Source organism: Corynebacterium nasicanis, from assembly GCF_042658165.1.
Classification (GTDB): domain Bacteria; phylum Actinomycetota; class Actinomycetes; order Mycobacteriales; family Mycobacteriaceae; genus Corynebacterium; species Corynebacterium nasicanis.
Window position 1 is genome coordinate 112,933 of sequence record NZ_JBHSQE010000004.1, and the last position, 114,395, is coordinate 227,327.

Annotated in this window: 99 protein-coding genes, 4 tRNA genes and 1 pseudogene (2 of these 104 only partly in view); 66 read left to right on the plus strand and 38 right to left on the minus strand. The window is 64.8% G+C overall.

Annotation, left to right across the window (positions count from 1 at the left end; translation table 11 throughout):
• Window positions 1-299, minus strand: the start of a protein-coding gene (locus tag ACFPUZ_RS06930; RefSeq protein ID WP_377001055.1) for a GntR family transcriptional regulator. It extends 391 nt beyond the left edge of the window; 299 of the gene's 690 nt are visible here — the first part of the coding sequence; its start codon is at window positions 297-299; its stop codon lies off the left edge, out of view.
• A gap of 222 nt (window positions 300-521) precedes the next feature.
• On the opposite strand from ACFPUZ_RS06930, the gene ACFPUZ_RS06935 reads away from it, so the two are divergent.
• The 9 genes from ACFPUZ_RS06935 (at window position 522) to ACFPUZ_RS06975 (ending at window position 9,204) form a co-directional block, all read left to right on the plus strand.
• Window positions 522-1,070, plus strand: a complete 549-nt coding sequence (locus ACFPUZ_RS06935) for an OsmC family protein (RefSeq protein ID WP_377001056.1) — start codon at window positions 522-524, stop codon at window positions 1,068-1,070.
• A gap of 2 nt (window positions 1,071-1,072) precedes the next feature.
• Window positions 1,073-2,095, plus strand: coding sequence for an acyl-CoA dehydrogenase (locus ACFPUZ_RS06940; protein ID WP_377001057.1), 1,023 nt, complete (start codon window positions 1,073-1,075; stop codon window positions 2,093-2,095).
• Window positions 2,092-2,601: a flavin reductase family protein gene (locus ACFPUZ_RS06945; protein ID WP_377001058.1), complete on the plus strand. Its 510-nt coding sequence runs from the start codon at window positions 2,092-2,094 to the stop codon at window positions 2,599-2,601. The genes ACFPUZ_RS06940 and ACFPUZ_RS06945 overlap by 4 nt, the downstream gene beginning before the upstream one ends.
• A 70-nt stretch (window positions 2,602-2,671) precedes the next feature.
• Window positions 2,672-3,685: a 3-isopropylmalate dehydrogenase gene (locus ACFPUZ_RS06950; RefSeq protein ID WP_377001059.1), complete on the plus strand. Its 1,014-nt coding sequence runs from the start codon at window positions 2,672-2,674 to the stop codon at window positions 3,683-3,685.
• 39 nt (window positions 3,686-3,724) lie between these two features.
• Complete coding sequence (locus ACFPUZ_RS06955) at window positions 3,725-5,209, plus strand: cell wall-binding repeat-containing protein (RefSeq protein ID WP_377001060.1); 1,485 nt, start codon at window positions 3,725-3,727, stop codon at window positions 5,207-5,209.
• Between the two features lie 67 nt (window positions 5,210-5,276).
• Entirely contained in the window at window positions 5,277-7,133 is a 1,857-nt protein-coding gene (locus ACFPUZ_RS06960) for a DUF294 nucleotidyltransferase-like domain-containing protein (RefSeq protein WP_377001061.1), read from the plus strand.
• The gene (locus ACFPUZ_RS06965; protein WP_377001062.1) at window positions 7,133-7,789 is read left to right on the plus strand and encodes an exonuclease domain-containing protein; all 657 of its coding nucleotides are present in this window, start codon (window positions 7,133-7,135) and stop codon (window positions 7,787-7,789) included. The genes ACFPUZ_RS06960 and ACFPUZ_RS06965 overlap by 1 nt, the downstream gene beginning before the upstream one ends.
• 30 nt (window positions 7,790-7,819) lie before the next feature.
• On the plus strand, window positions 7,820-8,614 hold the full coding sequence (locus tag ACFPUZ_RS06970; RefSeq protein ID WP_377001063.1) for a fumarylacetoacetate hydrolase family protein: 795 nt from the start codon (window positions 7,820-7,822) through the stop codon (window positions 8,612-8,614).
• 11 nt (window positions 8,615-8,625) lie between these two features.
• Window positions 8,626-9,204, plus strand: coding sequence for a class I SAM-dependent methyltransferase (locus tag ACFPUZ_RS06975; protein WP_377001064.1), 579 nt, complete (start codon window positions 8,626-8,628; stop codon window positions 9,202-9,204).
• Window positions 9,205-9,222: 18 nt separating this feature from the next.
• On the opposite strand, the gene ACFPUZ_RS06980 is transcribed toward ACFPUZ_RS06975, so the two are convergent.
• Entirely contained in the window at window positions 9,223-10,335 is a 1,113-nt protein-coding gene (locus tag ACFPUZ_RS06980; protein ID WP_377001065.1) for an isochorismate synthase, read from the minus strand.
• A gap of 102 nt (window positions 10,336-10,437) precedes the next feature.
• Between ACFPUZ_RS06980 and ACFPUZ_RS06985 the strand changes: the two genes are divergently transcribed.
• From ACFPUZ_RS06985 to ACFPUZ_RS07015, 7 genes are all read left to right on the plus strand, one after another.
• Window positions 10,438-11,271 (plus strand): CE1 family esterase, encoded by an 834-nt coding sequence (locus ACFPUZ_RS06985; protein ID WP_377001066.1) that lies wholly within the window; start codon window positions 10,438-10,440, stop codon window positions 11,269-11,271.
• 43 nt (window positions 11,272-11,314) lie between these two features.
• A complete protein-coding gene (gltX, locus tag ACFPUZ_RS06990; protein WP_377001067.1) occupies window positions 11,315-12,808 on the plus strand; it encodes a glutamate--tRNA ligase in 1,494 nt (497 codons plus the stop codon).
• Between the two features lie 132 nt (window positions 12,809-12,940).
• Window positions 12,941-13,012 (plus strand) — tRNA-Gln (locus tag ACFPUZ_RS06995).
• Window positions 13,013-13,047: 35 nt separating this feature from the next.
• A tRNA-Glu gene (locus tag ACFPUZ_RS07000) sits at window positions 13,048-13,120 on the plus strand.
• Between the two features lie 685 nt (window positions 13,121-13,805).
• Window positions 13,806-13,881: transfer RNA gene (locus ACFPUZ_RS07005), tRNA-Glu, on the plus strand.
• Between the two features lie 214 nt (window positions 13,882-14,095).
• Window positions 14,096-14,347, plus strand: a complete 252-nt coding sequence (locus ACFPUZ_RS07010; RefSeq protein ID WP_377001068.1) for a hypothetical protein — start codon at window positions 14,096-14,098, stop codon at window positions 14,345-14,347.
• 3 nt (window positions 14,348-14,350) lie between these two features.
• Window positions 14,351-14,569 carry a hypothetical protein gene (locus tag ACFPUZ_RS07015; RefSeq protein WP_377001069.1) on the plus strand — a complete coding sequence of 73 codons (219 nt, stop codon included), beginning with the start codon at window positions 14,351-14,353 and terminating at the stop codon, window positions 14,567-14,569.
• Window positions 14,570-14,584: 15 nt separating this feature from the next.
• Here ACFPUZ_RS07015 and ACFPUZ_RS07020 read toward each other — a convergent pair.
• The 12 genes and pseudogenes from ACFPUZ_RS07020 to ACFPUZ_RS07075 form a co-directional block, all read right to left on the minus strand.
• Window positions 14,585-15,613 (minus strand): annotated as a pseudogene (locus ACFPUZ_RS07020) (recombinase family protein); the annotation flags it as partial.
• A gap of 129 nt (window positions 15,614-15,742) precedes the next feature.
• Window positions 15,743-16,336 carry a hypothetical protein gene (locus ACFPUZ_RS07025; protein ID WP_377001070.1) on the minus strand — a complete coding sequence of 198 codons (594 nt, stop codon included), beginning with the start codon at window positions 16,334-16,336 and terminating at the stop codon, window positions 15,743-15,745.
• Window positions 16,320-16,745, minus strand: coding sequence for a hypothetical protein (locus ACFPUZ_RS07030; protein ID WP_377001071.1), 426 nt, complete (start codon window positions 16,743-16,745; stop codon window positions 16,320-16,322). Before ACFPUZ_RS07030 ends, ACFPUZ_RS07025 begins: the two co-directional genes overlap by 17 nt.
• Window positions 16,746-16,783: 38 nt before the next feature.
• Window positions 16,784-17,272, minus strand: a complete 489-nt coding sequence (locus ACFPUZ_RS07035) for a hypothetical protein (RefSeq protein ID WP_377001072.1) — start codon at window positions 17,270-17,272, stop codon at window positions 16,784-16,786.
• A gap of 153 nt (window positions 17,273-17,425) precedes the next feature.
• Entirely contained in the window at window positions 17,426-17,875 is a 450-nt protein-coding gene (locus ACFPUZ_RS07040; RefSeq protein WP_377001073.1) for a hypothetical protein, read from the minus strand.
• Window positions 17,876-18,054: 179 nt separating this feature from the next.
• Window positions 18,055-18,894: a replication-relaxation family protein gene (locus ACFPUZ_RS07045; protein ID WP_377001074.1), complete on the minus strand. Its 840-nt coding sequence runs from the start codon at window positions 18,892-18,894 to the stop codon at window positions 18,055-18,057.
• Window positions 18,895-19,126: 232 nt separating this feature from the next.
• The gene (locus ACFPUZ_RS07050; protein WP_377001075.1) at window positions 19,127-21,427 is read right to left on the minus strand and encodes a type IV secretory system conjugative DNA transfer family protein; all 2,301 of its coding nucleotides are present in this window, start codon (window positions 21,425-21,427) and stop codon (window positions 19,127-19,129) included.
• Window positions 21,424-21,615 carry a hypothetical protein gene (locus ACFPUZ_RS07055; RefSeq protein WP_377001076.1) on the minus strand — a complete coding sequence of 64 codons (192 nt, stop codon included), beginning with the start codon at window positions 21,613-21,615 and terminating at the stop codon, window positions 21,424-21,426. The genes ACFPUZ_RS07050 and ACFPUZ_RS07055 overlap by 4 nt, the downstream gene beginning before the upstream one ends.
• Window positions 21,616-21,628: 13 nt before the next feature.
• Window positions 21,629-21,826 carry a hypothetical protein gene (locus ACFPUZ_RS07060; protein WP_377001077.1) on the minus strand — a complete coding sequence of 66 codons (198 nt, stop codon included), beginning with the start codon at window positions 21,824-21,826 and terminating at the stop codon, window positions 21,629-21,631.
• Between the two features lie 24 nt (window positions 21,827-21,850).
• Window positions 21,851-22,591: an MT-A70 family methyltransferase gene (locus ACFPUZ_RS07065; protein WP_377001078.1), complete on the minus strand. Its 741-nt coding sequence runs from the start codon at window positions 22,589-22,591 to the stop codon at window positions 21,851-21,853.
• A gap of 313 nt (window positions 22,592-22,904) precedes the next feature.
• On the minus strand, window positions 22,905-23,165 hold the full coding sequence (locus ACFPUZ_RS07070; protein WP_377001079.1) for a hypothetical protein: 261 nt from the start codon (window positions 23,163-23,165) through the stop codon (window positions 22,905-22,907).
• Window positions 23,162-23,467: a hypothetical protein gene (locus tag ACFPUZ_RS07075; protein ID WP_377001080.1), complete on the minus strand. Its 306-nt coding sequence runs from the start codon at window positions 23,465-23,467 to the stop codon at window positions 23,162-23,164. The genes ACFPUZ_RS07070 and ACFPUZ_RS07075 overlap by 4 nt, the downstream gene beginning before the upstream one ends.
• A 131-nt stretch (window positions 23,468-23,598) precedes the next feature.
• Between ACFPUZ_RS07075 and ACFPUZ_RS07080 the strand changes: the two genes are divergently transcribed.
• The 13 genes from ACFPUZ_RS07080 (at window position 23,599) to ACFPUZ_RS07140 (ending at window position 42,309) form a co-directional block, all read left to right on the plus strand.
• A complete protein-coding gene (locus ACFPUZ_RS07080; protein WP_377001082.1) occupies window positions 23,599-23,934 on the plus strand; it encodes a site-specific integrase in 336 nt (111 codons plus the stop codon).
• Between the two features lie 445 nt (window positions 23,935-24,379).
• Window positions 24,380-26,833, plus strand: coding sequence for a type I restriction-modification system subunit M (locus ACFPUZ_RS07085; RefSeq protein WP_377001083.1), 2,454 nt, complete (start codon window positions 24,380-24,382; stop codon window positions 26,831-26,833).
• A complete protein-coding gene (locus ACFPUZ_RS07090) occupies window positions 26,830-28,053 on the plus strand; it encodes a restriction endonuclease subunit S (RefSeq protein ID WP_377001085.1) in 1,224 nt (407 codons plus the stop codon). Before ACFPUZ_RS07085 ends, ACFPUZ_RS07090 begins: the two co-directional genes overlap by 4 nt.
• On the plus strand, window positions 28,050-31,136 hold the full coding sequence (locus ACFPUZ_RS07095; protein ID WP_303376208.1) for a type I restriction endonuclease subunit R: 3,087 nt from the start codon (window positions 28,050-28,052) through the stop codon (window positions 31,134-31,136). The genes ACFPUZ_RS07090 and ACFPUZ_RS07095 overlap by 4 nt, the downstream gene beginning before the upstream one ends.
• Complete coding sequence (locus ACFPUZ_RS07100; protein ID WP_377001087.1) at window positions 31,120-31,860, plus strand: M48 family metallopeptidase; 741 nt, start codon at window positions 31,120-31,122, stop codon at window positions 31,858-31,860. The genes ACFPUZ_RS07095 and ACFPUZ_RS07100 overlap by 17 nt, the downstream gene beginning before the upstream one ends.
• On the plus strand, window positions 31,814-33,673 hold the full coding sequence (locus ACFPUZ_RS07105) for an ATP-dependent nuclease (protein ID WP_303376206.1): 1,860 nt from the start codon (window positions 31,814-31,816) through the stop codon (window positions 33,671-33,673). Before ACFPUZ_RS07100 ends, ACFPUZ_RS07105 begins: the two co-directional genes overlap by 47 nt.
• 9 nt (window positions 33,674-33,682) lie before the next feature.
• On the plus strand, window positions 33,683-35,359 hold the full coding sequence (locus tag ACFPUZ_RS07110; protein WP_303376205.1) for a UvrD-helicase domain-containing protein: 1,677 nt from the start codon (window positions 33,683-33,685) through the stop codon (window positions 35,357-35,359).
• Window positions 35,360-35,457: 98 nt separating this feature from the next.
• The gene (locus tag ACFPUZ_RS07115) at window positions 35,458-36,237 is read left to right on the plus strand and encodes a hypothetical protein (RefSeq protein WP_303376204.1); all 780 of its coding nucleotides are present in this window, start codon (window positions 35,458-35,460) and stop codon (window positions 36,235-36,237) included.
• 493 nt (window positions 36,238-36,730) lie between these two features.
• Complete coding sequence (locus ACFPUZ_RS07120; protein WP_377001089.1) at window positions 36,731-37,297, plus strand: HD domain-containing protein; 567 nt, start codon at window positions 36,731-36,733, stop codon at window positions 37,295-37,297.
• An 80-nt stretch (window positions 37,298-37,377) separates the two neighbouring features.
• Complete coding sequence (locus ACFPUZ_RS07125) at window positions 37,378-38,292, plus strand: pyridoxal-phosphate dependent enzyme (protein ID WP_377001090.1); 915 nt, start codon at window positions 37,378-37,380, stop codon at window positions 38,290-38,292.
• Window positions 38,289-40,862, plus strand: coding sequence for an FAD/NAD(P)-binding protein (locus tag ACFPUZ_RS07130; protein ID WP_377001091.1), 2,574 nt, complete (start codon window positions 38,289-38,291; stop codon window positions 40,860-40,862). The genes ACFPUZ_RS07125 and ACFPUZ_RS07130 overlap by 4 nt, the downstream gene beginning before the upstream one ends.
• Entirely contained in the window at window positions 40,859-41,830 is a 972-nt protein-coding gene (locus ACFPUZ_RS07135) for a S41 family peptidase (protein WP_377001092.1), read from the plus strand. The genes ACFPUZ_RS07130 and ACFPUZ_RS07135 overlap by 4 nt, the downstream gene beginning before the upstream one ends.
• Complete coding sequence (locus tag ACFPUZ_RS07140; RefSeq protein ID WP_377001094.1) at window positions 41,827-42,309, plus strand: GNAT family N-acetyltransferase; 483 nt, start codon at window positions 41,827-41,829, stop codon at window positions 42,307-42,309. The genes ACFPUZ_RS07135 and ACFPUZ_RS07140 overlap by 4 nt, the downstream gene beginning before the upstream one ends.
• Here ACFPUZ_RS07140 and ACFPUZ_RS07145 read toward each other — a convergent pair.
• Window positions 42,306-43,016, minus strand: a complete 711-nt coding sequence (locus ACFPUZ_RS07145; RefSeq protein WP_377001095.1) for an IclR family transcriptional regulator — start codon at window positions 43,014-43,016, stop codon at window positions 42,306-42,308. The two genes, ACFPUZ_RS07140 and ACFPUZ_RS07145, sit on opposite strands and share 4 nt — an antisense overlap.
• A gap of 57 nt (window positions 43,017-43,073) precedes the next feature.
• Between ACFPUZ_RS07145 and leuC the strand changes: the two genes are divergently transcribed.
• From leuC to ACFPUZ_RS07165, 4 genes are read left to right on the plus strand one after another with little or no spacing between them, the layout of a single operon-like run.
• On the plus strand, window positions 43,074-44,492 hold the full coding sequence (leuC, locus tag ACFPUZ_RS07150; protein WP_377001097.1) for a 3-isopropylmalate dehydratase large subunit: 1,419 nt from the start codon (window positions 43,074-43,076) through the stop codon (window positions 44,490-44,492).
• A 12-nt stretch (window positions 44,493-44,504) separates the two neighbouring features.
• Window positions 44,505-45,095 carry a 3-isopropylmalate dehydratase small subunit gene (leuD, locus tag ACFPUZ_RS07155; RefSeq protein ID WP_377001098.1) on the plus strand — a complete coding sequence of 197 codons (591 nt, stop codon included), beginning with the start codon at window positions 44,505-44,507 and terminating at the stop codon, window positions 45,093-45,095.
• Window positions 45,096-45,686, plus strand: coding sequence for a hypothetical protein (locus ACFPUZ_RS07160; RefSeq protein WP_377001099.1), 591 nt, complete (start codon window positions 45,096-45,098; stop codon window positions 45,684-45,686).
• Window positions 45,670-46,065, plus strand: a complete 396-nt coding sequence (locus ACFPUZ_RS07165) for a carboxymuconolactone decarboxylase family protein (protein WP_377001101.1) — start codon at window positions 45,670-45,672, stop codon at window positions 46,063-46,065. Before ACFPUZ_RS07160 ends, ACFPUZ_RS07165 begins: the two co-directional genes overlap by 17 nt.
• A 6-nt stretch (window positions 46,066-46,071) precedes the next feature.
• On the opposite strand, the gene ACFPUZ_RS07170 is transcribed toward ACFPUZ_RS07165, so the two are convergent.
• Window positions 46,072-47,076 (minus strand): NUDIX hydrolase, encoded by a 1,005-nt coding sequence (locus ACFPUZ_RS07170; protein WP_377001103.1) that lies wholly within the window; start codon window positions 47,074-47,076, stop codon window positions 46,072-46,074.
• Between the two features lie 120 nt (window positions 47,077-47,196).
• On the opposite strand from ACFPUZ_RS07170, the gene ACFPUZ_RS07175 reads away from it, so the two are divergent.
• Window positions 47,197-48,195 (plus strand): NAD(P)H-dependent glycerol-3-phosphate dehydrogenase, encoded by a 999-nt coding sequence (locus tag ACFPUZ_RS07175; protein ID WP_377001104.1) that lies wholly within the window; start codon window positions 47,197-47,199, stop codon window positions 48,193-48,195.
• A 22-nt stretch (window positions 48,196-48,217) separates the two neighbouring features.
• A complete protein-coding gene (locus tag ACFPUZ_RS07180; RefSeq protein WP_377001106.1) occupies window positions 48,218-49,297 on the plus strand; it encodes a D-alanine--D-alanine ligase family protein in 1,080 nt (359 codons plus the stop codon).
• On the opposite strand, the gene ACFPUZ_RS07185 is transcribed toward ACFPUZ_RS07180, so the two are convergent.
• Window positions 49,269-50,201: a DUF3515 domain-containing protein gene (locus tag ACFPUZ_RS07185; RefSeq protein WP_377001108.1), complete on the minus strand. Its 933-nt coding sequence runs from the start codon at window positions 50,199-50,201 to the stop codon at window positions 49,269-49,271. The genes ACFPUZ_RS07180 and ACFPUZ_RS07185 overlap by 29 nt on opposite strands.
• Here ACFPUZ_RS07185 and ACFPUZ_RS07190 point away from each other — a divergent pair.
• Genes ACFPUZ_RS07190 through ACFPUZ_RS07225 form a run of 8 tightly spaced genes read left to right on the plus strand, consistent with a single transcriptional unit; the run spans window position 50,200 to window position 57,417 of the window.
• Window positions 50,200-51,195 carry a thiamine-phosphate kinase gene (locus ACFPUZ_RS07190; RefSeq protein ID WP_377001109.1) on the plus strand — a complete coding sequence of 332 codons (996 nt, stop codon included), beginning with the start codon at window positions 50,200-50,202 and terminating at the stop codon, window positions 51,193-51,195. The two genes, ACFPUZ_RS07185 and ACFPUZ_RS07190, sit on opposite strands and share 2 nt — an antisense overlap.
• On the plus strand, window positions 51,195-51,839 hold the full coding sequence (locus ACFPUZ_RS07195; RefSeq protein WP_377001111.1) for a uracil-DNA glycosylase: 645 nt from the start codon (window positions 51,195-51,197) through the stop codon (window positions 51,837-51,839). The genes ACFPUZ_RS07190 and ACFPUZ_RS07195 overlap by 1 nt, the downstream gene beginning before the upstream one ends.
• 11 nt (window positions 51,840-51,850) lie before the next feature.
• Complete coding sequence (locus ACFPUZ_RS07200; RefSeq protein ID WP_377001112.1) at window positions 51,851-53,278, plus strand: DAK2 domain-containing protein; 1,428 nt, start codon at window positions 51,851-51,853, stop codon at window positions 53,276-53,278.
• Between the two features lie 2 nt (window positions 53,279-53,280).
• Window positions 53,281-55,386: an ATP-dependent DNA helicase RecG gene (locus ACFPUZ_RS07205; protein ID WP_377001114.1), complete on the plus strand. Its 2,106-nt coding sequence runs from the start codon at window positions 53,281-53,283 to the stop codon at window positions 55,384-55,386.
• Between the two features lie 10 nt (window positions 55,387-55,396).
• Window positions 55,397-55,606, plus strand: coding sequence for a biotin/lipoyl-containing protein (locus ACFPUZ_RS07210; RefSeq protein ID WP_377001115.1), 210 nt, complete (start codon window positions 55,397-55,399; stop codon window positions 55,604-55,606).
• Window positions 55,603-56,175 carry a 16S rRNA (guanine(966)-N(2))-methyltransferase RsmD gene (rsmD, locus tag ACFPUZ_RS07215; protein ID WP_377001116.1) on the plus strand — a complete coding sequence of 191 codons (573 nt, stop codon included), beginning with the start codon at window positions 55,603-55,605 and terminating at the stop codon, window positions 56,173-56,175. Before ACFPUZ_RS07210 ends, rsmD begins: the two co-directional genes overlap by 4 nt.
• Window positions 56,176-56,655 (plus strand): pantetheine-phosphate adenylyltransferase, encoded by a 480-nt coding sequence (gene coaD, locus ACFPUZ_RS07220; protein ID WP_377001118.1) that lies wholly within the window; start codon window positions 56,176-56,178, stop codon window positions 56,653-56,655.
• 15 nt (window positions 56,656-56,670) lie between these two features.
• Window positions 56,671-57,417 (plus strand): TSUP family transporter, encoded by a 747-nt coding sequence (locus tag ACFPUZ_RS07225; protein ID WP_377001120.1) that lies wholly within the window; start codon window positions 56,671-56,673, stop codon window positions 57,415-57,417.
• A 1,340-nt stretch (window positions 57,418-58,757) separates the two neighbouring features.
• Here the strand turns inward: ACFPUZ_RS07225 and ACFPUZ_RS07230 are convergent.
• Window positions 58,758-59,462: an SDR family oxidoreductase gene (locus ACFPUZ_RS07230; RefSeq protein WP_377001122.1), complete on the minus strand. Its 705-nt coding sequence runs from the start codon at window positions 59,460-59,462 to the stop codon at window positions 58,758-58,760.
• A gap of 23 nt (window positions 59,463-59,485) precedes the next feature.
• Here ACFPUZ_RS07230 and ACFPUZ_RS07235 point away from each other — a divergent pair, with 23 nt between their 5' ends.
• Window positions 59,486-60,157, plus strand: coding sequence for a TIM barrel protein (locus tag ACFPUZ_RS07235; protein ID WP_377001123.1), 672 nt, complete (start codon window positions 59,486-59,488; stop codon window positions 60,155-60,157).
• Entirely contained in the window at window positions 60,154-60,666 is a 513-nt protein-coding gene (locus ACFPUZ_RS07240) for an NUDIX hydrolase (protein ID WP_377001125.1), read from the plus strand. Before ACFPUZ_RS07235 ends, ACFPUZ_RS07240 begins: the two co-directional genes overlap by 4 nt.
• Here ACFPUZ_RS07240 and ACFPUZ_RS07245 read toward each other — a convergent pair.
• The 8 genes from ACFPUZ_RS07245 to ACFPUZ_RS07280 are packed head-to-tail and all read right to left on the minus strand — an operon-like array spanning window position 60,663 to window position 68,710.
• Window positions 60,663-61,427: an amino acid ABC transporter ATP-binding protein gene (locus ACFPUZ_RS07245; RefSeq protein WP_377001127.1), complete on the minus strand. Its 765-nt coding sequence runs from the start codon at window positions 61,425-61,427 to the stop codon at window positions 60,663-60,665. The two genes, ACFPUZ_RS07240 and ACFPUZ_RS07245, sit on opposite strands and share 4 nt — an antisense overlap.
• Before the next feature lies 1 nt (window position 61,428).
• On the minus strand, window positions 61,429-62,334 hold the full coding sequence (locus ACFPUZ_RS07250; RefSeq protein WP_377001128.1) for an amino acid ABC transporter permease: 906 nt from the start codon (window positions 62,332-62,334) through the stop codon (window positions 61,429-61,431).
• Window positions 62,331-63,224, minus strand: coding sequence for an ABC transporter substrate-binding protein (locus ACFPUZ_RS07255; protein WP_377001130.1), 894 nt, complete (start codon window positions 63,222-63,224; stop codon window positions 62,331-62,333). Before ACFPUZ_RS07255 ends, ACFPUZ_RS07250 begins: the two co-directional genes overlap by 4 nt.
• The gene (locus ACFPUZ_RS07260; protein ID WP_377001131.1) at window positions 63,221-64,144 is read right to left on the minus strand and encodes a DUF368 domain-containing protein; all 924 of its coding nucleotides are present in this window, start codon (window positions 64,142-64,144) and stop codon (window positions 63,221-63,223) included. The genes ACFPUZ_RS07255 and ACFPUZ_RS07260 overlap by 4 nt, the downstream gene beginning before the upstream one ends.
• Window positions 64,145-64,166: 22 nt before the next feature.
• Entirely contained in the window at window positions 64,167-65,798 is a 1,632-nt protein-coding gene (locus ACFPUZ_RS07265; protein WP_377001133.1) for an NAD(P)-binding protein, read from the minus strand.
• Window positions 65,795-66,889: a thiamine pyrophosphate-dependent enzyme gene (locus tag ACFPUZ_RS07270; protein ID WP_377001135.1), complete on the minus strand. Its 1,095-nt coding sequence runs from the start codon at window positions 66,887-66,889 to the stop codon at window positions 65,795-65,797. Before ACFPUZ_RS07270 ends, ACFPUZ_RS07265 begins: the two co-directional genes overlap by 4 nt.
• 2 nt (window positions 66,890-66,891) lie before the next feature.
• Entirely contained in the window at window positions 66,892-68,136 is a 1,245-nt protein-coding gene (locus tag ACFPUZ_RS07275; protein ID WP_377001137.1) for a pyruvate ferredoxin oxidoreductase, read from the minus strand.
• Window positions 68,129-68,710 carry a 2-oxoacid:acceptor oxidoreductase family protein gene (locus ACFPUZ_RS07280; RefSeq protein ID WP_377001138.1) on the minus strand — a complete coding sequence of 194 codons (582 nt, stop codon included), beginning with the start codon at window positions 68,708-68,710 and terminating at the stop codon, window positions 68,129-68,131. Before ACFPUZ_RS07280 ends, ACFPUZ_RS07275 begins: the two co-directional genes overlap by 8 nt.
• 53 nt (window positions 68,711-68,763) lie before the next feature.
• Between ACFPUZ_RS07280 and ACFPUZ_RS07285 the strand changes: the two genes are divergently transcribed.
• The gene (locus ACFPUZ_RS07285; protein WP_377001139.1) at window positions 68,764-69,663 is read left to right on the plus strand and encodes a GDSL-type esterase/lipase family protein; all 900 of its coding nucleotides are present in this window, start codon (window positions 68,764-68,766) and stop codon (window positions 69,661-69,663) included.
• A 5-nt stretch (window positions 69,664-69,668) separates the two neighbouring features.
• Here the strand turns inward: ACFPUZ_RS07285 and ACFPUZ_RS07290 are convergent, their stop codons facing one another.
• On the minus strand, window positions 69,669-70,886 hold the full coding sequence (locus ACFPUZ_RS07290) for a Na/Pi symporter (RefSeq protein ID WP_377001141.1): 1,218 nt from the start codon (window positions 70,884-70,886) through the stop codon (window positions 69,669-69,671).
• A 167-nt stretch (window positions 70,887-71,053) separates the two neighbouring features.
• Window positions 71,054-71,130, minus strand: a tRNA-Leu gene (locus ACFPUZ_RS07295).
• Between the two features lie 20 nt (window positions 71,131-71,150).
• Between ACFPUZ_RS07295 and polA the strand changes: the two genes are divergently transcribed.
• Entirely contained in the window at window positions 71,151-73,841 is a 2,691-nt protein-coding gene (polA, locus tag ACFPUZ_RS07300) for a DNA polymerase I (protein WP_377001142.1), read from the plus strand.
• A 92-nt stretch (window positions 73,842-73,933) separates the two neighbouring features.
• Here polA and ACFPUZ_RS07305 read toward each other — a convergent pair whose 3' ends face one another.
• Both ACFPUZ_RS07305 and ACFPUZ_RS07310 read right to left on the minus strand, forming a co-directional pair.
• On the minus strand, window positions 73,934-74,527 hold the full coding sequence (locus tag ACFPUZ_RS07305; protein ID WP_377001144.1) for an HAD family hydrolase: 594 nt from the start codon (window positions 74,525-74,527) through the stop codon (window positions 73,934-73,936).
• The gene (locus tag ACFPUZ_RS07310) at window positions 74,524-75,282 is read right to left on the minus strand and encodes a class I SAM-dependent methyltransferase (protein WP_377001145.1); all 759 of its coding nucleotides are present in this window, start codon (window positions 75,280-75,282) and stop codon (window positions 74,524-74,526) included. Before ACFPUZ_RS07310 ends, ACFPUZ_RS07305 begins: the two co-directional genes overlap by 4 nt.
• 192 nt (window positions 75,283-75,474) lie before the next feature.
• Here ACFPUZ_RS07310 and rpsA point away from each other — a divergent pair, with 192 nt between their 5' ends.
• The 3 genes from rpsA (at window position 75,475) to coaE (ending at window position 79,797) form a co-directional block, all read left to right on the plus strand.
• Window positions 75,475-76,938, plus strand: a complete 1,464-nt coding sequence (rpsA, locus tag ACFPUZ_RS07315) for a 30S ribosomal protein S1 (protein ID WP_377001146.1) — start codon at window positions 75,475-75,477, stop codon at window positions 76,936-76,938.
• A gap of 296 nt (window positions 76,939-77,234) precedes the next feature.
• Window positions 77,235-79,193 (plus strand): glucose PTS transporter subunit IIA, encoded by a 1,959-nt coding sequence (locus ACFPUZ_RS07320; protein ID WP_377001147.1) that lies wholly within the window; start codon window positions 77,235-77,237, stop codon window positions 79,191-79,193.
• 10 nt (window positions 79,194-79,203) lie between these two features.
• A complete protein-coding gene (coaE, locus tag ACFPUZ_RS07325) occupies window positions 79,204-79,797 on the plus strand; it encodes a dephospho-CoA kinase (protein ID WP_377001149.1) in 594 nt (197 codons plus the stop codon).
• Here coaE and ACFPUZ_RS07330 read toward each other — a convergent pair.
• Window positions 79,794-80,609 carry a YdcF family protein gene (locus ACFPUZ_RS07330; RefSeq protein WP_377001150.1) on the minus strand — a complete coding sequence of 272 codons (816 nt, stop codon included), beginning with the start codon at window positions 80,607-80,609 and terminating at the stop codon, window positions 79,794-79,796. The genes coaE and ACFPUZ_RS07330 overlap by 4 nt on opposite strands.
• 20 nt (window positions 80,610-80,629) lie before the next feature.
• Between ACFPUZ_RS07330 and ACFPUZ_RS07335 the strand changes: the two genes are divergently transcribed.
• The 4 genes from ACFPUZ_RS07335 to ACFPUZ_RS07350 all read left to right on the plus strand — a co-directional run bounded on the left by ACFPUZ_RS07335 (window position 80,630) and on the right by ACFPUZ_RS07350 (window position 88,118).
• Window positions 80,630-80,992: a DUF4259 domain-containing protein gene (locus ACFPUZ_RS07335; RefSeq protein ID WP_377001152.1), complete on the plus strand. Its 363-nt coding sequence runs from the start codon at window positions 80,630-80,632 to the stop codon at window positions 80,990-80,992.
• A gap of 10 nt (window positions 80,993-81,002) precedes the next feature.
• Complete coding sequence (locus ACFPUZ_RS07340) at window positions 81,003-81,593, plus strand: cation efflux transmembrane domain-containing protein (RefSeq protein ID WP_377001217.1); 591 nt, start codon at window positions 81,003-81,005, stop codon at window positions 81,591-81,593.
• Between the two features lie 212 nt (window positions 81,594-81,805).
• Window positions 81,806-82,294 (plus strand): heme-binding beta-barrel domain-containing protein, encoded by a 489-nt coding sequence (locus ACFPUZ_RS07345; RefSeq protein WP_377001154.1) that lies wholly within the window; start codon window positions 81,806-81,808, stop codon window positions 82,292-82,294.
• A gap of 388 nt (window positions 82,295-82,682) precedes the next feature.
• Window positions 82,683-88,118, plus strand: a complete 5,436-nt coding sequence (locus ACFPUZ_RS07350) for an AAA domain-containing protein (RefSeq protein WP_377001155.1) — start codon at window positions 82,683-82,685, stop codon at window positions 88,116-88,118.
• A 195-nt stretch (window positions 88,119-88,313) separates the two neighbouring features.
• On the opposite strand, the gene ACFPUZ_RS07355 is transcribed toward ACFPUZ_RS07350, so the two are convergent.
• Complete coding sequence (locus ACFPUZ_RS07355; RefSeq protein WP_377001157.1) at window positions 88,314-88,583, minus strand: hypothetical protein; 270 nt, start codon at window positions 88,581-88,583, stop codon at window positions 88,314-88,316.
• A gap of 414 nt (window positions 88,584-88,997) precedes the next feature.
• On the opposite strand from ACFPUZ_RS07355, the gene uvrB reads away from it, so the two are divergent.
• The 3 genes from uvrB (at window position 88,998) to ACFPUZ_RS07370 (ending at window position 92,054) form a co-directional block, all read left to right on the plus strand.
• Window positions 88,998-91,085, plus strand: coding sequence for an excinuclease ABC subunit UvrB (gene uvrB, locus ACFPUZ_RS07360; protein WP_377001159.1), 2,088 nt, complete (start codon window positions 88,998-89,000; stop codon window positions 91,083-91,085).
• Between the two features lie 9 nt (window positions 91,086-91,094).
• Window positions 91,095-91,550, plus strand: a complete 456-nt coding sequence (locus ACFPUZ_RS07365; RefSeq protein WP_377001161.1) for a universal stress protein — start codon at window positions 91,095-91,097, stop codon at window positions 91,548-91,550.
• Between the two features lie 63 nt (window positions 91,551-91,613).
• A complete protein-coding gene (locus tag ACFPUZ_RS07370; RefSeq protein ID WP_377001162.1) occupies window positions 91,614-92,054 on the plus strand; it encodes a universal stress protein in 441 nt (146 codons plus the stop codon).
• A 142-nt stretch (window positions 92,055-92,196) separates the two neighbouring features.
• On the opposite strand, the gene ACFPUZ_RS07375 is transcribed toward ACFPUZ_RS07370, so the two are convergent.
• From ACFPUZ_RS07375 to ACFPUZ_RS07395, 5 genes are all read right to left on the minus strand, one after another.
• Window positions 92,197-97,023, minus strand: a complete 4,827-nt coding sequence (locus ACFPUZ_RS07375; protein WP_377001164.1) for a DEAD/DEAH box helicase — start codon at window positions 97,021-97,023, stop codon at window positions 92,197-92,199.
• A gap of 20 nt (window positions 97,024-97,043) precedes the next feature.
• Window positions 97,044-100,676: a hypothetical protein gene (locus ACFPUZ_RS07380; protein WP_377001166.1), complete on the minus strand. Its 3,633-nt coding sequence runs from the start codon at window positions 100,674-100,676 to the stop codon at window positions 97,044-97,046.
• A gap of 122 nt (window positions 100,677-100,798) precedes the next feature.
• Window positions 100,799-103,018, minus strand: coding sequence for a HelD family protein (locus tag ACFPUZ_RS07385; protein ID WP_377001168.1), 2,220 nt, complete (start codon window positions 103,016-103,018; stop codon window positions 100,799-100,801).
• 166 nt (window positions 103,019-103,184) lie between these two features.
• Window positions 103,185-104,090 carry a DoxX family protein gene (locus ACFPUZ_RS07390; RefSeq protein WP_377001219.1) on the minus strand — a complete coding sequence of 302 codons (906 nt, stop codon included), beginning with the start codon at window positions 104,088-104,090 and terminating at the stop codon, window positions 103,185-103,187.
• Window positions 104,091-104,159: 69 nt separating this feature from the next.
• Window positions 104,160-104,762 (minus strand): MBL fold metallo-hydrolase, encoded by a 603-nt coding sequence (locus ACFPUZ_RS07395; protein ID WP_377001169.1) that lies wholly within the window; start codon window positions 104,760-104,762, stop codon window positions 104,160-104,162.
• A gap of 70 nt (window positions 104,763-104,832) precedes the next feature.
• Between ACFPUZ_RS07395 and uvrA the strand changes: the two genes are divergently transcribed.
• Window positions 104,833-107,682, plus strand: a complete 2,850-nt coding sequence (uvrA, locus tag ACFPUZ_RS07400; RefSeq protein WP_377001171.1) for an excinuclease ABC subunit UvrA — start codon at window positions 104,833-104,835, stop codon at window positions 107,680-107,682.
• On the opposite strand, the gene ACFPUZ_RS07405 is transcribed toward uvrA, so the two are convergent.
• Window positions 107,658-109,481, minus strand: a complete 1,824-nt coding sequence (locus ACFPUZ_RS07405) for a DUF2339 domain-containing protein (RefSeq protein WP_377001172.1) — start codon at window positions 109,479-109,481, stop codon at window positions 107,658-107,660. The genes uvrA and ACFPUZ_RS07405 overlap by 25 nt on opposite strands.
• 53 nt (window positions 109,482-109,534) lie before the next feature.
• Between ACFPUZ_RS07405 and ACFPUZ_RS07410 the strand changes: the two genes are divergently transcribed.
• From ACFPUZ_RS07410 to ACFPUZ_RS07445, 8 genes are all read left to right on the plus strand, one after another.
• Complete coding sequence (locus ACFPUZ_RS07410; RefSeq protein WP_377001173.1) at window positions 109,535-110,107, plus strand: hypothetical protein; 573 nt, start codon at window positions 109,535-109,537, stop codon at window positions 110,105-110,107.
• 25 nt (window positions 110,108-110,132) lie between these two features.
• Window positions 110,133-110,930, plus strand: coding sequence for a serine hydrolase (locus tag ACFPUZ_RS07415; RefSeq protein ID WP_377001175.1), 798 nt, complete (start codon window positions 110,133-110,135; stop codon window positions 110,928-110,930).
• Between the two features lie 205 nt (window positions 110,931-111,135).
• Window positions 111,136-111,702 (plus strand): translation initiation factor IF-3, encoded by a 567-nt coding sequence (gene infC, locus ACFPUZ_RS07420; protein ID WP_377001177.1) that lies wholly within the window; start codon window positions 111,136-111,138, stop codon window positions 111,700-111,702.
• 37 nt (window positions 111,703-111,739) lie between these two features.
• On the plus strand, window positions 111,740-111,934 hold the full coding sequence (gene rpmI / locus ACFPUZ_RS07425; RefSeq protein ID WP_085549674.1) for a 50S ribosomal protein L35: 195 nt from the start codon (window positions 111,740-111,742) through the stop codon (window positions 111,932-111,934).
• A 51-nt stretch (window positions 111,935-111,985) separates the two neighbouring features.
• The gene (gene rplT / locus ACFPUZ_RS07430; RefSeq protein WP_377001179.1) at window positions 111,986-112,372 is read left to right on the plus strand and encodes a 50S ribosomal protein L20; all 387 of its coding nucleotides are present in this window, start codon (window positions 111,986-111,988) and stop codon (window positions 112,370-112,372) included.
• Between the two features lie 300 nt (window positions 112,373-112,672).
• Window positions 112,673-113,596: a type IV toxin-antitoxin system AbiEi family antitoxin domain-containing protein gene (locus ACFPUZ_RS07435; RefSeq protein WP_377001180.1), complete on the plus strand. Its 924-nt coding sequence runs from the start codon at window positions 112,673-112,675 to the stop codon at window positions 113,594-113,596.
• 103 nt (window positions 113,597-113,699) lie between these two features.
• Complete coding sequence (locus tag ACFPUZ_RS07440; RefSeq protein ID WP_377001182.1) at window positions 113,700-114,071, plus strand: TM2 domain-containing protein; 372 nt, start codon at window positions 113,700-113,702, stop codon at window positions 114,069-114,071.
• Window positions 114,072-114,152: 81 nt separating this feature from the next.
• Window positions 114,153-114,395 carry the 5' portion of a TM2 domain-containing protein gene (locus tag ACFPUZ_RS07445; RefSeq protein WP_377001184.1) on the plus strand. The gene runs 117 nt beyond the window's last position, so only the first 243 of its 360 coding nucleotides appear in the window; it begins with the start codon at window positions 114,153-114,155; its stop codon lies off the right edge, out of view.

Sequence of the window (114,395 nt, forward strand, 5' to 3'; positions counted from 1 at the left end):
AGCTCCACGTGCTGCGCCCGGGTCTCCGGGGAGAATTCGAGGACCCGGTAGCCCTTGTAGGGCAGGGCCGTGACGTGGCCCTCGGTGGCCAGGTCGAGCATGGCCTCGCGGACCGGGGTGGCGGAGATCCCGAACTCCTCCGCCAGGGTGGGGGCGCTGAGGATCTGCCCCGGGGTGAGGTCGCCGACGATGAAGGCGTGACGCAGGTGTTCGGCCACCTGGGCACGCAGCGGCAGGTCGCGGGGCTCGTCGAGGCGGGGGAGGCGCCGGGAGTCGGGGAGTGTGGGGCGGGAAGCCATAACGGCATTATGCCGGATGTCTGACGTCCTCCGAATCCGCGGACCGGATGGTCTACTTTTCGGGGGATGGCGGGGACTTTCATTCACCGCCCTGCGGCCTCGTAAAGCCAGGTAGAACTGCCAAAAAGCGAGCGCAAGAACAAAAATAGACCGAACAGTATGGTCAATGTAGACGGAAGGGTGTTGAATGGTCCCGATACCGCACGAAGCCAAGGAGTACTGATGAGCGACCTCACCCCGAACCACACCGCCGGCCAGCCGCTGGAGCCGATCGACGCCGAGAAGCTCGCCGAGCTCGCGCAGAAGAACATCGACAACCCGGAGGGTGGCCGCAAGACCATCCGCACCCACACCGAGGCCGACGGCAAGTTCCGCAACTACACCCAGGTCCGCAACCTGGAGCCGGTCCTGGTCTCCGAGCCGCCGGCCCTCCTCGGCGACGACACCGCCCCGAACCCCACCGAGATCGCGCAGGCCGGTCTCGCGGCCTGCATCTCCGTGGGCATCCAGGCCATCGCCACCCACCGCGGCGTGACGCTGACGAAGATCGCCGTCGACATCGAGTCCGACATCGACGTCTCCCCGACCTGGGGCGTGGGCGACCTCAACGAGGGCAAGCGCCCGGGAGTCTCCGATGTCCGGGTCAAGGTGGAGATCGAGGGCGACGCCGACCGCGCGACCCTGCAGAAGATCCACGACGACGCCATCCAGTGGTCCCCGGTGGTCAACACCTACACCCGCCCGGCCGTCCTCACCTCCGAGCTGGTCTGAGAATGAGCACCGCACTGCTTGAGACGATCGCCGGCAACGCCAAGGCCGTCGACCGCAACGAACTGCCGGCCCGCTATGGCCTCGAGCTCCTCGGCGCGCAGCAGCTGTTCATCCGGGACAACCTGCGCGACACCGCCCGCCAGCTCCGGGAGATCGCCGCCGTCGACCTCTCCGTCGCCTTCGGCGTGTGGGCCCACACCATGGTCATCACCTACCTGCGCGAGGCGGACACCGACTACGTCCGCTACGTGCTGCCCGCCCTGGAGAACGGCTCCCGCCCGGGCGTCACCGGCATGGCCCCGGCCTTCAAGGAGGCCGCCGGCGCCGGCACCATCGACCTCACCGCGACGCCCACCGAGGACGGCTACCTGCTCAACGGCAAGCTGGCCTGGGCCTCCAACCTGGCCGATGACGCTGTCATCGTCACCGCCGCGCGCACCCCCGCTGGGGAGCGCCTGCTCGTGGTCTTCGACGGCTGCGCCCCGGGCGTCACCCTCGGCACCCCCTTCGCCCTGCTGGGTCTCAACGCCACCTCCTCGGCCGGCGTCACCCTGGAGAACGTCCCGGTCCCGGAGGGGCAGGTCCTCTCCCGTGACTTCGAGGGCTTCATCGCGGCCGTGCGCCCGACGTTCCTCATCCTCCAGACCTCCGAGTGCCTCGGTGTGGCCGACGCGGCGATCGACGCCGCCGCCACCCGTCTCACCGGCGTCAACGAGGTCCTCACCGAGGACGTCGCGCGGGTCCGCGCCGAGGTCACCCACCTCATCCAGACGCAGGAGCTCATCGCGAGCGTGCTGGACGACGGCGCCACCGTCGACCGCGTCAAGCTCCTCGAGCTGCGCCTGGCCGCGGCCCGCGCGGCCGTTGACGCCACCGCGCTGGAGGTCCGCGTCGCCGGGGGTGCCGGCTACGCGCAGTCCTCCCCGGCCTCCCGCCGTTTCCGTGAGGCGGCCTTCATTCCGGTACAGTCGCCGTCCGAGACCCAGCTGACCTGGGAGCTTCGTAAGGCGAAGCAGGAGGGATGAGTGTGACCGTGGCCGAACTGAGCGTCACCGGGGATCAGCTGCGCGCCGCGGTGGGCACGTTCCCTTCCGGGGTCACCGTGGTGACCACGCTGAAGGAGGACGGCACGGATGTCGGCCTGACGGTCTCCGCCTTCGCCTCGCTCTCCCTCGAGCCGGCGATGGTGCTGCTCGCGGTGGACAACGCCTCCACCTCGCTGCCGTACCTCACCGTCGGCGCGCCGCTGGGTATCTCCGTGCTGGCCGACGGCCAGGGGCCGGTCGCGTACCAGTTCTCGAAGCGCGGGGTCGACCGCTTCGCCGGCGTGGCCACGCAGCGGGGGCGCGGCGGGGTCGCGCTTATCGACGCCGCCGCGGCCTTCTTCGTCGGCGACATCACCGCCGCCTATCCGGGGGGCGACCACACCATCCTCACCGTCGCCGTCCGCGAGTGCGGGACGCATGAGACGGCCCGCCCGCTGCTCTACCAGCGCGGGCAGGTGCACGACTGGCCGGAATACCAGATCTAGGCTGCCCGTCGGGGTCCCGCACCTGCTAGAATCGCCAACAGTTCAGCAGGTGAGAAAGGAATCCCACAGAATGAAACTTGCAGTTATCGGCGGCGACGGCATCGGCCCGGAGGTCACCGAGGAAGCCCTCAAGGTCCTGCGCGCGGTGCGCGACGACATCGAGACGACCGACTACGACCTGGGGGCGCGTCGTTACCTGCGCAACGGCGAGCTGCTCACCGACGCCGACCTCGACTCCCTCCGCGAGCACGACGCCATCCTCCTCGGCGCCATCGGCGCCCCCGACACCGTCGCCCCGGGCGTCCTCGAGCGCGGCCTGCTGCTGAAGATGCGTTTCGCCCTCGACCACCACGTCAACCTGCGCCCCTCCAAGCTCTACGAGGGTGTCGAGTCCCCGCTGAAGAACCCGGGCGAGATCGACTTCGTCGTCGTCCGCGAGGGCACCGAGGGCGCCTACACCGGCAACGGTGGCGCCATCCGTGTCGGCACCCCGCACGAGGTGGCCAACGAGACCTCCGTGAACACCCGCTACGGCGCCGAGCGCGTCGTCCGCTACGCCTTCGAGCTGGCCATGACCCGCCGCCAGCACCTCACCCTGGTGCACAAGACCAACGTGCTCGTCCACGGCGGCGGGCTGTGGCAGCGCACCGTCGACGAGGTCGCCACCGAGTACCCCGACGTCACCGTCGAGTACGCGCACATCGACGCCGCGACGATCTACCTGGTCACCAACCCCTCGCGCTTCGACGTCATCGTCACCGACAACCTCTTCGGCGACATCCTCACCGACGAGGCGGGTGCCGTCTCCGGCGGCATCGGCCTGGCCGCCTCCGGCAACATCGACGCCACCGGCACCAACCCCTCGATGTTCGAGCCGGTCCACGGCTCCGCCCCGGACATCACCGGGCAGGGCATCGCCGACCCGACCGCCGCGATCCTCTCCGCCGCGATGCTGCTGCGCCACCTCGGCGACGAGGACAACGCCGCGCGCATCGAGGCCGCCGTCGCGCAGGACGTCGCCGGCCGCTCCGGCCAGCTCCGCACCACGGAGGTCGGCGACCGCATCGCGGCAGCCCTGCAGTAACGTGTCTGCATAAGTACACCCCTATATAAAGGAGCATCCATGAGGCGACTGACGGCCGCGTTGACCCTGACCACCACGCTGACCCTCATCGCCGGATGCTCCACCCCGGCGGAACCGGGCCGCCCCGCCCTGCCGCTGGAATCCTCCGACGTCATCTCGGATGCGGGTGACAACGGCATCGCCACCTCGGCACGGCTCTTCGAGTCCTCCGAGGTGGTGGTCCTCGCCGCCGACACCCCGGAGGACCTCGCCCGTGGCGTGCACCTGGCGATCTCCGCGGGGGCCCCGCTGCTCGCCGCCGGTGACCAGGCGGCCGTCGACGCCGAGATCGCGCGGCTCGGCGCGCAGCGCGTTATCACCGTCGGCGAGGTCGGCCCGCTGGCCGGGAGCCCCGAGATCACGCCGGCGGGACCGGCGGCGACGCCGGCGTCGATAAGCGCGGGCGTGGCGGCCTCCCTCGACCAGGACACGGCCGAGGGCATGGAGGGGCTCGCGCACACGGCCCCCGCGCGCACGATGCCGCCCATGCTGGCGACGGACGAGACCTCGCTGGCCGCGATCGCCACGGCGCGGGCCGCCGGCGCCGAGGTCCACGTCCTGTCGCACCCGGACCCGCGCATCACCGCCGAGACGATGGCCCTGGTCAGCGACCAGGACGTCCTCGCGCTGGGCGAGCAGTTCGGTTCCCGCGAGCGCCTGCACACCGCCATCGACATGGCCTCCCACGGCGAACTGCCGGGCGGCGGTGGGCTGGTGTTCCCGGGGCGCCGCATGATCGCCTTCTACGGCCATCCCTCCGGCGACGCCCTCGGCGTCATGGGGGAGCAGCCCCCGGCGGAGGCGGTCGAGCGCGTCAAGGCGCACATCGAGAACTACCAGGTGCTCGAGGAGCAGCCGGTGGTGCCGGCCTTCGAGATCATCGTCACCGTCGCCTCGGAATTCCCCGGCGACGACGGCAAGTTCACCAACGTCGGCAACCCGGAGGACTTCCGCGGCTACATCGACGCCATCACCGAGGCCGGCGGCTACGCCTTCCTCGATCTCCAGCCGGGCCAGGCCACCTTCCTCGAGCAGGCGAAGGTGTACGAGGACCTGCTCAAGCTGCCCAACGTCGGCCTGGCACTCGACCCCGAATGGAATCTCCAGCCCGGTGAGCAGCCGCTGCAGCGCGTCGGCCACGCCGAGGCCGCCGAGATCAACGAGGTCGCCGACTGGCTCGCGCAGCTCGTCCGCGACAATGACCTCCCGCAGAAGGGGCTCATCGTCCACCAGTTCCAGGTGCAGATGCTCCGGGACCGCGACCAGATCATCACCGACCGCCCCGAGCTGGCCTTCATCCTCCACGCCGACGGCCACGGCACGCCGGGGCAGAAGATGGACACCTGGCACGCCATGCGCGAGGGCCTGACGGGCGAGTGGTTCATGGCCTGGAAGAACTTCATCGACGAGGACACCCCGACCTTCACCCCGGAGGAGACGTACAACAACGTCGATCCCCGCCCCTGGTTCGTGTCCTACCAGTAGTGGGGTTGTGTCCACATCCGGGCGAAAGGTGCTCCGGAGCGCCACCGCGCCCACTACGCTCTAAGGCATGACCGTCGAACTCGAAGAAGTCCGCGAATTCATCGCGGACCTGGAGCCCTTCACCCGCCTGCCCGCCGTGGAACTGGACGCCCTCCCCGCCCGGATGACGATGGAGTACGTCCGACGGGGCGAGGACATCATCCGGCTCGGCGCCCCCAACGACAACCTCTACATCATCCGCTCCGGCGCGGTGGACGTCATCGACGAGGAGGGCATCCTCCTCGACCGGCGTGACGACGGCCGCAGCTTCGGCTACTCCACCCTCCTGGGCGATGCGCAGTCGCGCTACACCATGACGGCGGTGGAGGACTCCCTCCTGCTGCTCCTGCCGCGGGCGGAGTTCCTCGCCCTCTCCGAGCGCAACCCCGACATCCTGCGCTTCTACTCCTCGCAGTCCCGGCGCATCCGGGCCGCCGCGGAGGAGCTGCGCGGAGACTCCTCCACCGACGTCCTGCGCACCAAGCTGGCGGAGTTCAAGATCCCCAACCCCGTCTCCATCGAACCGACGGCCACCATCCGCCAGGCCGCCGAACTCATGGAGCAGCACAAGGTCTCTTCCCTGCTCATCACCGAGGGCGGGAACCTGGCCGGCATCGTCACCGACCGGGACCTGCGGGGCCGCGTCGTGGCCCAGGGCCTCGACAGCGCGCTGCCGATCACCGAGATCATGACGCCGCGCCCCCGCACCGTCAACTCCGAGACCCTGGCCTTCGAGGCCATGCTCATCATGGCGGAGCTGCGTATCCACCACCTGCCCATCGTCGATGAGGGCAAGCTCACCGGCATCGTCACCACCGCCGACGTCATGCGCCTGCTGCGCCACGACCCCATCTACCTCACCGCCGAGTTCTCCCGCCGCACCTCCTCCGCGGAGCTCAAGGACGCCTACTCCCAGGCCTCCGAGGTCGCCGCCCGCTTCATCGAACGCGGCGCCTCCGCCGAGGAGACCTCCGGCATCATGACCATCGCCGCCGATTCCCTCGCCCGCCGCCTGCTCAAGCTCGGCGAGGAGAAGTTCGGCGCGCCGCCGGTGCCCTACACCTTCGTGGTCCTCGGCTCCCAGGGGCGCCGCGAGATGGGGCTGGCCTCCGACCAGGACAACGCGCTGGTGCTGTCCAACGACTACGACGAGGCCGCGCACGGCGAGTACTTCGCCCAGCTCAGCGACTACGTCTGCCAGGGGCTCGACACCGCCGGGCAGATCCTGTGCCCCGGCGACATGATGGCCTCCAACCCGCAGTGGCGCATGACCGTGGACAAGTGGGTGGACACCTTCCACCTCTGGGTCACCGCCCCTGAGCCGGACGCCCTGCTCCACGCCCAGACCTTCTTCGACTTCCGCGGGATTCACGGGGACACCGAACTGGCCGACATCGTGCACAACAACGCCGTCGGCATGGCCCGCGGCGCCCGCCGCATGCACGCGCACCTGGCCGCCCTGGCCGCGCGCCGCGAGCCCCCGCTCGGCTTCTTCCGCGGCCTCGTCGTCGACCGCTCCGGCGAGTACGCCAACACCCTCAACGTGAAGAAGGGCGGCACCGCCGGCATCGTCCAGATGGCCCGCCTCTACGCCCTGTCCACGGGCGTCACCGCCCTGGGCACACGCAGCCGCCTCATCGAGGCCGCGGCCGCCGGGGGAGTCTCCGAGCGCGGCGCCAACGATCTTCTCGACGCCTTCGACTACCTCAACTCCATCACCCTGCGCCACCAGGCCGCGCAGCTGCGGGAGAAGTCCGTCCCCGACTACAACATCGACCCCAACAAGCTGGGCAAGATGGACCGGGAGCACCTGCGCGACAGCTTCCAGATCATCAAGAACATGCAGAACGCCCTGGCCACCAAGTACCTGGTGAGGAACATCTGATGTGGCCCTTCCGCACTGACCACTCCAGGAAGGCCACCGGCGCCCTCCGCGCCTTCTACGACGCCCCCGCGCCCGACGACCGCACCTCCCTCGACGAGCTGCCGCTGCTGGCTGTCGACGTGGAGACCACCGGCATGGACCCGGCGAAGCACGACCTCGTCTCCATCGGCTGGGTACCGGTCACCGGGGGACAGGTGGACCTGGCCGGAGCGGGGTACGTCATCCTCCGCGGCTCCGAAGGCTTCACGGTGGGGCCGTCGGCCACCATCCACCACCTCACCGACGACGAGATCGCCAGCGGCGTGGATCCCCGGGAGGCCGTGGAGCAGTTCCTCACCGCCCTGCAGGGGCGCGCCCTCCTGGCGCATTTCGCGGCGATGGAGCAGGGCTTCCTCTCCACGGCCTGCGAGAAGTACTTCGGCGCCCCGCTCAAGGTGAAGACCGTGGACACCTTCGCCCTCGAGCGCCGCTACATGGAGCGGATGGGAACCTACCCACGCGGCGAGGATCTGCGCCTGGCCCGGGTCCGTCACCGCTACGGGCTGCCCGCCTACCGCAACCACAACGCCCTCACTGACGCCCTCGCCTGCGCCGAGCAGTATCTGGCGCACCGGGCGACGCTCAACCTGCACTGTTTGAAGGACGTCATGGTCTGATACTCCCGGGCGGTATGTAGAGTGTGGGCCATGCGCTTTGGAAGAATTGCCCACCCTGAGGGCTTCAGTTTCGTCGTCATCGACGGTGAGGATGACCTCGTCGCCAAGGAAATCAAGGACACCCCCTACACCGAGCCGGAGTACACCGGCCGGGAGTGGCCGCTGGCGGACGTGCGTCTGCTCGCCCCGACCCTGCCGAGCAAGGTCGTGGCCATCGGCCGCAACTACGCCGACCACGTCGCCGAGGTGTTCAAGGAGTCCGCGGAGCACCTGCCCCCGACCCTGTTCCTCAAGCCCCCGACCGCCGTCATCGGCCCGGATGCCGCCATCAAGATCCCTGACTTCGCCACCAAGGTCGAGTTCGAGGGCGAGCTGGCGGTCGTCGTCGGCCGCGTGGCCAAGAACGTCAAGGCCGCCGACTGGAAGTCCGTGGTCCGCGGCTTCACCATCGTCAACGACGTCTCCTCCCGCGACCTGCAGTTCGCCGACGGGCAGTGGGCCCGTGCCAAGGGTATCGACACCTTCTGCCCGCTCGGCCCGTGGATCGAGACGGACATCGACTCCTTCGACCTGGACAACCTGTCCATCAAGGCCCACCTCACCCACGACGGGGAGCGCGCCACCAAGCAGGACTCCAACTCCAACCAGATGATCATGAAGATGGGCGAGATCATCGAGTTCATCACCGCCTCCATCACCCTGCTGCCGGGCGATGTCATCTGCACCGGTTCCCCGGCGGGCACCGAGGCCATGCAGCCCGGTGACACCATCGAGGTCGAGATCGAGGGCCTGGGCATCCTGCGCAACCCCATCGAGCGGGCGTAGGGGGCCACCTCATGCACCGGCACCCGGACGTCGACGACTTCTACGCGGCGGGGCGCCGGTGGTCGGGCAATCCCAACGAGGCCCTGATCCGGGAGGTGGGGGAGATGCCCCCGGGTCGGGTCCTCGACATCGGCTGCGGCGAGGGGGCCGACGCCGTCTGGCTGGCCGAACAGGGCTGGCAGGTCACTGCTCTCGACGCCTCCGGCATCGCGGTGCAGCGGGCGGGGGAGCTGGCGGAGGAGCGGGGCGTCGATAAGCGAATCACCTTCAAGGTCTCCACCCTCGACGCCTGGCTGGCCGCCTACCTGGGGGAAAGTTTCGACCTCATCTGCGGATTCTTCTTCCCGGCGCCGGTGCTCACGGAGCAGGCGCGGGAACTGGCGCGCCTGCTGCGCCCCGGCGGCGTGCTGCTGTGGGTGGACCACGAGTGGGAGGGGCAGCGCCCGGAACGGGTGGGCCCGGCGCAGATGGAGGCGCTGATCACCGACCTCGTCTCCACGACGAGTGTGTCCGCCAGTCCCCGGAATGTCACGAGTGGGGCGGGCGCGCACCACCACCACGAGGACCTCGTCCTCCGCGCGGTGCGCTGAGTTACAGACCGAGCGAGGCTACAGGCCGAGCGAGCGCAGGATGGTGCGCAGCTTGGCGGTGGTCTCGGCGAGCTCTTCTTCGGGATCCGAGTCCGCGACGATGCCCCCGCCCGCCCAGGCGCGGGCCATGGTGCCGTCGCCGGCGACCTCGGCGCAGCGGATGGCCACCATGTACTCGCCGTCGCCCGCGGAATCGCACCAGCCGACGGCCCCGGCGTAGAAGCCGCGGTCCGATTCGGCGGTGTGGATGAGTGTCTCCGCCGCGTGCGTCGGCGTGCCGCAGATGGCCGGCGTCGGGTGGGTGTGCACGGCCAGCTCCAGGGCGGTGATCGCCGGCTCCCGCAGCGTCCCGACGATGGGGGTGGCCAGGTGCCACATCTCGTTGGTGTGGGTGACCTCCGGGGAATCGGGGATGTGCAGCTCCGTGCAGAAGGGGGCGAGCTTCTCCCGCAGGTGCTCGACGACGTAGGCGTGTTCCTCGAGGTCCTTGGCGGATTCCGCCAGGCGCGCGGCGACCTGTGCGTCCACGTCCGGGTCCGCGTGGCGGGGTGCGGAACCGGCCAGGGGATAGGCGGTGACGGTCGAGCCCTGACGCTTGACCAGCACCTCGGGGGAGGAGCCGACGATCATGTCGCCCTCGCGCCCCGCGGGGCTGAGGTCGGCGATGAAGCCGTCGCGGTTGTAGGAGTTGTCGATGAGCCGCGCGGCGACGAGGAGGGGATCCACCGGAGGGTCGAAGGCGATGTCGACGGCGCGGGCGAGGACGACCTTCTGCAGCTTGGAGGCGCGGATCGTGGCCACGGCCGCCTCGACGCGGCGCAGGTGCTCCTCGGGCTCCGGGTCGACTCCGGCGATGAGCGCGTGGAGGACCGCGCCCTCTCCCTGCCGGTAGTAGGCGTGGGGCTCGAGGGGGCCGTCCTCGCGGATGATCCGCTCGGGGACGGTGAGCGCGGCCGGGGCCTGCACGTCGAAGGGCAGGGCGCCGACGACCATCTCGACACGCCCGCTGCGCAGGGCGTCGACGGCCTCCCAGACATCGGTGAACGTCTCGCGCGACCCCTGGGTGCGTACCGAGCCGTGCGCCCGGGACAGCAGGAAGTCCGGGGCGGTCACAGGTCGGTGGGCACACATGGAGGGACAGTCTAATACTTGTGCATTGTCTGCACATGCTGCGGGGCGGGTCTCGCTGCTTTCCCGGTGCGAATGGGGTGATTGTTGATAATGTGACTCGATGTGAGTCTCCAGAAACTGGCCCAGCGGGCCGCCGTCCTCGCCGTCGCCGCCTGCGCGCCCCTCGCCGTCCTGGCGGCCCCGGCCCACGCTCAGCCCGCCCCCGGCTTCAGCCACGTCGCCGTCGGCGAGCGCTCCGCGTTGCTGTCCCTGCCCGCCGGCTACGACCCCGCCCTGAGTTATCCGGTCCTGCTCGTCTTCGGCGGCCTCGGGGCCTCCGCGGAGGACATGGCCGCCACCGCCGGACTGCACCACGGGACCAACGCCATCGTGGCCTACGCCCGCGGCCTCAACAACACCTGGGCCGGCGCGCCCTACTCGGCGGCGAGCATGGGCGATGACATCGCCTACGCCCGCGGCATCGTCGACTCCATCGCGGCGCACCACCTCGTCGACCGCTCGCGCGTCTACGCCGTCGGCCACTCCAACGGCGGCGCCTTCGCCGAGGCCCTGGCCTGCCGCGCCCCCGACCTGGTCGCCGGGGTGGCCAGTGTGTCCGGGATGTTCTACGAGGGTGTCGACGCCAACTGCGTCGGATCCCCCGTCCCGGTCCTGCTCATGCACGCGGCCAACGACGACGTCGCGGTCCCCGTCGGCGGCGTCCGCCACGGCACCCGCTTCGAGCCGACCCAGGAGATCCTGGGCCGCTGGAACCACCGCAACGGCTGCCAGCCCGTGCCGGCACCCCGCTGGACCTCCGCCCCCTTCGCCGTGGCCACCACCGGGGTCGGCTGCCGCGCCGAGACCGATTTCATCATCTCCGCCAGCGCCGGACACCAGTGGCCCTCCTACGCCTCCGGCGAGGCGTGGAACTTCCTCTCGCGCCAGGCGCGCTGAGCCCGGGAGGGCAGGGAGAGCGCGGGAAGCCCTGACCAGTAACATGACGGGCATGACTGACGTTCGTGTTCGTTTCTGTCCCTCGCCCACCGGCACCCCCCACGTGGGTCTCGTGCGCACCGCCCTGTTCAACTGGGCGTACGCCCGCCACAACCAGGGCACCCTGGTGTTCCGCATCGAGGACACCGACGCCGCCCGTGACTCCGAGGAGTCCTACCAGGCGCTTATCGACGCCCTCACCTGGCTCGGCCTCGACTGGGACGAGGGCGTGGAGAAGGGCGGCCCCCACGAGCCCTACCGCCAGTCCCAGCGCATGGACATCTACGCCGACGTCCTGCAGAAGCTCATCGACGCCGGCGAGGTCTACCCCGCCTACTCCACCGCCGAGGAGGTCGAGGAGCGCCACAAGGCTGCCGGCCGCGACCCCAAGCTCGGCTACGACAACTACGACCGCACCCTCACCGAGGAGGAGGTCGCGGCCTTCGAGGCCGAGGGACGCCAGCCCGTGTGGCGCCTGCGCATGCCCGACCAGGACTGGAAGTGGAACGACCTGGTCCGCGGCGAGGTGGAGTTCAAGTCCGCCACCCAGCCCGACTACGTCGTGGCGCGCTCCAACGGCGCCCCGCTCTACACCCTGGTCAACCCGGTCGATGACGCCCTCATGCAGGTGACCCACGTCCTGCGCGGCGAGGATCTGCTCGCCTCCACCCCGCGTCAGCTGGCCCTCTACGAGGCGCTCAAGCGCATCGGCATCACCGACTTCACCCCGGAGTTCGGCCACCTGCCCTTCGTCATGGGGGAGGGCAACAAGAAGCTGTCCAAGCGCGATCCGCAGTCCAACCTCTTCCACCACCGCGAGAACGGCATCATCCCCGAGGGCATGCTCAACTACCTCGCGCTGCTCGGCTGGTCCCTCTCGGGTGACCGTGACATCTTCTCCGTCGAGGAGCTGGTGGCCAACTTCGACATCGCCGACGTGCTGGGCAACCCGGCCCGCTTCGACCAGAAGAAGCTCGAGGCCATCAACGCCGACCAGATCCGCCTCCTGCCCGCCGAGGAGTTCGAGGAGCGCCTGCGCGCCCACCTGAGCGAGTTCAGCGACTTCCCGGCGGACTACCCGGCCGAGAAGTTCCGGGTGGTCGCGGAGCTCACCCAGACCCGCATCAAGACGCTTTCCGAGGCCTACGGGCTGCTCAAGTTCCTGGTCACCCCGGACGCCGAGCTGGAGCTCAACGAGAAGGCGGCCAAGAAGAACCTCAAGGAGGCCGCCCTCGAGCCTCTCGACGCCGCCCTCGCCGCCCTCGAGTCCCTGGGGGAGTGGAGCACCCCGGACATCGAGGCCGCCCTCACCAAGGCGCTCATCGAGGATCTCGAGCTCAAGCCCCGCACCGCCTACGGCGCCCTGCGCGTGGCCATCTCCGGCGAGGCCGTGTCCCCGCCGCTGTTCGAGTCCATGGAGCTGCTCGGGCGTGAGTCGACGCTGGCGCGTCTGCGGGCCGCGCGTGCGGTGACGCCTTTCGAGACGCCCGCGCAGTAGGTCACTGGTGCTGCTCATCGCGCCGCGGAAATGCGCGATGAGCAGCGGATTTGGCAGTGTTGCACCGTTGTGGTTATAGTTATCCACGTTGCACAGAGCGGGAACGCCGAGTGAGACAGACAAAGTAAATAGTGGCCTATGGTGTAATTGGCAACACTACGGTTTCTGGTACCGTCATTCTAGGTTCGAGTCCTGGTAGGCCAGCTGCAGAGCAATCTGCCGGCGAAGTTATTCGCTTCGCCCCGTTCGTCTAGTGGCCTAGGACGCCGGCCTCTCACGCCGGTAACACGGGTTCGAATCCCGTACGGGGTACATGTGATGCGCAGACTCCCGGATCCTCCTCGGATCCGGGAGTTTTCGCGATTCACCCCCACGCTTACTTTTGGTGCGTGACCGACACCTCGGGGAATGCGGCGACGGGGGTAACGGCAGGTAACGAGATTATGAAATCCACTTTAAACCCGCTGCGCCCCGTCCTAGGCTGCACTTAAGCGGAACGGTTCACCCCTCGAACCCCAGGTACCAGGTTCGGGAACACGAACCCTCCGGATGTTGATCGAACGGAAGGAGAGTATATGGCAGAGGCTTCGAACCATAACTCCGGACGCGACGCAGGCGTCCTCCCCTAAGCGGCAGAGCCATAATCCACAACATCCCAAGCGCAAGACATGCGCGGAGTACAGGAGCTACAGGGAGCGATATGAAGCGTCAGCTGTCACCGAACCCCACGGGAATGACACGCTAGCCCCCGACACTTCAGGTTCCACAGAACTGCAGCGGACGTGACCACGCAAGGGATCATTACCCCGGGTCAACGAGACATCCGCACCGACGTCGGAAGTGGTAGATCTCCTACCGTCCAAGGTTCGGAAAGCAAGTGAGAAACCCACCACGCACCCGTGGTGGGTTTCCCTATGTCTACCAGGCGATTTGTTCCACGCGGGCTCCTCCGTTTAAAGTTATGGAGTCCACACGGACGCCGCCGAAAAGCGAACATGCCCCGTTCGTCTAGTGGCCTAGGACGCCGGCCTCTCACGCCGGTAACACGGGTTCGAATCCCGTACGGGGTACCATCGTGTGCTTACACATACGAGTACGAAAGTTATTAGAGAAAGCCAGGTCTTCGGACCTGGCTTTTTCTGTTTCTTGAGTTAGATCCACACCTTGGACCAGGTTCTCGTCCGGTTCTTGTTCTAGTACTGGCTCGGGTTGGTGCTCTAAGCCAATCGCCTGGTTCTCGGCGACGTTGGTGGTGCGGAAGACTAGCGTCCAAGGGGCGAGGTGGGCGTGGACGTGGTGGTCTTTGTCCTCGAGGGAGCAGACCAGCACCTTCTCGAAGAAGACCTGATTCAGAAGACGCTTCTGGGCCGGGGAGGCTTTGGTGTAGGCGGAGTGGCAGTTCGAGGCGAGACGAAGGGCAGTGTCGAGGAGAGAGTCTTGCTCCACGTCGTCACCCTCGAAGGATTTGAGGCGTCGCTCGACCTGGGCCAGGCTCTGCTCCAGTTGCTTCTGCTCTCTGGCCATCAGCTCCATGGGTAGGGCTTGGTCGTAGAAGGCTTCGAGGAGCTTCTCCTGTTTGCGGCGGATAGCTTGTTCCTGTGCCTTGAGCTGGTCGCGTTCTTCGTGACGGGAGGCGTTGTGGAGCTGGAGCTGTTCCTTGAGGCGAGGACGCATCAGGTCGAGGATCTCTCGTGGCACCTGGATGCGACGGTAGAGTTCTTCCATCTGTCCTTCGAGCCATTCCACCGGTACGGCTGGTAGGTGGCAGTTGGTGCGCTTGGAGAGCCTGCCGTTGCAAACGAAGTACTCATACTGCAGACCTTGATGGTTAGTGGGTTTCTGGAGGATCATGCGGGACCCACAGTCGCCACACCAGGCGGTGGATTTGAGGAAGTGGTCGTGCTTGCGCCGGCGCTCGCCTTGGCGGCGGCTGCTGAGTGTCTGTTGGACGCGGTCGAAGAGGCCTTGGGATATCAGGGGCTCATGATTTCCGGGGTACTCCACACCGCAGTAGGTCAGGATCCCGAGATAGTACTTGTTCGACAGCATGGCGTGGATGTAGCGCTTGCTGACGGGCTTTGAGGGGTAGAGGCGGGTCGGGACGGTGGTAAGCCCTCTGGCAGCCAGCTCGTCGGTGAGATCGGCGACGGAGATGTTGCCCTCGGCGTAGCGCTCGAAGGCCCATTGGACAAGCGGGGATCGCTCGGGGTCGACCTCGACCGTGCGGGTCTCTACGCCCGTCTCGTAGATCCGGGTGTTGAGGTAGCCCAAGGGAGCTTTGCCGGCGGTGCCGCCGGAGCGGACTTTTTGGTTCATACCCTTGGTGACTTCGTTGGACAGGTTCTTGGAGTAGAACTCGGCGATGGAGCTCATGATGCCGTGCATCAGGAGGCCGCCAGGAGTCTGGTCGATGTTCTCACTGGTGGAAACCAGGCGGACACCGAACTCGTCGAACTTGGCGTTGATGGCGACGTCGTCGGCGCGGTTGCGGGCCAGGCGGTCAATCTTGTGGACGATGATGTAGTCGACATTGCCCTGCTCCTCTTCGAGGTAGCGCAGCATCGCCTTGAGTGCCGGGCGGTTGGTTGAGGTGCCGGAGACGCCGCGTTCGACGAACTCTTTGGCTACGACTGCGCCCAGACTCTGGGCCTTTTTCTTGTTGGCGTCGCGCTGAGCTGGGATGGAGAAACCCTCGGATTGGCCGCCTTTGTTCGCCTGCTCGCTGGTGGAGACGCGAAGGTAGGTCACGGCCCGCTTCGGGGTCAGGCTTTCGGTGAAGGCTGACATCGGGTTGAGGTCGTTCATGATTCTTCCTTTCGTTCTGTCTTGGTTGGGCGTTTAAGTTGTCTACACCCATTGACGCTTAATGGCCCCGACAAGTCCAGGGAGGTGTTTACCTCCCTGGACTGCCAGAATGTGATTGATACGTCTTCTCTAGGGGTGGAAGATATGGACCTGATCTCTGCCAGCCGAGATCTCAAAGCCCATACTGTTTTGAGCCCAGTCCAGAAACGCGTCGGTGTCGAGGTGCAGGATGCCCTCGGGGATCGCGGCGGCGTGCTGGACCTGCTCCAGGGCTTCAGACCAGCCCAGAATCTGGAAGGACTCTGCCGCCCAGTCTTCTGGGGTGTCGTAGCTGCCGACGTAGACTGAGTCGAAGTCCTGCTCCAAGTCATCAGGAAGTTCCTCGAAGTAGTAGCGGGCAAGAAACGTCAGGAAGGCATTCGGCTCGCGTGCGAAGATTTGCCCTGCCGCCTCCAGATGCTCAGGGGAAATGACTTCCTGCCATTCCTCCCATTCCCTGAGGAGGGTTTTCTCCTTTTCGTGCTGTTGGCTGGTTACCGTCACCTCAATCTCCGAGGTTGACCCAGCTACGGTTTCGCAGGAGTCCTGGATAACGACGATTTCGGTTGGCCGCGTGACGTCCCAGTCGGGGAGTATCTCGTCCATCGTGCGGTCTGACGAGATGGTGGCTTTTTGCTCCGGTCGAGGGGTCGGAGCCTGGTTGCGGTTATGGCTGGAAGACATGGATCTGCCCGCCTTTCTCGTGGACTTCAAAGAGCTCGAATCGATTGCCGGCGGAGATGAAGTGGTCAAGGTCCCACTCGAGAGCTCCGTCAGGGATGCCCTGTTCGGCAATCACTTCTTCGACGGCGTCTAACCAGCCGAACTCGCGGTACGAATCCAACATCCAGTCGCGGAGGCTGTCGTAGGAGCCGACGTAGGTTTCGTAGAAATCTTCTTCGATGTCTCCCACGCCATGCTGGAAGTAGTACTTCTCCAGGTAGACGAGGAATCCTGCGCCATGCTTCCTCCTCAGGTGCTTAGCGGCCTTAAGGTGTTCGCCCGGCAACCCCTCCGACCAGCCTTTTGGGGTGAGCGGGCCAGATGAAGTTTCGCGGTTATCTGGGGAGGTGGGCATGTGGTCGCGCTCCATGTCATCAGGGTCGCGAGGTAGTGGTCGTTCACTCATGGCTATCTCTCCTCCTCGGGCGGACGGCTGAAGACTGTTACCTGGCCGTCCTTAAAGATGAACTCCATGTCGTTTTTCAGTCGGTCGACCAGGGCCATTTCAGCCAGCGACATATGTTTCTCAAGATGGCTGAGGGCGTTGAGCAGCGTCTCGATCGCCTCCATTGGTTCCATGTGATAGGCCCAGTTGTCGGTGAACTCGTCGACCGAGTTGTAGGTACCCCAGTAGTCTCCGCCAAAGCGCTCAACCGTTTCCTCGTCGTCGGCCTCGATCTGGCGGCGCTCCCGATAGAGCCGGTAAGCCGCCAGCTCATCGAAGTCCAGTTCCTCAAGGTGCTTGTTGCGCAGTTTGTCGTAGGTGACCCTCGCGAGCGGATCTTGGTTGGCCCGCTCGGACAGCTCCGTCAGGGTGTAGCGCTCGAGGTCGCCTTGGTCAGGGTTGTAGTCGTTGTGGTTCGGGCGGGGGCCGAACCGTTCAGGATTCTTGTTCATTGGAAATCCTCCTTTCGTTATTGCATTTACCTATATTTATTGAGTTATATCCACTCATCTGTTCGAAATGAGGGAAGTTTTTGGGTGGTGCCGAGCCACCCGCCTGCCTGGCGGGCAGCAGGGCTACTCGGCACCGGTTCCAGGTACTTAGTCCTACTTCCGGGTGAGAGATTCGCGTCGGAAGACGAACCAGTTATTTAGGCCTTCCACGAAGTAGAAGTCCTTTGGCAACTTCTCCCAGAGCGCAACCACATCGACGGCGGGAGGTAGATCATGAGGGTCTTCCGGATCCAGCCAAATCGGCGCGATCTCGCCTCGGTCGCCCAGCAGCTTCAGCAAGTCTTCGATGGCGCGATCCTTTGTCGCCGCCTTCACCAGGTAGGTCTCCAGAAAATCCTTCTCGAGGTTGACTGGATCCCACAGCAGTTGCTGGCGGCAGCTTAGGTACGCGACAAAGGCCTCGCTGTAGGTCTGCCGGTAAAGCCGTTCGGCGATCTCATACCAGGCTGGGTCCTGGAAGATCCGCTGTAATAGCAGCCCTACCCGCCGTGTCGAGACGGTTGCCTCGAAGTCGGCGTTTAGTGGATGGTTATTGTTTGTCATGATGTCCTCCTTTCGTTTAGTTGATGGGTCATGACTCCGGCGGGAATTCCTCTTGGTCCCACTGGAGGTGGGGCAAGGCGGGATTCCAGTACCGGGCTTGTGCGAGGTATCCCAGGTGCGCCATCTCTCGAGGGGGAGAGGGGATGCAGCGACTGGGGCCTCAGGTCTAGTTGGAGACGTCAGCCGGCGGGTGGCTGGTCGTCTTCGGGTGCGCCGAAGAACCGTTCGGGGCCATCGCGCACCAGACTGGGTAGCTCATCGAGCTGGAGCGTGAGCCAGAAGTCGCTCGGCAGGTCGGGCTCTCGGGAGAGGTAGCGGCGGATCTGGGCTTGGCGTTTGGCTGATGGGACGAGCCAGACAAGGGCTGGGAAGGAACCGCTGGCCTTCTGTTCTTCCCCGCTGGCCTGGTAGGCCCCGTAGTTTTTGGTCGTGTTCAGTACTCGGGCTGGATTCTCAGTGGCTCGGTCCACTTCGATGAAATAGCGGTCGGTGAACTCTGGACTATGGATGGTGACTTCGATGTCTGGGCGAAGGGTTTCCATGATCCCCTGACGGCCTATGTAGTTTCTCCAGGATCGGGGTTCGCGGAGGACGAGTGCTTGGAACTCTGAGCCTTCAGCGGATTGGGCCTTGAGCTCACGGACAGTTTCTTCGATCCTAAGACAGGTCTCGGTGACCGCGAGGGTGTGGCCGAGGAAGGTGGTGGATACCTCGCGCGGTCTTAACCGCCTATGGCCTCGCTTGAGGTGACGTAGCCCGCTCGTGGTTAGCGCCCAGATCGTCAGCTCCGAGCCTCCCTGCCAGCCACCGACTCGGCGCTCCAGTTCGGTCACTAGCCCGGCCTCAAGGAGTTGGCTGAGGTGCCGCTGGGTCTGTCGGAGGGCGGATTTCTCCGACCCGTAGCCGACTCGGCTGAAGCGAGAGAGCTGGTCGGTGGTGGCAAACCGGTGAGTGTGGAGCAGGTCAAGGAGCTCAATCTGCCGGGGGCTTCTGGCTGGCGTGGGGTCGAAGATGTTCATGGGGATCCTCCTTCTGAGGTGTGGTTAAGGGGTGGTGGTTCGGACCGATGGGAGCGAGGTAGCGGCGAGAGGAGGGCTCCCGCCGGGTGACCCTCAAGACTGGGGTCAGTCGCCGGCTGGCGGGCGGGGTTTGGGCGAACGTCCGGCAAGGATGCTGGGTAGTTGGTCGAGGTGAAGCGTCTACCGAAGCGTCTAGGGTTCTGGCCGGTATTCAAGGGGTGGATGGGCGGGTTCATGGCCGTGGCTCCTGGTTCTCGGGTGCTGGGTTGGAGCCGGTTCGAGGGGTTCGCCCGACCTTGACCTGTGGCTCTTCCTCTGGGGTCGGGGCTCTTGGGGTGCGCCCTACAGGGGCTGAAGCCTCCGGGGCCGGTGCTCGCAGTAAGTCGAGGAGCTCGGCCTCTGTCTCGGAGGCGCAGACTCCGTAGCTGGCGTGAGATGAGGCGTAGAGGTCACTGCCGTCTTGGATGGGTCGGGCTGGTGGGAGTGTGGTGGCGGAGAACCAGTCGGTGGCTTTCCCGCTTTGCATGAGGTTGGCGTAGATCTGGTACTTGCCGAGAAGCTGGAAGTCTGCTGGCTCGAGGGGACTCGCGCGCTTGGCAACTGCGGCGGCATCGTGGCCGCCGAGGCCGAACACAATTTTTGATCGGGTGTTGGCGTCGATGGCGGTTTGCATGGCTGGCGTGAGTTGATCCCGGTACTGGTTGGCGAGGATGAACCCCACCCCGAGCGACCGAGCCTGGGCCAGCGCGTCGGCGAGGTCGCCTGGGATGCCGGCGAGGAAGTCGTGAACCTCGTCGATGTACACAGTGACTGGGGTGCGCTTCCTGGCTGGCAGACTCTGGCGCTCCAGGATCTTCGTCCACAGGTGGCTGACCACCAGTGCGCCGAGGAGCTTGGCGGCCTCTGATCCCACTCGGCCCTTGTTGAGGCTGAGCAGGACAATCTTGCCGTCTGACAGCAGTTCATCGATCGAAAAGTGTGGCGAGGCCTGCCCCAGCATGGCGCGTAGCCCTGGGCGCAGGATGATTTGGCGCAGTTTGTTCAGGACTGGGGCGATCTCCTGGAACTGTCGCTCGGGCTTAAGGGCTTCGTAGCGCTGCCAGAAGTTGTCGACGCCGAGCGGATCGTCACTGTCCTTGAGTACCTTCTTCCTGAACTGCGGATTGGTCAGGAGCGGTTCCAGCCACAGCAGATTGGCGTCCGGGTGTCTAGCCAGAGTCAGCAGCGAGGCGCTGAGCACGTCGGCGGTGCGAATACCCCAGTTCTCCTTGAACAGAGCCTCGAAGGTCGACAGCAGACTGTCCGCAGCCACATGCGCTGTCTCAGGGGTAGTCGCCAGTGGGTTGAAACCCACCGGTGTCGGGCTGGTCGGATCCAGGATGACGACATCAGCGTGCCGATGAGCCGGGATACGCTCCAGGAGGTCGGAGACCAGATCACCCTTCGGGTCGATCACCAGCGTCCCGAGGCCAGCGTTGATATCGGCCAGGATGAGGTTCTCGAGCACCGTGGACTTTCCTGACCCCGTCGGCCCGAGAAGGTGCGAATGGAAGAGCGCGTCCTTGATGGGAATGCCCACTCGGTCGTCTCTGCCTGGAGCGTTGGCGATGGCAAAGCTCCGGGGTGTGGCGACCAAAGTTGGCGGAGGCAGGAGCTTCGGGTGCAGGTTGCCGATCAGGGGGAGTGGCGGCTCGCCGATCGGCCAACCAGACAGTCCCGGCAAGTCGCAGCTGCGAAACCTCAGCGTCCACCGCCAAGGCAGGCTGACCTTGTTCAGCCGAACCGGGGAATCTTCGCGCAGCGTGATCCGACTACCCGAGGCCTCCATGACCCGAAACAGCCCCAGCATCTGGTTGATCAGCTGGTACGAGCGCTTAATCGACGCCGTGCCGCTGACCCCGACCCGGAGATGCCCGTGTGCGCCGTGCAGATCATCAAGACCAGTCTTCGCACTGCGTGGCGCATTCTGGCGTGAACTCTTCGGAGGCGGAGATCCGACAGCGTGCTTGGCAGCCTGGGAGAGAAGTTCGATCCACCCTGCCTCGGTGGCTCGGGGATGGACTGGCGGCAGAATCCGGCGACCGATCAGGAGCTGGAGGCAGATCTCCTCACCATCTGCCAGTTGGCCCGCAGCCGAGAACATGGAGCGAATAACCGCATGCGTCCGGGCCGGGTCGGTGGAAGGTGGACTACCTTTGAGCTGGAAGCGACTGGCCATCTCGACTGGACGGCGAGGGTCTTTCGGTGCTGCCAGGTGGACATCGAGCTGGGAGCCAAGTAGCTGACTTATCTCGGCGATCTTGCCCTGGCGAGCGCCGATCAGCCAACGCATGCCAGTGTTGGTAGCTCTCGCCTCCAGCACGATGGTACCGAGCATCCCGTTGGCGCAGAGCTGCTCGAAGACGCTACTGGCGGTCGCGAGGTCGGTCATGTTGTTGAAGTAGATCTCGCGCCAGCAAAGCGCTGAGGCCTTCTTTCGAGTACTCACCGGTGGCTCGTGGCTTTGAGGGCTAGTGATGTCTGGGGCGTTCATGGCTGTTCTCCTTTCTTGCCTGTGGGCTGAGATTTCTTGGGTGTCTTTTTGCGCCTGCGTCGGCGCTTCGCCGATTGCTGAGCTTCGAGGGCGATAAGTACCAATGCCTTGGCGAGCTGATCGAGGTCGATGCCCTCCTGGACGATGGGGTCAATCCGGTGTGGCGGCGGGTGGGACTCATGGCTCATGGCTCGTCCCTCCTCACCAGTCGGTTCGACGCCTGAGCCACCAGATGACCAGCCAGAGACCTGCGCCCAGGACCGCCAGGCCCAGGAGCCACGGCCAGATGCAGCGCAGCAGATCGACGGCAAGGTTGAGGAGCAGAGCACTGGCGAAGAGCAACAGGCAGAAGCGGAAGATCTGCTCGATGAACGACTTCGGACTGGACGCGGGCAGCATGGCATCCTCCTAGGATTCGGGTGGTCATGACGGCTCTCCCGCCCGGTTTGGAGCGAAGCCCTGCGGGTTGGTGTCACTGGGAACCTCATACCCCCACGGGGCAAGCGAGATGGTCGAGGCGACTTCGTTGCCCCACACGTCCCAGTGGCTGGCAGTCGGGGAGGGACGCCTGGCGAAGAGCTCCAGGTAGTGGCCGGGACCTGCCACCCGCTCGATCATCTGGTGGATCTCCTCGGGCTTACGGGAGTGCTCCTGGAGCGGATACATCCCCCAGTTGGGCTGAGAGCGGAACTGGAACTTCGTGCCCTTACCCTTGACCCCGAGAAGTAGCAGCTCAGCCGCGTTACGGAAATATCCGCCGAGGGTGAACCGGGGCTTGATCCAGGAGTAGAAGGACTTGTAGGCAAAGCCCCAGTCATCCAGGATCTGCGCTCCGTAGGGCAAGGTGGCGGTAGTGACCCACATGAAGCAGAAGCTCTGCTCAGCGGCCAAAAATTTGATCGCCTCACCCATCTCGCTGATGCGCCCGAGGGGCATCAGGTCATAGTGTTCGCCGGCTCCGTGCTTGGACTTCTGGAAGACGTCCCAGGGCGGGTCAGCCAGCACGACCTTGTACCGGCCTCGCTTCGGCGGCGGGACCAGCATGGAACCGGGGGCTGCCGGCACGACGAGACCGTCGCTGGTGGTAGTCCATCGGGGCTGGAATGCCTGCTCAGTGGCCGGTCGGCCAGGCTGTTGCGGGGTGTGGTCAGTGGGGTGAGACATGGTGAATCCTCCTTGAGGTAGCGCCGATAAAGACGCGGGGTTAGTGGTTGGTGTGGGGTGAAACGTGGTAGGAGCGGAGGCGGTCTCGACGCTGCAACGGGGGCGTTTCTTGGAGGCCATTACGGGGCAAATTCTCTGGAAAGTAAAGACCTCAAAACGCACTGCTTAGTTTCGGCGCGACAGGGGTTGACAGATGTAGCGGATTGTTTTGTGGCTACCGAAAGTGATCGCCGTATTTTTCACTACACCCCGGAAGGAACGGGTCTTTCGAGGATGAGTGAGGTCAGGTCCGCGGTAGTTGAGAGTCGCCTGGTTACCGGTGTCGAGCACGCCAGGCAGCGTTGTCGAGGTCGATACGGGCTTGGATGTAGTCGAGGGTTAGATCGAGGCTGGGATCTCGGGCCGGCTCACTGAGGTGGTCGAGCTGGTAGTCACTAGTCAGCGCCAGGGTGATCATGGAAATGATGATGGCGAGAGCAAGAGTCACAAGTACCCAGGGAGTCGTCGAGAAGAGCAGAAGCAGCAGGGTGACTGTCATGAGGCCGATGGAGACAAGGCCGAGGAACTGGATCACTGGAATCGTCTCCCGGCGACTCGGTTGGCTGCGTTGGCGGCATAGTTCCTGATGATGGGTTCCAGGTAGGAGGCTGCTTCGGGGCAGTCCTGGAGGTGCTGCTTGGCTCGGTTGACTAGTGCTGTCGTGTGCTCCATGGCCTGGTCTGCCAGGCGGGCTTCGGTGAGGTCCCGGAAGTGCTGGAGATCGGCATCGGCCTTGATCTGGGCGGCCTCGAAGCGGGTGTGGCGGTCGAGGGCATCGAATTCGTCCGCTCGGGCGACTTGGCGGCGGTTGCCGCCGAATGGCATGAGGTTAGACATGGTCTTATGTCCTTTCCTGAAGACCCCGTTACGAAGGGACCGGTCACAGCGGTTGCGACTGGATTCAGGTTAAAACGACCATCTAGCTGCAAGAAAGCATAAGCATGATAACAACCTCTAGGCTCTAGGTCATGGAGGAGCAGTTGCCTTACCCCGACCACGAGATGATGTTCGCGGAGCCGCTTCCGGAAGAGTGGCAAGAATTCGTCGATCTACGCGAAGACCTGCTTTTGAACTACCGCTACAACACTGCTCGCTCCTACTGGAACGACCTGACGGAATGGTTCTTCTGGGCGATCGAACGAGACAAGGATGTCTTGGAGCTGAGCGACAAGGATAAAAAGCAGTACGTCGCCCTCCTCAGACGACGGAAATATAGCGAGAATACGATCCGACGCAGATTAGTAACTTTGGGCTTGCTCTATAGGCTGAGGGAAGAGCGGCGCGCCGATAAGGGGAATGAATGAGGCATTGGAATTCCAGTCTCGGTCGAAGACGATCCAGTCAACGTAGCCGTCCAGGCCTGGGTTGCGGCTCTCGGAGGCGCTCATGAGCACGACGCTACGAAGCATTACCCGGCAGGGTCGCCCCCTGGAGTGGACGAAGTTCCACCGCTTGCGTGTTCGAACATGGCGACCTCTCCGAGAGGTGTGTGGACTCGTGGACATAGTTAACAAAACCCCAGTTCGGAGGTATAATCAAAACATTGACGACCAACCCAGGGGTGAAGCTACAGTCCGCCACTTCACACCTGACGAGGGCAGTTCCCGGCAACCATGTCGGTGGCGATCAGTAGAGTCAACTACCTAACAAGATTTAGACCACCCAGCGTGGAGGAGAAAACCGCAAGATGAGCCTGAGAGTCCAACAAGCATCAATTAACGCCGAGTCGTCGAAGGTGGTGACGTGGTAGTGGCTCTCAAGAAGTCTGATCTTTATAGCTCCCTCTGGAAGAGTGCCGATGAGCTGCGCGGCGGCATGGACGCCAGCCAGTACAAGGACTACGTCCTAACGCTGCTCTTCGTAAAGTACGTCTCGGATAAGGCCAAGAGCGATCCTTACAGCCTGATCGAGGTTCCCGAGGGTGGCTCTTTCGATGATCTGGTTGCCGTGAAGGGTGCCCCGGACATCGGCGAGAAGATGAACATCGCCATCCGCCGGCTGGCTGAGGAGAACGACCTACAGGGCGTGATCAACAACGCCGACTTCGATGACCCAAACAAATTGGGCGAAGGCAAGGCGATGCAGGATCGCCTGACCAACCTCATTAGCATCTTCCAGGACATCGACTTCACTGGTTCGCGTGCTGAAGGTGACGACCTGCTCGGGGATGCGTATGAGTACCTCATGCGGCATTTTGCGACAGAGTCCGGCAAGAGCAAGGGCCAGTTCTACACCCCAGCTGAGGTTTCCAGGATCATGGCTCAGGTACTGGAAATCCCGAAGGATGCTCCTCGCTCCACCACCGTTTATGACCCGACCTGTGGATCTGGTTCGCTGTTGATCAAGGTGGCAGACTCTGCGCCCAACGGCTTGTCGATCTATGGCCAGGAGAAGGATAACGCCACCTGGGCGTTGTCTCGAATGAACATGATCCTGCACGGCAACGAGACGCATGACATCCGCCAGGGAGACACGCTCTCTGATCCAAAGTTCCTCAAGGGTGAGCAGCTGCAGACCTTCGACTACTTCGTGGCTAACCCGCCGTTCTCCGTAAAGACCTGGAAGAATGGTTTCGACAAAGAGTACGGACGGTTCGACGGTTTCGCTGAACCGCCGGAGAAGAACGGTGACTACGCATTCCTACTTCACATGGTGAAGTCTCTTAAGTCTGATGGCAGGGGAGCGGTGATTCTTCCCCACGGAGTGCTCTTCCGTGGCAACACTGAGGCCCAGATCCGTGAAGAGCTGATCAGGCGTGGCCTGATTAAGGCGATCATTGGATTGCCGGCCAACCTATTCTACGGAACTGGCATTCCGGCGTGCATCATCGTTATCGATAAGAAGGAAGCGGCTAACCGGACGGGCATCTTTATGATCGATGCCTCCAAGGGGTTTGAGAAGGACGGCGCTAAGAACCGTCTGCGTCCTCGTGATATGCGCAAGATCATCGACACCTACCTCGCCGGTGAGGAAGTCGAGCGTTACGCACGGATGGTGCCGCTGTCGGAGATCTCCGATGCGAAGAACAAATACAACCTCAACATTCCGCGCTATATCGACACCTCTGAACCTGAAGACATCCAGGATCTGGAAGCCCACCTTAAGGGCGGGATCCCGAATCGGGATCTGGATGCGTTAGGGGAACACTGGGATGCTTTCCCGAACCTGCGTGACGAGCTGTTTCGACCTCTCCGCGAGGGATATTCAGAGCTCACAGTGGAGCCCGAGCAGGTAGCCAAGGTGATTGAGGAGTCGGAGGACGTCAGGGCTTTTACCTCGACTGTCTCCAAGGCTGTTGAGGACTGGTGGAACTCTCACCGAGGCCAGCTGGAGGCGATTGACTCCCAGACCAGGCCTCAGCAGCTGATCGAGGATCTCGGTGACGACCTGTTGGAGAAGTTTCGCGGTCGTCCGCTGATCAGCGAGTACAGCGTGTACGAGCAGCTGATGAGCTACTGGAACGACACCATGCATGACGACGTCACACTGATCGTCGGGTCCGGCTGGGTTGAAGCCGCGCAACCTCGTGAAGCGCGGATCACTGGCTACGACAACAAGAAGAAGCCAAAGTACGAGAGTGCCGATCTAGTCTTTGGAACTGGAGTCAAGGCACAGCGCTGGGTAACTGACCTGATCCCGCCGGCGCTGATCATCGACCGGTACTTCGCCGACGAGAAGGCCGAGCTCGATCGCCTCACTGCGGAGCAAGAACGCATCAGCCAGGAGCTCAAAGAGTATATCGAGGAGCACGCCGTAGAGGAAGGGCTGCTGTGGGAGGCCGTCAACGATGCTGGTGGCGTCAAGGTAAAGGATGCCCGTGACCGATTGAAGACTGCCAAGCTAGAAGACGCCGAAGCCGACGAGATTGCCGCGCTGAACACGGTGATCAAGCTGTTTACGGCAGAGACGGCAGCAAAGAAGTCAATCAAGGATGGAATGTTGCAGCTGGATAGGAAGGTGATCGCCATGTACGCCAGGCTCTCCGAGGGGGAAATCCAGGAGCTGGTGGTCGGCGACAAGTGGCAGACTGTCGTCGCAGGTCGGTTTGCTAGTGAGGTCGCCAACCTAACTCATGATTTGATGAGTCGGATCCGGGGTCTTGGCGAACGCTACGGCGAGACTGTCGGGGCTATCGCTAAAGAGGTTGCACGATTTGAGGAGCGGATGACGAGCAATCTGGGCTCAATGGGGGTGACTCGATGATCAGCTCGGGCTGGAGGAAAGCAAGAATCGGTGAGATCGCGGAAGTAAAGGGTGGAAAGCGCCTACCTGCTGGTTACTATCTTCAAGCTACTCCAACTCACCGCCCTTATATTCGAGTTGCTGATATGCGGGTTGGCGGTGTTGATCAATCGGATATCAAGTACGTACCAGAGGGCGCAATTTCTCGTATACAGAATTATCGGATCTATAAAGACGACATCTTTATAAGCGTCGCAGGAACGCTGGGAATTGTTGGACGAGTCCCGATTTCTCTAGACGGTGCGAATCTTACGGAAAATGCAGATCGACTCACAAACATTAAATGCGATGTTGCGTATCTGATGTACGCCCTCCAAAGCAATCCTATTCAGGATGAAATTGATTCGATACGAACAGTCGGTGCTCAGCCCAAACTTGCGCTGAGCAGAATTCGATCGTTTGAAATCTTGATGCCATCTGATCAAGCGGAGCAATCGAGGGTATCGCGAGCTCTGTCCGATACTGATGACCTGATCGAATCTCTCGAACGCCTTATCTCAAAAAAGAAGGCGATCAAGCAGGGCATGATGCAGGAACTCCTCACTGGTCGTACTCGCCTGTCAGGCTTCACTGAGCCATGGACAAATATCGTCTTGGGTGACGTTGCACGATTCGGCAAAGGGTCTGGACTGCCGAAATCAGCACTAACTTCATCAGGATTCACTCCTTGCATCCACTACGGCGAACTCTTCACTCATTACGGTCCAGAGATTATTCACGTCACAAGTCGTACAAACCTGACTGACCGAATGGTAGTTTCAGAGGATTTTGATGTCTTAATGCCTACGTCTGACGTGACCCCTCGCGGCCTTGCGAAAGCGAGCTCAATTCACGAACGCGGAGTCGTGCTAGGCGGCGATATTATGATTATTCGACCCGATAAAGGTAGGGCACACGGACCATTCCTTGCACACGCAATCCGACATGATGCGAACCAAGTACTTCAGTTTGTACGTGGTTCAACCGTGTACCATCTCTACGCCGCTGATATGCAGAACTTCACGCTCGCTATCCCTTCAGTTGAGGAACAACGAGTCATCGCACAGGTGCTTCGAGATGCAGATTATGAGATTGACACTCTGCATCGGCGCCTTGAGTCCGCCCGCAACATCAAGCAGGGCATGATGCAGGAACTCCTCACTGGTCGTACTCGCCTACCCGTCGAGGAGGTTTCTTCATGAGTCTGGTTGGACAGCGTGAGCGTGCCACGCAGGATCGCGTCGTAGACATCCTGTCTAGACAGCTCGGGTATGAGTATGCCGGGGATTGGAAGGACCGGGCCAACTCCAACGTCGAGCAAGAGCTGTTGCGCCAGAATCTGCTGGCACGTGGCTACGAAGAGGACTTGGTACGGCGTGCTATCGAGCAACTTCGTAAGGTTGCTTCGCTGCCGGCGGGCGGTTCGCTTTACGAGGCCAACCGCAAGGTCTACAGCCTGCTGCGCTACGGAGTGAAGGTAAAGCGCAGCGCCTCGGAAAACTTCGAGACGATCTGGCTTATCGACTGGGACAACCCGGAAGCTAACCATTTCGTGGTGGCCGAAGAGGTCTCGATCAAGGGCAAGAACACCAAACGTCCAGATGTCGTGCTCTACGTCAACGGTATCGCTCTCGGCGTCATTGAACTCAAACGCTCCAAGGTCAGCGTTGGTGACGGCATTCGTCAGCATCTGGGCAATCAAAAAGCGGACTTCGTTCGTCCTTTCTTCACCACGGTCCAGCTACTGTTCGCTGGCAATGACGTCGAGGGGCTTCGCTACGGCGTGATCGAGACGCCAGAGAAGTACTGGCTGGAGTGGAAAGAGCCAAGCGAGGTTGAGAAACCTCTCGATCGTGGCCTGCTTCAGATGGCGAACAAGCAGCGCTTCCTTGAACTTATCCATGACTTCATCGTCTTCGATTCGGGCGTGAAGAAAACCGCCCGACACAACCAGTACTTCGGTGTCAAGGCTGCTCAGGAGCGTATCGCTCGCCGCGAAGGCGGCATCATTTGGCACACCCAAGGGTCAGGTAAGAGCTTGACGATGGTGTGGTTGGCGAAGTGGATCCGGGAGAACCAGCGCGAGGCCCGTGTCTTAGTGATCACCGACCGCACCGAACTCGATGAGCAGATCGAGAAGGTTTTTGCTGGCGTCGATGAGACCATCGAACGGTCGACGTCTGGAGCCGGCATGATCGGCATGCTCAACCGGAACCAGCCCTGGCTGATGTGCTCACTGGTGCATAAGTTCCGGGGTGATGACGAGAAGGATCAGGGCGACACGGAAGACTTCGTGCGTCAGCTCAAGAAGCCCCTGCTTGAGGGGTTTAGCCCGAAGGGTAATCTCTTTGTCTTTGTCGATGAGGCTCACCGCACCCAGAGCGGCAAGCTCCACAGTGCGATGAAAGAGTTGCTGCCGAACGCGATGTTCATCGGCTTTACCGGCACGCCTCTTCTTAAGAAGGACAAGGCCTCCAGTATTGAGACTTTCGGCTCCTACATCCACACCTACAAATTCGATGAAGCTGTTGAAGATGGCGTGGTTCTGGACCTTCGGTACGAGGCTCGAGACATCGAGCAGAAACTCACGAGTCCGGAGCGGGTCGATGAGTGGTTCCAAATCCACACCCAGGGCATGACCGATCTGACAAAGCACCAGCTGAAGAAACGGTGGGCAACGATCAAGGAGGTCGAGTCCGCTGAGCCGCGCGCTCGGAAGATCGCGGCAGACATTCTGATGGATATGGCTAGGATGCCTCGCCTGATGGATGGCCGAGGCAACGCTATGCTGGTGTGTTCGAGTGTCTACCAGGCCTGCAAGTTCTACGACATCTTCAGCCGCAGTGAACTCGCCGGCAAGGTCGCCATCGTGACGAGCTATGAGCCGAACGCATCCAAGATCTCCAAGGAAGACTCCGGGGCCGGCAAGAACGAGGAGATCGTCAAGTACGACATCTACCGTCGGATGCTCGCCGACTACTTCCAGACCGACGCCGACGATGCTGTCAAGCGGATTGACGAGTTTGAAAAGAGTGTCAAGGAGACGTTTATCAAGCATCCCGGCCAGATGCGGCTGCTTATTGTGGTCGATAAACTCCTGACCGGCTTTGATGCACCGAGTGCGACCTATCTCTACATCGATAAAAACATGCAGGATCACGGCCTCTTCCAGGCAATTTGTCGCGTGAACCGGCTCGATGGTGACGATAAAGAGTACGGCTATATCGTCGACTACCGAGATCTGTTCAAGTCCCTGGAGGATGCGGTTTCTGACTACACCTCTGAAGCCTTCGCAGACTACGACGAAGAAGATGTAGAAGGCCTGCTCAAGGATCGTATTGAGCAGGAGCGCCAAGACCTGGATGAATCTCTGGAGATGGTGCGAGCACTGTGCGAGCCAGTGTCTCCGCCGAAGGGCACGCTGCAGTACCAGCACTATTTCTGTGCGATGGAGAGCGGCAACGCTGAGCAGCTCAAGGCCAACGAACCTAAGCGTGTCGACCTATACAAGGGAGTGGCGAGCCTGGTTCGCGCCTACGCCAACCTAGCCAATCGAATGGCTGATGCCGGGTACTCCCAGAGCGAAGCGGAATCTATCAAGCAGCAGGTCAAGCACTTCGTCGATGTCCGCGACGAGGTGAAGCTCGGCGCTGGCGAGAATGTTGACCTCAAGCAGTTCGAGGCTGGCATGCGTGCGCTGCTTGATACCTACATCCAGGCGGACGCCTCACGAAACCTGGCGACCTTTGACCAGGGCCTCGTCCACCTCATCGTCGAGCACGGGGTCGGAGCCATCGAGAAACTCCCCGAGAGCATCCGCAAGGATCCAAAAGCGGCTGCCGAGACCATTGTCAACAACGTCCGTAAGACGATTGTTGATGAGCAGGCGATGAATCCGAAGTACTACGAGTCGATGTCGACGCTCCTGGACGCCTTGATCGAGCAGCGCCGTGAGGCCGTCATCGACTACCAGGAGTACCTCCTTAAATTGGTCGAGTTTACTCAGCGACTAGCCAAGGGAGAGTCGGAGCAGAAGTACCCGAAGTGGGCAGATAGTTCTGCCCGCCGCGCCCTGATCGACTTCGCATGGCCGGAGGGCATCGAAGTCGATGTCGAGCGGGTCTACCGCACGATCCAGCGCAACAAGGAGCATGGCTGGTCTGGAGATAAGACCAAGCAGAAGTCTTTGATGCGTACTCTCGCGCTCAACTTCCCTGGGCTCCTGCAACCTGCTGACATGAAGGAGCTTCTTAAGCTATTGGCGATGCATGATGAATTCCGCTAGTTCCTACCTCACTGTTTCTGGTTTCGATGTTGAGCTGGTCTACAAGGACATCAAGAACATGCACTTGTCGGTGTATCCGCCGATGGGTCGTGTTCGGGTAGCTGCGCCCGCTCGGTTAGATGAGGACACCATTCGTCGGGCTATCATACAACGCCTGCCATGGATCCGGCGGGAACGAAATCGTCTCCAGAACGCTAACCGGCAATCCAAGCGACAGATGGTCTCCGGGGAGAGCCACTATGTCTGGGGTAAGCGCTATCGTCTGGATGTTTCGAGGCATAGCGGGAACCCTAAGGTGGTCGTCTCAGGAGATATTCTCTGGCTCTATTCCCTGGAAGGATCGACGCCAGAGGATAGGTTTGGCATTCTCGATCGCTGGTACCGCCGGGAACTTAAGGCGGCGCTGCCGGCTCTGGTCGAGAAGTGGGAGTCTGCGATGGGTGTGAGAGCTAACCAGATTACGGTCAAGCGCATGAAAACTAAGTGGGGGTCCTGCAACCCAGATAGTCGGAACATCTGGTTCAACCCGGAGTTAGCGAAGAAGAACCCACGGAGCTTGGAGTATCTCGTAGTTCACGAACTAGCTCACTTAATCGAGCGAAGCCATAACGAGAAGTTCGTAGCCATCATGGATCGGTATTTACCGGACTGGACTGCGCGACGAGATGAACTTAACGATGCCCCTCTGGCGGCAGAAGATTGGAGCGGAAGCATTGGCGACTGAAAGCGACGCCGCCACAGCGATGTGGTTGGAGACGGTTCGAATCAAGGGATTCAGATCATGCGAGGACACGGAAGTAGCGCTTAGTCCTGGTCTCACCCTTCTGGTCGGAGAGAACAACGCGGGCAAGTCCAACATCATTGATGCCCTGCGTCTAGCAACGACTCCACTGAGTGGACGTCGGACGAGGTATTTCGAGGTTGACGACCCGTCGATCGGGTCCACCTCTAACCCGGATATCGAGCTTGTTTTCGCGGACGGAGACAGTTTCCAGCAGGCATTGTTCATCGGTGCGTTGGATCTCAAAACTAAGAAGATTCACCACCATGTCCGCTATTTTCCGCCGACTGATCAACACCCGCGCGGTCGGACCGAGCGCTTGGCAGGGCCGGTCGCCTCTCCAGACCCAGAATCGGAGGTTCGGTCGAAGATCAATCACGTTTACCTGGAGCCGCTACGCGACGCGAAGCGGGAGTTGGATTCCGGCAACGGTCGCCGCCTGGGGGCGGTTCTTCGCTACTTGCTCAATGAGGAAGACAAAGAGGCATTCTTGGAGGAGGCCCGTGCCGCTACCGATGGGCTTTCGGGCAGCAGAGCCGTTCAAGGGGTGAGCGAGAAGATTCAGGAGCATCTATCCTCGCTGACCGATGCCGTGCGTGGACAACAGGTGGCACTCGGATTCGAGCAGCCTTCCTTGGAGCATCTTGCCCGCGGTCTGCGTCTCAAGATGGCAGAACATGGAATAGATGTAACTGACCTTGCATCGTCTGGATTGGGCTACGCTAACCTCCTGTTCATGTCAACGGTTTTGCTCGAGCTGCAGGAGGCTAACCTGTCAGAGCTCACCCTCTTGCTAGTAGAGGAGCCGGAAGCGCACCTACATCCACAACTCCAAGGTGTTTTGCTTGATTTTCTCCTTGAGCAAGCGGAGCAATCCGTTCAACAGGCCCAAGAAGGGCAGCCTGCCGGGCGGATTCAAGTCGTCGCGACGACACATTCTCCGAACCTGGCCAGTTCGGTTGGCCTGGAAAGAACCGTCGTCATCCGTCCGACTATGCGCGCCAATCGGAGTAACACGGCAGCGCTAGCTCTGAAACAGGTCAATTTTGACGATGAGAACGACCGAAGGAAAATCGACCAGTATTTGGACGTGACTCGGTCCGATCTGTTGTTTACCCAGCGGGTCATCCTTGTTGAGGGAATCTCTGAGGCGGTATTGCTCCCGGCGCTTGCGAAGCACTGCGTTTTTGATCGGACGGACAAAGAACAGGCCAAGCGGCTCCGGCGGTTTAACGCCACACCCATCGTCAACCTCGGTTCGGTGGACTTCCGTCCATACCTCAGGCTGCTCCTACACGACTTCGGTGAGGGGATGCGTCTCGCGGATAAGGTGATCGCGCTTACAGACGAGGACCCGCAGATCGGAGATGAGGAAACCAAGAGCATCAACAGATCTTCGGACCTTAAGAATATCGCCCGTGGCTGGGACGCTGACAGCATATTGAATGTGCAGACGTCGGACTTCACACTGGAGGCGAGTTTGCTAACTGGCTCGAGTGTAAATAACAGAGTTCTTAAGGAGGCATTCCGAAAACAGCACCCCCGCTCGATGGGGAAGTGGGAAGCCATCGAGGAGGCGTCTGAGCCGGCGCGGGAGATGTATCGGAGACTCCAAGCTAAGAAGGCTGCGGAGAATCTAGGTATCAGCAAGGGTCAGTTTGCTCACGACGTCGCAATTGCTATATCCAATCCAGGGGTGGACTTTGATTGCCCAGCTCAACTCAGAGCTGCGATCGAGGCCGCGGCCGAAGATTAGGGGCGTGGCATGAACATGGAATTTACATCGGCGCAGCGGTCGCTCATCGAGTCGGAGTCTGGAGGTTTCTTTGAGGCCTGCCCGGGTGCAGGGAAGACACAGACCATCGTTGAGCGGTTTGCAAGACGTGGTTCAGCAAGGTCTCGGCGGGGTGTCGCCTTGATTACCTTTACCAACGCTGCTGCAGAGGAAGCCCAGCGGAGGTGCACGCACAAACCCGAATTGCTCCAAGCTCCCAACTTCGTCGGAACGATTGACAGCTTTATCAATAGGTTTTTCGCGGCACCGTTCTACAAGGCGAAATTTAGACGCTCGCCTACTTTTTGGGAGTCGTGGAGCAGCCTAGACATCGCGACGGTGCAGGGTTTTAAAGGCCGTTCTATATCTCTAGATGAGTTTCGGTTCTTCAGAGGGCGTGCAGAACTCAGTCAACAAGCACGCCGGGGGCGATCACCGCAAGAATGCAAGTCGCTGGAGCAGCGGGCGTTTCAAAAGCTAAAAAGTCTTCTCAAGGCAGGACACCTGGATTCTGATACCGCACGGTTACTGGCTGAGGTTGAGATCGAGAAGCGCACCTACGGAATCGGAGATTTAGTTTCTGCTCGATTCGAGGAAGTCATCGTCGACGAAGTTCAAGATTGCAACTCCGCCGACCTGCTAATTCTGAATACGCTGCGAGATGCGGGAATCCGTCTTATAACCGTCGGAGATATTGACCAGTCCATCTACGAGTTTCGAGGCACGTTGGTCTCCGAAGTTCGCGATTTTGTCGAGTCGGGGAACCGCCAATCGCGTATCAACACCAACTTTCGCAGCTCTCCTGCTATCTGCAAGGTCGTGGATAGCTTGCGCGAGGGCTCGGGGACGGACATTGCTGGAGGTGTAGCTTCTAGCTGTGAAATCCCCGTACACCTCGTGGGCTATGGAAAAATCTCGGATATCGGTCCATCTGTAAAGTCAGTAATGAGCCAGTATCAAGAGCTATCTCAGCCGGTATTTCTTGCCTACAAAGGAGACGACGCGGCGCTTGCTGCTGGAGGCCGGGCGAAAGGAAGGCTGTCTTCAAGCAAGGTTGTGGTCCTTGCACGTTCATGCAACCAGCTCCTTAATCCCTCCTCAACGTCGGCGAAGCGAACCCGTGCACTTATTGATATCGGATTGTCGCTGCAGAGGCTGCACCCAGATAAAGTTCTAGCCAAGGCGAGCGAGGAGAAGTATCTCGCGAGTCTCGGGTTGACTAAGGGTGCATATCGCGAATTATGCCTGAGGTTTGCGGTGGCAGCAGGAGACCCAGCGGGGTTGCCTCCCAGCGCCTATAGGGAGAAGCTCGTAAAGGCAGTCGATCGGTTAGAAATCGACCTTAATCGTAAGAGCCTAAGGACACCTGCTTCCGAGGTTTGGATATGGGAGGAGGCGCCGTCCGCCGAGTATCAGTACGAACATTCAAATATTCACCAGTTCAAAGGAATGGAGACCGACTCTGTCACTTTGATCATTCCGCATGGCTGGCAAACGAGGAAGACCCTCCAAGAATGGCGTGAGGGGGTAGGATCTGAAGCAAGACGAGTCCTTTACGTCGGTGCATCAAGGGCCAAACGGCTTCTCATTCTTGCAGTGCACAACGAGCACTTGAGGGAGGTCAAGGAAATATTGGAGAGGGACAATGTTCCTCTTGCTCTAAGTTGACAAGAATGGGTTTCGCGCTGGTTCGATAGTGCGGGCAGCTTATGCTGGTATGGATTTAGTCATCATGAAGCAGCGATTAAGGAACTGGAGTAAACGAAATGGCGAACGATGAAGTTATCAAGAAGACTCGAACGCTGGATGTCGCTTTTGCCAAGGAGTTAGTTGCTGACGGTTTCACTAACGCGCTAATAGTCCAGCAACCGTTGGCTATTCGAACGGTCGATCGGCTACGTAGAGTTCATCCTGATAAATCTCCAGAGGAACTAATCAAATTTCTCAATAATACCTACCTGGCTACGGTGACTGCCACAGGAACAGCCGCAGGTGCGGCCGCAGTCATCCCGAACGGCGTAGTTCAGGTTCCAGTAGCAGCGGCCGACTTGGTCGCTTTCTTAGAAGCATCCGTCTTATATGTTCTGGCAGTCGCGGAAGTTTATGGCGTTGACGTTGAAGATATAGAACGTCGCAGGTTTTTACTGACGACCGTGCTTCTTGGAGATAGTGGCGCCAAAGCAGTTACTCAAAGTCTGGGCAAAAGGACCGTACCCTACTGGAGTAAGTCGATCATTAACAGCATCCCTATGAAGTCTATCAATGCTGCGAATAAGGTCTTGGGGCCGCGGTTTATCACCAAGTACGGCACAAAGCAGGGGGTGCTCGTTTTGGGTAAGCAGCTCCCGCTTGCTCTTGGTGTAGTAGTCGGGGCGGGCGGAAACGTAGTGTTTGGATATGGGATAGTTAAATCGACCAGGAAGCTCTTGCGGGCTGCGCCTGAGAATTGGGAGCATCTTGATAGCAATGGCCGCGAATCAGTTAATGTTGATGTAATCGAGGGTGAAGAAAACGCTACAGAAGAGCATGTGAGTATCGAACCGTAACGATTACTATTTCTGAGAAGGGTAATCCCTGAATATTGGTGAGTCGGCGCTTGCAACTGTCTTCGTCGTCAACTGCCGCATTCCAAACTCTGCTCCACGTGGCCCGCTCAAGCCGAAAATCTCCTGCGCGAATATAGAGCGGCACTAGGCAATCTTCGAACCCAGAACCCACGCTCCCGCCGTGCAGGCAAGCCCGCCTTCGGGGTTGCGGCGGGGTGGCGCTTGACCTTCTTGGTCGTATAAGTGTCACCCGCTATGCTCGCTTCGTGACGGTGATGTCGCCAAATTGGGCTAAACTGGCCTTGGACGATGCCTAGGTTTTCGGCCGAGATATTTATCTCATCAACCCCGGTAGATTGGCCTCTTTGAAGGACTCCGCGGCGCTTGACAGCACCTCGTATATGTTGCGCGATGAATGGCGTACCATCCAAAAAGCCAGGTCTTCGGACCTGGCTTTTTCTCGTTCAACCCGAAGAGACAGGCAGGTCCCGATATGCAGGCACCGTTGACACCCCGACTCATCTCCGCCCTCAACGCCGCGGCCACGGCGCACCGGAATCACGAGCGCAAGGGCTCGGGCATCCCCTACATCTCCCACCTCTACGCGGTGATGTACCTGGCGGCCTCGGTGACCACGGACGAGGACGTGCTCATCGCCGCGCTGTTCCACGATGTCCTCGAGGACGTCCCCGAGAGCTTCCCTGCGGAGCGGATGCGCGCCGAGTTCGGCGACCGGGTGACCGATCTGGTCCTCCACCTGAGCAAGGACGATTCCCTGCCGGGGTGGCAGGACCGCGCCGACGCCTACCTCGCCCACCTGGAGCACGAGGCCCCGGACGAGGCGGTCCTCATCGCCTGCGCCGACAAGCTGCACAACCTCATGTCGATCCTCGCGGACCACGACACCCAGGGCGAGGACCTCTGGGGGCGCTTCAACTCCGGCAAGGAACGCCAGCAGTGGTGGTACGGCTCTGTGCTCGAGGTGGTGCAAAGGCGCCTGCCGGACCTGCCCCTCGCCGCAGACCTGGAGCGGGAAGTCGCCCGCTTCCGGAACATCTGACAGAGAGACATTTCCTCACCTGGGAGAACGCACTCCACCCGGGCCGCCGAGGTCAGCTTTTCAGGCGTAAGATTTCATTTATGAATCTCGCCCCCGGAAACACGCCACTCGTGCGCCTCGATCGGCTCAGCAGCCGACCGGGCGTCACCCTGTGGGCCAAACTCGAGGGCTACAACCCCAGCGGCAGCGCCAAGGACCGTACCGCCCATGCCCTCCTCGCGGCGGCCCGCCTGCAGCCCGGCGCGACCATCGTCGAGTCCAGTTCGGGCAACCTCGGGGTGGCGCTGGCGCGGGAGGCCGTGCTCGGGAGCTGGACCTTCCACTGCGTCGTCGATCCGCGGGCGAATCGGGGGAGCGTGGCCACGATGCGGGCCTTCGGCGCGATCGTCCACGAGGTCACGGCCCCGGACGCGGCCACCGGCGACTGGCTCATCGCCCGCCAGAGACGGGTCGCGGAGCTGCTCAGGGAACTGCCCGACGCCGTCTGCCTCGACCAGTACTCCAACGAGGCCGCCTTCACCGCGCACGATGAGGGCACCATGCGGGAGATCTACGAACAGCTGGGGCGCGCCCCCGATCACCTCTTTGTCGCGGTGTCCACCACGGGCACCATCGGCGGCTGCCTGCGCCGCATCCGGCGCGAGGGATGGTCCACGCAGGTCACCGCCGTCGATGCGGAAGGGTCCGTGCTTTTCGACGGCGCCCGCGGCCCCCGCCACCTCCCCGGCTTCGGCGCCGGTTCCGTCCCGGCGTTGGCGGCGTCTGTCACCCCGGATCGCCTGCTGCGTCTCAGTGACCGGGATTCGGTGGCCGGCGCGCGCCTGCTGGCCCGCAGCGAGGGGATTTTATGCGGGGCCTCGGGAGGGGCGGTGGTGGCGGGCGTCGAGAAGCTCCTGCCGGAGCTGGCCGGCGACGTCGTCCTGGTGCTCCACGACGGCGGATCGCACTACCTGGACACCATCTTCAACGACGACTGGGTGGAGGAGACACTGTGAGAGTCGCGATCATCGGCGGCGGCCCCCGCGGGCTGTGGGCCGCCGAGGAGCTGCTCGGCCTGGCGCGGGAACGCGGCGCGGCCGTGGATCTGCACGTCATCGACGACGGCCGCCCCGGCCCCTACGACCCCGCGCAGCCGGAACAGTGGCTGCTCAACGTCCGTTCCTCCGTCATCCGCACCGGCCTGGGCTCCTTCAACGAATGGCGCGGCGCGGACGACCCCTTCCCGCCGCGCCGCGCGGTGGGCGCCTTCCTCGCCGCCTCCTGGGAGGCGCTGGCCCGCCACGTGCCGCCGCGCTGCCAGCTGACCCGCCACGAGGGGCACGTGGAGAAGCTGGAACCGCGCGACGGGCAGTGGGCGGTCGGCGGCCTGCTGGTGGACGAGGTCCTGCTGGCCACCGGGCACACCAATACCTGGCCCGGGGCCGTCCAGCAGGCCGACCTGCCCGTGCCCGTGGTCACGCCCTACCCGGCGACGAACCTGGCGGGCATCGGCCCGCAGGACCGCGTCCTCGTCCGCGGTGCCGCGCTGACCTTCCTCGACGTCATCCGCGCCTGCGACCCGGCCGTATTCCTCCCCGTCACCCGCAGCGGGCAGCTCATGCAGGTCAAGGACGCATTCGACGCCCCTGACATCTACGCCGCCGGCTCCCGGCTGCTTCTCGACGCCCCCGACACCCCCGCCCTCCGCGCCGCCCTGGACCACACCGCCCGGCAATTGTGTGAGCGCGCGGGGCGCGCGGACCTCGACTGGGCGCTCGGCCTGGTGTGGCGGGAGTGCTATCCCGCGCTCGTCGAGCGTGCCTCCTACGCGGGCCGCGACAGCCTGGCGGGCTTCGGCGAGCTGGGCCGACGTTTCGAGCGCCTCGCCTTCGGCCCGCCCCCCGAGAGCGCGGAGCACCTCGAGCAACTGGTGGCCGCCGGGAAGATCGATCTGACCCACCTGGGCCGCGGCGACGAGGACCTCGCGGATCTGGTCCGTGAGCTTGACGTGACGGTCGTCGTCGATGCCGTCCTCCCGCCGCCCGGGGTCGTCGCGGGCACCCTCGAGGCCCGCCTGGTCGAGCAGGGGCTGGCGCGCCTGCGCCCCGGCACCCGGGGTCTCGACGTTGCCCCAGACGGCACGGTCGTCGGTCAGCGCAACCTGGCGGCGGTGGGGCGGATGACTGAGGATGTCGTGCTGGGCAACGACACGCTGTCGCGCACCCTCCACGACGTCATCCCACGCTGGGCGCGCCGCCTCATCCCCGGACCCGCCGACGCCCACGGCATCCCGCCGCTCACCGCCCGGCTCGAGCCGTGGGCGGCCGCCCTTCGCGTCGACCCTACGCACTGCCGCGCGCTGCTGGCCGAGTTCGGCAGCCCCGTCAACGTCCTGCACCCCGGCGCCATGCGGGATCATGTCACCGAGCTTGTCGACGCCGGCGCCGACCGCATCTTCTTCGCCCGCAAAGCCAACAAGGCGCTGACCTTCGTGGACACGGTCCGCGACGCCGGCCACGGCGTCGATGTGGCCAGCGAACGCGAGCTCACCCAGGTGCTGGAGCGCGGCGTGCCCGGGGAGCGCATCATCCTCTCCGCCGCGATCAAACCCGATCGCCTGCTGGGGCTGGCCATCGCCCACGGGGTGACCATCTCCGCCGATTCCCGCGCGGAGCTGGCCCGCATCTCGGCCCTGGCGGGGGAGCGGACCGCCTTCGTCGCCCCGCGCGTGGCGCTGGATCCCTCCCTTGTGCCGCCGACCCGTTTCGGTGAGCGCGTCGAGCAGTGGGCCGGGATCGGGCAGGTGCCGGGCGTCGAGATCGTCGGCCTCCACGTCCACCTCCACGGCTATTCCGCGGCGGATCGCTCGCTCGCCCTGCGCGAGTGCTGCCGCCTCATCGACATGCTTGTCGACGCCGGACATCACCCCACCTTCATCGACCTCGGGGGCGGGGTGCCCATGAGCTATCTCGACGACCCCGCGCAGTGGCGCGGCTACCACGCCGCCCGGGACGCGATGCTCGCCGGCTACGCGGCGCCCTTCACCTGGAAGGCCGACCCCCTCACCACCGTCTACCCCTTCCACCAGGCGCCGGTGCGCGGGGAGTGGCTGCGCGAGGTGCTGGCCGACGGGGTCGCCGAGATGCTCAGCGAGCGTGGCCTGCGCCTGCACCTCGAGCCGGGGCGCAGCCTGCTCGACGGGTGCGGGATGATCCTGGCGGAGGTGGCCTTCGTCAAGGAGCGCTCCGACGGCGTCCCGCTCGTCGGCCTGGCCATGAACCGCACCCAGTGCCGCACCACCTCCGATGACTTCCTCGTCGACCCGCTGCACATCACCGACCGCCCGCCCGGCCCGGAGCTGGAGGCCTACCTCGTCGGCGCCTACTGCATTGAGGACGAACTCATCCTGCGCCGCCGGATCCGCTTCCCCTCCGGCGTCCGGCCCGGGGACATCATCGGCTTCCCCAACACGGCCGGCTACTTCATGCACATCCTCGAGAGCGCCTCCCACCAGATCCCCCTGGCGAGAAATGTCGTCTATCCGGGCACGCTCGACGACATTGACCGGCCTACGATCCAGGCATGAGAACTCTCACACGTGCCCTGGCGATCGTGGCCGTCATCGTCGTGGCCGTGGCCTGGTTCCTCGGCCCCACCCTCGGTCTGGCGCTCCGGGGGCAACCGTTCTTCCTCGTGCCGCCGTCGCCGGAGCGGTACGCGGCGGTGGTGCTCGACCAGGCGGAGCGAGCGGGGATCCAGGCGTCATCCCCGGAATTTCCCGGGGCACGTGCGCACGCGGAGGAGGTGGCCGCCGAGGCGGAGACCATCCCGGACATCCACGAGAGTCTCGACGCCGCGCTCGTCGCGGCCGGCGGCAAACACTCCGGGCTCATCACCCCGGAGGATGCCGCGGAGCTGGCGGAAAAGCACTCCGTCCTGCCTTCCGTGGAGCGCCGCGGTGGCGTTCTCACAGCGACGGTCCCACCCTTCGACTCCTCCAACAGTGCACAGGCCTACGCCGATGCGTTGGCGCAGGGATTGACGTCGGAGGATAACGTCTGCGGAATCGACGTGGACCTGCGGGACAATACCGGAGGAGACATGGGTCCCATGGTCGCTGGTTTGTCACCACTGCTTCCTGACGGGGAGGTGCTCCGCTTCGTTGCGAACGATTACAGCAGGGCCGTCACCCTGGACGGCAACAGCGTGCAGGGCGGTGGCACCGCGGTCACCACGACGGGAGGCAAGATGGGCCGCCCGGTGACGGTGCTTGTCAACGGCATGACCGGCAGCTCCGGGGAGGCGACGTTCCTCGCTTTCCGGGGACTGGAGAACTCGCGCTCCTTCGGTTCCCCCACGGCCGGCTTCGCCACGGCGAACACCACCTTCCGCATGCCCGACGGCGCCGTCGTCATGCTCACCGTGGCGCACATGCAGGACCGGACCGGAGCCACCCACGGTGATGACCTGATCCACCCCGACGACCCGGCCGAGGATCCTCAAGCAGCAGCTCTTGACTGGCTGGCCACCGCACACGGATGCTCGACATCATGATCATCCGTCCCGAAGTCCCTGCCGACATCCCGTCGATCGCCGCAGTCACCGCAGCCGCATTCTCCGAGGTCGAACACTCCGCACAGACTGAACCCGCGATCATCGATGCCCTCCGCGCTGCTGGGGCCCTGTCGGTGTCCCTCGTAGCAGTCGACGACGAGCAGGTCATCGGCCATGTCGCGGCCTCGCCAGTGCTTATCGACGCCCACCCCGGCCCCTTTTACGGCCTCGGTCCGCTGAGCGTCCTCCCGGAACGTCAGGGGGAGGGGATCGGCTCGCTGCTGCTACGCAGTGTCATGGAGCACCTGGTGGATGCCGAGGTGATCGTGCTTCTCGGGGAACCGGACTTCTATGCCCGTTTCGGCTTCGCGCCCGTCGAAGGGTTGGTGTACCCGGATGCCCCGGCGGAGTATTTCCTTGCCTACCGGAACCCGCACCGGCGGGGCGAGGTCAGCTACCACCCTGCCTTCTTCGTCTAGAGCGAACGTGACAGCGCCTCGGCCGCCGCGGACAGCGCCGCGCCCCACGTTTCCGCCGGGTGCGGGCGCAGGCGCTCCGCCGGCCCGGACACGGAGAGCACGGCGACGAAGCGCCCGCCGGGGGTGAACACCGGCGCCGAGAGTGAGGCCAGCCCCACCTCGCGTTCGGCGACGGATTCGCTGAGGCGCTCCTCCTCGACCCGCTCGAGATCGGTGGGGTCGAAGGTGACGTCGGGGAGGATGGCGTCGCGAAGCTGCGGTGACCCGAACGCGAGGAAGACCTTCGCGGCGGAGCCGGAGGTGAGCGCCAGCTGGGAGCCGACGGGGACGGTGTTCTGCAGGCCGATGGGGGGTTCCTGGGCGGCGACGCAGGTCCGCGAGGTGCCGGTGAGCTGGTAGAGCTGCACCGATTCGCCGGTGGTGTCGACGAGGGCGGACATGATGGGACGGGCGGCGTCGAGAAGCTGGTCCCGGCCGCCGGAGCCCAGAGAGGTGAGGGCCGGGCCCGTCGTCCAGCGACCGTCCTCGCCGCGGGCCAGGATGCGGTGGGTCTCCAGGGCGGTGGCCAGGCGGTGGGCGGTGGCGCGGGGCAGACCGGTGGTCTCGCACAGCTCGGTGAGCGAGAGCGGGTGGGGGGCGACGGCCATCATGATGGCCACCGATCGATCGAGCACCTTGATGCCTGACACTGCGCTATACTGTCCCATACCACGATACTAACATCTCACCTTGTGAGATTTACCCGGATGGAAAGGTGGCACTCCATGGCCGAGAAGCTGACGCTGGCCGAGAAGGTGTGGAACGACCATATTGTCGCGAAGGGCGAGAACGGCGACCCCGATCTCCTCTACATTGACCTGCAGCTCCTGCACGAGGTGACCTCCCCGCAGGCCTTCGACGGACTGCGCCTGGCGGGCCGGAAGCTGCGTCGCCCGGACCTGCACCTGGCCACCGAGGACCACAACGTCCCCACCGAGGGCATCGTCTCCGGCTCCCTCCTGGAGATCAAGGAGGAGACCTCCCGCACGCAGGTGGAGACCCTGCGCAAGAACTGCGCGGAGTTCGGCATCCGACTGCACCCCATGGGGGATGTCAAGCAGGGCATCGTCCACACCGTCGGCCCGCAGCTGGGCGCCACCCAGCCGGGCATGACCATCGTCTGCGGCGACTCCCACACCTCCACCCACGGCGCCTTCGGCTCCATCGCCATGGGCATCGGCACCTCCGAGGTCGAGCACGTCATGGCCACCCAGACGCTGCCGCTCAAGCCCTTCAAGACCATGGCCATCGAGGTCTCCGGCGAACTGCAGGAGGGCGTGACCGCCAAGGACCTCATCCTGGCGATCATCGCGAAGATCGGCACCGGCGGCGGCCAGGGCCACATCATCGAGTACCGCGGAGAGGCCATTGAAAAGCTCTCGATGGAGGCCCGCATGACCATCTGCAACATGTCCATCGAGGCCGGTGCCCGCGCCGGCATGGTCGCCCCCGACCAGAAGACCTTCGACTACGTCCAGGGCCGCGAATTCGCCCCGACCGGCGCTGACTGGGACGCCGCGGTCGAGTACTGGAAGACGCTGCCCACCGACGAGGGCGCCGAGTTCGACACCGTCGTCGAGATCGACGGCTCCGCGCTCACCCCCTTCATCACCTGGGGCACCAACCCCGGCCAGGGCCTGCCTCTGTCCGCCAACGTCCCCGACCCGGAGGACTTCACCAACGAGTCCGACAAGGCCGCCGCCGAGAAGGCCCTGGCCTACATGGGGCTCACCCCGGGCACCCCGCTGCGTGACATCGCCATCGACACCGTCTTCCTCGGCTCCTGCACCAACGCCCGCATCGAGGACCTGCGCGCCGCCGCCGAGGTGGTCCAGGGCCGCACCATCGCCCCCAACACCCGCATGCTCGTCGTCCCGTCCTCCACCATGGTCAAGGAGCAGGCGGAGGAGGAGGGTCTGGACAAGATCTTCACCGACTTCGGCGCCGAGTGGCGCACCGCCGGCTGCTCCATGTGCCTGGGCATGAACCCGGACCAGCTGGCCCCCGGCGAGCGCTCCGCCTCCACCTCGAACCGAAACTTCGAGGGCCGCCAGGGCCCCGGTGGCCGCACCCACCTCGTGTCCCCGCCGGTCGCCGCCGCCACCGCCGTCGTCGGCCACCTGGCCAGCCCCGCCGACCTCTAAGGAGAAACCACCATGGAGAAATTCACCACCCACACCGGCGTCGGCGTGCCGCTGACCCGCTCCAACGTCGACACCGACCAGATCATCCCCGCCGTCTACCTCAAGCGCGTCACCCGCACCGGCTTCGAGGACGGCCTCTTCGCCGGCTGGCGCCGGGACGAGGGCTTCATCCTCAACCAGGAGCCCTACCGCAACGGCTCCGTGCTCGTCGCCGGCCCCGACTTCGGCACCGGCTCCTCCCGCGAGCACGCCGTCTGGGCGCTCATGGACTACGGCTTCCGCGTCGTGCTCTCCCCGCGCTTCGCCGACATCTTCCGCGGAAACTCCGGCAAGGCCGGCCTGCTCGCCGCCCAGATGGAGGAGGCCGACATCGAGCTGCTGTGGAAGCAGCTCGAGGCCGAGCCGGGCCTGGAGATCACCGTCGACCTCGAGTCGCGCACCGTCACTGCCGGCGAGAACATCTACCAGTTCTCCGTCGACGACTACACCCGCTGGCGCCTGCTCGAGGGCCTCGACGACATCGGCCTCACCCTGCGCGACGAGCCCGCCATCACCGCCTACGAGGAGAAGCGCCCGGCGTTCAAGCCGACTATCGTCGGCTAGATGAAACATGTGCCGCTGCACGTAATGCTCGGCGTGGCGACGGTCCTCGCCGTCGTCACCGCCCTGGTGGACTACACCACCCTGGCGGAGCTGTCGGGGCAGGCGGACACATGGGCGTCGATACGCAAGACTCTCGCCCGCACCATCAACTCCGGCTCCGTGTGGGCCGGACTGGGCATACTCGCAGGCTACAGCGCCGGACCGGGCCGCTGGCTGCGGGGTGCCGCCCTCGGTGCGGGCGTGTTGCTGTTCACCACCACCGTGCACTACGCGGTGGGCATCGCGGCAGGAATCGTGCCTGCCACCGGGTGGGTGTCTAATTCCCACTGGTTCCTGGCAGCGGCACTCTTCGGGGCACCGCTGGGGCTTATCGGTCTGGCAGCACACCCTCACCTTCTCGCGCGCCTGGTCCTCCCTCTCGGCATGCTCGCCGAACCCTGGGTGACCCGGCGTTTCTTCGGTTTCTACGGCACCGTGCCCGAGCAGGTCTCGGAGATCGCGAGCGGCATCATCCTCACCCTGGCCGGGGTGCTCCTGGCCGCGATGGCCCTGCGGCGGGAGTATCGTCGCAGCCATGACAGCACACTCTGACAACCGCTTCGACGAAGGTATCCGCATCCGCCGCGAGGTGATGGGCGACGACTTCGTCGACGCCGCCCTCGAGCGCAACGCCGGCACCGACGGCGAGGACCTGCAGCGCCACATCACCGCCACCGTCTGGGGTTCCGTGTGGAACCGCGACGGGCTGTCCCGGCGCGACCGCAGCCTGCTCAACATCGGCATGCTCGTCGCCCTGCGCGCCACCGAGGAACTGCGCGGCCACGTGCGCGGCGGCCTGGCCAACGGCCTCACCCGGGAGGAGATCACCGAGGCCATCATCCACGCCTCCGGCTACTGCGGAGCCCCCGCGGCGCTGTCCGCGATGAAGGTCGCCCAGGAGGTGCTCGTCGCCGAGCTGGGGGAGAAGTAGACAGCCCTACTTCGCCGGCAGGGGACTGGTGAGGTAGTCCGCCCCCGTCAGCTGCCCCTCGTGGAAGGACAGCACCCACACGGACGCCTTCTTCGCCTCGATCTCCTCGAGCGGGAGGCGTCCGTTCGCGCTCAACCACGCGATCATGTCCGGGATGGCCGTGCCCTGGGAGACGACGACGGAGGTGCCCCCGGCGTCGACAAGCTCCTGGAATCGCTGCTGGGCGGCCACCTGGCGCTCCACGTAGGCGTTGTCACCGAAGAGTTCGTCCACGACGACGTCCACACCCAGCTCATCGGCGAGGGGGGCGGCGGTCGCCTGGCAGCGCTCCGGCTCCGCCGAGTACACCGCGAGCGGCTTGTAGGGCAGCAGCATGGGCACGAGCATCTCCGCCTGGCGGCGGCCCTTCTTGTCCAGGGGGCGCAGGTTGTCGTCCCCGGCCCAGTTGCGGCGCTGGTGGGCGCGGCCGTGCCGGATGTAGAGCACCCGGGAGGTGGCGGGCAGGCGGAAGCGCTTGAGCGCCTTGTCCAGCACCAGGCGGTCGACCTCGTAGGAGAGGGTTTCGCGGGCCGCGGCGACCGGCAGCCAGCGCATCTCGTCCACCTCATCGTTGGGGGTGAATTCACCGCCGAGGACCTCGCCGGTCCAGTAGTAGACGACCTTGGTGCGGTCGCCGACGGGGTAGGTGACCTTGCCCAGCAGCTTGCCCAGGCGGATCTCGAAGCCGGTCTCCTCGAGGATCTCGCGCGCCGCGGTGGTGGGCAGGGACTCGCCGGGGTCGACCTTGCCCTTGGCCAGGGACCAGTCGTCGTAGGAGGGGCGGTGGATGACGGCCACCTCCACCGTGTCCAGGTCCGCGAGATCCCCGCGCCACAGGACGGCTCCCGCGGCGAGCATCGCCCGGGGGAACTCCTTCGCCGGATCGGCCGGAATCACCTGGTGGCGGCCGTTAACCATGAGCTCGGGCACCTGATCCTTGTCAACCTCGTATGACAGCTTCTTCTTCGGCATTGTTCTCCTCAGACGTAGGTTGCGGATTCGGTTCCCACCATTTTCCCGCACCTCCGGCTGATTCGCAGCACCAACCCATCCTTTAAGCTGGTTTGCAACCGAAACATTAAGGAGCAGCGCGTGGTCAACGTAGCGATCATGGGGGCCGGCTCGTGGGGCACCACCCTGGCCAAGGTCTTCGCCGACGCCGGCAACACCGTCACTCTGTGGGCCCGCCGCCCCGAGCTCGCCGAGCAGATCCAGAACTCGCGCGCCAACCCCGACTACCTGCCGGACATCCGCCTCCCGGATGGCGTGGTGGCCACCCCCGACGCCGCGCATGCGCTGGAGTCCGCGGCGATCGTCGTCTTCGCCGTCCCCAGCCAGACGATGCGCGACAACCTCAGCGCCTGGACCCCGCTGCTGCCCTCGGACGCGACGCTGGTGAGCATCTCCAAGGGTGTGGAGACCGACACCCACCTGCGCATGAGCGAGGTCATCGCGGAGATCACCGGCGCGGACCCGGAGCGCATCGCAGTCCTCTCGGGGCCGAACCTGGCCCGGGAGATCGCCGAGGAGCAGCCCGCCGCCACGGTCATCGCCTGCCTCGACGAGAACCGCGCCAAGCTCGTCCAGGCCGCCGTGGCCACCCCCTACCTGCGGCCCTACACCAACACCGATGTCGTCGGCGTGGAGCTGGGCGGCGCCTGCAAGAACGTCATCGCCCTGGCCTGTGGTGTGGCCACCGGGCTGGGCTTCGGCGAGAACACGCTGGCCACCATCATCACCCGCGGGCTGGCGGAGATCTCCCGGCTGGGACATGCGCTCGGCGCCGATCCCCGCACCTTCGCCGGCCTGGCGGGCCTGGGCGACCTGGTGGCCACGTGTTCCTCGCCGCTCTCGCGCAACCGTTCCTTCGGCGTGCGCCTCGGTGAAGGCGGCACTCTCGAGGAGGCGAAGAAGGCCACCCACGGGCAGGTGGCGGAGGGCGTCATCTCCTCCAACTCCGTCTTCCAGCTGGCACAGGCGAACAATGTGGAGATGCCGATCACCCAGGCCGTGTACGCGGTGTGCCACCGCGGCCTCGACGTCCGGGACATGATCGCCGCGCTCATGGGCCGGTCCAGGAAGGCGGAGTGAGCGACCGGTAGGCTTCCTGCCTATGGAACAGCGCATCACAGTCGGCGTCCTCTACGGCGGCCGCAGCACCGAGCATGAGATCTCCTGCGTGTCCGCAGGTGCCGTCATGAGCCACCTCGATCCGGAGAAGTACCAGGTCGTCCCGATCGGCATCACGAAGGACGGCATGTGGACGGTCGGGGAGTCCGACCCCGCGCAGCTGGAGATCCGGGACGGGGTGCTGCCGCGCGTCGAGAAGCGGGCGGAGCTGGCGCTCTCCCTCGACCCGGAGGACAACGGGCTGCTGCTCAACCTGGACAGCGGCCAGCCGCACGCGCGCATCGACGTCGCCTTCCCCGTCCTCCACGGCCCCTACGGCGAGGACGGCACCATCCAGGGCATGCTCGAGCTCATCGGCCTGCCCTATGTCGGCGCCGGCGTGCTGGCCTCGGCGTGCGGCATGGACAAGGAGTACACCAAGAAGCTGGCCGCGGCCGAGGGCCTGCCCATCACGGCCGAGCTCATCCTGCGCGCCGGGGAGACCGACATCGATGACGCGGAGAAGGAGCGCCTCGGGCTGCCGGTGTTCGTCAAGCCGGCGCGCGGGGGTTCCTCCATCGGCGTGTCGAAGGTGAGCGACTGGGCCCGGCTGCCGGAGGCCATTGCCACGGCGCGAGACTCCGACGACAAGGTGATCATCGAGTCCGAGATCATCGGCGACGAGGTCGAGGTCGGCGTCCTCGAGTACCCCGACGGCACCCTCGTGGCCTCCGTGCCCGCGAAGCTCAACGGCACCGGCGACTCGGAGGAGGGTTTCTACGGTTTCGAGACGAAGTACCTCGACGACGTCGTCAGCCCCACCATCCCCGCGCCCTACGGCGAGGATGTCAACGACGAGATCCGGGCGCTCGCCGTGCGCACCTTCCGGGCGCTCAACTGCCAGGGCCTGTCAAGGGTGGACTTCTTCGTCACCGACAACGGCCCCGTGCTCAACGAGATCAACACCATGCCCGGCTTCACGCCGATCTCGATGTACCCGCAGATGTTCGCCGCCTCCGGCGTCGAGTACACCGAGCTTCTCGACGTCCTCGTCGCTACTGCTCTCGCGTCTCCGCGGCGATGACCTCGCCCAGCTGAACGAGCACCTCACTGCTCACGTCCTGGGGGGTGCTCACGGCGATGTCGGTCTCCCGGCCGAGGGCGAACCAGGTGCCCGCGGTGGTCCCGGAGGCCAGGACCGTGTCCTCGAACCAGACGATGTCGTTGACCTGGTTGAGCTGGATGCCCGGCTGGTAGTTCTCCGGCGGGGCCACCCCGCAGCGCAGGACGACCGGCTCGCGGCCGTTGGCGGCCCAGGCGACGGTGTGGGCCTCGGGGACGTCGATACGCTCGTAGTCCCCGGCGAGGGTGCCGGGCAGCGCGGCGAGGAGATCACCGCACACGGCCGGATCCCCTCCGGCCAGCTGACTCAGCGGGGCGGGGTAGGGCTCGTGGGTGGCGGGGGCCAGGGTGGCCATGGCCTCGCTCAGTTCCGCGACCGGCTCCTCGTGGCGGCCCAGCGACTCGGCGTCCGCGGTCACGGCGACCACCTGCGCGCGGTCGACGGCGTACCAGGTCTGCAGGGTGGAGCCCGGGGTGGCGTCGGTGATACGCAGCCACTCGACACCTTCGACGGTCTCGGTGGGGGCGTACGCGGTGTACTGCAGCGGCAGGTCGACGCCGCAGCGCAGGGTCACGCGCTCGACGGAGCTGGAGGACCAGGCGGCGACCCCGTCCGGGGCGGGCTGCGCGATCTCCGCGCGGTCATGGCCGATGAGCCGCTCCGGGAGGGTGTCCACGAAGGCGGCGCATGCGGGGGAGTCCGCCTGGGGCGCCGGGAGGTCGCTCATCGCCACCGGCTGCGTGGCCACCCGGTCGAACACCAGCTTGGCGCCGATGACGACACCGAGAACCAGCGCGACCGCCAACACCAGGGAGAGGTAGATGGCGGCACGACCGGAGCGACTAGGTTGGTAAGCGGAGCTCATGTATGTGAAGTCTATCGAAAGGGTCGGCGTGACCAGCTTTCCCGCCCACTATTCGGGCCCGACGCTCGGTGACGTCGGAGAACACCGCGCCATCGAGGCGATCATCGCGGCCGCGCCCTCGAGCCGCAACGGCGACGACGCCGCCGTCCTCAGCCACGCCTCCCCGAACTCGCGGGCGGTGGCCACCACGGACATGCTCATCGAGGGGCGTCATTTCCGCGTCGACTGGTCCACGCCGGAGGAGATCGGCCGGAAGTCCATCGTGCAGAACTTCGCCGACATCGAGGCCATGGGGGCGCGGCCCATCGCAGCGCTCCTGGCGGTCTCCGCGCCGCCGCACACCCCGCTCGCGTACCTGCGGGGCATCGCCGAGGGCATCAACACCCAGGTGGGGGCCTACTCAGCTGAGCTGGTCGGCGGTGACCTCACCTCCGGCAACGACCTCGTCCTCTCGGTGACGGCCATCGGTTCCCTCGGCGGTTCGCGCCCGGAGCTCACCCTCGACCGGGCGCGCCCCGGTCAGCGGGTGGTCGCCCACGGGCGGATCGGCTGGTCGGCCGCCGGGCTCGCCCTGCTCGAGCGTTTCGGGCGGCGGGTGCCCGAGCACCTGCTCCCGCTCATCGACGCCCACTGCGCCCCCGCGCTCACGCCCGGCCGCGGCGTCGTCGCCCGGGCGACCGGGGCCACCGCCATGACCGACAACTCCGACGGCCTCATCGTCGACCTGTCCACCATCGCCCGGCGCTCCGGCGTGGGCATCGACCTGCACTCCGCGGACATCATGCCCCCGTCGATCGTGTGGGAGGCCGCCGAGCTTCTCGACGCCGACCCCTGGGAGTGGGTCCTCACCGGCGGGGAGGACCACACCCTGCTGGCCACCACCGCGGGCGAACCACCCTCGGGCTTCCGCTCCATCGGCCGGGTGGTGCGCGGAGATTCCGTCACCATCGACGGCGCGGCCCCCCGCTACGGCCACGGGTGGGTGAGCTTCTGATGGCACTGCCCGTCCATGAGTCGTGGCGGCCGGCGCTGGCGGGCGTCGAGAAGCAGATCCACGAACTCGGCGACTTCCTGCGCACCGAACCCGCCTACCTGCCGCCCGGCGAGGCCATCCTCCGCGCCTTCCAGGATCCCTTCGACGAGGTGAAGGTGCTCATCGTGGGGCAGGACCCCTATCCCACGCCCGGGCACGCGATGGGCCTGAGTTTCTCCACCCTCCCCGGCGTGCGCCCACCCCGCAGCCTGAGCAACATCCACCGGGAACTCGAGGCCGATCTGGGGATTCCCGCGCCGGGGGACGGCGACCTCAGCCCCTGGTCGCGGCAGGGGGTGCTGCTGCTCAACCGCGTGCTCACCGTGCGGCCGGGGGAGGCGGGCTCGCATCGGGGCCGGGGCTGGGAGGCCGTCACCGAGGCCGCGATCCGTGCGCTGGCCGCCCGGGGCACACCGCTGGTGGCCATCCTGTGGGGGCGGGACGCGCAGTCGGCGGCCCGCTTCCTCGGCGACACCCCGCGCATCGAGTCCCCGCACCCCTCTCCGCTGTCCGCCTCCCGCGGATTCTTCGGGTCCCGCCCCTTTTCGCGGGCGAATGAGCTCCTGACGTCTGTTGGAGGCGAACCGGTGGACTGGCGACTGTAGACTACGGCGTTATGTCCCATCCGCGAGAGCTAGACGGCACCCGACTCCATGCCTGGGCGGCACGTGCCGTGTCCGAACTCTCCGCCCGCCGCGCGGAGATCAACGCTCTCAACGTCTTCCCGGTCCCCGACGCCGACACCGGCTCGAACATGACCCACACCATGGAGGCCGCCCTCGCCGAGGCCGAGCGCCTGCCCGCGGGTGCCGACGTCGCCGCCGTCGCCGGAGCCCTGGCCAGCGGCAGCGTGCGCGGGGCCCGGGGTAATTCCGGGCTGGTGCTCAGCCAGGTGCTGCGCGCCCTCGCGGATTCCGCCGCCCGCGGCAGCGTCGACGGCGAGCGCATCGCCCGTTCCCTCACGCTGGCGGTCACCCTCGTCGACCGGGCGATCGCCGAGCCGGTGGAGGGGACCGTCATCACCGTGCTGCGCGCAGCGGCCGTGGCCGCCGACGCCGCCGAGGGAGACCTGCACGCCGTGGTCGCCGCCGCGCTCGCCGCCGCCCGCACCGCACTGGCCAACACCCCCTCCCAGCTGGACGTGCTCCGTGAGGCCGGGGTCGTCGACGCCGGGGGCACCGGCTTCGTCGTGCTGCTCGAGGCGCTGCTCGCAGAGATCGAGGGCACCGCCGAACTGCCGCAGGCCGAGTCCACCCCCAACGGCCCGGTCGCCGATCTCGAGGTCACCTTCTTCTTCGTCGGCGATCTGGAGGATCTCCAGGAGCAGATCAGCCCCCTGGGCGACAGCCTCGTCATCGCCCGCGCCGACGACACCGCAGGCCGCGTCCACATCCACTCCCGCGTCGCCGGCCGGGTCATCGAGACCGCTTTCGCCGCCGGGGCCGTCAGTGACCTGCGCCTCGAGGTGCTTCCCGACGCCCCCCAGGTCGACGCCCCCCGCCGCGTCGTCGTCGCCGTCACCCCGCCCGGTTCCGTCGCCGAGCTCTACCGGGAGGCCGGCGCCGTCGTCGTCGCGCCGGGCGAGAACGTCGTTTCCGAGATCCTGGGGCAGGTGCGCTCCTCCCGCGCGCAGGAACTCATCCTGCTGCCCAACGGGCTGCTCGACCGGCGCCAGCTGGTCTCGGTGGAGCGTTCCACCCACGCCTTCGAGCAGACCTTCATCATCGTGCCCACCGCGCGGCTGGTGAGCGGCATCGCGGCGTTGAGCGTCCACGACCCGGAGGCCCCCATCGGGGTGGCGGCCTACTCCATGACGGAGGCCGCCGCGGCGATGCGCACCGCCATCGTCACCACCGCCTCCGCGAGCATCGAGGACGCCACCGTCGCCGCCTGCCGGGAGCTGCTGGCCGAGGGCGGTGAGCACGTCATTCTGCTGACGGGGACGGAGGTGGACGTCGATAAGCTCGATGCGGCCCTCGACGTCGACGTCATGGCCTTCCCCGCGGACGGGCTGGGCCACCTCGTGGAGATCGGGGTCGAGTAGCCGTGCTGGGGTGGCGCGACGAGCGTCTGCTGCAGGACGTGCTGCCCGCCAAGGAGGCGAAGGCGCTGGACAAGGCCTTCGGCTACACCACCTGCATGGACCTGCTCCAGCACTTCCCGCGCGCCTGGTCGCGTCACGGTTCTGACGTCCTCGCCGACGAGGCCGCCGAGGGCGACGTGATCACCTGCGTCGGTGAGGTGATCTCGGTCCAGGAGAAGCACCGCGACAAGCGCGTCATCACCCAGGTGACGCTCACCGACGGCCGCACCCGCTTCATCGCCTCCTTCTTCAACGCCCACCACATCAAACGCCTCCTGCACCCCGGCCTGCGGGCGATGTTCTCCGGTAAGCTCCGCTATTTCCGCGGCATCCCGCAACTGCAGCACCCGGATTTCCTCGTCCTTCCGGCGCCGGGGGAGAAGAGGGCCGGGTCGGGGTCGATGAAGACGATCGCCCTCTACGGCGAACCCGACGAGCTTTTCGCGGGCCTGGAGTACATTCCGATCTATCCCGCCACCGCCGGAATGGCCTCGTGGCGGATCATGGCGGCCGTGCGCCACGTCCTGGACACCCTCGATCCCGTCACAGAACCTCTCGGTGCTGCGCCGGAGGGCATGCCGACCTTCGACGCCGCGCTGCGGGGCGTGCATTTCCCCGGCTCGGAAGGCCCCGCACCCCACCTCGAGCGGCTCAAATACAACGAGGCCCTCACCCTCGGGTTGGTGATGGCGCTGCGTCGCCTGGAGACCCTGCGTCGCGACGCCCCACCGCTCACCCCCCGCACCGACGGCCACCGCGCCGGGCTTCTCGACGCCCTGCCCTACGAGCTGACCGGCGGCCAGCGCGCGGTCATCGACGAGATCACCGCCGACCTTGACTCCGGGGACCCCATGAGCCGCCTGCTGCAGGGCGAGGTCGGTTCCGGCAAGACCGTCGTCTCGCTGGTGGCGATGCTGCAGGCCGTCGACGCCGGCCACCAGTGCGCGCTGCTCGCCCCCACGGAGGTGCTCGCCGTGCAACACGCGCGCACCTTGACCTCCCTGCTTGCCGACGCCGGCCTCACGGCCACCGTCGTCCCCCTCACCGGCTCCATGCCCGTTCCCGTCAAGCGGCAGGCGTTGCTCGACATCGTCTCCGGGCAGGCCGACATCGTGGTGGGCACCCATGCGCTCATCCAGGACAGCGTCGAATTCTTCGACCTCGGGCTGGTCGTGGTGGATGAGCAGCACCGATTCGGCGTCGAACAGCGTGCCCGGCTGCGCTCCAAGGGCCGCGACGGGCTCACCCCGCACCTGCTCGTCATGACGGCCACCCCCATCCCGCGCACCATCGCCATGACCGTCTTCGGGGACCTCGCCGTGTCCACGCTGCGGGAATTGCCCGGTGGGCGGCGCCCCATCGAGTCGGTGGTGGTCCCCGAATATCGGCCCACCTGGGTGCGGCGGGCCATCACGCGCATCGGGCAGGACGTCGAGGCCGGCCGTCAGGCCTACGTCGTGTGCCCGCGTATCGACGGCCCCGGAGGCGTCCTCGACGTCTTCGACATCCTCGGTCAAGGCCCCTTCCGTGACTTTCACGTGGGCTACCTCCACGGGCGGATGCCCGCAGACGAGAAGGACCTCATGATGCGGCGCTTCGCTGCGGGCGAAATCCAAATCCTCGTGTCCACCTCCGTCATCGAGGTCGGCGTCGACGTCCCCAACGCCACCGTCATGCTCATCCGCGAATCCGAGCTCTTCGGCGTCTCCCAGCTGCACCAGCTGCGCGGCCGCGTCGGCCGCGGCGGGCACGAGTCCCTGTGCATCTTCCACACCCTCGCCGACAAAGGCTCGGAGGCGGACCAGCGTATCCACGACGTCGCTGCCACCAGCGACGGCTTCCTCCTCGCCGAACTCGACCTCCTCCACCGCCAGGAGGGCGATGTCCTGGGCACCAGCCAGTCCGGGGCGACCAAGACGGTGCGCCTGCTCAACCTCCTCCGCGACTTTCCCATCATCGACCGCGCCACCGGTGACGCCAGCGCCCTCGTGGAGCGGCACCCGCTGCTCGCCCAGCGCCTCGTTCTGGAGATCGACCGCGACGACCGGGAGTATCTGGAGAAAAGCTAGGGTGTAGGGCATGGATATCTGCGCCCCCTTCGCTGGCATCGTGCGCTTCCACGTGGCCGCCGGCGACCACGTCACCACCGGTGAACCGCTGGCCACCGTCGAGGCCGTCAAGCTCGAGGCCCCCGTCCCGGCGCCGGGACCCGGTGTCGTCGGCAGGCTCGCGGTGGAGGACTTTCAGGATGTGCTCGGCGGCGACCTGCTGCTGGTGGTGACCGAATGACCCGCATCATCTCCGGTGAGGCCCGCGGCCGGAAGATCAAGGTGCCGCCCGCCGGCACCCGCCCCACCTCAGACCGCGCCCGCGAAGGGCTCTTCTCCTCCCTCCAGGTCCGTTTCGGCTTCACCGACGCCCGCGTACTCGACCTGTTCGCCGGCTCGGGCGCACTCGGCCTGGAGGCGGCCTCCCGCGGTGCGGCGGAAGTGGTCCTCGTGGAGGACAACCCCGCCGCGGTGAAGATCATCGAGCACAACGCCGGAGTGGTCAGGCACCCCAACGTGGTGATCGAGGCGATGAAGGCCTCCACCTACCTCGCGCACGCCCCGCGCGAGCACTTCGACATGGTGCTCGCCGACCCTCCCTATGAGCTCAGCGACGAGGCCGTCGTCGAGATGCTCGAGGCCCTGACACCGACGCTTGTCGACGGCGCCGCCGTCGTCATCGAACGCCACGTCTCCTCGCCGGAGACCGCCTGGCCCCCGCAGTTCACTCCCACCACGCAGAAGCTGAAGAAGCGCACCTACGGCATCGCACGCATGGATATGGCCGTCTACCACCGAGAGGACGTTTAAGTGAAAGCCGTCTGCCCCGGATCCTTCGACCCGGTGACCATGGGTCACCTCGACATCTTCCGCCGCGCTGCCTCGCACTTCGACGAGGTCGTCGTGCTGGTGACCGGCAATCCCAACAAGCACTCGGGACTGTTCACCATCGAGGAACGCATGGACCTCATCCGGCAGGTGACCACCGACGTGCCCAACATCAGCGTGGACTGGTGGGGAGGCCTGCTCGTCGACTACACCTCGGAGCGCGGAATCAACGCCCTGGTGAAAGGCCTGCGTACGGCCCTCGACTACGAGTACGAGCTCCCGATGGCCCAGATGAATCGTCGTCTCTCGGGCATCGACACCTTCTTCCTGCTCACGGATGAAAAGTACGGCTACATCTCCTCCTCTCTGTGCAAGGAAGTGGCCAAGTACGGTGGCGACATCTCCGGCCTGCTCCCGGACCCGGTCACTGAGGCGGTCAAGGCGAAGTACGCCCGACAGTGAAGGTAATCTGAATGAGTGTTTGCTGAACTTGCGCTCATTCTCCTCATCGTCGTCATAGGCTCCACGCTGCAGCGGGTGTCCGGCATGGGCCTGGGTCTGGTGGCCGGCCCGGTCCTGGCGGTGACGATGGGACCCGTCGAGGGCATCCTCGTGGTCAACATCCTGGCTTTCCTCAATGCTGCGGCCACGACGGCCTCCGTCCGGGAGTACGTCGACTGGAAGAAGTTCAGCATCATCTCCTCCGTCCTCATCATCGGCGCGGTGCCCGGGGCGCTCCTCGTGCGTGAGGTGTCTCCCTCCCTGCTGCAGGCCCTCGTTGGTGCGTTGCTGCTCCTCGCGCTGGCGGTGACGACCTTCGGGCAGAAGTACATCCCGCCTGCCACCGGCACTGCCCCCGCATTGGTGGCAGGCATCGCCGGCGGCTTCATGAACACGCTCGCGGGCATCGCCGGCCCCGCCATCACGGTGTACGCGCAGGCCTCCCGGTGGGCACAGCAGTCCTTCGCCGCCACGCTCCAGCCGATCTTCATGGTGGCCGGGGCCATCTCCTTCGGCATCAAGATCCTCCTCGGGGCCGGGTCACTCTCGGAGACCAATTGGCTCGTGTGGCCGGTGGGCATCGTCGGCATGGCCCTCGGCCTGTGGCTCGGTATCCGCCTCAGTAAGAAGGTCAGCCGCCCACGGGCTCGTACCCTCGCCCTGCTCCTGGCCACCGCCGGTGGCGTCACCGCCCTCGTGCGCGGCCTCAGCGGCCTCGTTTAGCAGGCGGCGGCGCTCCTGCGCCTCGGCGCGGCGGTGCTCGTTGCGGGCAGTGCGGCGCTGGCGGAAGGTCCGGACCCAGCGGCGGTTCTCCGGCACCAGCGGGCCGTCGGACTCGTTCTCCACCCAGGTGCCGTCCCGGAACAGGAAGATGACGTTGCCGGTGACGGGGCAGATGACGTAGCGGAAGTGCCCCGCGGTCTTGAGGTTGTGATGTCGGCGGCACAGCTTCCGCAGATTGCGGGCCGTGGTGGGGCCACCCTTGTCATGGTCCACGGTGTGGTCGTTGTCGCAGAACTCCCCGGGGCATTCGCAGTACGGGAACGTGCAGGCGTCGTCGATTCCCTCGACGCAGGCCTCGATGTCCTCCGGAGTGTTGTAGTCCTGGCTGACCTTGTCGTACATCTCATCCATGTCGCGGATGGTTGCCGCCTTGGATTCCCATTCCTCCGCGCGCTGCGGGTTGATCCAGCCGGCGCGGGGCATATAGGTCGGGGCCCCGTCGACGTCGTGGGCGCGGTACAGGTTGAGGGTGACCTTCACCCCCTCGTCCTCGCCGGTGACCAACAACGCATGCGCTTCGGCGAGGCCCATGCCGCGCGACTTGGCCAGGGCGCGCACGCGCTTGTCCACGGCCGCGGCGGAGGCCGAGTTCATTCGGGCGGAGAGATCGGCGGTCCCGTCGGAATTGAACTCCAGGTTGTAGGTGAGCTGGGGAAGATCGGGATCCTCCTCGTCGGTGCTGATCGAGGCATCGAGCTCGTTGACCATCGCCTCGATCCGCTTCTTGATGGCCTTCGCGGAAGGCAGAGGCTGGTTCTCCCGGGTGGGAGTGAGGTAGTCGGTGATGCGGCTGTCCAGCTGCGGGAAGTACTCCCGGTCCGCCATCGCCAGAGCGGTCTCGACGGCGCGTAGGCGCTTCATGTCGAGGTGGTGCAGGGTCTCCACCAGCTGACGAAACTGCGGCAGTTCGTCCAGGGTGGCCAGGGCGTACAGGTTGTTCTCCACCATCCACTTGCTCTCCCCGGTGGAGCGGATGATCGGTGCATAGACGGCGTCGGAGTCGAGGTTCTCGTCGAGGGCGTCGGCCAGGCCGCGCCACATGGTGTACAGCGTCCGGGTGATGGCGTTGGCGGCCACCGCCAGGGGGTCGTCGGGATTGTTGACTGTGTAGTAGGCGAACATCGGACACACCTCCCAGGTGTCGATATGGCGTTCGATCTGCACTATAGAACGCCACCCTGACACATCTACCCCCGGGGGTGGAAAAGGGTGCGGTTACCTGGTCGTATGTGGAACGACCGACAATGTAAACAGGTAGCTAAAACGCACAGTCGTTCGACCTAGCCTCTCCCGAGGTAGGGCATGCCCGCCGCCGTGACGGTCACCTGGTCGACCGACACCCCGGCGGGCATGGCGGCCACCGCCACCAGCAGGCGCGCGGCCTCGGCGGCGTCGAACATCGGCTCGGAACCGGTGAAGGAGCCCAGCAGGGCAGTCTGCGCATTGCCGATGTCCAGCTCGGTGGCGGTGATGCCGTAGGGGCGGCCGTCGAGGGAGGTGGACACGGTGAGGCTGGCCACCGCCGCCTTGGAGGCGGCGTAGGCGGCGACCCCGGCACGAGGGGAGTGGCCGGCGATGGACCCGTTGTTGATGATGCGCCCGCCGCCGTTGCCCGCCATCCACGCGAACGCCGCCTGCGTGCACAGGAAGACCCCGGTGGTGTTCGTCTCCAGTGTGGAGCGCCAGGCGTTCACGTCGATGGTGTGCAGCTCGCCGGTGGGGCCGGGCACCCCGGCGTTGTTGACCAGGAGGTCGAGGCGTCCGTAGTGTCCGGTCACCTCCGCGAAAGCGGTGGCCACCGAATCCTCATCGGAGACGTCGCACACCACCACATGGGCGTCCGACATGGAGGAGGCCGTCTCCTCCAGGGTCGCACGCGTCCGGCCGAGCAGTGCGACCGACCAACCGTCCTCCCCGAGTGCCTGCGCGAACATTCTTCCCAGGCCACCACCGGCGCCCGTGACCACCGCCACCTTGTTGTCCATGTGACCATCGTAGAGTGGACGCCATGATCACCGCGACCAACTGCTCCATCGGCCGAACCAGCTTCCTGGAGGGACTGGCGGAAGCCACCACCACCCGGGTCGAACTCTGGTGGCCTTTCGCGCACCCGGACCCCACCGAGGAGGAGATCCGGCAGGTCGTCGACGCCCTCCAGCGTCACGACAGGCAGCTCATCGCCCTCAACATGTTCGGCGGCGACCTGGCCGCCGGCGACCGGGGCATCCTCCACGAGCAGGACATGCCCGCGGCCCACCTCGATGCCATCGAGCGCTTCCACGAGCTCACCGGGGTGCGTCGCTTCAACCTCCTGCTCGGCCGGGGCGGAACCGAACTCACCGCCGACCAGGAGCGGAGGTTCGGGGCGGTGGCGCGGGACGTCGTGAAGCGATTCGGGGGTGTGGCCATGGTGGAGCCGATCTCGGCGACCCCGGACTACCCCGTGACCACCGTGGAGCAGGCGGAACCGCTGCGTGCCCACGGCGGCCTGCTCCTCGACCTCTATCACCTGGCGGTCAACGACGCCGTCGTACTCGATGCCACCGCGGAGCACGTCCAGATCGCCGACAACCCCGGTCGCGGCGCCCCCGGCAGCGGATCCCTCCCGCTGCAGCACTGGATAGACCAGCTGCGTGAACAGGGCTACACCGGCGAGATCGCCGCGGAATGGCTCCCGTGAGCGAGCTCTGGGATCTTCTCGACGACGAGCGTCAGCCCCTCGGCCGCTCCGCCGATCGCGCCGCCGGGCTGCGCGCCGGTGAGCTGCATGTGGTGGTTCACGTGTGCCTGTTCAACCGGCACGGGCAGATGCTCATCCAACGCCGCACGGACACCAAGCCGGACTGGCCCGGGCTGTGGGACTTCTCCGTCGGCGGGAGCGTGCACGCCGGCGAAACCAGCCGCGCCGGCGCCCTCCGCGAGGTCCGCGAGGAGCTGGGCCTCGACGTCGAGCTCACCCGGCCCAGCTTCACCTTCAACTTCGAGTACGGCTTCGACGACTTCTACCTGCTGCTTCTCGACGCCCCCCTGCCTCCGCCGGCCGTCCCCAACGACGAAGTCGCCGAGGTCCGCTGGGCGGACCTCGACGACATCATCGCGTTGCTGCGGGCGGGGGAGTTCATCAACTACCGCGAACAGGTGGTGCGTTTCGTGTTCGACTTCCGCGGACGCAGCAACATCTTCGACTAGAACAACGAGGACAGGAACGCCCGCGTGCGTCCCTCCTGCGGGTGATCGAGCACCTGCGCGGGGGTGCCGGATTCGACGACGCGGCCGCCGTCCATGAAGACGACGGTGTCGGCGACCTCGCGGGCGAAGCCCATCTCGTGGGTGACCACGAGCATGGTCATGCCGTCGTCGGCCAGCTCCCGCATGACGCGGAGGACCTCCCCGACGAGCTCGGGGTCGAGGGCGGAGGTGGGCTCGTCGAAAAGCATGAGCTTGGGGTCCATGGCGACGGCCCGGGCGATGGCGACGCGCTGCTGCTGGCCGCCGGAGAGCTGCACGGGATAGGCGCTCGCCTTGTGGGCGAGGCCGACCTTCTCCAGGAGTTCGAGGGCGCGCTTCTTCGCGGTGGCCACGGGGATGCCCTTGACATGGACAGGTGCCTCGATGATGTTCTCCAGCACCGTGCGGTGGGGGAAGAGGTTGAACTGCTGAAAGACCATGCCGATGTCGGCGCGCTGGCGGGCGGCGTCCTTCTCGGAGATCTCGTGGAGGACGCCGTCGCGCTCGCGGTAGCCGATGAGGTCGCCGTCGACATAGAGGCGGCCGGCGGTGACCTTCTCCAGGTGGTTGACGCACCGCAGGAACGTCGACTTGCCGGAGCCGGAGGGGCCGATGAGGCAGGTGACCTCACCCCGGGGGACCTGCAGGTCGATGCCGGTGAGGACCTCGAGTGCGCCGAAGGACTTGCACACCTGCTGGGCGTCGATCATGAGCTCGGGCATGTCAGTTCTCCTTCACGACGGTGACGTTGCCGGGGACGGTGCCCTCGGCGTCGGCAAGCGCGGCGAGCTGCCGGGCGGTGAGTTGGCGGCGGGCACCCTTCTCGAAGTGCTTCTCCAGGTAGTGCTGGCCGACCATGAGCAGGGAGGTGACGGCGAGGTACCAGGTGGCGGCGACGAGCAGCATGGGCACCGGCTCGAAGAGGGCGGCGGCGATGTCCATGGAGCGGCCGTAGAGCTCGAGCGTGTAGGGCACCGCGACGACGAGCGAGGTGGTCTTGAGCATGGAGATCAGCTCGTTGCCGGTCGGCGGGATGATGATGCGCATCGCCTGTGGCATGACGGTGCGGCGCATCGTCTGCGTCCAGCTCATGCCGAGCGCCTTGGAGGCCTCCATCTGGCCCTCGGGGACCGAGGAGATACCGGAGCGCACGATCTCGGCCATGTAGGCGGCCTCGTTGAGACCCAGGCCGAGGACAGCGAGCAGGAAGGCGTTCTTGAGCATCGACTGCAGGTCGATCTCCGCGAAACCGACGTTGATACTTTGATAAAGCGAGCCGAGCAGGCCCCAGAACACCAGCTGGACATACACCGGGGTGCCGCGGAAGATCCACAGGTACACCCAGGCCACGCCGCGCAGCACCGGATTCGGCGACATGCGCATGACGGCCAGCGTCGCGCCGAGCACCACGCCGATGAGCATCGCCAGGATGGTCAGCGCCAGGGTATGCAGCGCGGCGGTGGCGACACGGGTGTCGAAGAGGTACGCCCGGTAGGTCTCCCAGCCGTAGGCCTCGTTGCGCAGCGCGCCGATGACGAACCAGGCCGACAGGCCCAGCACGATCGTCGCCAGGACCCAGCGGCCCGGATGGCGCAGCGGCTTCGCCTGAATGGGGGCGGGGGTGCTCATGCGATCTCCTTCTCGTTGATCATGGCGCGGTCGATGAGACCGGTGGTCACGCCCCACTGGGCGAGGATGCGCTGGTAGTCACCGGTGTCGATGAGGTGTTGCAGCGCGGCGGCCAGCGCGGGGCCGAGGGGGGAGTCCTGGGGGACGGCCCAGCCGTAGGGCGCGGCGTCGAACATGTCGCCCGTGAGCTCGAGGCCACCCTCGGAGCGCTCGACGGCCCACGCGGTGACGGGGGAGTCCGCCGACAGCGCGTCGGCGCGGCCCATGAGGGCGGCGAGCGCAGCGTTGTCGGAGGTGTCGTAGGCGAGAATCGTGATGGGCTCGGCGCCCGCGTCCTCGCAGGCCTGGGCCTTCGGACGCACATCGTCGGTGTCGGAGACGGTCGTGCGCTGCACCGCGATGGTCAGGCCGCAGGCGTTGTCCGGGTCGACCGAGCCCCCGGTCGGCTGCGCCCACTGGATGCCCGCGTAGAGGTAGTTGACGAAGTCGAAGTTCTTCCGACGTTCCTCGTTGTCCGTGAACCCGGAGGAGCCCATGTCCAGGGTGCCGGCCTGCACGGCGGGCAGGATCATGGCGAAGTCCTGGTCGACGGGCCGGAACTCCAGCCCGAGGACGGAGGCCACCGCGGCGGCGAGGTCCATCTCGAGGCCGATGATGGAACCGTCGGAATCCTTGAGCTCGAAGGGCGCGAACGGCGGGTTGGTGCCGCCCGTGAGCACGCCGTCGGCGGCCACGGAGTCGGGCACCAGCGCCGCGAGCTCCGGCACCTCGGCCGGGGTGATCGGCGCCCACCCCTCCGGGTGGCCGCTCTCGACGTTGGTGACGCAGGCGCTCAGGCTTATCGACGCCGCGACCGTCACCGCCGCCGCGACGCAGCGGCGGGTCCTCATGCCGGCTGCTCGCTGACGATGACCTCGGATTCGCGGCGGCTGACGGCCACGCGGTCGGCGATGATGAAGACCGCGACGATGATGCCGCCCAGGGCGACGAGTCCGAGGATGGCGGGGACGTGCTCACCCGGCGCCAGCAGGGCGCCCTCGGCGGTCTGCCACGGCCACAGGGAACGCAGGGAACCGAGCATGAGCCCGGCCATGATGGTCAGCGTGACGGTGCGATGCTTCTCCAGGGCCCAGGTGAGCACCTTGACGAAGAGCGCGATGCCCACCAGCGCACCGGCCAGGAAGGTGAAGATGACCGGCCACTCCCGGTTGGACAGCGAGCCCATGATCGGGGTGTAGAGGCCCACGGCCAGCAGCATGTAGGAGCCGGAGATACCCGGCAGGACCAGCGCGCACACGGCCACGGCCGCGGCCACGAAGACGATCGGCAGCGCCGGATCCTCGCGCGGTGCCGAGACGAAGCTGGTCCCCAGGAAGCCGACGACCGCGGCGACGATGAACAGCGGGACGACCATGCCCGCGCGTCGCCGCAGATCACGCGGGTCGATCATGGCCAGCGGCACCCAGATGGAGACCACCACCATGCCGAGGAAGAGCGCGCGGGCGTACTCGGGGGAGTTCTCCACGAAGTTGTGCAGGACGGTCGACAGCGAGAACACCGCCGTCACCATGCCCAGGCCGACGGCCACGAGGAAGAACCAGTCGACCTTGTGGAACTCGCGGCGCAGCAGCTGGTTGCCGGTGTTGAGGGCGCGCTCGTAGATGCCGACGACGAGCGCGACCGTGCCGCCGGAGATGCCCGGCACCAGCTCGGCCATGCCGATGAGGGCACCGCGGATGAGATTCGCCAGCACATGCAGTGGGGTCCGCTGCGTCTTGGCGGGGTAATGATGGGTGGTCGTCATGGCCATTCACATTACGGGACGGTGTCGGTCAGTTCTCCTCCGGGATCATGGAGATCGCCCCGCACGGGCATTCCTCGGCGCAGATTCCGCAGCCCTTGCAGTAGTCGTACTTGAACTCGTACTCGCCGGCGGCGAGCTTGGTCACCGCGTTGTCCGGGCATACGCCGAAGCAGTTGTCGCAGCCGAAGCAGTTGCCGCAGGACATGCAGCGGCGGGCCTCGAGCAGCGCGGAGTCGGCGTCGAGTCCCTGCACCACCTCGTCGAAGGTGGAGGCGCGGCGCGGACCCTCCAGGCGCTCGCGCACCTGGTGCGGGGCCTCGGAGTAGTACCAGGTCTCCATGCGGTCGAGCGTCGCGTCCCCGGGCTTGGCCGGCGGAGAGTAGGGCTGGCCGCGCAGCCAGCCGTCGATGTAGCGGGCGGCCTTCTTGCCGTGGCCGATGGCGACGGTGACGTTCTTCTCGCTCGGCACCATGTCGCCGCCGGCGAACACGCCCGCGCGGCCGGTCATCATGTGCTCGTCGACGTGGACGACGCCGCGGTCGATCTCCACGCCCGCGACCCCTTCGAGGAGGGAAAGGTCCGACTCCTGGCCCAGCGCCATGACGAGGGAATCGGCCGCCAGCTCCTCGAACTCGCCGGTGGGGCTGAGATTGCCGGCGGCGTCGATGGCCATCTTCTCGATGGTGATGGTGCCCTCGTCGACGTGGTTGACGGTGGACAGCCAGCGCATGGTGATGCCCTCCTCCGCGGCCTCCATGACCTCGGAGTCGTGCGCCGTCATGTGGTCGCGGGTGCGGCGGTAGAGGATGACCGACTCCGTCGCCCCCAGGCGGCGGGCGGTGCGGGCGGCGTCGACGGCGGTGTTGCCGCCGCCGTAGACCACCACGCGGCGGCCCAGCAGCGGTGCCTCGCCGGCCTCGGTGTCGCGCAGCAGGTCGACGGCGTTCATGATGGTGGCCGCCGAACCGGCGGGCACGTCGACGTTGCGCCCGAGCTGGGCGCCGACGGCGGTGAACACGGCGTCGAAAAGCGGCAGTTCCGCGTCGATGTCGGTGACGGGGACGCCCTGCTCGAAGGTGACGCCGAGGGCGGCGATGCGGGCGATCTCCGCGTCGAGAATGGCGCGGGGCAGGCGGTAGGAGGGGATGCCGTAGCGCATCATGCCGCCCGGCTTCTCTCCCTGGTCACGCACTGTGACCTGGTGGCCGAGGCGCGCGAGGTGGTAGGCGGCGGAGAGCCCGGAGGGGCCGGCGCCGACGACGAGGACCTTGCGGCCTGAAGGGGCGAGGAGCGGTTCGACCTGCCAGCCCTGCTCGATGGCGCGGTCGCCGAGGAAGCGCTCGATGGCGTTGATGCCCACCGCCTCGTCGACCTCCGCGCGGTTGCAGGCGGTCTGGCACGAGTGGTAGCAGACGCGGCCCATGACAGCGGGGAGCGGGTTGTTCACCATGATCTCGCGCCAGGCGGCCTCGTAGTCGCCCTCCTCCGCGTGGAAGAGCCAGCCCTGGATGTTCTCCCCGGCGGGGCAGGCCTTGTTGCACGGCGGGAGCAGGTCGACGTAGACGGGACGCTCGCTGCGCCACGATCCCGTCTTGTTGGCCAGCGAGGAACCGGTCTGCAGCGTGATGGCGAAGGGCATGCCCAGGTTGGCGGTGCTCACTGCTCGTCTCCTTCGAAGGGGATGAACTCGTCGAGGGATTCCTCGTCGATGAGGTTGTAGCGGCGGATGTTGCGTTCCGCGAGTGCCTGCAGGCGCTGGAGGACGGTGGGATCGGCGCCCTCGCGGAAGAGATGTGCGTATCGACGCTGCAACTTCAGGTAGTCCTCCACCGGCGCCGGTCGACGGATCTTCTTCACCGAGGTGACCTCGCCGTACTCGGCCTCGAAGACGGGGAAGAGGCCCGTCTGGGTGGCCAGGCGGGCCAGCTTGATCGTGTCCTTCGACGCCGAACCCCATCCCAACGGGCAGGGGACGAAGACGTGCAGGTAGCGGGCCCCGCGCATCTCCATGGCGCGGGACACCTTGTACTCCAGGTCGTGCAGGTCGGCGACGGTCGCGGTGGCGACGTAGGGGATCTCGTGCGCCATGGCGATGCGCGGCAGGTTCTTGCCCTGCCCGAAGACGTTGCCCGGCTCCGGACCCACCGGCTGGGTGGTGGCGGTGCGGGCAGCCGGCGGGGTCGCGCCGGAGCGCTGCACGCCGGTGTTCATGTAGGCCTCGTTGTCGTAGCAGATGTAGAGGACGTCGTCGTTGCGCTCGAACATGCCCGACAGGGGGCCGAAGCCGATGTCGACGGTGCCGCCGTCCCCACCCTGGGCCACGACGCGGACGTCCTCGCGTCCCTTGGCCTTGAGCGCCGCGGCCACGCCGGTGGCCACCGCCGGGGCGTTGCCGAACAGGGAGTGGATCCACGGCAGGTTCCAGGAGGTCTCCGGGTAGGGGGTGGAGAAGACCTCGAGGCAGCCGGTGGCGTTGCAGGCGATGAGCTGGCCGTTCGTGGCGGCGACCGCGGCGTCGAGGGCGTAGCGGGCGCCGAGCGCCTCACCGCAGCCCTGGCAGGCGCGGTGCCCGGAGGTGAGCGAATTGAAACGCTCGGGGCCCGACTGAATGGACAGCAGCTTGTCCTCGATGAGCCGGTTGCCGATGGCGAAGGAGCCCACCTGGTAGAACTTCGTCTCCTCCGCCCCCGGGATGTCGGTCGCGGGGAAACTCGGCATGGGCAGTGCGGTGGTGTAGCGGTATGCAGGCATGGTCAGTTCTCCCTGGCGGCCAGGTCGCGGAGCATGTTCTCCGGGATCGCCCCGGAACGGCGGTGGGTGTGCTCGCGGGCCAGTTCGGCGTCGACAAGCTCGTGGTCGAGGTCGAGGAAGGTCGTGTCCTCGACCTCGTCGCGCACGGCGCGGTCGAGGTAGGCGTGCAGGGAGGCGCGCGTGATGTCGCGCCCGCCGAGTCCCGCGATGAGTTCGTGGCAGATGAAGCGCCTCCCGCGCATGGCGGCGCGGCAGTGGGAGGAGACGATCCCGCCGATGCCGACGGAGAAGGCCTTCTCCAGCACGATGAAGCGGGTGGCGTTCTGCAGAGCGGCTCGGACGGCCGCGCTGGGGAAGGGGCGGAAGGAGACCAGCGAGAGCACGCCGATCCGTTCGCCGTGCTCCCGGCGCTCATCGACGACGTCGCGCAGCGTGCCCGTCACCGACCCGAGGCACACGATGATCGTCTCCGCGTCCTCGGTGCGGTAATGGTGCATGAGGCCCCCGGATTCACGGCCGAAGACCGCCGCGAACTCCTGCTGCACGCGCGGAATGACCTCGAGCGCCTGCAGCTGCTTGTGGTGGGCCAGGTAGCGGACCTCGGTGAAGGCCTCCGGGCCGACCATCGCGCCGATGGAGATCGGGGCGGCCGGATCGAGCACCTGGCGCGGCTCATAGGGCGGCAGGAACGTATCGACGTCCCCGCGCTCCGGCACATCCACCTGCTCCATGGCGTGCGTGAGAATGAATCCGTCCATGCACACCATGACCGGCAGGGAGAGTTCCTCGGCGATCTTGAATGCCTGCACGTGCAGGTCCGCCGCCTCCTGGTTGTCGGCGGCGTAGAGCTGCAGCCACCCGGAGTCACGCTGCGACATCGAATCGCTCTGGTCGTTCCAGATGTTGATGGGGGAGCCGATGGCGCGGTTGGCCACCGTCATGACGATCGGCAGGCCCAGGCCCGAGGCGTTGTACACCGCCTCCACCATGAACAGCAGCCCTTGCGAGGCGGTCGCCGTGTAGGAACGCGCCCCCGCGGCCGAGGCCCCGATGGACGCGGACATGGCGGAGAACTCGCTCTCCACGTTGACGTACTCGCAGGTGCCCAGTTCCCCCTTCTTCGACATCGCCGACAGCGCCTCGACGATGTGGGTCTGCGGGGAGATGGGATAGGCGCAGATGACCTCCGGCCGGCACGCAGCCACCGCCTGGGCGACGGCCTGCGAGCCCTCGATCTGCTTAAGCATGAGCTGCCTCTTTCTGCTTGGATACCACCAGGTCATAGGCCGCCTGCGCGGCGGCGACGTTGCGCTCGCCCACCGACCCCGGGAAGCGCGCCAGGATCGCGTGGGATACCGACTCCATCCGGTAGAGCCCGGTGAGCGCCGCCACCGCGCCGAGCAGCACCGCGTTGGGCACCGTGCGCCCGGTGTGCTCGCGGGCGATGTCGGTGGCCGGGATCGTCATGAAGTGCCCCGCCGGCTGACGCGCCTGCAGATCCGCCAGGCCCAGCTCCGCGCTGCGTTTCGACGAGTTGATGAGCACGTACCCTTCCTCGCTCAACCCGGAGAACACGTTGAGGATCGGCAGCAGCGTGCGGTCCTGCACCACCACCAGGTCCGGGGCCAGCACCGGCTCGCGGGTGCGGATCGGGGTGTCACTGATCCGGCAGTAGGCCACCACGGGCGCGCCGGTGCGCTCCGAGCCGAAGGAGGGGAAGGCCTGCGCGTGCCGTCCCTCCTCGAAGGCTGCCATGGCGATGAGATCGGAGGCGGTGACCACACCCTGCCCGCCCCGTCCGTGAATGCGTACTTCGACCATGAACCCCACTTTAAGAGCGTGATGGCTCGAATGTGCGGTAACCGTGTGAGAGCATGAACGTTACTGTCCTTGTGCCCACCGTCCTCCGGGAAGTGATCTCCTTGTTCCGTCCTCGCCGTCTCGCCTCGCTGCTGTTGGCCGCCGCCCTCACCGTCCCCACCGTCGCCGGTGTGGGCACCGCCCAGGCCCAGCCGGGGAACGCCGTCGTCTTCGGCGATTCGTACACCGCCATGCCGGACCAGTTCTACAACCACTACCGTGGCAGCTCGCTGTCCTCGGGCATGGTGCCCGCCGACTACCCGCGCGCCAGCGCCGGGTGCCTGCAGTCCCCGAACAACTGGCCGCGCAAGATGCAGCAGCAGACCGGCATCCCGGTGATCGACCGCTCCTGCACCGCCGAGACCTCCCAGTCCGTGCTGGGCAAGATCGATTCCGCCATCCACGAGGGCCAGATCCACCGCGGCACCCGCGCCGTCTACCTGGCCATCGGCGGCAACGACTGGGGCCCCTTCGGTCGGAACGAGGGCGCCAACTCCAGCGACGTGCCCTCGATGACCGAGCGCTACTCGCACAACCTCTCCCTCGCCGGGGCCAAGATCCGCGCCGCCGCGCCGGGCGCCCGGATCATCGTCGCGGGCATGCCCGAGGTGACCGACGGCAAGGGGCTGTGCCTCATCCAGGTCATCCCGAACCTGCCGCTGGGTATCCCGGTGCCGGGCCACCAGGTGGAGAACAACATCCGCGAGATGCAGCGCACGGGGGCGGAGCGCAACGGCATGATCTTCGTCGACAACTACGCCCTCACCCGCGGCCACAACACCTGCTCGCCGGACGCCACCCGCTACATCGCGGGCAGCATCGACTTCACCAGCGGCCCGTACACCATGTCCCTGCACCCGACGGACCTGGGCAATGAGGTGCTGGCCCGCAACAACGGGGCGGCCATGCTCTAAAAGTCCTAGAGCAGCACGGTGAGCAGGATGAGCGCGGCGGGCAGCAGGAGGAAGACCCCGAGGACCCACGCCGCGACGTACATCTTGTTCTCCGCGCCGAGGCGCGCCAGCAGTTCCGCCCCGTGCACCGGAATGTTCCGCAGGAACGGCAGCCCGAAGATGAGAATGGTGGCGAAGGTGTTGAACAGCAGGTGGACCAGCGCCGCCTGCAGCGCCAGCTGACCCTCGAGCCCGGTGAAGGCGAAGGCCGCGATGAGCGCGGTGATGGTGGTGCCGATGTTCGCCCCGAGGGTGAAGGGATAGATCTGGCGCGTGGTGAACGTGCCGGAGCCCGCCAGCGGCACCATGAGGGAGGTCGTGGTGGAGGAGGACTGCACCATGACCGTGACCAGCGCGCCGGAGGCGATCCCCGACAGCGGGCCACGGCCGATGGCGGTGTGGAGGATCCGGCGGGCCCGGCCCACCATGACCACCTTGAGCAGGGTGCCGATGAGGTTGATCACCCCGAGGATGAGCGCCACGCCCAGCACGATGAGGAGGATGCCGCCCCAGGGGTGGGGGAGCAGGCCGCCGAGCAGGCCGATGGTGTCGGCCAGGGGGTCGGTGACCGCGGTGACGGCGGCGCCCAGGCCGCCGAACACCACGGTGAGCAGCCCGCCGTCCGAGCCTGCGAACACGCCAGCCAGGTAGCCGGAGGTCTTCTCCAGGAGGCCGAACATGATCTCCAGGGGGAGGAAGATGACCACGGCGAGGAGGTTGAAGAAGTCGTGCACCGAGGCGGCGGAGAAGGCGCGGCGGAAGGACTCCTTGTCCCGCACCATGCCGAGGGAAACCAGCGTGGAGGTCAGCGTCGTGCCGATGTTCGCGCCGAGGAGCATGGGGATCGCCGTGGCCATCGGCAGTCCACCGGCGACCAGCCCCACGGTGATGGAGGTGGTCGTGGAGGAGGACTGGATGAGGGCGGTGGCCAGCAGGCCGATCATCAGGGCGATGAGCGGGTCGGAGGCGAAGGCGAAGAGTTCTTCCGCGCGACCGGCGGTGGCCAGCTTGAAGCCGGCGCCGATGACGCTCACCGCGGTGATGAGCAGGTAGATGCCGAGGGCGACGGTGACCCAGTTGGCGATGTCCAGGGCGCGGCCCCGGAGGCCGAGTCGGGCGAGGGGGCTGGGGCGCTCAACGGGGGTGTCGAGAAGCGGGATTACCGGGGGTGTCGTGGTGGACATGCAGGGCTGCTCCAGGGTGGGCGGGACGGTCGCCTCAACCTAGGAAGTGAAAATGACACCCAAGATACCGGTAGGTTAACGCGAGGTTAATTCCGCACCAATGGTGATGGAATTAACAGATAAATCTTGATGAATGACCCTGGCCGACGGCCTACCCCGAAAAAAGTTGGTGCCCCCGGTGGGATTCGAACCCACACTGTGCGGGTTTTGAATCCGCTGCCTCTGCCAGTTGGGCTACGGGGGCGTGCCGGACCAGTTTAATCCATGCCGGCCCCGACGGGGCAATCCCCCTGGCTACACTTGGATGGCGTGACTGAGAACAACCGCCTTCTGCTCATCGACGGGCACTCGATGGCCTTCCGCGCCTTCTATGCCCTGCCCGCCGAGAACTTCTCGACGACCGGAGGCCAGCACACCAACGCTGTCTACGGCTTCCTCTCCATGCTGGCGAACATCCTCGCCGAGGAGCAGCCCACGCATGTGGCGGTGGCTTTCGACGTCGGGCGGCAGACCTTCCGCACCGAGATGTTCCCGGAGTACAAGGCGCAGCGCGAGGCCTCCCCGCCGGAGTTCAAGGGGCAGGTGGACATTCTGCAGGAGGTGCTCGAGGACCTGGGAATCTACACCCTGAGCATGCCGAACTACGAGGCTGATGACATTCTGGCCACGCTCACCACCGCGGCGCGGCCCCTGGGTTTCGAGACCTCCATCATCACCGGCGACCGCGATTATCTGCAGCTGGTCACTGACGATGTCACCGTGCTCTACCCCATGCGCGGCGTGTCCAATCTGCACCGCTTCACCCCGGCCGCCGTGGAGGAGAAGTACGGGCTCACCCCGGAGCAGTACCCGGATTTTGCAGCCCTGCGCGGCGACCCGTCCGACAATCTGCCCAACATCCCCGGCGTGGGGGAGAAGACGGCCACCAAGTGGATCCAGCAGTACGGCACGTTGGACAACCTCCTCGCGCACGCCGCGGACATCAAGGGCAAGGCCGGGGAGAATTTCCGCGCGCGCCTCGATCAGGTGCGGCTCAACCGGCAGCTCACGCACATGCTCACCGACATGGAACTGCCCGTGAGCCCCGATGAGCTCACGCTCCGCCCGGCGGACGTGGCGAAGGTCGCCGAGCGTTTCGACGACCTCCAGTTCGGCGCCAACCTCCGTGAGCGCATCCTCTCCGCGGTGCCTACCGAGGGGGCGGTGGAGTCTGCCACGCAGGAGCTCGCCGAGCTCAGTGTCGACGACACCCCGGTGGCCGAGTGGCTGGCGGCCCGACAGGGGCAGGGCCTGGCGATGTACGTCGTCGGGAACGGCAGCCCCCATGAGGGGGACGTGCGGGCGGTGGCGATCGTCGATAAGCAACGCCACGCCGTGAGCATCGAGATGGCCGAGCTCTCCCCGGAGGATGAGAAAGCCCTGGCCACGTGGCTGGCCTCGGAGGATCCCAAGTACCTGCACGAGTCGAAGGCGGCGTTCCACATGTTCGCCGGGCGCGGCATGGAACTGAACGGCGTCACCCACGACACCGCCATCGCCGCCTACCTCCTGCGGCCGGGGCAGCGCACCTACGAGCTCAAGGACATCTACCAGCGCCACCTGCAGCGTCAGCTCAGCGAACCGGAGGGGCAGCTCTCCCTGCTCGGCGACACCTCGCTGGTGGATTCCGCGGCGGCCGTCCTCGAGCTGGCCGAGGAGCTCAGCGTCCAGCTGCAGGCGATCTCCGCCTACGAGCTCTACTCCGACCTCGAACTTCCGCTGGCCGGAATTCTCGCGCGCATGGAGGCCACCGGCATCGCCGTGGACGTGGAGACCCTGGAGGAGCAGCTGGCCACCTTCATCGAGCAGGTGAAGGAGGAGGAGGCCGCCGCACGGGAACTGGCCGGCGACCCCGGGCTCAACCTCTCGAGCCCGAAGCAGCTCCAGGTGGTGCTCTTCGAGACCTTCGGCATGCCGAAGACCAAGAAGACCAAGACCGGCTACTCCACGGCCGCCTCCGAGATCGAGGGCCTGGCCGCGAAGAACCCCCACCCCTTCCTCGATCATCTGCTGGCGCACCGCGAGTACCAGAAGATGAAGACCACCCTCGAGGGCCTGATCAAGACGGTGCAGCCGGACGGGCGCATCCACACCACCTTCAACCAGACCGTCGCCTCCACCGGGCGCCTCAGTTCCACCGACCCCAACCTGCAGAACATCCCGGTGCGCACGCCGGCGGGCCGGAAGATCCGCTCGGCCTTCGTCGTCGGCGAAGGTTACGAGTGCCTGCTCACCGCCGATTACTCGCAGATCGAGATGCGCGTCATGGCCCACCTCTCCGAGGACCCCGGCCTCATCGAGGCCTACCGCGAGGGCGAGGATCTGCACAATTACGTCGGCTCCCGCGTTTTCGACGTCCCCATCGACCAGGTCACCCCCGAGCTGCGCCGCCGCGTCAAGGCCATGTCCTACGGCCTGGTCTACGGACTCTCCGCCTTCGGCCTCGGCCAGCAGCTGTCCATCCCGGCCGGCGAGGCCAAGGGCATCATGGACAACTACTTCGAGCGCTTCGGCGGCGTCAAGCGCTACCTCGCCGAGGTGGTGGAGCAGGCCCGCAAGGACGGCTACACGTCCACCCTCTTCGGCCGCCGCCGCTACCTCCCGGAACTCAACTCCGACAACCGCGTCGCCCGCGAGAACGCCGAGCGCGCCGCGCTCAACGCGCCGATCCAGGGCACCGCGGCCGACATCATCAAGGTCGCCATGCTCCGCGTCGACCGCGCGCTTATCGACGCCCGCGTGAAGTCCCGCGTCCTCCTCCAGGTCCACGACGAACTGGTCGTGGAAATCGCCCCCGGCGAGCTGGAGCAGGTGCGCGAGATCCTGGAGCGCGAGATGGACTCGGCCATCACCCTGCGCGTCCCGCTCGAGGTCTCTGCCGGGGCGGGGGCGAACTGGGACGAGGCGGCTCACTAGGTCGTGGGCGGGCTGGCAGGTGCTGCCGCCTGATTCCCTTACGTGATACCATATCTGACCTGGGGGAACGTCGGACCGCCCCCGCGGCGACGTCAGATTTTCAGGTGGGTCAGGTCCGGGATGACCTCATAGCCCGCGAGCTGCTCGGGGGAGTGGGAGGTGGCCACCGCGATGACGCGGCAGCCGGCGCGCACTCCCGCCTCCAGTCCGGCGGGGGCGTCCTCCACCACGAGGCACTCGGCCGGATCAACCCCGAGGCGCTGGGCGGCCAACAGGTAGCCGGCCGGATCGGGTTTGCCCACCTCCACATCCTCTGCGGTGACCAGCACGTCCGGCACCGGCAGCCCGGCGGCCGCGAGGCGGGCGCTCATGAGCTCGCGTCCCCCCGAGGTGACCGCCGCCCAGCGGTCGCGGGGAAGGGAAGCCAGCAGTTCCGCCGCGCCCGGCAGTGCGACCACCGAGTCGAGGTCGGCCATCTCGAGGGCGAGGAGGCGCTCGTAGGCGGTGTCGATACGCTCGGGCGGCAGGACATCAGCGAGGGTGTCGACAGCCCGGCGGCCGTGGCTGACCTGCAGGATCGCCTCGCCGTCGAGGTTGTTCTCGGCCGCCCACGTCCGCCAGGCGCGTTCCACCGCCGGGGTGGAGTCCACCAGGGTGCCGTCAATGTCGAAGAGCCAGTAGGTCATACCTGAGAGCCTAGTTCCGCCACGAAGATCGCGGTGCCGGGGAAGATCCGGCCCCGCTCCGGGGACCACTGCCCCCAGTCTTCCTTCAGGTGCTCCGGCCACTCGGGTTCGAGGAGATCCCGCAGGTGGAACCCGGCGGCATCGAGGGCCCGGACCCAGTCGCCGAGGGTGCGGTGGAACTCGGCGTAGGTGATGGTGCCGTCCTCGTCGCGTTCGATGTACTCGCGGTCGAAGTAGCTGATCTGCGCCTCGAAGGCCTGCGGATCGTCCGGGAAGATCCAGCGCATGGGGTGGTTGACGGAGAACACGAGGCGACCGTGGGGGCGGAGGACGCGGGCGACGTCGATAAGCACCGATGAGACGTCGGGGACAAAGGGCAGCGCGCCGAAGACGGAGAAGGCCACGTCGAAGGAGCCGTCGCGATAGGGCAGGGCGCGGGCGTCGGCCTGCGTGAGGGGGACGCGGCCGTCGGAGAGAGCGAGCATGCCGCCGGACAGGTCGAAACCGGTGACGAACGCGCTGGAATGACGGGACAGCCAGGAGGCGCAGGGGGCGGATCCGCAGCCGATCTCGAGGACGTCGAGCCCCGTGACGTCGCCGAGGAGACGGGCCTCGGATTCGGCGAGCATCTCCGGGCACCAGTGGAATCCGTCGAGGTAGGAGGCGTGGCGGGCGTGATAGTCGGCGGCGTCGCCGTCCCACCAGGAGCGGTTCGCGGCGATGGCCTGTGAGGCGGGTGTTTCGGGTGTTGTCATTGACTTCCTTCGCTTCCCGTGACATTTGCCCTTGACTGTCTGAGGCACTAGTGTGTATTGGGCGTGTCTGTGTCTTGCGATGCCGTGGACTGTAATAGGAGGGTCGGCGCATACGCGGGGTGAGATCGGAAAGCCGAGAGACACGTTCCTGTCCACTTTCTATCTCCTATCCAACCCGGAGCAACTGAACACATGCCCAACACCACTACCCCTCAGGTTGCCGTCAACGATATCGGCACCGCTGAGGACTTCCTCGCAGCAGTCGACGCCACGATCAAGTACTTCAACGATGGTGACATCGTCGAGGGCACCGTCGTCAAGGTCGACCGCGACGAGGTTCTTCTCGACATCGGCTACAAGACCGAGGGCGTCATCCCGTCCCGCGAGCTGTCCATCAAGCACGATGTCGACCCGGATGAGGTCGTCCAGGTCGGCGACGAGATCGACGCACTGGTCCTCACCAAGGAGGACAAGGAGGGTCGTCTGATCCTCTCCAAGAAGCGTGCGCAGTACGAGCGCGCCTGGGGCGCCATCGAGGAGCTGCAGGAGAAGGACGAGCCGGTCACCGGTACCGTCATCGAGGTCGTCAAGGGCGGCCTCATCCTGGACATCGGCCTCCGCGGCTTCCTGCCGGCCTCCCTCGTCGAGATGCGTCGCGTCCGCGACCTGGATCCGTACATCGGCCAGGAGCTCGAGGCCAAGATCATCGAACTGGACAAGCACCGCAACAACGTGGTCCTGTCCCGCCGTGCATGGCTCGAGCAGACCCAGTCCGAGGTCCGCTCCGAGTTCCTGCACCAGCTGCAGAAGGGCCAGGTCCGCAAGGGCGTCGTGTCCTCCATCGTCAACTTCGGCGCCTTCGTCGATCTCGGCGGTGTTGACGGCCTGGTGCACGTCTCCGAGCTGTCCTGGAAGCACATCGACCACCCGTCCGAGGTTGTCACCGTGGGCGACGAGGTCACCGTCGAGGTTCTCGACGTCGATCTCGACCGCGAGCGCGTCTCCCTGTCGCTGAAGGCGACCCAGGAGGACCCGTGGCGCGTCTTCGCCCGCACCCACGCTGTGGGCCAGATCGTCCCGGGCAAGGTCACCAAGCTCGTCCCGTTCGGCGCCTTCGTTCGCGTCGAAGAAGGCATCGAGGGCCTCGTCCACATCTCCGAGCTGGCTCAGCGCCACGTGGAGGTCCCGGACCAGGTCGTTACCGTCGGCCAGGAGGCCATGGTCAAGGTCATCGACATCGACCTCGAGCGTCGCCGTATCTCCCTCTCCCTCAAGCAGGCTGACGAGGACTACACCGACGAGTTCGACCCGTCCAAGTACGGCATGGCCGACTCCTACGACGAGCAGGGCAACTACATCTTCCCGGAGGGCTTCGACCCGGAGACCAACGAGTGGCTCGAGGGCTTCGACGAGCAGCGTCAGGCCTGGGAGGCCCGCTACGCCGAGGCAGATCGTCGCCACCAGCTGCACACCGCTCAGATCGAGCGTCACCGTGCCGCTGCCGCCGAGGCCGCCGAGCAGGCTGCCACCAACTACTCCTCCGAGTCCGAGGACGCAGCTCCGGCGTCCTCCGAGGCTCCGGTCGAGACCACCGGTGGTTCCCTCGCCTCCGACGAGCAGCTCGCTGCTCTGCGCGAGAAGCTGGCCGGCAACTAGTTTCCACTAGTTCCGCCTGCAGGCCCTGCCGCCCCCAACCCGGGGTGGCAGGGCCTTTTTCTTGCCCGGGACCCGGTCATGACCAGTGATCTGGGACACTTTGGCCGTTTCCTTGTGGTCTCTTCGGTTTCCGGCCTATGATGGGCATAATGCCAACACTCCGGCACAAACCGGACATGATTTCCCCACATCAGCACCATCAGTGGTCATGACAACAGCCCGGACGGGCAGGGTCGGAATGCAACGGAGCGCGCGGCAGCCGAACAGCTCTGACATTTTCCGAAAGGACCGCGTCCATGGCGTCAACAACCACGACAACGGCGCAGCACATCATCCAGGAGATCGGTGGGGCAGAGAACATCTCCTCACTGACCCACTGTGCCACCCGCCTCCGCATGCAGCTCCACGACCAGTCGCTCGTCGACCAGGCCGCCCTGGAATCCGACCCGGCGGTGCTCGGCGTCGTCAAGCAGGGAACCACCGGCCTGCAGGTCATCATGGGCGGCGGTGTCGCCGAGTTCTACCAGGCGATGCTCAAGGAGCCGGGGGTGCCGAAGGCCGGCCAGGAGAAGGCGGCGTCGACAAGCAAGGAGTACGGGGGTGTGCGCGGCAAGTACTCCTACGTCGACTACGCCTTCGAGTTCCTCTCCGACACCTTCCGCCCGATTCTGTGGGCCCTGCTGGGTGCCTCGCTCATCATCACCCTCCTCGTCCTCGCCGACACCTTCGGCCTGCAGGACTTCCGCGCCCCGCTGGACGAGCAGCCCTCCACCTACGTGTTCATGCACGCCATGTGGCGTTCCGTGTTCTACTTCCTGCCGATCATGGTCGGTGCGACGGCCGCCCGGAAGCTCGGCGCCAACGAATGGGTCGGCGCCGCGATCCCCGCGGCCCTGCTCACCCCGGAATTCCTCGCGCTGGGTTCGGCCGGTGACACGGTCAACGTCTTCGGCCTGCCGATGGTCCTCAACGACTACGCCGGCCAGGTCTTCCCGCCGCTCATCGCCGCCATCGGTCTGTTCTGGGTGGAGAAGCTGCTGAAGAAGATCATCCCCTCCGCCGTGCACATGGTGTTCGTGCCCTTCTTCTCCCTGCTCATCATGATCCCGGCCACTGCGTTCCTGCTCGGCCCCTTCGGCATCGGCGTGGGCAACGGCATTTCCAACCTGCTGGAGGCCGTGAACAACTTCTCGCCGTTCATTCTCTCCATCCTCATCCCGCTGCTCTACCCCTTCCTCGTGCCGCTGGGTCTGCACTGGCCGCTCAACGCCATCATGATCCAGAACATCAACTCCCTCGGCTACGACTTCATCCAGGGCCCCATGGGCGCGTGGAACTTCGCATGTTTCGGTGTGGTCACCGGCGTCATGGTCATCTCGCTGCGCGAGCGCAACAAGGCGATGCGCCAGGTCTCCCTCGGTGGCATGATGGCCGGCCTGCTCGGCGGTATCTCCGAGCCCAGCCTCTACGGTGTGCTCCTGCGCTTCAAGAAGACCTACATGCGCCTGCTGCCGGGCTGTTTCATCGGCGGCGCCGTCATGGGCATCTTCAACATCAAGGCCTACGCCTTCGTGTTCACCTCCCTGCTCACCATCCCCGCCATGGATCCGTGGCTCGGCTACGTCATCGGCATCGCGGCGGCGTTCTTCACCTCCATGTTCCTGGTCATCTTCTTCGACTACCGCGGTAAGGAAGAAAAGGCCGAGGCCCTGGCGCAGATCCAGGCCGAGCGCGAGCGTATCGACGCCCCCGTCCCGGTCGCGGCCGGCACCGGTGCCGTGGCGACCCTGACGCGGACCCAGATCACCGCCCCCCTCGAGGGTCGGGTCCTGCCGCTCTCCGAGGTTCCCGACGCCGCCTTCGCCGGTGGCGCCCTGGGTAACGGCGTGGCCATCGACCCCAGCGGCGATACCGTCGTCGCCCCGGCGGACGCCACGGTGCTCACCGTGCAGAAGTCCGGCCACGCGGTGGGCCTGCGTCTCGAGGGCGGCATCGATCTGCTCATCCACATCGGTGTCGACACCGTCCAGATGGGCGGCGAGGGCTTCGAGGTGCTCGTCGAGAAGAAGCAGCAGGTGACGGCCGGCACGCCGCTCATCCGCTTCGACCGCGCCGCCATCGAGGCCGCCGGTTATCCGGCGATCACCCCGGTGCTGGTCTCCAACACCCGTAAGTTCGGCTCCGTCGAGGGGCACCCGGGTGCTGCCGCCGGCGAGCCGATCATCACCGTCACCCCGAAGGAGGAAGACGCCTAGTATCGGGTCCATGAAGATCATCGGACTCACCGGCGGGATCGGCAGCGGGAAAACCTCCGTTGCCGATCTCCTGCGTTCTTACGGCCTGCCCGTCATCGACGCCGACCAGCTCGCCCGCGATGTCGTCGCCCCAGGTCAGCCGGCGCTCGCCGAGCTGGCCGACGCCTTCGGCGCCGATATTCTCCAGGCCGACGGCAGTCTCGACCGCGCGCAGCTCGCCGACCGGGCCTTCCGCGACGAGGCCGCCACGCAGCGCCTCAACGACATCACTCACCCCCGGATCATGGGGCTGCGCGACGAGCTTATCGACGCCGCCCGGGCCGACGGCGAGCCCGCCGTCATCTACGACATGCCCCTGCTCGTGGAGAAGGGCCAGCACGAGGACATGGATCTGGTGGTGGTGGTCCACGTGGATGTGGACACCCGCATCGAGCGCCTCGTCCACGGCCGCGGCCTCGACGAGGCGGACGTGCGCCGCCGCATCGCCGCGCAGACCACGGATGCGGCCCGCCTGGCGGTGGCCGACGTGGTCATCGACAACAACGGACCCCGGGAAGAGCTCGAACCGCAGGTCCAGGCGTTGGTCGACCAGATCCGCCTCTAGCCCAGGAACCAGAAGACCGCGTCGCGGTAGGTCCACTTCGGTCCGGGCATCCCGGCCGGCGGATCGGTGGGGGAGCCGATGCCCGCCACCTGCGGCCCGAAGGCCAGGGTGAAATCGACCACCGCGCGGGGGAGGTGGTTGTCCGAGGTCACGACGATGACCGCCGGTGCCGCAGGCAGCAGCTCCCGGGTGAAACGCGCACTGTCGATCGTCGACGTCGAACGGTCCTCGACCCGCACCCTGCTCTGCCCCCGTTCCTGCAGCCACGTGCGCATCGCATGGGACTCGACATGACCGGCGCCGGTGGGCCCGCCGGTGACGATGACCTCCGCCGCCGGACGGGACCGGGCGAGCTGCAGGGCGGCCTCGAGGCGCTTGACCAGGTTGGGGCGCAGGGTACCGTCGTCATTGAGGCGCTCGCCGAGGACGACGATGGGGGTGGTCGCGGCGAGGGAGTCCGGGGTGCGGACGGGGGAGTGCAGCGCGGCGAGGGCCTGGGTGACGGTGGCCCGTGTGGCCGGGTCGAGTGCCGCCAGCGCCTTGTCCCGGGCGGTGGCGTTGCCCTCGAAGTCGGCCGAAAAAGCGGCGGCCGCCAGCTGCTTCTCCCGGGAGGCGCGCTCCGGGTGCAGGCCCTGGCCCACCACCTCAGCGTGCAGGGCATAGGTGCCGTAGCCGGGGATGTCCACCGTGATGCGGTCGTCGGGAACGACCGAGGACAGGGAGGAACTCAGCGCCTGGGCCGGCGCGGCCCCGGGGAGCAGGGCTGCGGTGAGGGCGGCGGCGACGAGGGCCCGCGGGAGGTTGATGCGCATGAGGACTACAGTAGTGCGTCATGGGAACCTGGAACACCGGACCTTTCGACAACGACGACGCCGCGGAGCTGCTCGACGACATCCGCGAAGGCCACATCTACTTCGACGAACTCCTCCCCGACGTGGGCCACCGCTACATCGCTGCCGACCAGGGCGCGATGATCGTCGCCATGGCACATCTGGCCGCCGGTTCGGTGCCGGAGGGCATCGACGACTCCCAGCTGGAGTCCCTGCGCACCCCGCAGAACCGCGAACGCCTCCGCCAGTGCCTGGAGGCCGTGATCTCCGACGGCACGGTCTCGGAACTGGCGGGACAGTGGGCGGAGAGCGGACAGGACAAGCTTCTCGAGTGGAAGGCCCAGTCCCACGTCCAGCTCATCTGACATCGGCGCGCTGCGCCGGGTCGTCCTCCTCGTCGCGGGGCTGAACTTCGCCTACTTCTTCGTGGAGTTCGCGGTGGCGCTGTCCATCGGCTCCGTGTCGCTGCTGGCCGATTCCGTCGACTTCCTCGAGGACACGGCCGTCAACCTGCTCATCTTCATGGCGCTGGGCTGGGCCGCTTCCCGACGCGCGGTCGCCGGCAAGATCGCCGCCCTCATCATCCTGGCGCCCGCCCTCGTCGCCGGGTGGCAGGCGGTGATGAAGGCCCAGGACCCCGTGGCACCCGAGGCCTGGCCGCTCATCCTCACCGCCGGCGGCGCCGCCGTGGTCAACCTCGTCTGTGCCCTGCTGCTCGTGCGCCTGCGCCGACACGGCGGATCACTGGGTGCGGCAGCATTCCTGGCGGCCCGCAACGACGTGCTGATCAACACCGCCATCATCGGCATGGGCCTGCTCACCGCAGTGACGCTCTCCGGATGGCCCGACATCGTGCTCGGCGTGCTCATCATCCTGCTCAACGGAGCCGCAGCGAAGGAAGTGTGGGAGGTTGCCACTGAGGAGCAGCTCGCCGCGAAGGCCCTGGCGGGGGAGGATATTGACTGAGGGGTGCTCCGGTAACCGCCTGGAACGTTTTGGCGTACCCCTTTGTGTCCGCTCGGGGTTCGCGGCCTGCGGAAACAGGTGGGCTCGGAGGACAGGGGGGTACGTCCGTACTCACCCGCTGACGCCGGGTGCGCCAATGCTTGCCGGACCCTCCTCTATCTCCCGACTGGTTTCCTGAACGCCCGGTCAGTTTCTGCCCTAAGATCGGGCGCATGAACCTCCACCCGCTCGTGCAGCCCCTCGAATCCATCCTCGGCAGCTGGAACGGCATCGGCCGCGGTCATTACCCCACGATCACCGACTTCGACTACACCGAGACCATCACCTTCGACGCGATCCCCGGCAAGCCCGTCCTGCGCTACGAGCAGAAGACCGCCAGCCCCAGCGGTTCACCCATGCACACGGAGCTCGGATTCCTGCGGCCCGTGGGGGAGGGGCGCGTGGAGTTCATCATCGCCCAGCCCACCGGCCAGACCGAGCTGCTTGAGGGGACCGTCGAAGAGCGTGAGGACGGCACCCTGCACCTTCGCTTCGCGGAGTCCCGTGTGCTCAACTCCTCCACCGCCAAGACCGTCGACTCGACCACGCGTACCTACGTTTTCAACGCGCTGCGCTCCTCGGTGCACACCGAGTTCCATATGTCGGCCGTCGAGCAGTCGATGCAGGAGCACCTGGTGAGCGACCTCTCGAAGTTCCTCTAACCCATCTCCACGCCTTCGGCTCCGTCTTCTGTCTACGTACAGGGGAAGGGGCTGCTTGTGGTTCTGGGGCCAAAGTGAACTCAAGAAGCCGGTGCGATGCGCCAGCTTCTGTCGAATCGATGAAGGCTGGCCTTAAACCCGAGTCTCTTTGTGCAGGCGTTAGGATTATTGCTTGTGTGTCTCAACGTGGGCGCTTCTTTCGGGGTACCCGTGGCGTCACAGGATCCGCACGACGGGTGCGCTCGGTGCCCAAGCTTGTGTTTGCCGCTCTGACCTGTACAGGTGGGACGAACACAGCATCTCATTGGACCAGATGTAATCGCGTGTCACCCTCCCCGGATAAGGGCGCGGCAACATCTGCAGGAAGACTCAGTCGGAGATAAGTAAATTGCAACTCAAAGCAGAAAAAGCTTCGCGTCTTTTTCAGTTCCTTTCAGAGGTTCAAAAGCTGAAGGAAAAGCAGACTCTCTCGGTTCAGGATTATGCCAAGGAGGGTGCGGTCTTCTGGCTGGCCGATCTCCTGGATTACTCGGAAGGCGCCGGTGGGCGGCTGCGATTTGGTCCTACGCTTGGTGCCTCGCTGGCGTCATCCCGCGCCGAGGATGCAGGGGGTGAATCCGACGTTGTCTTCGTGCTCCCGCGGCCTCACTACCTCGAGTTCCCGTCGCCGGGCAAAGCCCTGCAAAACAGATTGTCCAACGACGGCAAAGATCCGTTTCGGCGGCCCGAGGTGGTGGAGAATGAGGCTCCGGCTCTCAATGGCTTCAACGCGGACGTGCCGACTGTTGAGGGAGATCCCTCATCATGGCTGCAGCTGTGGGACGCTTGGGCAGGGAACGAACGTTACAGAAGCCTCTATGAGAAGATGTTCGACCTGCAGACCAAGGCGAATCAACAGGCAGACGAGTTTGAGCTGATTCTGGGACTCGGAAGTCTCTACTGGGATGTTCCGGATGGCGAAACAATCGATCGTCCGCTGTTTACTCTCGATCTCGCGGTCGCGATGGACAAGCACAGCGGTCAGATCGAGGTGCGCATCAACGGGGACGTCATCACCCCTGAACTTGAGGTGGTTCCTCCTGAAAAGATGACGGATGGCCGGTTCATCGTCGATGTGAAGGCTGAAGTGGAGGAACTCGACGGGGACCTTCTTGACTTGGACACGTTCCAGGAGCTCGGCAAGCTGACCGCGAACAGCCTGAGTACCGACGCCGTCTTCGTGGACAGTCCGACAAAACCGAAGCGGTCTACGTACCCCGTTGTTTCTTGGGCCCCGTGCGTGATTCTACGGCGCCGGCGCCGGACAGGACTGGCCGTGAATTTCGCTCGGATTGCCTTGGAGATTCTGGAGACAGGTTGCATCCCTGCAGGACTGGCTGCTCTGATCGATGCAAACGACATCTCCGAAGTCAGCGAGAGTTCCGAGACTGGTGCGCTTTACGTCAACGACGGCGACATATTCAGCCCGCTCCCGCTGAACGATCGCCAGCAGGCCGTGATCGAGCGGGTCGACCGCAGTGCGCAGACAATCGTCCAGGGCCCGCCCGGCACCGGCAAGACCCATATGGCGGCAGCTCTTCTTTCGCATCTCTTGGCCCAGGGCAAGAGAGTACTAGTCACTGCGGAGACGGACCGAGCTCTCTTTGAACTGCGGGATAAGATGCCGGCCGAGATTCAGGAACTCGCGGTTTCCGTCATTGGTACAGGAAACGAGAACATGGCGGACCTCCGCGTCGCTATTGACACCATTGCGCGCCGCTCAACCGAGTTTGACGATGCGGACTCCCGATCGCGTATTGCATCGCTCACGGCTGAACTGGGGACGTTGGGGGAGCAACGGGCGCGTGCGGTTCGAGAGTGGACTGCACAAATGGCAGAGGAAAACTCTCCGATCGGCTCCCCTGGGTACGAAATGCCTATAGCCCGAGCGATTGAAAAATGGTTGAGCGAGGCCGATAAACATGAGTGGATCAACGAAGTTGAAGTACGCGACCCTCACACACCTTTCCCCTTGAGTGACGAAGAAGCGCAGCGATGGCTGGAACTACTGGAGGATCCCCGTCTTCGTGAACACGAGTCCCTGAGCCATGCAGACACCATCGACTTGGAAGCCATCAAACCGGCCAGTGCATTCCAGGCAATGTGTGATCGCCTAGAAAAGGCCGGCGAGGAGTTCCGAGTTGCTGCGACACACCTCGACTCCGACGACTTGAGGTCTTGGAGTTCGTTGACCGCAGACGACCGCAAAATAGTGATGGATAGCTTCGAGCAGGCTCAGAAGCTAGTGGCAGAGATGGAACAGGAGAGCCATCCTTGGTCCACTGAACTGCGCTCTAACAACGGTTTCGACCTCTCGGCGGAATACCGCCAGCTTGAAGACCTCCGCTCGAAGGTGGATGAAGTCGAACTTCTTGGAGCACCTCTCGAAGGCCTGAGGCGACTGACCGTCAATGAGGGTGCACCGGAAGACTACATCCCGATCGCGAAGAGTCTTGAGACGTTTCTCTCCGGAGGTGGGAAGATTCCCACCCGCGCAGATGGTTCGGTCAAGCCGCCGATGATCGGAAAGCGGATTATCCGAGATGCGATGCCGTTCTTCGACTCGGTGAGGATCGATGGCGTAGCTGCAACCACCTTACTTCAAATCCAACAGTATCTGGCGTACGTCGATGTCACTTGGGCACTTCAGGATCTTTACAGAAGCTGGCCTCACTTCGAACCCGACGAACAACGCGATCCGAGCAGCGCGATAGCTGCGTGTCGAATAGTGCTGAATGAATTCGACAAATCTCTGGGGCGCCATTCCAATCTGAACGATCTCATCACGACACTTCAGGATCTGGGTATCGACGCTGAACGAGGAGCTCTTGACCGGAATGTCCAGTCGGTACAGGAACTCAGCCGGGCTCACGAACGTGAAAAGTTCCTCGATGATGAGCGAGCTCGGTTTGACTCGTTCCAACGGAGCATTCGTAGCCTCCAATTCTCTGGACACGGATTGCTGTGGTTGGAAACCCTCACCCTCGCGGTGGAGCAAAGGGATTCTGCTCTCTACGCGGAATCTCTGGAAAGCGCACGGGAAGCGTACGAGCTTGCGTCAGCGGCGCGGGAGATTGCATTTCTATCACAAGCTGTACTTTCCTGGTCGCAAAACCTCTTCGACACAGTCCGTGAAGATCCCCACGATGAGACTTGGCGTTACCGGCTGCGCAACGCAGAGTCGGCGCGTCAGTGGCTGTTGGCGGGTCAGCTGATCGACGCGAGAAGCGAAACTGGCCTAACTCGTCTTCAACAGGACATCGCGCGTACCGAAATGAAGATATCTGCGACCGTCACTGAACTGGCTGCAGAGCGTGCATGGGCGCACGCCGTTGGTTCCTCACGCATTGATCCCGCAATGCGGTCCAACCTTGTGGCGTACACCCAGGCCGTGGCGCGCCTGGGCAAGGGAACCGGCAAGTACGCGGATTCTCACCGGCGAGACGTGAGGCGACACCTGGACAGTTGTCGGGGTGCAGTACCTGTCTGGATCATGCCGCTCTTCCGGGTCATCGACCAATTCAAACTGGAAGAGAATATGTTCGATGTGATCATCGTCGACGAAGCTTCGCAGGCGGGAGTGGATGCGGTATTCCTCCAGTATCTGGCTCCCCGGATCGTTGTCATCGGAGACAACAAGCAGGTGTCTCCGGCTGGAGTGGGTGTAGATCGACAGCCAATTGTTCACCTGGCGAAACAGTATCTCTATGACTTCGACAAGGTTGATGCCTGGATCGACCCGACGCGGTCACTGTTTGACGATGCCGAAATGCGTTACGGCGGAAGAATCGTTCTTCGCGAACACAGGCGATGCGTCCCGGAGATCATCGAGTTTTCGAACCAGATCGCGTACCGCCCGAACTCGATTGAACTCGTGCCGGTGCGGGAGGTGCTGCCGGGGAGACTGGCGCCATTCAAGGTGACCCGAACTCCGAATGCCGCACAACCGGTCACGAAGAAAAAGGTCATCAATATTGATGAAGCTGATGCTCTTATCGCGCGCCTCATTCAGTGTCTGGAAGACCCGGCCTACGAGGGAAAAACCTTGGGAGTGATCTCATTGCTGAGTTCCTCAGGGCAGGCTGATTACCTCAAGAATCGGCTTCTCGAGAAGCTGTCTCCGGAGGTATGGGAGGAGCGCGACCTCAAGGTCGGTAGCCCGGCTGAGTTCCAGGGAGCGGAACGCGATGTTGTCTTCCTGTCAATGGTGACAATGGTGCCCGTAGATGGGACGAAACGACTCGCCAAGCTGACTTCGGACACGTACATTCAGCGGTACAACGTAGCAGTCAGTCGAGCCAAGGATCAAGTCTGGTTGTTCCATTCCGCAGGGGTGGATAATTTTGACGGTGAGGATATCCGGGCGCGTCTGCTTCAGTACGCTTACAATGTGGCCACCGCCGCGCCGGAGGCGAAGTCCTCTTCTCTCGTGGCTGATGATGTCAAGGTGGAGCCGTTTGATTCCCTTTTCGAGCAACGTGTCTACAACGAGATCGTGGCACGCGGGTACTTCGTTGTACCCCAGTTCAATGCCTACGGATATCGCCTTGACCTGGTGGTGGAAGGCTCCAACGGGCGTTTGGCTATCGAATGTGACGGTGACCACTGGCATGGGGAGTCGCAGGCTCGTGCAGACAGAGCAAGGCAGCGGGAACTGGAACGGCTCGGCTGGCGTTTCGTCCGCATTTTCGAGTCTGATTTCTATCTGGACAAGCAGGAACAGATGCAGCGCGTGTTTGATGCTCTTGAGGAACGTGAGATATATCCGTATTCTTTGGACCCTTCTGCTACGGATGCACCGTCGAATATCGAGTATATTGAGTCACGGGCTGATCTTGAGGCGGACCGTCGCTTTTCCGTCGAATTGAGGGAGCTCCCTAAACTCACGGAAGATCGAGGGCTTGTAACGGACGCACATGCCCCGACTTTTGGAGATGAACTCGCAGTAGACGCGGAGAGCACCCCAGACTCGGACTACACCGTTGATTTCTCCGGTGTGTATGAAGAACCGACCGAGATCAACGTGCGGGAAGACGAATGGGGGCAGGCTGAGCTTCTTGAGCCTGAAACCGTTGTTTCACTCTCCCGCAACTGGGATCTTTTCTCCGTTGATTCGGAGGGTCCGGCAAAGGGAGCCAGTATTAGCGTCGAATCCGATCCTGTGGGATCCAGCGTGGGCATAAGCGAGTCAGAGGAACCGTCCCTTCCGCCGACACCATCGATGGGGGAATGGTCTCCGAAACTCACCAACGGTGATGTTCAGGCCTATCAGTTCGAAGTCGACTACGAGATGTTCAGTGGGTCATGTGTTTCGGTTCACACCGCCTCGGATGCAGAGATCACAAACGGACTTCTCGACATTCTTGCGGTGGAAGGTCCGATGCTTGGGCATCTTTTGATGTCCCGATACGTCAAAGCAGGCGGCGATTCAAAGGTCACCCGTCAGGTAAAATCGAAGTTGAACAGCGTGATAAGCCGATTGGTCTCCCGGAAGATCATCTGCTTCGATAACCCCACCAATGTCACCGGCAATATCGGTAGGACTTTTCACCTTCCCGACCAACCCACGGTGATCGCGCGCACCCGTGGGGAGCGGGAGCTGGCGGACATTCCGTACCGCGAGCTTCACGCGGTCATGGAATACGTGGGCACTCAGTTCGGTCTCGATGACTCCGAAGTGGTGATGCGTGAGACTCTGAAGACGTTCCACCTGAAGAGACTTACTGACAAGGCGAAAGATATCCTTGACGTGCCGCTGCAGAGGATCCGAGAAGAAGCCAGGTAGTATTCGCCGACGTTGTTCTTAGGAAGCGGCTTTCGGTTCCGTTGCGTGTCTCCTATTCCGCCATCTGGCGCACCGCCAATACATCCAACGTCAAGAGCATTGGTAGGTAGGGCTACGGCGAGAATTGGTGATGCCTACTAAGGTCCAACCTAGAAAAGTGCAGAGTCCCTTGATCGGAAACCTATCGAAGTTCTTCTAACCCAGCTCCACGCCGTCTGTGCTGACGGCGAAGCTGTAGAAGTCCACCGCACACATCACCCGGGTCTCGCCCTCCGCCACCGTGCAGAAGATGGGGCCCGTCGTGATTCGCTGACCGGGCTGGAGCGGCTGCGTGTTCTTCGTCGCCATGAAGATGCGGTTGGCGTTGTGCGTGGTCGCCGGTTCATTCTGGCGGATGGACAAGGCGCTGATGTCGCCCTCACCCTGGTGGGCGCACATGGCCAGCACGGAATCCTCCGAGTACATCTCGCAGTAGGTGCCGTCCGGGCCGACGAACTGCCCGCCCGGCTACTGCGGCATGATGTGGCTCGACGAGTAGCACGCGGCGCCGGTTTCCGGAACGGCGGAAATCTGGTCGACGAAGGAACTGCCCGGGATGCCCATCGACGGTTCCGCAGACTCTCCGGGTGGTTCGGTCGGGGAGAGCGTGCCTCGTCGGTGACGGTCTCTGTGGTCGTGTAGGTGACGGTGGCCTCCACCATCACGGGAGTGGCCTTGTTGTTGTCATCCGTGCAGGCGGTTAGTGTCGCCGCGAGCAGCGCGACACCGAGGATGCGGGGGAGAGGTGTGATGGGTGCCATAGGTGGACCGTGACAATTTCCGTTTGCGGGCGGAAGGATCTGTCGATAAGCGATCCCCGCAACGGAGTACCCTGGTTGCATGGCTTTCGCAGCAGAACAACCCGTCCTCTCGCACTCTGAGCACCGCCCGGTAGGCGAGATCGAGCGCAGTGACGGGCAATTCGAGGTCATCTCGGACTATCAGCCGGCGGGCGATCAGCCGCAGGCAATCAAGGAGCTCGACGAGCGGCTCAACCGGGGGGAGCGGGACATTGTGCTGCTCGGTGCCACGGGTACGGGTAAGTCGGCGACGGCGGCGTGGTTGATCGAGAAGCAGCAGCGTCCGACGCTGGTCATGGCGCCGAACAAGACACTGGCGGCGCAGCTGGCGAATGAGCTGCGGACTCTGTTGCCGAACAACTCAGTCGAGTACTTCGTCAGCTACTACGACTACTACCAGCCGGAGGCGTATATCGCGCAGACGGATACCTACATCGAGAAGGACTCCTCGATCAACGAGGACGTGGAACGCCTGCGCCACTCGGCGACATCCTCGTTGTTGAGCCGCCGCGACGTGGTGGTGGTGTCCTCCGTGTCCTGCATCTACGGCCTGGGCACCCCGCAGTCCTACCTCGACCGGTCGGTGGTCCTCGCGGTCAACGAGGAGGTGGAGCGCGACCGCTTCCTCCGCCTGCTGGTGGACATCCAGTACGACCGCAACGACATCGCCTTCCAGCGCGGCACCTTCCGGGTGAAGGGCGACACGGTCGACATCATTCCGGCGTACGAGGAGCTGGCGGTGCGCGTGGAGTTCTTCGGCGATGAGATCGACGCGCTCTACTACATCCACCCGCTCACCGGGGACGTCATCCGGCAGGTCGACGAGATCCGCATCTTCCCGGCGACCCATTACGTCGCCGGCCCCGAGCGGATGGAGAAGGCGGTCGCCGACATCAAGGCGGAGCTGGCGGAACGACTCTCCGACCTGGAGAATCGAGGCAAGCTGCTCGAGGCCCAGCGTCTGCGCATGCGCACGGAGTATGACCTGGAGATGATCGAGCAGGTCGGTTTCTGCTCGGGCATCGAGAATTATTCGCGTCATATCGACGGCCGTGGACCGGGCACCGCGCCGGCCACACTCATCGACTACTTCCCCGAGGACTTTCTCACCATCATTGACGAGTCGCACGTGACCGTCCCCCAGATCGGCGGCATGTACGAGGGAGACATGTCGCGCAAGCGCAACCTCGTGGAATTCGGGTTCCGCCTGCCGTCTGCCATGGACAACCGCCCGCTGACCTGGGAGGAGTTCGAGGCGCGGGTCGGCCAGACGGTCTACCTCTCGGCCACGCCGGGCAACTATGAGATGGCGGCCGCCGGGGGTGAGTTCGTCGAGCAGGTCATCCGCCCGACGGGCCTCGTCGACCCACAGGTGACGGTCCGTCCGACCCAGGGGCAGATCGACGATCTCATCCACGAGATCCGCGAGCGCACCGCGAAGAACGAGCGCGTCCTGGTCACCACCCTGACGAAGAAGATGGCCGAGGACCTCACGGACTACCTCCTGGAGAACGGGGTGAAGGTCCGCTACCTGCATTCGGACATCGATACGCTGCAGCGCGTCGAGCTGCTGCGGCAGCTGCGCCTCGGCGAATTCGATGTCCTGGTGGGCATCAACCTGCTGCGCGAGGGTCTCGACCTGCCCGAGGTCTCCCTCGTCGCGATTCTCGACGCCGACAAGGAGGGCTTCCTACGCTCCGCCACCTCCCTCATCCAGACCATCGGCCGCGCCGCTCGTAACGTGTCCGGCGAGGTCATCATGTACGCCGACAAGATCACGGACTCCATGGCACACGCCATCGAGGAGACCGAGCGGCGACGGGAGAAGCAGATCGCCTACAACAAGGAGCACGGCATCGACCCGCAGCCGCTGCGCAAGAAGATCGCCGACATTCTCGACCAGGTCTATGACACCGGGGATTCGGGTGAGGCGGGGGATGTGGCGGTCGTCGAGAAGCGAAACGTCGAGGACATGCCGGCCGAGCAGGTGCAGAAGCTCATTGACGACCTCACCGCCCAGATGGGCGCCGCCGCCCGCGAGCTCAAGTTCGAGCTGGCCGGCCGCCTGCGCGATGAGATCCTCGATCTGAAAAAGGAGCTGCGCGGCATGAAGGATCTTGGTATGTAGGATGATCATATGATCAATTACTCCAAGATCGCCGTGGGAACCGACGGTTCTGATTCCTCCCTCGAGGCCGTCCGCGCCGCCGCCAGCCTGGCGCGCGTGTACGACGCCGAGCTGATCATCATGTCCGCCTGGTACGCCGCCTCCGGATCCCTGCTCAACGCCCCGCATTCCGACGTCTCCTCCGTCCCCATCGTCGAGGAGGACGTTGCCGACGACCACCTGCGCACGGCCGCGGACGTCGCGAAGCAGGAGGGGGCCACCCGCATCGAGCTCCGCAAGATCGCGGGGGCACCCGCGGCCGCGCTCACCAAGGAGGTGGCCGAGCTCGGCGTCGACCTGCTGGTGGTGGGCAACAGGGGCGTCAATACCCTCACCGGTCGTGTCTTCGGCAACATTCCCACCGAGGTCGTGCGCAACTCCACGGTCAACGTCATGATCGTGAATACAGCACAGGACCGGATTTAGTCGACAATCGTTGTTAAACTGGCGGTCAACAAATCAATCCCGAGGAAAGGTCCCGAGAGGTTCATGAGCACCTACCAGAAGATCGTCGTCGGCACTGACGGCTCCAAGTCCTCCCTGCTGGCCGTCGAGCGCGCCGGCGCCATTGCTGCCGCCTTCGATGCCACCCTCATCATCGGCTGCGCCTACTACGAGAACAACGAGGACGCATCCAAGACCCTGCGTCAGGATTCCGTCACCATTCTCGGCGACGAGACCGCCCAGAAGAACCTCGCCGCCGGCGAGGAGGCCGCCAAGTCAGCCGGCGCGACCAAGATCGAGAAGGCCGTCCGCCCGGGTACCCCGGTCGAGGCTCTCATGTCCATCGTCAACGAGAACAATGCTGACCTGCTCGTCGTGGGCAACCGCGGCATCAACTCCCTGACCGGCCGCCTGCTGGGCTCCGTCCCCGCGGATGTTGCGCGCCAGTCCGACTGTGACGTCATGATCGTCCACACGGTCGACTAAACAGCTTATCGACGGCCCCGGAACCTGCTGGTCCCGGGCCCGTCGGCGTTCTACCTCTAGGTCATGCACTTGCACCCTGATCAACCAGAGCGCAGGTACCTGTCCCGGTTCGGAGTGTCGTGACGATACTTACATCGGCTATTCACCCTTGGAGGTGAGCTTTTACCGTCGGAGTAGCATCCACCGCCTGCTTCATGTGCATGAGCAGGTCGAGAGCCAGGTCCCTCCGCAGTTCTCGGTGGAACCTCTGGTTGGAGTATGACCGCAGACAGGCATAGCACGAGGTGTCAACGCCACAGCCACAGTTGGACACGCGCCGAATCGCTGCATCCACAACCTTCGGGAAAGCCTCTCTCACCTTGTTGGTGATGCCGGCACCGCCCGGAACCGTGTCGAAGAGAACAATCGTGGGGACACCGTCATGCGTGGCCATGGTCCCGTTGAGGTCGTCGCGGTTAATCTCTAATGCTTCGGATGCCGCCTCAATGAGGGCGTACATCGCGGGTCGCCAATCAGCGTAGTCAGTTCTGAGAAAAGTCGGGACGGAGATGTGTGTGATGTCCGTCTGGTAGGTGTGCCCCAGAGAGCGAGCTTCCGGCCAGGTACGGCACAATGCTTGGGTGCGGGGATTCTGGTGTTCTTTGGGTCTAGCGCTTTCGACGGGAGCGGCGAATCCACAGGTGTCGCAGTACCAGTATCCGCGTTGGTTCGAACCGGTCTCGAGAGCACCCATTTCTGTGCGCTCGGAGTAACGGATGAGCACCTGCGCCTTTTCGAGGCTTTCTCGATCGGCATACTCCATGGCGTTTGATTCGGAGCCGAATTTCTGAACAAACTCAATGCGTCCCCAATGACGGCGTGGAGGCGTCATTCCAACATTCCGCGGAGTTTTTCTGGCCACGAAGCCGTAGGTCGGAATGAGGAACTTTTTCGCGGCCGTCACCGACAGCTGACCGTGGCAGTGCGAGCATTCGTCGCCCGCTATGAATTCTGTCATAGAGGTCTGGATGTGGTGACAGTGTGGGCACTCGGTCCAGCTCCAACTGTGCAGCTTCTTCCCTGGCAGATGGCGGATGCCTGCGGACTCCCATAAATGTCCGCCGGCTACCACCTGTGACCCAGGGGCATAATCACTGATGGCCAGGAGCAGATCTCTCGACAGGTTGATTTTGCTGCCAGCGTCAGAGAAGTTTGTCTGGAGATCGACCGTGTCAACCGGGAAGCTGTATTTGGGCAACAAGTTCTTCTTCGCCAGATAACCGAGTAGGTGCTGGTCAACTAGGGTACGTATCGTGAACTTGTAGGCGTCAGCGGTGGTGCCACGTCCCTGACTCAGTAATTCTGATCGCATCCCGCTGAGAGTCTGGTAATCGTCTTCGACCTCCTCAGCGACATTGGTGAAGAGAGTCAGATAGTCTTTCGCCCAGCCTCCGCCACTGAGGTTCAGTGGTTCGTGTAGCTCCGGCGGCATGATCCGGTAGAGAGCATCGGTGATCTCTTGCGGGACCGGGGACAGGTATTCCTTCAGTAAGGGGAGACCTTTTTCCGCCAAAGAGCTATTCTTGGATCGGACGAGTTCTTCTTCAGGTAGGAAGAAGTCCGCGATTCGTGACCAGGTGCGCTCACGTTTGGCTTGCTCGCGGAGAAAGGAAGCGAACGCCACGGAGAATGCATGGCGCTTGGCAATACGGTCGTTCTCGATCTTGATGAAAGGCGCCGTCATATCACCGTCGATCATTGACACCGGGTCCTTGAAGATCGACATGTCATGCGCCCCGCGTTTCGCAAAGGTGAGGACGAACGCTGCGGATCCGGTGCGGCGGCCGGCGCGACCTGCACGCTGCACGTAATTGGCGGTCCGAGGCGGGACGTTGCGGAGCATCACAGACTGCAGATCACCGACGTCCACACCGAGTTCAAAGGTGGTGGAGCAGCTGAGGACGTTGATGTCCCCGGAAATGAAGCGCTTTTGCACTTCCGCGGCTTCTGTCGGCGTCCACTGCGCAGTGTGTTCTTTCGCGGAGAGTGGAACCATTTCCATGTGTTGCGCAAGATTACGGTAGTGGTTCTGTGACACATCGGGATCAGCCGGGTCGACGGTGTCCAGTGCTCCCGGACACCATCCGTTCGGGCACAGTCCCCGGATGTTGAAGGCGGTGACAGTGCGACAGGTGTTGCACGCGAACCAATCATGTGCGGCACCCGGGGAGACAAATAGAAGTTTGCTGTCCAGAGCGTAGTTCGGATCCTTGGGGTCAGGAACGCGGAGTATCTCTGACCTTACGAGGTCTTCCCAGATGAGCTTCAAAAAGGTGTCGACGTTCCGATCGTTGACGCCTGCCTGGCCCAAGTCCCTGAGAACCTTTGTGATCAGGTTCTTGCGGTTGTTGGTTCCGCGTTGCGGAATCCAAGAAAAAACTCGCTTCTTCGAATCGCGCCCGCCGTCGAAGCGGAAAGTCTGCTGTCCGGTACGCGGCGCGAACCGCTCGTCAACGAAATCAACGTAGTCGGGTGCGATGACCGCCCCCTTGTGCCGGACGTCCTGAACGAGGATATTCACGAAGTCTCTGGCAGCCCGTTCATCACCACTAAAAAGCGAGTTGAGCCGGGGCAGCAATTTCAACCGGGTCATTGCCTCGGGAGCCAACTCCACTCGGGCGAGGCCCATTCCTTCGGTTGAAAGGCGACGGGTGGTTGAAGCGAGGTCAGTAAACACCCACAGGCCCACTTCCCCCAGGAGTTCGTATTTGGAAAGGCGAATTGGCAATGCACGCGACTTCTGGGCAAGCTGGCCCGCTCGAATGATCCACCGCTCAAGCGGGGCACCTTGTGAAAATTCTTCGTCCTCGAGCGTCTCGACAAGAATGCGTCGTTCCAGGAGGCGTCCATAGGAGCTCTCCAGGTACGGGGCGGCATAGGCAGCCGCTTGGCGGGAGTCCGAGAAGGTCAGGAGTTTTCTGCCTGCTCCTACCTTGCGGGCGGATTCCTCGTCAGCTGCCTCCGGCAGAAGCTGGAATAGCGAAGTGGTCAGAACCGCAGGAGCAGCGTTGGCGTCGGTGAGAAGTCGGCGGATCAGATCACGTGCCCGGCCTCCACAGACAGTGCACGTCTCAAGCTTGCCACCCGGCTTCGGAAGCACGCGTACGGAGATCAGTTCCTTTCTCTGGCACCGTCCGTTCCGACAAGAGTGGAAAGTGTCGTCCATGAGCCTTCCGCACGCGACACAGAGTTTTGAGAGGGGAGGAAGCTCAGCCTCCGATATGGTTTCCGGTTCTTCCAGATCGTCTTCGTCCAACTCCGCAGACTGCGCCTCCTCCGACAGCACCACCCAGTGCGGGGTGTCTGTGGAACGGGTGCTGTCCGGTGGAACCAAATAGCCATCGTCGGTGAGTCCGTTGACGTGTACGGCTCCGCACTTGGTACAGGTGCCCAATTCGTAGGCCGGACGATCAGTTCCCGTGACGGTGATCTGCCTGTCGAGAGAAATCACAGGTTCGCCGTCCTCCCGGAAACCCAGGTAGGCACCCTCTGCTGCGCGGACAAACATGTGGTAGCGGGCCGCCAGTACAGGGACGCCGGAATCCGAGAGCACTACACTGCCCAATAGAACGAGCATGTGGGCCCGGTGCATGGCCTCTTCAACAGTGACGTCCGGCCACAGCCTCTGGCCGACGTCGGAAAGCGAGATGCTGTGTTCCGCCAACATGGCGCGGATCTCGACGATGTGCCGCTCCTCGGAGAGCACATCATAGGGTTCCCGCGGGCCAGCCTCGGCGTGGAGTGCGTTCCACAGGGCATCGTCGCCGATGGGGGCGTCGAAAAGCGTGGCTGGAAGCTCCCAGGTGGGCTTGTTCGGGCGACGGAGAATCTCCGCACGAACCAGGTCTTGCCGCAGCGGATTTTCCGCGATGTATTCGAAAGGCTCCCCGAAGAGCGTCGTTCCGAAGTCCATGATGCGCTTCTCGGTGCCTTCGAGTGAGGCACTTGTCGCGATGCACTGTAGGTGACGGTCGCGTCCAACCCGGTCCTTGAGCCGGCGTAACAGCATGGCGACCTCCGTGCCCTGGGCACCGGCGTACACATGCGCCTCGTCGAGGACGATGAACCGCCACTGGTTCGAGTACTCATCGTCGAAGAACGCGTTGTCCTCGGGACGCAAAAGCAGGTATTCGAGCATCGCGTAGTTGGTCAGCAGGATATGCGGAGGTGTCTCCTGCATCTGGTCTCGACTGATCAGTTCATTGGGTAGGGATTTCGCATCAGCTCCGTTGATTTCCCTGTAGATGGTCTCTGCATCCTGGAGCGTCTGCTTGGTTTCACCCGTGTAGCGGCCGAAGGTAATCTCCGGCTTGTCTGCGAGCAGTTCGCGAAGACGTTTGAGCTGGTCATTGGCCAGCGCATTCATCGGATAGAGCAGCAGTGCCCGTACTCCGGGGCCGAGTGTTCCAGCAGCCTGCTCTCTGAGCAGAGTGTCGATGATTGGGATGAGGAAGCTCTCCGTTTTGCCTGAGCCGGTACCGGTGGAGACGATGAGGTTCCGGCCGTCACGGACCTTTTTCAGAGCCCGCTCCTGGTGGCTGTAGAGAGGACGCTGCAGGGAAAAGACGGGGCTGAGTGAGCGGAAGGAATCGTGGAGGATCCCTTGTTGGATCAACTCCTCGGCGGTTGCTCCGGGAGCATAGGGAGGCGTCAGCTGGAGGATCGGCCCTTTGTTGAGGTTGGGGGCTTCATCCACCGCCCGGTGAAATTCCTGTGCAATCCTGCTGTTGCTGGGGCGCAGCATCGTCTTGAGGTACCTCCGGTAATCCCGGATGATGCTGTCGGAGGCTGCCACGGGATCGATGTTGCGAGAGCTGGCGTTGAGTGCTTGTAGACGCTCAGCCTCGGCGGGAGAAAGGGAAGCTTCTGGGAGGTCAAACTCCTCCGGGGGAAACAGTTCCTCAAAGCTGGGAAAATCTTCATTCGACATGGGGTGTGCTTCTTCCGGGATTAGGGACGGGCGTTGAGCGCGGCTGCTTCGGCAGCGACCAGATCGAAGGCGGCGAGTTCCGGGGTGTGTCGGGCGCAGAAGGCCCAGGTATGACGAAGTTCGTGCAGCTCCTTGACAGGCCGGATGATGCGGTGGGCGGCGGCCCGGGCGAGGAGACTTGATACGAAGGAGATGTATGGCACGAACAGCCAGTTGTCCTCCGTCGCACAATGATTTTCCTCGGGGAGGAGGGCCAGGGAGCGGGCCGTCTTCTTCAGCTCAGGATCATTGAGGCGGTCGACGAGGTTCTCCCAGTTCTGGAGAGCACCGAAGAGCTCGCCGATTCGTGAACTCGAGGTGAACTCGCGACGATTCTCCATCCACACCAATTGCGCGGCGACACGGGAGTCAGCGGAGATGAAGGAAGCTCCCACGGCAGAGAAGCCGAGGCTGTCGCGAAGCTTGCTCACGTCCTGTTTCCGCACGAGTGTCAGTTCTGCCGGGCTCAGCACATGCTCCTGCACGACCGGGATGCCCTGACTGGACCCGGTGAAAATCTCCCAGAGTTCATGGCCGCCGACTGTCCGCACGTAGTGCTCGGATTCCGTGCGTTCAGCCGCCGTCGAGGGATCGTCGGCACGCGAGCTCTGCAGGACCCGCAGGTCATTCATCTCCTGAATCAGCCCGATCCAGGGAGTCGGGTGAATGTCGCCGGCGGTGATGATACTGCTGAAGTTCTCGACGGCGAGACCGGAACGGATGAAGGCCTCGAGCTGACGTACCCGGGGGATTTCGCTGTTATCCAGTTCTGCGAGCGAGATGCGGGGCGATGCGGTCAGGTACTCCAGCGTCGTGGCGTCAAACTGGGACAGGGTCGGATGAGCGCGGTTGTGGCTCTGCGCCAAAACATTGTGCATTCGGTCGCGAATGTCCCACACCTTCTGTACTTCACCCGGCAACAGCTCGCGATCACGGGTGAACAGCCACCGATGCTGGTTGAGCGGATCAAGAGCCGGCTCCAACTCGGATTCTCCGACGAGGAGAGATCGGGAGGAGGGGATCTCAGGCTCCCACGTCATCAGAAACTCTTCTTCCCGAGTGTCGATGATGAGGGGTCCGTCTGTCACGAGCTCGGTTGGCAGCTGTCCGTGGGTGCCGGTCATGTTGATCCGGACGGGAGGTGCTGCCGGGTCATGGAGCTTCCAAGCCCAGGTGACCAGAGGTAGGTCGGTGTGGCGCCCGAGACGGAAGTGCAGAAGATCCTTCTTGATTTCGATCCCTGACAACAGGGGTTTTCGGGACACAGAGAACAACAGTGCGGTTGCTCGCTGCCGAGGATCGGGGCGTTGTGCAGAAGGAATTTTAAACCAAGCATTGCGTTCGTACTTGTCCATGCCCTCTCTTACGTAGTCCTCGATGGTGATGAGGTTCCAGGATGCGAGGACCTGAAAAGTCGAGTTGGTGCTTAGCACAGCAGTCAGGCGGCTAACGGGGCAGGACCATACATTGCTGCTGCCTTTCCTGGACAGTCTGATGACTTCCGAGCTAGTGAATTTTCCGTTGCTTGAGAAATCCACGACGCGAAGCTCGACGTCGAGAACTTGTTGCGGAAACTTCAACTGTATTTCGTCGTTGTCGGCGAGCTCGTCGACGTTGACTGTCACCGGGCTGTCTGCCCAGCGTGTGGCTTCTTCGCGAAGCGGCAGCAGGTACTGGAGGCGAGGTGCATCGACCTGGACATCAAGGTAATAGACCGCAGGTTCACTGGCACTGGCGATCGAGAAAGAGCGGGTACGGTGTTTCGGGCCGAGCGCTTTCAAGCCAAGTGGATGTTTGATCCTCACCTTGGGGGAGGAATTGAATTCAATCCATGCCCTCGACAGGCCGGGTTTTTTCTCTGGCATGTGGGGGACTCGGAAACGACCCCTTTGAACGGCTTGTTCGAAAGAGAGCTTGGCGCCCAATCCCTCGGCCATGTTGAAAATCCGTCGCATGTGTATTCGCTCCCCACGTCGTACCACCACCTCGTATCGTCCGACCCATGGATCATCGAGCTCGTCAAAGATGGCGAATGGCGTGTCCCGGTAGTCATCCTCGACCTCGTAGTAGTCGAAGCTCTCGCGGTTCCCTTCGGAATCAACGAAGAAGTACTCCAGAGACCAGAGAGACTGGTCGGATGGAATAAGGATCTGGGGGGACTTGGAAAACACAGGTTGGAGGTCGCGGCCCTTGAGATACGGGATGGTGGCATCCTTGTCCACCCACTGAGCCTCCACCTTCCGATCTACGGAGAGGGTAATTCTGTGGGCACCTTGCTTGACGGTTAGCGACTTCAGCCCATCGGCCGGTGCTCGCCGGACGGACCATCCTGGCCATCCGCGGACAGGGCCTAAGTCCTCGGGAGAAAACAGGGAGTTAATGCTCATGGAAGCGTCGAGCACGGTTCGAGTCTGAGCCAGAACCAGGGAATCTTGGATGCCTAGCTTGCTCTGGTTAGCACGCAGTCCACCGTCCCAACGGAAGATCAGGAAGGGCAACTGCCGGTTGATCTCCAGCCCCAGTTTGGCTGGAGTTCCGTCGGGGAGGAGGAGTGACAGCCGAGAGAACGGCTTGTCAAGGACCAAAGAAGTGCTCTCAAATCCACCGGTCGACCAGTCGAAGTCAGGCATCACGCTCACTATTTCGTCGTCGATATGCACCATCCAGGGGGCAAGTTCTCCCTCACGGTATAGACCTCGGGGAATGGCCGGGAAGACGACGCGTAATGCCATTCCTTCCAGATCCAGCGACAAATATGGCTGTTCGAGCTCGACAGAGGAGTCAGCGGCCGCTGCCTCCTCCTTGAGGGGAGTCCCACCCGAAGTGACCAAGTGGACCAAATGCGTAAACAGTGGTTCCGGCAGCCCGTGGGTGCCTTGGAAATCTGCGGGATCTACCCCTGATTGAGAGAAGTAGGCGCGGACTTCTTCGATGCGGGAAATGACGTCGGCGGCTCTGGCGGGGATGTGAGTAGCGAGGTTGTGTACAGCGACGGGGATCCCGTGGTTCCGGGCCTGATGGGAGAACTCGTTGACGGCATAGTGCCCACAGTCGTCCGAATCAGGGAAATGTAGGTTTCTGGTGTGTAAGTCGCCGAGGTACGAAAGAACGCTACTCAGGTAGCGATTGGGAAGCACGGAATGCAATTCGATAGTTCCCACGTAATCTCGCCCGGAGAGGTCGGCTGTGGTGAAGGTAGCCAGCTTCTTGCGCTGCAGAATTCGGTGGAGGTCCCTGCGCACAATCGACTCCAGTCGACTGCTATCCCGGATACCGATGAGCTTTCGGAACTCGCCCCAAAAACTATCTGAGGAGTTCAGAAGGGCGGTTCCTGTGAGTCCTGCGATGAATACCAGGGGAAAGTCGTCGATGAGCTTCTCGACGGCTAGCGGGTACTGGATGACACCTTGGAGTGCCTCACCCAGCAACCCGAGGAGCCATCGGTATTCGTCGGTTGTAAGTCCCATGTCCGCAGCCAGAAGCGGATCCGGGAGCGCCACCTTTGTGCCCTTGTTGTCAATGGGAGAAATCCGCCAGGAGAGCTCGCGCTCAGCCGCGCCCATTCGTTCCGTGAGGGTTCCGAAGCCCTCGGACTCCTCGACCAGGTCGCGCACGGTTCTTGCTCGTTGTCCCTTTGTCACTTGTGCTCTTTCAGTCACTGTCCCCGGAATTGGATATGTCTAACCTTATCCAGTGCAGCTGACGGAGGGAGCGCAAATTGGAACAAACGTGTGGCCTACGGGGACACCGGCCACTCACCCACCACCGTCAGCGTCTGCGTCGCGCGGGTGACAGCGACGTAGAGGTCCTGCCAACCCTGGGGCGACTGCTCGACGATGCGGGCGGGGTCGAGCACGATGACGTGGTCGAACTCGAGGCCCTTGATCTCGGAAACGTTGGAGGGGGTGATGACCTGGGTGAGGCCGTCGTCACGCACCTCCGGGATGGAACCTGCGGGCAGCCACACGACCTCGTGCCCGGACTCGCGGATCGCCACGGCCGGGGTCGCCGCGGGGTCGATGACGGCCAACACCTGGTTGGCCACCTCCATGATCTCCACCGGGGTGCGGTAGTTGACGGTCAGTTCGTGGTGGCGGAAGCGGCTGCCCACGTAGGGTTCGAGGGTCGCGGCCCAGGTGTCCACGCCAGCGGGGGAGCCGGTCTGGGCGGTGTCGCCGACCAGTGTCATCCAGCGCGCGGGGCTGCGGCGGAAGACCATGCGCCATTCCATGGGGGAGAGCTCCTGCGCCTCGTCGACGATGACGTGCCCGTAGGCCCACTGCAGGTCTTCGCGGGCGCGTTCGGCGGTCGAGCGGGAGTCGCGGATGAGCTGGCGCTGGGCGAGGGTCTTGGCGTCGATGACGTCTCCGGCGGCGAGGTGTTCGGCGTCGAAGATGTCGCCGAGGTCATCGTCATCCACGGAGGCCGAGGACTCGAGGATGTCGAGCAGGTCCTGCGCGTCCTCGATGTCGTCCTCGGTGGTGGCGGCGTCCTCATCAGTGTCGGGCAGGCCGATGAGGACGGCGAGCTCGTCGAGAAGCGCGGCGTCACTGGCCGCCCACGGCGAACCGTCCGGTCGCCACAGCGCCTCCCGCGTCTCCTCGTCGTAGTCGGCGGCGGCGAGGTCGATCGCCTCCCGCGACTCCAGCAGGCCGCGCAGCACGTCCTCGGGGGTCAGCTCCGGCCAGAATTCCTCCACGAGCTTCTCGACGCCCCCTTCCTCCGCCAGGTCATCATGCAGCTGGTCGATGTCCGCCCGGGAGAGCAGATTCGCGCCGCCGAGGGGGTCGGCGCCGATCTTCTCCGCCAGCTGGAGGGCCAGGGACTCGATGAGGTGCTCGGCGAAGATGGCGCGCGCCTCGTTGTGGGGGCGTCGCGAGCGGCGGGCGCGGGTGCGGGCGGCCTTGACGAGGGGGGCGTCGATAAGCAGGCGGAGCGAGCCGTGGGTGAGTTCGACGGGAGCGGCGGGGAGCGTCTCATGCGCGCGGACGGCTTCGCGCAGGATGGTCACCATCTCCTCCGAGCCCTTGATCTCCCTGGTCAGCAGGGATTCCGGGGCGCTTCCGGAGACACCGGGGAAGAGATCGCCGATGGTGGAGAGGACCACGCCGGTCTCGCCGAGTTCCGGCAGGACGCGCGAAATGTACTCGAGGAAGGTTGAATTCGGGCCGACGATGAGCACGCCGGACTTCGAGAGCTGCTCGCGTGCGGTGTAGAGGAGGTACGCCACCCGGTGCAGGGCGACGGCCGTTTTGCCGGTGCCGGGGCCGCCCTCGACGACCATGACGCCGCGGGTGCCGTCGCGGATGATGAGGTCCTGCTCGCGCTGGATCGTCTCGACGATCGAGGTCATGTGGCCGGTACGCGCGGCCTGCATCGCCTGGACCAGCGCGGATTCACTGCCCACGCCCCCGCGGCCGAGCCCGGCGTCGGGTCCCGAGAGCCACTCGTCGTCGATGCCGGTGACCGCGCGGACCCGCGTGCGGATGTGACGGCGCAGGTGCACGCCCTCCGGCTGCGCGGTGGTGCCCAGGTAGAAGGGGCGGGCCATGGGGACGCGCCAGTCGAGGAGGAGGGTGCGGTAGCCTTCCTCGCGGATGTCGAGACCCATGCGACCGATGTAGCGACGGTCCAGCTCCGGATGGCCGGGGACGGGGTTCTCGGGGACGGTGTCGGGATCGTCGATGTCGATGCGCCCGAACACGAGACCCAGCTGCGCCAGGTTGAGTCGGTCGAGCCTCGCATTGAGCCCGTGGTACTCGGTCTCACGGCGGATGAGTGCGTCGGCGTCCGGGTTGGCCGGGTCCACCTCGAGCTGCACCTGGCGTAGTCGCTCGTTGGCGGCGGTGACCTCGGCGTCGAGACGCGCGAACAGGTCATCAACGTAGGCCTGCTCGTGGGCGATCTCGTTGTGGTTGCTCACCTGGATCTGAACCTCCTGAAAAGAACGGACCATCCAGGATAGCGCGTGGCGGGGCCAGGGTGGTGTTGGCACGTGAACCACTCCTGTCACAGACCGCGACCTGGGGAAACGGCGGACGGCCGATAAGTTCACGTGCCAACGCAAGGGGAGACACCACGAAGAGAACCCCCGCCGCAGCGGGGGTCAACTCCTCGGACTCTTAGGCGCCGAGCTTCTTCTGCGCCTTGCCGATGGCCTTGTCGGCACGGGACTGCAGCTTGCCGGCGTTCTTGCGGGCCTGCTTGGCGGCGCGGCCGGACTTCTTCTCGGCGGCGACGAGGGCCTGATCGGCGCGCTCCTGGGCCTTCGTGGCGGCCTGGACGAAGCCCTTGCGGGCGGTGGCGGCGTTGTCCTGGGCGGCGGTCAGCCAGTCGTCCTTGTTGTCCTGGAAGTAGTCGCTCACCTTGTGGGCGGCGCCGGCGGCAGTCGCGGTGGCTGCGGCAGCCGTCGCGGTGGCGGTGTCCTTCCAGTCGTCCTTGTTGTCCGCGTAGTAGTCCTGCGCGCGGTGGGCGTACTCGCTCACCTTGTCGGAGGCCTCCTCGAACCAGTCGCGGGCGGAGTCGCCGAACTTCTCGGTCTCGGTCTTGGTCGGAAGCGCGGCCTGGACCTTCTTGGTGGTCACCTCCGCGGCCTTGTTGGCGCGCCACTTCAGACCGGGCTTGCCGGCGGTGTCGGCGGAGGTGATGAAGAGGCCGCCGAGGAGCGCCAGGTTGGTGAGGAAGCCGGAACGGCGGGCGCTGCGCTCGGACTTGTCCTGGGTCTCCCAGAAGGCGTGGCGGGAGATCATCGTGGGGATGGCCGTGGCGGCGAGCACGGTGGCCGAGACGCGGGGCAGGAAGCCGACGGCCAGGGCGCCACCGGCGGCGACCTTGGTGCCTCCGACCGCGCGGACGACCAGCTCGGGGTCACGCGGGACGCGGCGGGCGTACTCGCGGGGCAGGATCGCACGGGCGCGCTTGATGAGGGTCTCAGCAGCCTCCGTGTGCTCGGAGGTGTTGAGCAGGCTGTCGGCGCCGTCGGCGATGTAGACGGAGGCGATCATGGGACGGGCGATCTTGCGAAGCATCATTGTTCTCCTTGACTTATGCGTGTTCCATGCGACGGTTTGTACCTGTTCCACTGTAGCGAGGAATTCTCACCAGCGGCGCTCCCACCAGTCGTCCAGGTGGGGGCGCTCGGCGCCGAGTGTGGTGCCTTCGCCGTGGCCAGGGTGCACGTGGGTGGCGTCGTCGTACTTGTCGAAGATCCGCTCGGTGACGTCCTTGAACAGGCGGACGAAGTCGCTCTCCGAGGTCGTCTTGCCCAGCCCGCCGGGGAAGAGACTGTCGCCGACGAAGAGGTGGGTCTCGCCGTCGATCTCGGCGGTGAGGGCCACGCCGCCGGGGGTGTGGCCGCGGAGGATGGCCACGGGGAAATCGTGCCCGGCGAAGGGGAGGGTGTCGCCGTTGTTGAGCTCGACGTCGACCTCCGCGGGCAGGGCAGGGGAGTCGAGGAAGGAGGAGTAGTGGGTGGCGCCGGTCTTATCCAGCACCTCGACGAGCGCCCGGTGGTGATCCGGGTGGCGGTGGGTGGTGAGGACGGCGGTGATGCGCGCGCCGGCCTCCTGGGCGAGGTTCAGGAGCACCGGGGCGTCGTCGGCGGCGTCGATGAGCAGGGCCTCGTCGCCGGAAACGAGGAGGTAGCAGTTGTTGTCCATCTCTGAGACAGAGATCTGATGGAGGGTGAGGTTGTCGGTCATGTCACCCAGGGTAGCCCTGTCCGCTTCATCGGTAGTATGTTCGAGGGCATAGTGAAACGGGAGGAACCCATTGGCTGACCGCCTCATCGTGCGCGGAGCGCGCGAGCACAACCTCAAGGGCGTCGACATCGACCTGCCCCGCGACACCATGGTGGTGTTCACCGGACTGTCCGGCTCGGGCAAGTCCTCACTCGCCTTCGACACGATCTTCGCGGAGGGGCAGCGTCGTTATGTCGAGTCGCTGAGTTCCTATGCGCGCATGTTCCTCGGGCAGATGGACAAGCCGGACGTCGACTTCATTGACGGTCTCTCGCCGGCGGTGTCCATCGACCAGAAGTCGACCAACCGTAACCCGCGGTCGACGGTGGGCACGATCACGGAGATCTACGACTATCTGCGTCTGCTCTTCTCCCGCGCCGGCACCGCGCACTGCCCGGTGTGCGACGAGAAGATCACCCGCCAGACCCCGCAGCAGATCGTCGACCAGGTCCTCGCGCTGGAGGAGGGCCTGAAGTTCCAGGTTCTGGCCCCGGTGGTGCGGACCCGGAAGGGTGAGTTCGTCGAGCTGTTCAAGGACCTCGCGTCCCAGGGTTTTTCGCGCGTGCGCGTCGACGGGGAGGTGTACCAGCTTTCGGAGCCGCCGACGCTGAAGAAGCAGATCAAACACGATATCGACGTCGTGGTGGACCGCCTCCAGGTCAAGGCCTCCCAGAAGCAGCGCCTCACCGATTCGGTGGAGACGGCCCTGGGGCTGGCCGACGGCCTCGTGGCCCTCGAGTTCGTCAGCCGCGCGGAGGATGATCCGGAGCGCTATGTCCTCTTCTCGGAGAAGCTGGCCTGCCCCAACGGACACGCCCTCGACATCGACGAGTTCGAGCCCCGCGCCTTCTCCTTCAACTCGCCTTATGGCGCCTGCCCCGCCTGTGACGGTCTGGGTACGCGCACCGAGGTGGACATCGACCTCATCATCCCGGACCCGGACGCACCGGTCATCCGCGCCGTCCAGCCGTGGACCGCCAGCCCCAACGCCGGGTACTTCGAGAAGCTCGTGGAAGGCCTGGCCGCCGCCCTCGACTTCGATCCGGAGACGCCCTACAGCGAACTGACCGCCACGCAGCGTAAGGCGCTCGTCCACGGTTCCAGCACCGAGGTGTCGGTGCGCTACAAGAACCGCTACGGGCGGATCCGTAACTGGACCGCGCCCTTCGAGGGCGTCATGGCCTACCTGCACCGCAAGATCGACCAGGTGGAGAGCGAATGGTCCAAGGACCGTTTCCTCGCCTACACCCGGGAGGTGGCCTGCCCGACGTGTGGTGGCGCCCGTCTCAAGCCGGAGATTCTCTCCGTGAGGCTCGAATCGCAGGAGCAGGGCGCGCTGTCCATCGCCGGGCTGACGGAGCTCTCCATCGCCGACGCCCGACACTTCCTGGACACCCTCGTGCTGGGGCGCAAGGAGGAGATGATCGCCGGGGCCGTGCTCAAGGAAGTGCAGGCCCGCCTGCAGTTCCTTCTCGACGTCGGATTGTCCTACCTCACCCTCAACCGCGCCGCCGGCACCCTCTCGGGCGGCGAGGCGCAGCGTATCCGCCTGGCCACGCAGATCGGCTCGGGTCTGGCGGGTGTGCTCTACGTCCTCGACGAGCCCTCCATCGGCCTGCACCAGCGGGACAATCAGCGGCTCATCGCTACCCTCAAGCGCCTGCGCGACATCGGCAACACCCTCATCGTCGTCGAGCACGACGAGGACACCATCCGGGAGGCCGACTGGCTCGTCGACATCGGTCCGCAGGCGGGTGAGTACGGCGGCGAGATCGTCTACCAGGGCGAGCCTGCCGGCATTTACGACGCCGCGGGCTCCATCACCGGCGACTACCTGTCAGGTCGGCGCGTGCTCGGCGTCCCTGCTTCTCGACGCCCCGTCGACCCCGACCGCCAGCTCACCGTCGTCGGCGCCCGCGAGAACAACCTGCAGGGCATCGACGTGTCCATCCCGCTCGGCGTCCTGTGCTGCGTCACCGGCGTCTCCGGGTCGGGCAAGTCGACGCTCATCAACCAGATCCTGGCGAAGACCCTGGCCAACGAGCTGAACAAGGCGCGTCAGGTGCCGGGTCGCGCCAAGCGGGTGGAGGGCACCGCTCACCTGGACAAGCTCGTGCAGGTGGATCAGTCGCCCATCGGCCGCACCCCGCGGTCCAACCCGGCGACGTACACGGGTGTCTTCGACAAGATCCGCAAGCTTTTCGCGGAGACCACCGAGGCGAAGGTACGCGGCTACAAGGCCGGACGCTTCTCCTTCAACATCAAGGGCGGGCGCTGCGAGGCCTGCCAGGGTGACGGGACCCTGAAGATCGAGATGAACTTCCTGCCGGATGTCTACGTGCCCTGCGAGGTGTGTGACGGCGCGCGCTACAACCGCGAGACCCTGGAGGTCCGTTACAAGGGCAAGACCATCGCCGAGGTCCTGCACATGCCGATCTCCGAGGCCGCGGAGTTCTTCGAGCCCATCAGCTCGATCCACCGTTACCTGCAGACGCTCGTCGACGTCGGCCTCGGTTACGTCCGCCTCGGGCAGGCCGCGACCACCCTGTCCGGCGGCGAGGCCCAGCGCGTGAAGCTGGCTTCCGAGCTGCAGAAGCGCTCGCAGGGGCGCACGGTGTACATTCTCGACGAACCGACCACCGGCCTGCACTTCGAGGACGTGCGCAAGCTCATGCTCGTCATCCAGGGGCTGGTGGACAAGGGCAACTCGGTCATCATCATCGAGCACAACCTCGACGTGATCAAGGCTGCCGACTGGATCATCGACATGGGTCCGGAGGGCGGCTCCGGCGGCGGCCAGGTGGTCGCCGAAGGTACCCCGGAGGAGGTGGCGAAGGTGACCGGGTCCTACACCGGTCAGTTCCTCGCCGAGGTGCTCTGATCGCTGCGCCGTCGCGTGCGCAGTGAGGCCATCGCCAGCAGCGCGATACCGGAGACGAGGAAGGCCAGGGCCCGCGGCAGGCCCTCCAGGGTGCCGAGGTCGAAGAACACCAGCTTCACCACACCCGCCACCGCGAGCACCATGCCGGCGCCCAGGGAGGCCCGGTCGGACAGCCCCGGGGCGACCAGGAGAATCCAGGCGGCCAGCGCCATCCACAGCACGCTCACCAGGGCGTGGCCGATGAGGTAGCCCAGCCACATGCCGTTGGTGCCGCCGATGAGGTTGCCCAGCCACGTGGCGGCGGTGACGACCGTGACCATGGACAAGTGCAGCCCTGCGACGGCGAAGAGAACCTGGGCCGCCACGGGCAGCCCCCCGAGGACCTTCCGGTGGGCCAGGACGACACCGAGGAACACCGCGATGAGTCCCGCCTGGACCAGCGCGATGTGGTCGGTGAGCCAGAGGGGGGACTTGTTGAGCACGTTGCGGGACAGCATGAACGTCACCGTGAGGGCGGCACCCAGCCAGAAGGCCCAGGGCGCCACGCGGGTCTCACCCTGGGAGTCGAGCCAGATGACGGCGATGATCGCGGCGACGAAGAAGAGGGCGACGACGATGGTGGCGTCGATAAGCACGCCCGCGCCGAACGGGGGAGTCAACCACCACACGAGGACGAAGGCGACCGCGGTGGCGCACACCCCGACCACTCCGAGCAGGTGATCGTGGCGGTATCCGAGGACCGCCAGCGCGACGGTGGCGGGCACGAGCAACCAGATCGCCCACGTGTCCGCGGAGGTGAAGGCCGCCAGCACGAGCAGACCCAGGGGGACGGCGAAGGTGGTGAAGACCTCGGCGCGATCGTCCTCCAGCGGGAAGCGTAGCGAGACGGCGGCGAAGGCGAGGGCCGTGCCCATGCCCACCAGCGAGGCGACCAGGGCGGACGTTTGCGGGGCGGCGAAGAAGTAGTCGAGGACGGTGGTGGTCACCCAGAACTGGATGAGCAGCGCCATGAGTCCGGCGATGATCCGCACCTCGCGCTGCTGCTTGACGCGCGTCACCCCGAGGAGGGAGACGGGCAGGAGCATCGTCAACCAGCTCGCGGGAATGTCCGCACTGTAGAAGCTGGGGACGACGGCGATGAGCGAGAGCCCCATGAAGAACGCCACCCAGCGGATCGTGCGGGCCTCCGTGAGCGCCAACAGCGCCAGCCACACGGCCAGCAGCACGACCACCGCCAGCCAGGCCGGCCACCAGCCGAGTTGGGTCACCAGGGCCCACAGGATGACTGTCGACACCAGCCACGCCGTGACGATGAGCGCCGTCACCCCGGCCTCCATGCCGGCGGTGTCGCGGTCGGTGACGCGACGTCGATAAGCATCCAGCCACAGGCCCGCGCCGAGCAGCGCCGCCGCCAGCAGAGCAGAAAGGAGCACGCGACCCAGCGGGCCGAGCAGTCCAGCCTGGATGGCCAGCGCCACCGCCAGGCCCACGCCCGCGACCGTGATGAGCGAACCGACGACCGCCACCGCCCGGATGACCTTCGTCTCGGTCGGCACCGGGGGCTTCGGGGGGCGGGCGGGTTTCTCCGGGTAGCGGGGTCGGAAGCGTTCGTAGACCTGGGCGGGGACGGGGGCGGGGGCAGGCGCGGGAACCGGGGCTGGCACGGGGGCCGGCGCCGGCGTTGTGTCCTCGAGGAGGCGGGAGAGGGAACGGCGGGCGTCGGCAAGCGCGGCCTCGGCGGCCTCGATGCGGCGGAGGGTGAGTCGCAGCTCCATGGCGTCGCGGGGATCGGCGGTCATACGATCACCCTATGCCTGCATGAGGCTCCCGGCGACCTTCTACAATGAAGTTCATGAATCGCCAGGACCCGGAGACCTCGGTCTTCCCGGCACAGGAGTACCGCCGCCCGCGGGAACGCTCCGGCCTGGCCCTCGTCCTGCTGGCCCTGCTGCTGTTGGGAACCGTGGTGCTCGGCGTGTGGATCTACCACACCTTCCTGCGCGCGGACGAGGCTCCCGTGACGCCGCCCCCACCCCCGCAGACGACGGTGGTGACGGTGACGCCTACACCGTCCACGCCGCCGCCCACGACCACGGTGACGTCAACGACCCAGACCACCCCAACCACCTCGACGACCGAGCCGCCCACATTCCGCGCCCCTGACTACGCGGTGCAGTGCGCGGCGAACGTCACCTGGCGCATCTTCCGCGCCACGGACCAGACGAGCTGTGGCTTCGCGGAAAACGTCGCCGTCGCGATGCGCCCGCACGCAGGCTCGACGACTGCGCACGAACTGACGGTGCACAGCCCCGTCACGGGCCAGAACTACCGCATGACGTGCGTGCCGGAGGGGGACAGTTCCTTCACGTGCCGCGGCGGGGACAATGCCGTCGTCGTCCTGGAGGCCCGCGAAATACGGGACTGACCCGACCGGGGTATAGTTCCCAGCCGTGAAGAAGTGGTTGTCCGGGGCGCTGGTGCTCCCGGTGTTCGTCGGCCTGCTGGCCGGATGCGTCCGCGACGGCGCGGCGGAGGATCTGCACCAGGAAGCCGCTGCGGAGGACATGCTCAACGCCGCCGCCATGCGCGAGGAACTGTTCGCACTCGCCGCGGAGGTGGGCGCCGATCACGGCGGACGGGTCGGCATCGCGGTGGCCACCGGCGAGGACGTGATCCATGTGGGCCTGAGCGGCAATTCCTACGCCTGGTCGACCATCAAGGTGCCGGTGGCGGTGGTGGCGGACCGGGAAGGGGTGGCCACCGATGACCTCATCGAGGCGGCGATCAGCTCTTCCGACAACGAGGCCGCCTACTACCTCTCCCAGGCGATCGACCACGACCTCGCCGACCTGGACCACGCCCCGGAGCTGGCGGAACTGCCCGGCGAGACCTTCTGGACACTGAAGGAGCAGGCGCAGTTTGCCGCTCAGCTCCCGTGCGTGGACACCGCCGGCACCACCTACGCCGCGATGGCCGACATCGTGGACTGGCAGCAGTACGGCCTGGCGAACATCAAGGGCGCGCATTTCAAGGGCGGCTGGGGGCTCGACGGACCGATGCTCTACGCGGTGCGGCAGATCGGCACGGTGCCGGTGAAGGGCGGATATGTGGGGGTTGCGATCATGTCGTACCCCGATGACGGTGACCATGACACGGGCGTCGATATCCTCGACGCCCTGAGCCTGGGCATTGCCGATCTCATCGACACCCACGCCCTGGGGTCAGCCGCGATTTGCACCGCGCGCTGATGACACGCTAAGGTTGTCCGCACTACCACCCGTGCACCTTCTCCAGGGGTTCGGGCCACAAGCGGAGATCATCCCACCTCATGCCGCCGACGTCAGTCGGTTGGATACAGGTCAAGCGTAGGGCCGTTATGCGGCCTTATCTGAGATCTCCCGCCGCCGGATACATCCGGCAGGCGGGTTTTTCTCGTGGGGAAGATCCTCGCAGGTGGCACGGTATGTTTCACGAAACCCGCTACTTGAGGAGTTACACATCAGCGCTGAAGCTCGCATTAATGAGCGTATCCGAGTTCCCGAGGTCCGCCTGGTCGGCCCGGGTGGTGAGCAGGTCGGAATCGTCCGCACGGATGATGCCCGCAAGCTCGCATACGAGGCAGATCTCGACCTGGTCGAGGTGGCCCCGAACGCCAAGCCGCCGGTCGCGAAGATCATGGACTACGGAAAGTTCAAGTACGAGCAGGCCCAGAAGGCCCGCGAGTCCCGCAAGAACCAGCAGCAGACTGTGGTCAAGGAGCAGAAGTTCCGTCCCAAGATCGATGACCACGATTACGAGACGAAAAAGGGCAACGTGATCCGCTTCCTGGAGAAGGGATCCAAGGTCAAGGTGACCATCATGTTCCGCGGTCGTGAGCAGTCGCGTCCGGAGCTCGGCTACCGGCTCCTCGAGCGCCTGTCTGAGGATGTCAAGGATTACGGCATCGTCGAGACGCGCGCCAAGCAGGACGGCCGCAACATGACCATGGTGATCGGACCCCTCCGCAAGGGCAAGAAGTAGACACCGTTTTCAACCGGGATTTAAGGACTTAACTCTCATGAAGCAGAAGACCCACAAGGGCACCGCCAAGCGTGTGAAGATCACCGGCTCCGGCAAGCTGCGCCGCGAGCAGGCCAACCGCCGCCACCTCCTCGAGGGCAAGCCGTCCACCCGCACCCGTCGCCTCAAGGGCACCGTCGACGTGGCCCCGGCTGACACCAAGCGCATGAAGCGCCTCCTCGGCAAGGCTTAAGACAAGCCGCCTTTCCACCCCCACATCTCAATCGTTTAAGGAAGTATCACCGTGGCACGTGTCAAGCGGTCCGTCAACGCCAAGAAGAAGCGTCGCGCAATCCTCAAGTCCGCCAAGGGCTACCGCGGCCAGCGCTCCCGCCTCTACCGCAAGGCCAAGGAGCAGTGGCTGCACTCCATGACCTACGCCTACCGCGACCGTCGCGCGCGCAAGGGCGAGTTCCGCAAGCTGTGGATCCAGCGCATCAACGCCGCTGCCCGCATGAACGACATCACCTACAACCGCCTCATCCACGGCCTGCGCCTGGCTGAGATCGATGTCGACCGCAAGATCCTCGCCGAGCTGGCCGTCAGCGACTTCGCTGCCTTCTCCGCTCTCTGCGAGGCCGCCAAGGCTGCTCTGCCGGAGGACGTCAACGCCCCGGTCGCCGCTGCCTAAAGCTGCTTATCGACGTCCCGCTGGTTCGCCCGGCGGGACGTTCGTGATTCCGGGGTGGGGTCGTTGACGATTTCGTCAGACGCGGGCGGTCAGATCCAGTGTCTTAGGTCCGGGGTGTTGGTCGTAGGGTGCCGGGGGTGGGTGACGAAATCGTCATGGGTCCGACGGTTGACGATTTCGTTAGACGCGGGCGGTCGGATCCAGCACCTTAAGTCCGGGCTTCCGTGCGTAATCCGCCGGGGGTGGGTGACGAAATCGACACCGGGGAACCTTTCCCCAGTTTCCCGAGTCCAATAGCTCATGGACCTAAACGGGGAGTACTGGACGACAGAGGAACTGAAGGACCAGGGGGTGTCGGAATACCAGATCAAGCGGGCGCTGAAGGCGGGGACGTTGCACCGCCTGGCGCACGGCATCTACATGCGGGAGGAGCCGGGTGGGTGGGCCCTGCTCAGAGCGCTGCATCACCGCTACCCGGAGCTGGTGTTCCGCGGGCACACGGCGGTGTCGATCTACGGTCACCGGGACACCGTGATGCAGCCGGTCCTGGGACTGGTGCCCAAGGGCCAGCGTCGTCCGGGCACGGAACGGGTGAGCGTGGGCCGACCCCGCACCATCAATGGCGCAGAGTTCCAGGGGTTGCCGGTGGTGACGCCGACCGAGGCGATCGCGGAGGATTCGATGCTGCACCGGGTGGGGCGGTTGAAGTTCCTGGAGCAGCTGTACAGCGGTTTCGACGGGCGCGAGCGCTTCGAGCGGGACCACGCGCAGCTGACGCAGGACCTGCAGGATGCCCTCGCGCCGTTGCTGGGGAAGTGCGTGGTGGGGGCGTCGAGCCAAATGGAGCGCTTCTTTCACCTGGAGTTGCGGGCGCGGGGGATCGAGAGCATCCCGAACTTCCGGCTGGGGCCGTATACGTGGGACGTGGGCGTCGAGAAGAGTACGACGGTGATCGACCTCGACAGCCTGCTGTTTCACGGCAAGGAGAACTCGCGGACCTTCATCATCGACAGGTGGAAGGCGAACCATGCGGAGATGATGGGGTGGGGACATCTGCGGTTTACGGATGCGTGCTTGCGGGATCCCGTCGCGAAGCGGAAGGCGATCGAGGAAATCGAGCATCTGCTGGAGCATCGCGCGGCGACCGGCCCCGGGCAGGCGGTGGCAGGGCGGGTGGAGGTGGGCGCGTGGGAGGTTCACGATCATCTGCGGAATGTGACTTAGACGCAAGCGGGCGGGGAGGGCTCCCCATCAGCTGGAAGCTGGGAGACCTGCAGTTTTAGGCTGACATCAGTCACTGATCAACCCCCTCACTCAGGAGAACAAGATGTCCGAGTTCTACGACCAGAACGGTCTTCCCCTCAACGTCCAGCCGCAGTACACCGCCCCGGCTCAGCCGCAGTACCCGGCCCCGGTCCAGCCTCAGTACGCGGGCCCCATCCAGCAGAAGTCCGCCTTGCTGGCCGCGCTGCTGTGCTTCTTCTTCGGCATCTTCGGTGTGCACAACTTCTACCTCGGGCACACCAACCGCGGTGTGATCATGCTGGTGCTGTCGTTTGTTGTTCTGCTGACCTGGTGGATGGGGGTCGGTCTGGTCATCCTGGGGGCGCTGCTCATCTGGGAGCTGATCGACTTCATCATGCTGCTGACGAAGTCGGGTCCTTTCCAGCGCGATGGTCGCGGAGTACCCCTGTCGTAGGTTGGGCGGGGCCGCGGGGGCCGGGGGAGTGTTAGGATCCCAGCCGGCCACCGACCCCTTTCTCCCGCAAGGACCTCAACCATGACGAACCCTTTCAACCAGCAGCAGTACGACCAGAACGGTATGCCGATCGCGCAGCCGATGTACGCACAGCCGCAGTACGGCATGATGCAGCCGCAGGCGCCGGCGAAGTCGTGGGTCGTGGCGATCCTGCTGGCGTTCTTCCTCGGGTCTCTGGGCGTGCACAACTTCTACCTCGGCTACACCAACCGTGGTGTGGTGCAGCTGGTGCTCACGATCTTCGGCTGGGCCACCACGGTGCTG

Coding starts and splice junctions, on each gene's coding strand:
- ACFPUZ_RS07390 (WP_377001219.1), bottom strand. CDS start 104,090: ATGCTTCGCAAGATCGCCCGTCCCATGATCGCCTCCGTCTACATCGCC.
- polA (WP_377001142.1), top strand. CDS start 71,151: ATGCCGGCCCCGACGGGGCAATCCCCCTGGCTACACTTGGATGGCGTG.
- ACFPUZ_RS07305 (WP_377001144.1), bottom strand. CDS start 74,527: ATGACCTACTGGCTCTTCGACATTGACGGCACCCTGGTGGACTCCACC.
- ACFPUZ_RS07160 (WP_377001099.1), top strand. CDS start 45,096: ATGAAACATGTGCCGCTGCACGTAATGCTCGGCGTGGCGACGGTCCTC.
- leuC (WP_377001097.1), top strand. CDS start 43,074: ATGGCCGAGAAGCTGACGCTGGCCGAGAAGGTGTGGAACGACCATATT.
- ACFPUZ_RS07355 (WP_377001157.1), bottom strand. CDS start 88,583: ATGTACTCGGAGGATTCCGTGCTGGCCATGTGCGCCCACCAGGGTGAG.
- ACFPUZ_RS07345 (WP_377001154.1), top strand. CDS start 81,806: ATGAACCTCCACCCGCTCGTGCAGCCCCTCGAATCCATCCTCGGCAGC.
- ACFPUZ_RS07320 (WP_377001147.1), top strand. CDS start 77,235: ATGGCGTCAACAACCACGACAACGGCGCAGCACATCATCCAGGAGATC.
- ACFPUZ_RS07395 (WP_377001169.1), bottom strand. CDS start 104,762: ATGACCGACAACCTCACCCTCCATCAGATCTCTGTCTCAGAGATGGAC.
- rpsA (WP_377001146.1), top strand. CDS start 75,475: ATGCCCAACACCACTACCCCTCAGGTTGCCGTCAACGATATCGGCACC.
- ACFPUZ_RS07095 (WP_303376208.1), top strand. CDS start 28,050: ATGAGTCTGGTTGGACAGCGTGAGCGTGCCACGCAGGATCGCGTCGTA.
- gltX (WP_377001067.1), top strand. CDS start 11,315: ATGACGGGCATGACTGACGTTCGTGTTCGTTTCTGTCCCTCGCCCACC.
- ACFPUZ_RS07180 (WP_377001106.1), top strand. CDS start 48,218: ATGGAACAGCGCATCACAGTCGGCGTCCTCTACGGCGGCCGCAGCACC.
- ACFPUZ_RS07385 (WP_377001168.1), bottom strand. CDS start 103,018: ATGGTCCGTTCTTTTCAGGAGGTTCAGATCCAGGTGAGCAACCACAAC.
- ACFPUZ_RS07285 (WP_377001139.1), top strand. CDS start 68,764: ATGAACGTTACTGTCCTTGTGCCCACCGTCCTCCGGGAAGTGATCTCC.
- ACFPUZ_RS07190 (WP_377001109.1), top strand. CDS start 50,200: ATGTATGTGAAGTCTATCGAAAGGGTCGGCGTGACCAGCTTTCCCGCC.
- ACFPUZ_RS07065 (WP_377001078.1), bottom strand. CDS start 22,591: ATGTCTCACCCCACTGACCACACCCCGCAACAGCCTGGCCGACCGGCC.
- ACFPUZ_RS07370 (WP_377001162.1), top strand. CDS start 91,614: ATGAGCACCTACCAGAAGATCGTCGTCGGCACTGACGGCTCCAAGTCC.
- ACFPUZ_RS07270 (WP_377001135.1), bottom strand. CDS start 66,889: ATGCCTGCATACCGCTACACCACCGCACTGCCCATGCCGAGTTTCCCC.
- ACFPUZ_RS07055 (WP_377001076.1), bottom strand. CDS start 21,615: ATGAGCCATGAGTCCCACCCGCCGCCACACCGGATTGACCCCATCGTC.
- ACFPUZ_RS07135 (WP_377001092.1), top strand. CDS start 40,859: ATGAGAACTCTCACACGTGCCCTGGCGATCGTGGCCGTCATCGTCGTG.
- ACFPUZ_RS07365 (WP_377001161.1), top strand. CDS start 91,095: ATGATCAATTACTCCAAGATCGCCGTGGGAACCGACGGTTCTGATTCC.
- ACFPUZ_RS06970 (WP_377001063.1), top strand. CDS start 7,820: ATGCGCTTTGGAAGAATTGCCCACCCTGAGGGCTTCAGTTTCGTCGTC.
- ACFPUZ_RS07105 (WP_303376206.1), top strand. CDS start 31,814: ATGCCCCTCTGGCGGCAGAAGATTGGAGCGGAAGCATTGGCGACTGAA.
- leuD (WP_377001098.1), top strand. CDS start 44,505: ATGGAGAAATTCACCACCCACACCGGCGTCGGCGTGCCGCTGACCCGC.
- rsmD (WP_377001116.1), top strand. CDS start 55,603: ATGACCCGCATCATCTCCGGTGAGGCCCGCGGCCGGAAGATCAAGGTG.
- ACFPUZ_RS07145 (WP_377001095.1), bottom strand. CDS start 43,016: ATGGGACAGTATAGCGCAGTGTCAGGCATCAAGGTGCTCGATCGATCG.
- ACFPUZ_RS07075 (WP_377001080.1), bottom strand. CDS start 23,467: ATGTCTAACCTCATGCCATTCGGCGGCAACCGCCGCCAAGTCGCCCGA.
- ACFPUZ_RS07255 (WP_377001130.1), bottom strand. CDS start 63,224: ATGAGGACCCGCCGCTGCGTCGCGGCGGCGGTGACGGTCGCGGCGTCG.
- ACFPUZ_RS07170 (WP_377001103.1), bottom strand. CDS start 47,076: ATGCCGAAGAAGAAGCTGTCATACGAGGTTGACAAGGATCAGGTGCCC.
- ACFPUZ_RS06980 (WP_377001065.1), bottom strand. CDS start 10,335: ATGTGTGCCCACCGACCTGTGACCGCCCCGGACTTCCTGCTGTCCCGG.
- ACFPUZ_RS07210 (WP_377001115.1), top strand. CDS start 55,397: ATGGATATCTGCGCCCCCTTCGCTGGCATCGTGCGCTTCCACGTGGCC.
- ACFPUZ_RS07050 (WP_377001075.1), bottom strand. CDS start 21,427: ATGAACGCCCCAGACATCACTAGCCCTCAAAGCCACGAGCCACCGGTG.
- ACFPUZ_RS07165 (WP_377001101.1), top strand. CDS start 45,670: ATGACAGCACACTCTGACAACCGCTTCGACGAAGGTATCCGCATCCGC.
- ACFPUZ_RS07230 (WP_377001122.1), bottom strand. CDS start 59,462: ATGGACAACAAGGTGGCGGTGGTCACGGGCGCCGGTGGTGGCCTGGGA.
- ACFPUZ_RS06950 (WP_377001059.1), top strand. CDS start 2,672: ATGAAACTTGCAGTTATCGGCGGCGACGGCATCGGCCCGGAGGTCACC.
- ACFPUZ_RS07040 (WP_377001073.1), bottom strand. CDS start 17,875: ATGACAAACAATAACCATCCACTAAACGCCGACTTCGAGGCAACCGTC.
- ACFPUZ_RS07435 (WP_377001180.1), top strand. CDS start 112,673: ATGGACCTAAACGGGGAGTACTGGACGACAGAGGAACTGAAGGACCAG.
- ACFPUZ_RS07280 (WP_377001138.1), bottom strand. CDS start 68,710: ATGGTCGAAGTACGCATTCACGGACGGGGCGGGCAGGGTGTGGTCACC.
- ACFPUZ_RS07185 (WP_377001108.1), bottom strand. CDS start 50,201: ATGAGCTCCGCTTACCAACCTAGTCGCTCCGGTCGTGCCGCCATCTAC.
- ACFPUZ_RS07030 (WP_377001071.1), bottom strand. CDS start 16,745: ATGGAGCGCGACCACATGCCCACCTCCCCAGATAACCGCGAAACTTCA.
- ACFPUZ_RS07405 (WP_377001172.1), bottom strand. CDS start 109,481: ATGACCGCCGATCCCCGCGACGCCATGGAGCTGCGACTCACCCTCCGC.
- ACFPUZ_RS07120 (WP_377001089.1), top strand. CDS start 36,731: ATGCAGGCACCGTTGACACCCCGACTCATCTCCGCCCTCAACGCCGCG.
- ACFPUZ_RS06945 (WP_377001058.1), top strand. CDS start 2,092: ATGAGTGTGACCGTGGCCGAACTGAGCGTCACCGGGGATCAGCTGCGC.
- ACFPUZ_RS07125 (WP_377001090.1), top strand. CDS start 37,378: ATGAATCTCGCCCCCGGAAACACGCCACTCGTGCGCCTCGATCGGCTC.
- ACFPUZ_RS07080 (WP_377001082.1), top strand. CDS start 23,599: ATGGAGGAGCAGTTGCCTTACCCCGACCACGAGATGATGTTCGCGGAG.
- ACFPUZ_RS07045 (WP_377001074.1), bottom strand. CDS start 18,894: ATGAACATCTTCGACCCCACGCCAGCCAGAAGCCCCCGGCAGATTGAG.
- ACFPUZ_RS06955 (WP_377001060.1), top strand. CDS start 3,725: ATGAGGCGACTGACGGCCGCGTTGACCCTGACCACCACGCTGACCCTC.
- ACFPUZ_RS07410 (WP_377001173.1), top strand. CDS start 109,535: ATGAATCGCCAGGACCCGGAGACCTCGGTCTTCCCGGCACAGGAGTAC.
- ACFPUZ_RS07090 (WP_377001085.1), top strand. CDS start 26,830: ATGATCAGCTCGGGCTGGAGGAAAGCAAGAATCGGTGAGATCGCGGAA.
- ACFPUZ_RS06935 (WP_377001056.1), top strand. CDS start 522: ATGAGCGACCTCACCCCGAACCACACCGCCGGCCAGCCGCTGGAGCCG.
- ACFPUZ_RS07275 (WP_377001137.1), bottom strand. CDS start 68,136: ATGCTTAAGCAGATCGAGGGCTCGCAGGCCGTCGCCCAGGCGGTGGCT.
- ACFPUZ_RS07245 (WP_377001127.1), bottom strand. CDS start 61,427: ATGCCCGAGCTCATGATCGACGCCCAGCAGGTGTGCAAGTCCTTCGGC.
- ACFPUZ_RS06940 (WP_377001057.1), top strand. CDS start 1,073: ATGAGCACCGCACTGCTTGAGACGATCGCCGGCAACGCCAAGGCCGTC.
- ACFPUZ_RS07335 (WP_377001152.1), top strand. CDS start 80,630: ATGGGAACCTGGAACACCGGACCTTTCGACAACGACGACGCCGCGGAG.
- ACFPUZ_RS07310 (WP_377001145.1), bottom strand. CDS start 75,282: ATGACAACACCCGAAACACCCGCCTCACAGGCCATCGCCGCGAACCGC.
- ACFPUZ_RS07110 (WP_303376205.1), top strand. CDS start 33,683: ATGAACATGGAATTTACATCGGCGCAGCGGTCGCTCATCGAGTCGGAG.
- ACFPUZ_RS07140 (WP_377001094.1), top strand. CDS start 41,827: ATGATCATCCGTCCCGAAGTCCCTGCCGACATCCCGTCGATCGCCGCA.
- coaE (WP_377001149.1), top strand. CDS start 79,204: ATGAAGATCATCGGACTCACCGGCGGGATCGGCAGCGGGAAAACCTCC.
- ACFPUZ_RS07060 (WP_377001077.1), bottom strand. CDS start 21,826: ATGCTGCCCGCGTCCAGTCCGAAGTCGTTCATCGAGCAGATCTTCCGC.
- ACFPUZ_RS07290 (WP_377001141.1), bottom strand. CDS start 70,886: ATGTCCACCACGACACCCCCGGTAATCCCGCTTCTCGACACCCCCGTT.
- ACFPUZ_RS06965 (WP_377001062.1), top strand. CDS start 7,133: ATGTGGCCCTTCCGCACTGACCACTCCAGGAAGGCCACCGGCGCCCTC.
- ACFPUZ_RS06960 (WP_377001061.1), top strand. CDS start 5,277: ATGACCGTCGAACTCGAAGAAGTCCGCGAATTCATCGCGGACCTGGAG.
- ACFPUZ_RS07025 (WP_377001070.1), bottom strand. CDS start 16,336: ATGTCTTCCAGCCATAACCGCAACCAGGCTCCGACCCCTCGACCGGAG.
- ACFPUZ_RS07375 (WP_377001164.1), bottom strand. CDS start 97,023: ATGTCGAATGAAGATTTTCCCAGCTTTGAGGAACTGTTTCCCCCGGAG.
- ACFPUZ_RS07250 (WP_377001128.1), bottom strand. CDS start 62,334: ATGAGCACCCCCGCCCCCATTCAGGCGAAGCCGCTGCGCCATCCGGGC.
- uvrB (WP_377001159.1), top strand. CDS start 88,998: ATGGCTTTCGCAGCAGAACAACCCGTCCTCTCGCACTCTGAGCACCGC.
- ACFPUZ_RS07330 (WP_377001150.1), bottom strand. CDS start 80,609: ATGCGCATCAACCTCCCGCGGGCCCTCGTCGCCGCCGCCCTCACCGCA.
- ACFPUZ_RS07100 (WP_377001087.1), top strand. CDS start 31,120: ATGATGAATTCCGCTAGTTCCTACCTCACTGTTTCTGGTTTCGATGTT.
- ACFPUZ_RS06975 (WP_377001064.1), top strand. CDS start 8,626: ATGCACCGGCACCCGGACGTCGACGACTTCTACGCGGCGGGGCGCCGG.
- rpmI (WP_085549674.1), top strand. CDS start 111,740: ATGAAGCAGAAGACCCACAAGGGCACCGCCAAGCGTGTGAAGATCACC.
- ACFPUZ_RS07195 (WP_377001111.1), top strand. CDS start 51,195: ATGGCACTGCCCGTCCATGAGTCGTGGCGGCCGGCGCTGGCGGGCGTC.
- ACFPUZ_RS07115 (WP_303376204.1), top strand. CDS start 35,458: ATGGCGAACGATGAAGTTATCAAGAAGACTCGAACGCTGGATGTCGCT.
- ACFPUZ_RS07440 (WP_377001182.1), top strand. CDS start 113,700: ATGTCCGAGTTCTACGACCAGAACGGTCTTCCCCTCAACGTCCAGCCG.
- ACFPUZ_RS07200 (WP_377001112.1), top strand. CDS start 51,851: ATGTCCCATCCGCGAGAGCTAGACGGCACCCGACTCCATGCCTGGGCG.
- ACFPUZ_RS07235 (WP_377001123.1), top strand. CDS start 59,486: ATGATCACCGCGACCAACTGCTCCATCGGCCGAACCAGCTTCCTGGAG.
- ACFPUZ_RS07035 (WP_377001072.1), bottom strand. CDS start 17,272: ATGAACAAGAATCCTGAACGGTTCGGCCCCCGCCCGAACCACAACGAC.
- ACFPUZ_RS07260 (WP_377001131.1), bottom strand. CDS start 64,144: ATGGCCATGACGACCACCCATCATTACCCCGCCAAGACGCAGCGGACC.